Origin of the sequence: Nakamurella sp. UYEF19, assembly GCF_040546275.1 — a bacterium.
In the GTDB taxonomy this organism is placed as follows: Bacteria; Actinomycetota; Actinomycetes; order Mycobacteriales; family Nakamurellaceae; genus Nakamurella.
Genome location: NZ_JBEPNO010000024.1, coordinates 1 through 94,762, shown reverse-complemented (window position 1 = coordinate 94,762; position 94,762 = coordinate 1). Strand labels below are relative to the sequence as shown.

Genomic DNA, 94,762 nt, shown 5'->3' with positions numbered 1-94,762 from the left:
CCCACCCCGGCACCCCACCCGGCACCCGACCCAGCGCCGGATCCGGATCCAGCGCCGGAAACAGCACCGACCTACGACCCGCCGCCCTTCTGACGGCGAAGCCCGAGCGCCTGCAACGGATTTGATCGTTTCAACACAACGCCGAGGCCCCGAACCAGATGCGGTTCGGGGCCTCGGCGTTCGCTCGGCATTGGCAGGCCAGGGTTCAGTGCGCGGCGGGCGTGCTCACCGAGGCGGAAAGCTCCCCGATCAGGCGGCGGACGACGACTGCGGTGTCCTGCCACTCCTCGACGGCGATGCACTCGATACCCATGGCCTTGACCGGGTAGTCGTTGCCGCCGTCGTCGAGTCGGTCACCGATGAAGAGGACGTCGTCGTTGACGAGTCCGAGCTTCTCCTCGATTCGGCGCATTCCGTAGGACTTGTCGATGCCCTTGCGGGTGACATCGACGGAGGTCGAACCGCCACCGCGCACCTCGAGTCCCGGGACCAGTGCGGCGACGTAGGAGCGGAGTGCCTCCTTCTTCTCACCCGTCGGGTCCCACTGCTTCTTGGCATCGACCGGAGCGGCCTGGCCGAGAGCCGAGAAGGTGATCTGACTGCCGCGATCCTCGATGATGGGCCCCCAGGTCTTCTCCTCCCACAGCCCGAGTTCGACGGCACCGTCGGTGAGAGCCTTGATGACAGAGGATTTCTCGTCCTCCGTCAGTTCCTCGGAGTAGACCCTGGACCAGTCTTCCCCGGCCCACTCGTAGTACTGCGTCCCGCAGGTCGGCATCAGGTGGAGCTGCCGAAGGTGCGGTCCGGGAGTCAGTGCGTCCAGCACCTGCATCGAGAACTGCTCGAAGCGACCGCCCGAGATGATGCACACCGGTACCAGAGCGATCAATTCGTCCAGCAGGGTCGCCATCTCGGGGTCGACTCGCGACTTCGAAGGGGCAAGGGTGTCGTCCAGGTCAAAGGCGACCAGGCTGATCTTCTTCATGGGTATTCCTCCGCACCGGCGTCGCTCAGGACGCGTAGTGTCTGGCCGTCGAGTGGTTGTGCACCGGGTGCGACGACCCTACCTCCACCGCGGGGGCCCACGTTGCTGCGCCGATTCGGCGGAGAAGCTCCCCGTAGGCGACGACCGTGTTGTCCCAGCTGTGCGGATCGGTGTAGCGGTGGCCACGGGTGGCCGGCAACTCCGCGAGTACCGCGGCGAGACCGGCCGGGTCCTCAGGATCGACGAAGAAGGTGCCCTCGTAGCCACCGGCGGCCTCGACCAGACCACCGACACGGCTGACCACGACCGGAAGTCCGGAACTCATCGCGATGTGCAGAGGCCCCGACGAGGACGAACGACGGTAGGGGAGAACCACGGCATCGGCCGTCGCGAAATAGGCCGAGACCTCGGAGTCGGTCACGTAGCGGTCGACGACCTCGATCCGATCACGATTCGGGCTGGCGGCCACCGCTTCCCGGGGTGCCGTCCACCCCTCCCAGGTCTCGCCGACGAGCATCAACCGGGTGCGGTCCCGCACCTCTGCGGGCAGCAGGTCGAAGGCTGCAACGAGGTCCTCGACGCCCTTGTAGGGACGCACGACGCCGAAGTAGAGCAGAACGAAATCCTTCGGATCCTCGATCTCGACCGGAGGCTGTACCGCGGACAGGACCGAACCGATCGTCGCGGACGCCGGCGCTGCGTCAGCCTGACGATGGTGATCGTAGGGTCCGTGGGCAGCGATGGTGACCAGTTCGTCGGGCAGGAAGTAGGTGCGGCGCAGCAGGTTCAGGTCATACTCGGAGTGCACGACGTGACCGTCGACCATGTTCAGCAAGGCCTTCATAGCCTTCGTCACGTACCGGGTGACACCCGGGATCCGTGCCTCGCCGGTGTCCTGGACCTCGTGCCACTCGATGATGACCTTGCAACCCGACCGCTTGGCCAGTCGCGCCAGTCGGAGGTAGGAGTGCAGAACGGCTCCGGTCCACCACTGCAGGATCATCACCTGGGGCCGCTGCTCGTCCATGTATCGACGGGCCTTGCGCATGCTCGGGCCCCAGAACCAGTCCAGGCCGTCGAACACGTGCACCGAAGGTCCGTACTCGAGGTCGTTGACCTGTTCGCCGACGCGCTTTCGCCCCGGGTAGAGCGCGGTCGGCACCAACTGGCGCATCAGCAGGGTGCTGGTCGGCGCCACTTCTGCGATCGCGTTCGTCAGGCGGCAGGTGTAGTAGCTGATGCCAGAGGTGAAGCGCCATCCGGCACCGACCACCATCACGCGCGGGGCACCGGACGAGTCCTGGACGACGCTCAGTCTCGGCCTGCGCCTTGTCTTCTCGGTCATGCTCTTCTCGGTCATGCTCTTCTCCGTCATGCCGATGCTTCCTTGTACTGCGGTTCCGAGAACGTCACGGGGGCGGGACCACGGACGATCGTGTGAGCGGCACGCCGCTGGGCAACCCTGGCACGACGCCACTCGGTGCCGATGGTCTTGAGCACGCGTAGTCCGTCCTTGACGGCATTCAGGTTGCTCGCTCCGAACAGCCGGTCCTGCTCGACGCTCGGGACCTCGGTGACCCGGAGCTTGGCAACAGCCACCCGACAGTTGATGAGCGTCTCGATCTCGAACCCGTCGCCCCACAGCATGTCAGCCGATACCGGCTGCGGCAGAGGAAGATCGAGGTGAGGGAGCACATCGACCCAGAAGGCGTTGTAGCCGTAGCACAGGTCGCTGTAACCGGTCCGGAAGCCGATGTTGGTCAGCATCGTCAGACCCTTGTTGCCCATGTCGCGGATCCTGGTGATATCGGTGCTGCCACCACCGGCGAGCACCCGACTGCCTTTGGCGAAGTCGGCGCCGGCCATCAACGCGGCAACGAAGCGCGGGATCTCGGCCGGATCTGCACTGCCATCGGCATCGAACATCACGATGATGTCGCCGGTCGCCTCGGCGAATCCGACGGACAGTGCGTTCCCCTTGCCGCGTCGGGTCTGCTGGACGAAACGGGCGTCAGGACGGACCCGGGCCACGACCTCGACGGTGTCGTCCACGGAATGCCCGTCGACCACGATGATCTCGGCGTCGGCCGGAAGCATCGGCAGGACAACCTCGAGATTCCTGCCCTCATTGCGGGCAGGAACGATGATGCTGATCTTGGGCTGGCCTGTGGGTCGGGGGTGAACGGCGCGCATCCGGTACTCCTGGGAACATGAACTCCCGAGGTGGTCGGTCTCGCCTCTGACTCCCCGTCAAGCGAATGGCGACCGCTTGAGCCTGACGGATCAATGTCACCACCACGTGAACGACTCCTAAGATAGCCGATTCACCCGAACGATCGGGCGGATTAGGACCGAATGTTAGAAACCGCACTTTGCGTCATCAAATTCCCATCCGAACGAAGGCGGTCTCCGAATAGGCACCTCGAATGCGTGACCCAAACCGGTTCAGCCACGGAGCGTAATCAATGCCAGCCGAGGATCACGGTCCGACGTCCGCGACACCCCAGCCAGCGATTCCGGCGACACTCCGGTCGCCGGGCTGTCCATCCGGGCGTGGCGTCTCCTTGAGGACAAGCTCGCCACTGATGTGTACCACGCTTTACCCGACCGAGAGTGACCGGGCCTTCCAGGATGACCAACCCCCATCGTCCGTCGGTGGGCGCACGTGGGTTGATCGGCCCAGCACCACCGTTTCCACGGACTGTTGACGCTGAGTAATACTACGATTACGCTCAGCAAAGCACCCGGTTGGGCCGTTGACAGGCGCAATCGGTGCGCCGACACCGGTCGCGAGGGCGAGATCGATCGGTCTCCGCCACCGAGCGATGGGGTTCCGACATGGTGACAGCAGTTCCGCACGGATCGCGACGACGGCCAAGGCATCCGAGGAGGTGGGCGATTCTGTCCGCCGGCGTCGCTCTGGCCGTGGCGGTGGTCGGGACGGCCTCCGCGGGCACGGCCCTGGCGACGAGCTCCGCCGCCCCGACGCCTGCCAGCCAGGCCACCATCAAACTGATCCCGGCGACGAGCACTGCCACGACGACGGCGCGAACAGGATTCGTCACCCGGTCCGGGTCACGGTTGCTGTTGAACGGCAGCACGTTCCGGTTTGCCGGTGCGAACGAGTACTACCTGGGCCTTGACGACAACATCCGGGATGCCGGGGGCAACCCGACCTACCCGACGAAGGCCCGGATCGACGACGCTCTGAGCTCCGCCGTCGCGACCGGTGCCACCGTCATCCGATCGCACACGCTGGGAATCTCCGTCGGCTGTCCAGTGTGCCTGGAGCCCACTCCGGGGGTATTCGACGACAAGGCCCTGGCCTCGGCCGACTATGCGATCTACCGAGCGGCTCGGCTGGGGCTGAAGCTGATGATCCCACTGACCGACCAGTGGCGTTTCTATCACGGAGGCGAATCGACTTTCACTGGCTGGGCGGGCTATCCGAACAGTACGGATCAGAATGCGAATGCGGCCAACAACTCCGCGCAGCGACAGGCCGAGAGCTACTTCTACACAGACCCTTCGGTGGTGTCGGCATTTCGTGTCTACGTCGGCCACCTGCTGAACCACGTCAACCCGTACACCGGTCTGGCCTACAAGAACGACCCAACGATCATGGCCTGGGAGACCGGAAACGAGATCTGGACGGCTCAGCCCTCCTGGACGCAGAGCCTGGCGTCCTTCATCAAACACACGGTCGGGGCGAAGCAACTGGTCGCCGACGGCTCGGCCGCCAGCGGGATGTCAGTGGCAGATGCCGCGGTCGACGCGCCGGACGTCGACATCCTCGGAGGTCACTTCTACCCGGTGGACACGGCCTGGATGCAGCGTGATGCGGCGACCGCCGCGGCTCACCAGAAGGCCTACGTGGTCGGCGAATTCGACTGGACCGACGCCTCTGCGACCGCCGCGCTGATCGCCACGGTGCAGGCCGACCCGAACATCGCCGGCGACCTCTACTGGACCCTGATGCCGCATCTGGAGAACGGGTCACCGGAGCCCCACGACGACGGGTTCACCATGTACTCGCCGGCGCAGGACGCGGCTGCCGCCGAACTGTTGGCGGCTCTCACCAAGCATGCTCGTTGGATGTCAGCCAGCCGGTAGCCCAGGCTCTTGCGCCCGCCGGCCCGGGCAGCTCAGGGATTGTTCCGGGCTACCGCACTCATCTCGGCGAACAGCGGATCGCCGTCGCTGATCAGGATGTCGTAGCCATCGGTGATCTCGGTGGTCACGCTCCACAGCACGTACCCAATTGCCCCGGCGGCGAAGGCTGCATCCATCTTCGCGCGTAGCAGGGGGGCCCGGGCGGTCCGTTCCTCCGCGGTGCGGCCGAAAATACCGGCTTCCCCCACGAACAGCGGTTTGTCGAGACCGACGGCCAGTGCGAAGGAACAGCCGACTTTCGCATTCCGCTGGACACACTCGGCGGAGTCGGCGGCCGGTGGGGTCGAACCGGACCCGCCGGGCATCGGGCTCTGATCGGACCCCCAGTAGCCCCAGTCGTGAACCTCGGCCAGATCAATCTGCGAAAGGCCGTACACCGCGGTGAAATCGGGTCCGCTCGCGCCAAGCGCGCCGTTGCTCTGGGTACCGACGGTCAGCAGGTGCCTGGTGTCCACCGACCGGATCTGGGCGGCGATATCGGTGGCGAAGTCCACCAGGATCGGCCGGTCGAACGGATCCCTGGCCGCCGTGTCCGCTTCGTTCATCATGCTCCAACCGAGAATGGTCGGTTCGTCGGCATAGTGCGCGACAACGGTTTTGACGTAGTCACGGTAGGAGAGTGCGGCGTTGCCGTAAGGCACTTTGTAGCCCTCGCTGTACCAGGTGTCCCCCTTGTACGACGCCTTGGAGCTGGCCGGTTCGATGGTGGTGCAGTTTCCCGGTCCGTCCTCCAGCACCGGCAGCACCTTCATGCCCACCTCCTTCGCGGCGGCGATGACCCGATCGATCCCGCCGAAGTACGTTCCGCCCTGGGTGTAGGTCTGGTACGCCCAGAAGCGTAGGACGGTAGCCCCGCCCTGATCGTGCAGATATCGCAGCGTGGTCAGCAGATCGGCGTCGGACAGCCGCTTCCCGGGGTTGCAGCTGTAGATGTCCGTCGCCGCAGCGTCGTAGAGATTCGCGCCGACGAATCGGAACCGCTGCCCGTCCAGCATCAGCTCGCGACCTGAGCGTGTCACAAAACCCGAGTTCGCTTCGATGGACCGAGTAGTGCTGGTGACACCCGAGGTGGCGGCCGCGGTGGAACCCTGACCGGAGGTGGACGCGGTGATCGTGGTGGTCGTCGGGCCACCGCTCGTACAGCTGGACATGACCAGTGCCAGCACGGCGAGCAGGATCAGCGTTGCCATTCCGCCTCCGGCGAAGCCGAAGCGGCGGCGCCGGTTCACGTGGTGAGCTGCCGATCGATCCCTTCGAGGGCGGGAGCCATGCGCTCGACCACGGCATCCCAGGTGAAAAGCCTCTCGACCCTGGCCCGTCCCGCGCGCCCGGCCGCCCGGGCGGACTCGGGATCGGACAAAGTGGCGATCAGGGCGGCGGCCAGTGCGTCGACATCGCCGGCTTCCACCAGGGTTCCGGTGATGCCGTCCTCGACGATCTCCGGGATCCCACAGGAGTGACTCGAAACGGTGGGAAGACCGAAGGCCATCGCCTCCAGCAGCACCAACGGAAACGGATCGAAGTACGACGTCACGGTGAAGACCGACGCCTGGCGGTAGAGCTGTTCGACTCTCGACCTGTCATTGATGCGGCCGAGCACTTCGACGCCGTCCTGGGCCTGGATACGGGGGTCGGTACCGACCAGTTGCAGTACCGCGTCCGGAATCACCTTGCGCACCAGGGCAAAGGCCCGAAGTAGGTCCTCGCCGCCCTTGCGGACGAAATCGTTGCCGATGAACAGGATGGTGGGCACATCTGCCCGGCCGGTGAGCTCGGGCAGTTCGTCGAGGTTCACCCCGGCGTAGGTGGTGGTCACCTTGTGCTCCGGCACGCCGTAGTCGTCGATCAGGCTCCGGCGGGTGGGTTCGCAGAAGGCGAACAGATGTTCCGCACGGAGGTATTCGGTGCGCTCGCGTCGGTACCACTCCTCGAGCTCCCTGCCGGCGAGAGGATTCCAGGCCGGCCAGTGGTCGGCCGACTGCCGGTGGGTGCAGTCGATGTAGAGCGTGCTGGCTGTTTCGGGTATGTCGAAGAGGGCGTGGATCTGGAAGACCAGGTCGAACGGGCCCGACACCGCGGCCAGGCCTCGGGCCGCGTTGGCACTGCGGTAGCGATACGCGCGCGAGCTCTTGTAGAACTTCTCCACCCAGGCCGTCCGGGATGGACGGAAGGTGGTCAGTGCGGTGACGTAGCGCTGGATCTTGGTCAGGTCGACGGCCAGCTGCCCGGCCACCCCGAACCGCTTCGCCAACGCACGGAACAGATAGGGCGTGAGCGCATCTCCACGCGAGGCCAGTACGAGCGACGTCGCTGAGCCGGCGGTCCCGCCGTGGGCTTCTTCTGATGCGGGTGTCACATGTGTCCTCTGGGCAGGTCGGAAGTCCTGATCGGCGATCAGGTCTCGGTAGAGCTGATCGGATGCGGCAGCGGCCCGGCCGATGCCGTAGGCGTCGGAGATGAATGCGGGCAATGGGAATCGATCGCGACCCCGCAGGGAAAGGCACTGCTCGATCGACAGGCGGATGCTCTCGGCCTCGGCGACCTCGGCGCCGTCGGCGGGGGCCAGCTGGATCGCCCAGTCCGGACGTTCCGCGAGTTCGTCCAGCGCAGGGCACTCCGCGTAGACGACTGGAAGTCCGGAACCCAGACCCTCCAGGACGGCCATGCCGAAAGTCTCGTCTCGGCACGGGCTCACCATCACGTCCATCGCGGCCAGGAGGGCCGGTACATCGCCCCGGGGACCGGTGAGGTGCACGCAGTCGCCCACTCCGAGCTCGGTGGCCCTCGATGCCAGACCGTCGCGTAGTGACCCATCGCCGACCAGTACCAGTTCCCGCGCGCCGCGTTCCAGGGTAGGGGCAAGTGCCTCGAGCAACTGCGGGAACCGCTTGACCGGGTCGAGTCGCCCGACCGCGCCGATCAGGATGGCGTCGGGACCGAGACCGAACTCCGCACGTCGGGCGCGCCGGTCCGCGTCGTCGAAGGCCAGCGCGTCGAAGTCGATGCCGTTGTCGACCACGGTGATGCGATCGGCGTCGACACCCCAACGGAGCAAACGGGTTTTCGTCGTCGCGGACACCGCAATGGTCCTGGTGACCATCGATTCCAGGGCACGGTAGATCAGGTGCAGCGTGGGGGTGAGCGGCCGCATCTCCATGCTGGTCTCCATCAGCGAATGTTCGCTCGAGACGATCGTGCGCACGCCCGCCAGGCGTGCGGCCGGGATGCCCCAGAGCTGCGCGGACAGCAGGTGGACGTGGACCACGTCCGGTCGCATGCGGCGTAGGCGGAGGGCCAGGCGTGGGATGGCGACGAGCTTGCGGAGTCCGCCCATACCGAGCACGTCGACCTTCGCGCCCGCACGCACCATGCTGTCGGCGATGGTGCCGCCCTCGTACAGGGCGATCGTGCGATGGGCGTTGCTGCTGTGGGCGACCAATGACTCGAGTTGCTTCTCGGCTCCACCGGTGGTCAGCGTGGTGATGATCTGCGCGATGCGAAGGGGAGGCTGGGTGCCGCCCTGGGGATCGACCACGGGGGGATCGAACACGGCCGGGGTGACCTCGCGGTACACATCGGCGAGTGCTGCCGCGCATCCCTCCCAGGTCGGCAGTTCGAAATCGGCCGCCCTGCGTGGCTTCCCGTCGGAATTCGCAGCCAGCATCTCGACCAGGGCCGCAGCGATCTCATCCGGCCCGGCGGCCACGTCGATACCGCGGACCAGACCGTCCTCGACGAGATCGCCGATGCCTGCGACGTCACAGCCGAGCACAGGAAGTCCGAGGGCAAGAGCCTCCATGATGCCGACCGGGTGGGCCTCGTAGCTCGACAGCGCAGCCATCACGCTCGATCCGGCCAGGACGGACGCCATCTGGGCCCGCTCGGTCGGCGGCAGGTGCTTGATCGTCACGTGGTCCGTCACGCCGAGACTTGCAGCCAGTGTGCGCAACTCACCCTCGTAGGGTCCACCACCCAGAATGGTCAGCCGTGCATCGGGCACGGTGCGCCGGATGATCGGGAGCGCCTCGATGGCGCGGTGGTGCCCCTTGTACTTCTCCAATCGCCCGCTGGAGACGATGCTCCCGGGCTGCGGGAGGACACCCGCCGGTACCGGCGGCAGGGCTCCACCGTTGTTGATGACCGTGAAGTGGGCGGGATCGATACCGGTGTCCGCCGAGAAGCTCCTCTTCTCGAAACGGCTCACCGCAACGAGTTTCGCCGACCGCGACAGCAGGGGCGCCAGGGCCCTGGTCCGGATCCAGCCCATCACCGATCGGCCGGCGGTGGAGTAGCCGCCGGTGTGGAAGGTCAGCACGTAGGGGATGCGGGCGGAGAGGGCAGCGAGCATGCCGACGAGCGGGACGAAGGTCTGGCCGCCCTGCAGGTGGACGACGTCCCAGCCCCCGTTGCGGATCACCTTCACCAGACCGGGCGAGAAGTAGTAGTCCTTCTCTCGCGGCCAGGAGCGACGGCGGATCACCCTGACCCCGTTGATCTCGTCCTCGGCCGGCAGGTCACCGGTGCGATCCGTGGTGAGCACGGTGATCTCGATGTCCGGCATGTCCCGTAGACGCGAGGTCACCTCGGCCACATGGGTTTCCAGTCCGCCGAGCTCCGGGTAGAAGCGTTGGACGACCTGGAGCACCCTGATGGGGCGTTGGCTCATCTGCTGGATCCTGTCGATGCTGATGTGGTGCCGGCGGTGGGCGTGGTGTCGAAGATCAGCTGACGGAGGACCACCGTGCTCGACGGCTGGACCAACTGGACGACAACCCTTTCGCCGGAGGGGATCGGAACCAGCACGGCAACAGACTTCCCGGAGGAGACGGTGATGTCCTTGGCCAGGGTGATCCGGGCGGTCGAAGTCACCAGGTCCACCTGGAACGGCCCCTGATCGGACCCGGCGGCGACCGTCACCGAACTGAAGCCGCCTTTGACCGCGCTGGCCGAGAGGTCAAGCGGGGCAACATGTGTCCGGCCGAACGACTGCACCGAGATGATCAGGGCGACGGCCAGGATCGAGGCGGACACCACCCCCCAGATTGCCGTGGGCAACGAGGAACGGCTGAACAGAGGCCGGAACGCACTCGCCGGAACCTCGTCCGAGAGTCCGGCCGCGGTGAGAACGATGATCGCCAGCAGAACCGCGCCAACCGTCCAGCTGAGCCGGCCGAGACCACCGGGGAGGTAGTTCAGGGCCAGACCGAGCAGGCCGAGCACGACGACCAGCATGCCCGTCCCGACGAGGGCGGCATCCACCATGCCCCGCCTCCGGTGCCTGACCACCCGTTCGACCACGGCAATCACCGCTGCGGTGGTGAACGAGGTCGTGAGCCAGACCGGGGAGTTCGCCGCCGAGAGGGTCGCGGCCACCACTGCGAGAGCCATCCGCCAGCCCAGGTCCCTCAACCAACCGGGATCCCCGGACCGGGTCGACGGTGCTGCGCCCCCCGGCCCTGGATCGGTCGTGGCCTGCTCGGTGGTCGTGCTCATCAGCGCAGTCCCCTGACGTCGTAGATGACCAATGAACCGTTGTCGTAGATCCGTTGCACGCCGGGCACGGACGCGAACTTGTTCAGGGCCGCGGCCGGCACCGGCCCGGTCCTGTCGTTCGCGCCGAACTCCCCGCTCTCGATGTAGTACTCCTGGTGGGGGAGGCCGGTGGAGAGACGGATGTCGACGATGAGGTAGTCCAACTTCGCCCGACGGATCAGCGCGACGTCCTTGTCCGTGTACTGCGGGTCCAGCAGCAGTCGGGAGGCGTCGATGTTCGTGGACACGTGGAGCACCGTGTACTGACCTCCGTCGGCGGCCGCCAGCAGCCCGGAGGTGCGATCTCCGTAGACCACGCTGTCGGCCGGAACGCCGGTGGCGAGCCAGGCGGCGGCCGCCAGATTGTCCGCGTCGATGCTCCGGGCGTCGGCCGAGATCTCGTACGGGCCCGGCAGCTGTCCCGCAGTCGGTCCTGCGCCGAGAATGATGTTGCCGAGGAACATCACCACCGCTGCGGCCACCACGGCCAGCAGCGATCGCATGCGCCACGTCGATCGCCACAGCCACCATCCGAGCACCGCGGCGAGGCCGATGAAGACAAAACCGGAAGCCCGGTCGCCGACCTCGGCGGTGGCCCTGGTGAGGTGACCCCCCGGGATGACCGGGTAGAGCAGGGCGAGGAGCCCGACGATGAGCAGGAGCGAGCGCGGCGACCGGCGGTGGGTCCACAGGAAACGCAGCACGATGACCATCGCCAGGCCCCCCAGGAGCACCGCGGTCAGCAGCAGCCCTTGTTCCCACCGAGCGGGACCCGAGCCGGCGGCATCGGAGAACAGCGCCTTGGTCTGCTTGCCCTCGGTCAGGCTGGTGACGTCCGACGTCGAGCTGAAGATGATCGATTCGAGGTAGGTACGAACGGGGCTACCCGGGTTGAGAGCTCCGACGAGGGAGATCGCTGCCCCGGAAATGCTCATCCAGAGCAGACCACCGCGGTCGGACGAGCGCACCTGTTCGCGCCTGCGACCGGCCCGCGTCGATGGTGCGGCGCCTGCATCTTCGATGGCAGCCGGCCGATGCCGCGCGACCACGAGGTCGACCAGCAGCCACACGGCAAACGCGCCGACCAGCAGAATCGCCGTCAGGTGATGCGTGAAGGTGACCATCGCCGTGGCAAGGATCGGCAGCACCAGGGCGGACCTGCTGCGACGGCGACGCACCGCGAACAGGTACACCGCGAGGATCGCCAGTGGCAGCGCGAGCGTCTGGTACGAGTACTGGGAATTGAAGAAGAGCTGTTGGGGATTGAGGACGTAGACGACGGCGCCGACCGCCCCGGCCCGCCGCGAACCGGTGACCAGTCCGACGATGGCGATGATCGCGAGCGAGATGATCACGCGGGCCAGCATCAGTGTCACGACGCTCGACACGAAGGCGCTCAGTCCGGTCAGCCGGTGGATGGCATCTGTCGCCACCTCGAGGCCCGGGTAGTACCCCGAGACCGGGAGCAGCGGATTCTCGGTGAACAGCCGGGAGGTCTCGTCGATCTGGCGCAGCGTGTTCGCGTGGATCAGTTCGTCATGGAACGCGAACTGGGTCGGATTGAGCACCAACCGGCTGAACTGGAGAATCATGGGCATCGCCACCGCGAGGATCATGCGCTCCACATGGCTCGTCGCGCGCATGACGATGCGGAAACAGGCAGGCAGGAAGATCAGCACCAGACCGCCGATCCACGCTGCCCGGGTCCAACCCGCGATGCTGCCCGCGCGGCCGGCATTCGCAGCGACTGCCATCAGCAGGACGCCCAGCGACATCAGGACCATGGCCGGTCCGGCCAGGTTCGCCGGTCCGATCAGCCGGCGCAGCAGCACGGTGGTCGCCGAGATCGTCTTCCGGCGAGTGGCGCGCCCAGCTTTCGCCGGGCCGACCTCGATGACCTCGGGCTCGGTATCGCGGCGATCGGAATACGCTGAAAACAGGAGCTTCTCGGTCAGCGAAGTCTCCGGCAGCAAGGAGTCCGGCAGCAAGGTATCCGGCAGCAAGGAGTTCGGCAGCAAGGAGTTCGGCAGCAAGGTATCCGGCAGCAAGGAGTTCGGCAGCAAGGAGTTCGGCAGCAAGGAGTCCGGTAGCAAGGCGTCGGGTGCGGCCGCGGTAGCCAAGGCATCCCCGTCCGCACGGACCTCGTGCCGGTAGCGCCGCCAGCTGCGGTAGAGCGGAACCGATAGCGCGATGGCCTCGACGGCCAGCACGCCCACCCAGGCCAGGGTGAGTCCGAGCGTCCCGCCGAGTTCGGCGCCCACCGCCGCAGCAGCGAGTTCGAGGACGAGGAATCCACCGAAGAGCCACACCACCTCGGTGGTCCGGCCCTGGACCCGCCGGAGCGCGATGAAGTGGTCCTTGATCACGAATGGGATTCCGGCCAGCACCAGAGCCCGCAGGATGTCGACGCCTTCGTTCGCATAGGAACGACCGAAGACGCTCAGGATGAAGCCGGCGAGCGGAAACATGGCGATGTTCGCCAGCACGCTGACGGCCAAGCTGAACGGGAGGGTCAGCCTGATGCGGCTGAGCACCTCGCGCTCACTGCCACTCGCCGAGGCGAACAGGCTGATGGCGATGGCGTAGGGAAGGGCGAAGACGAACCCGGTCACCAGGATCGCCGAGTTGAAGAAGGCGTTCTCCCTGGCCGAGAGAAGGGCAGTGACCATGATGGGAAGGATCTGCAGCGCGGCCTGGAGCGTGATGTTGAGCGCGTGATGGCTGGCGGCCATTCGACCGAGACCCTTGAGAGCCTGGGGGTTGGCCAGTCGCCGATCGGTCTGGAGGTGCCAGCCACCCCTCGTACGCAACGAGATGAGTGGGAGCGAGACCAGGCTCCCGACGGCCCACGCCACGAAGATGGTCATGCCGCCGTTGACCCCGGCCGCGTTCAGCGCGGCCAGGGCGCCGATCTTGATGACGCTGGCCAGGACGTTGCGCTCGAACTGCAGCACACCGATTCCAATGGTGAGAACTGCCTGGTCGAGCACCATCACGATCGCCATGATGGCGGTGCCGGCGGCGAAGGCGAGAGCCGTCAGGGGATTGGCGACGAGAGGACGGAGATTCTCGGCGCCGAAAACATGCACCGCGACCATCGGTATCGCGATGGCCAGCACGCCGGTGGTGCTGCCGGCCGCCAGGAGCGAAGTCCGCACCAGCACGCGCCGATCGCCTTGTGCGGTGACCGGGAGTCGGGCGATGAGCAGAGTTCCGAGACCAAGCGACCCCAGGGAGCTGAGCAGCATCATCATGGCGACGGCTGCTCCGGCCACACCGACATCGGTGGCAGTGAACGTCCGGGTGGCAAGGGTCCAGAACGCAAGCCCGAGGATGCTGGTGATCGCCTGGGTCCCGACCAGGGATGCGCTGAGCCCCGCGACGCGCTTCAGTCCAGAACGGGCCGGAGCGACAGCGGCGTCCACCTGATCACCTTCTCGGCGCTCACCTAGCTCGGTCAGCATGGGTCCGTCCATTTCAGCAGTTCGAGGGGGTTCGGAGGTCAACGGCCCGGAGATGGCTGTCGACGGGGACCACCTTGTCCCGGCTGCCCCGATCGTGACTCGCTGTGCTTCTTAACGCGGATCTTGGGGCTGACTCTCACCGAGAGTACCGGTCAAATAGTCGCTGCGACCGAAAAAAGTAGATTCAGTACGCCAATAGGGTGATCATCACAACGAGCAACCCCCCTGGTGCTCACTGTTGGTGAGCACGATGACCGGCCTCCTTCAACGATTCCGGAAGCGGTGGACCTCCTTCCAGACGGCCTCGAGGTGTCAGGTGACGTTCTGGTCCGACGGCGTTGGCGTCAGGCGGCGTCGGCGAGCGTGGTTGGTTCCGGAGCGAGAACGGCTCGGAGCTTGATCAGGGCATCGCGGATGCGGGTCTTCAGGGTGCCCAGTGGCACGCCGAGGAAGACGGCGATCTCCGGATAGCTCATCGTCGAGAAGAACCCCAGGACGAGCGCCTCGCGCTGCACCGCCGTCAGGTCGAGCAGGGCGGTCTGCACGCGGCTGCCCTCGGCGCGGAGCAGAGCCGTCTCCTCCACCACGTCGAAGTCACGGACCTGACTGCAATCGGAGTGGGCCTGATCGCGCTGGCGTGCCGCTTCGCAGCGGCGAACTCGGTCGATGGCCCGCAGACGCGCCATCCGCATGATCCAGGAGTGACCCGATCCGCGAGACGGGTCGAACCGCGAGGCGAGCCGCCAGACCTCGAGGAAGACCTCTTGGGCGACCTCTTCGGCCTGGTGGAAGTCACGGAGCATCCGGAACACCAGCGCCCGAACGGATGGAAACTCTGCCCGGTAGAGCTGATCGAAGGCCTGCAGATCACCCTCGGTCACCAACATCAGCAATCCGTCTGTGGAAATTTCCGAGACGGGTAGGTCGGCACCGAATGGATGAATGGCGATCTTGCACCCCTGCGTCCGGGACGAAGCGCCCGTTGCTTGAGCGTCAGTTCGACTATAGCGGTGCGGTGTCCGATTCTGGTGCCCTGGTCATCGAGCAATGGCCTTGCGCCGGTCGACAATCTGAACATCAAGTGACGCAACAGGAAACAGCTGCTGGATGTGATGGAGTACCCGGACGCCAGAAGCATGGACGGGGCGGTGTGGGATGCCATCGGAGGGCAAGGGCCGCAGGCGGACGGAATACATGAGGGAGCAAAGAATTTAGGCCAGCAGGCCATTCGGCGTACCTCGATGCTCCGCGGGCACCCCCGCGGAGGATCAGCCTTCTGGTGGTTCAACTGCGCGCCACGCGGGAAAAGTTCGGCCATGACAACGACCCGCACCTTCCTGCTGTCGAACATTTCGCACGGCACCTACATCGATCTGACCGTGGTAGACGGCCAGGACGTGCTGACCTCGGCGCAGTCCTACCTCGCCGACACCGGCCTCCCCGAGGAGGTCCGGCACGGGTTCTTCGTCTCGGTCTTCCCCACCGCGTCGGAGGAGTCCTCGCCCGTCCAGCCTGTCGTGACCGAGCCCGTTGCTGTGGAGTCCGTTGCCGTGGAGCCGGAAGCAGGAACGGTCGAAGGTCCTGGGATCCAGGGGGTCGAGAGCTCACCCAGTGCGCCAACGGTAGGTTCTAGCCCGCTGTCCGCCGCGGCCGCCCAGGGTCCACTGCACTGGACCGACGATCCCGAGGTGGATCCGCCCGGAACGCCGGAGCCCCTGCGCGCGAACTCAGACCAGCTGAAGTCCGTGTACGTCGGAGTGCCGATCGCCGGTGCAGGCGGCCACTGAGCGTCGACACCAGACGCGGAACGACGGCGGCTGACCTGTTCAGCGTGCAGGTATGGCTCGTCCGGCTTGGATTGGACACCGCAGGCGCACGATTCCTCACGGCCCACTTGCTATGACCTGGGTCACAGAGGCCAGGTGCCGCTGTCTCGACGTGCCTCTGCCTCGACGTGCCGCTGTCTCGACGTGCCTCTGCCTCGACGTACCTCTGTATCAACGGCCGGGCTCGGTATCCACGACCACGACGATGACCTCGAAGGCAGTCGCGGACAGGTCGGGGAGCGTCATCAGGGCCGAGTGGACGGACTCGGAGACAGCATCGACGGTCGCGAGCACAGAGGGGTCGCCTCCCGCGATGATCCTTACCGTCACGGCCGTCGGCCCATCGGTGCGTTGCTCGATTTCGACGGCACCCGGGTCGGCCGGTCCGTGATCGACGGACGGCGCATTGGTCAGGGAGCGGGCGACCCTGCTGAGGGCGCTGTGGACAACTTTGGTGAGGGTCGGTGCGAGCCGGACCACGCCGGGTATCGCGACCGCAGCCTGCGCGGAGATCTTGGCCAGTGCGAGATCGCTGACGACGACCGGGATGTCGCCTGATTCGACGGTCATGTCGTTGCACCCTGCTGCTCGTACACATCGACGAAGTTGATGTCGATCGTCTCGGCCACCAGGCCGAACTGGTGGAGGAGCGTCTCGGCGGCAACGCCTCTCGCCCGGTTGGCCAGGGCCGCGAGGTCGACTGCGTAGGCCGCCGCCGCGCGCACCTCGATCCGCAACGCCGGAGCGGTCCGCGGTTCCACGGGTTCGGGTTCGTCGTCGGGCGCTTCCACGCTGCACAGGTGCACCACGAAGTCCGGCAATCGGTCCAGATCATGCTCCAGCATCGAGGTGACCGCCTGCTCGGTCGCGAAGGCCGAGCCATTGACGGCCGGCAGCGGGATGTTCCGCCCGGGGCGCAGTTCCGACCAGACCGTGCTCATCACGGCCGGGAGCAGCGTGTCGGGCGCCTGCACCGACTCGTCTCTGAGGGATGTCGCGGCGGAACCGGCCGGCAGATCGGCGGTGATCATCGCCTGGCAGTAGGGGCAGGTCCGCATGTGCGCGTTCATCCGGCCCAGTCGGGCCCGGTCGACGACCTCCAGCGGGTCGCGGCCGCAGGGCATGATTTCCGTGCCGGCGTCCTGGTTCTCGTTCAGCGCCATGAGCTCATTGCCTCCGCCAGTCGTAGACGAGCCCGGTAGATCCTTCCGCGGGCCGTATAGAGACTCACGCCGGTGATGTCGGCGACGTCCTGGTAGGGGCACTCCTCGATTTCACGTAACAGCCAACATACGCGTAGCTCTTCGGGCAGCGAGGCCAGCGCCTGGTGCACGGCGGCGAGCAACTCGGACTGCTCGGCCTGCTGCTCGGGGTCGACCGGGGCGGCCGCCAACCAACCACCATTGGCGGCGGACTCCAGATCCTCCCCGCTCATGGGCTGCGCCTGACGCTGCCTTCCGCGGGCCTGGTTGAGGGCCTGATTGGTGACGATCCGATACATCCAGCTGGAGAACTTCGCGTCCTGACGGAACTCGGGCAGCCGCCGCCACGCGGCCACGAAGGCGTTCTGCGCGGCGTCCTCGGCCTCGTCGGGATCGGAGAGTATGCGGAGGGCAACGGCGTACATCGTCTGCTGGTACCGCCGGACCAGGGTCTCGAAAGCCCGCGGATCGCCCTTCTGGGCGCGAAGCACGAGCACGGATTCGTCGACCTCGGGCTTGCCGGGGTGTGATTCGTCGCCCGCGGGGACGGGGACGTTCCCGCCACTGAGCTCGATCACCGTCTGATCGTGCCAGACCGCTCCCCGTGATCGCATCACCACCAGTGAGCCACGTCACGCGGTAGTGCCGTGAGGTTCGTTCGAACCCCGGTGTCCTAAGTGGGTCGCCGGATCAGCACCTGGCCGGCGAGCGGAGCATTACCCGCCTCCGCACCACGATTCACTCTTCGTCCGTCGATGGGCGTCGAGGACCGAAAGGACAATCAACACCATGATCACAACCTCCGCAGAGAAGCCGGCCGACACCGAGGCCAAGAACCTCCCGGTCCAGGCCAACTCCGCCTTGGTGACCACCCACGGCAAGACGACCATCGCCGACACGGTGGTGGAGAAGATCGCCGGCCTGGCCGCCCGCGAGGTCAGCGGCGTCTACGCGTTGGGCGGCGGCGTCGCCCGCGCCTTCGGTGCCGTCCGCGAGCGGATCCCCGGTGCGAAGACCAGTCTGGCCCAGGGCGTCTCGGTCGAGGTCGGCGAACGTCAGGCCGCCGTCGACCTGGACATCGTGGTCGAGTACGGCGTGGAGATCGGTGAGCTGACCAAGGCGATCCGGCGCAACGTGATCACCGCGATCGAGCGGATGACGGCCTTGGAGGTCACCGAGGTGAACATCGCGGTCGGCGACGTGCACATCGAGGGCGACGACAACAAGGACGACGACTCCGACGCTGCCCGGGTCCAGTGACGCGCGCCGGCGACGGCGCGTTGTCGCCCGAGTCCGCGACGCCGGGTCGGTGGATCTCTGCTCTCGAGCGTGAGTCGGAGCAGGCGCGGTCCATCGAGTCCGCCGTAGCCGGAGCCGAGGGTGTCGCTGCGCTGTCCGCGGGAGACGAGGCCCTCGCCGCCCCGCCGCACGGCGTCCGCGGTATCCGGTTCGACGACGACCAGGTCGAGGTCCGCGTGGTGGCCGACTACGGCACCCCCCTGCAGATCACGGCCAACAACATCGGCCGCGCCGTCGCCCCGATATTGGACGGCCGGGCGCTGCAGGTATCGATCGAGGACATCCTCCTGCCGGGGGAGCAGTTGACCCCCGCGGACGGCGCTGCCGTTCCGGGTGCGGCGAGGCCGGGCCAGGTCTGACCGTGGCGATGGACGACCGGAATGCTGCGGCACGCCGAGCCCGACGGGCCTGGCTGCTGAAGAACCATCCGGATCGCGGCGGGGATCCGGACATGTTCGTCGAGGGCCTCGCTCGGGAGTCCCGGGCCCGGGACCACGACGACCACCGGCCGACCGTGCACCGCACGCGATCGGTGGCCAGGACGGTCAAGCGCCTGTGCCGCAGCACCCGTCGATTCATCGCAGCCCGTCGGCGTCGGTCGCCGCGCGTCCGGTAGCACGTGCCGGCGACGTCTTCGTCGCCAGAAGTGCTGACGCACCAACATCTTTCCCGCATCACTGTTTCCCGCATCACTTTCATCACCATTCCCGCTAGGAGCAACACCGCCATGACACATCAAGGAACCGTCGTCGGACTGTTCGCCGGTCTCGCTCTCGGTCTCGCCGCCGCCTTCGGCGGATTCTGGGTCTTCCTGCTCGTTCTCGTCCTCGGACTCGTCGGACTGCTGGTCGGCCGGGTCGTCGATGGTGACCTCGACCTGACGCGGTACCTGGGCGGCCGCCGCAGCGACCGCACCCAGCGGTGACCACCACGGCGCCCGACGCCGTCGGACCGGGCACGACAACGCTCGCAGTCGCCTCTGGGACTGCCGCCGGAGTGATCGCCCCGGACTTTCGCGGAACGACCACATTGGCCGACCGGGTGGTGCAGAAGATCGCCGCGCGAGCGGCGCAGGAGATTCCCGGTTGTGTCGGCCTGCATCGCCGGGTGGTCGGTATCAGAACCGGCCGTTCGGCGGTGGCCGCCGATGCCGTCACGGATGGATCGATCACGGGTCTGCGCATCGCCGTCGGCATCGCCTATCCGGCGCCGATCACCACGACGACCCGGCAGATCCGCGCACACGTCCGTGACACGGTCGAGAGGCTGTGCGACCTGAGTGTTGACCATGTCGACATCGACGTCGCCGAGGTTTCGCGGCCGGCTGTCGAGCGCCGGAGGGTCCGATGAGTGGCCCGGTTCGCTTTCCACGCAGCAGACGAACGGTGGCCAGCGTGGTAGCTGCCGTAATGGTGCTCGTGATCGCTGTGACAGCAGGGTCTCTCGCGACACTCCTGGCGCTGCGTCGGCCGTGGCCCGCGTCCTGGGTCGAATCCGCGGTCAGCAGCCTGCGCAGCACCCAGTGGGACGCACCCGCCCTCCTGGGGATCGGGATCACCGTCGGGGCCATCGGTCTGGTGATGACGGCGATCTCGTTGCTCCCTGCCTCCCGGCACCTGGTCGAGTTGGCCGCCCCGGACCCGCACACCGCCGCCGCACTGCCGGCCCGCAGTCTGCGCCGCACGTTGTCCTCTGCAGCCACCCGGATCGACGGCATCTCCCGGGCACAGGCCCGGATCCGGAGGCGGTCGGTCCGACTTGAAATGACCACGGGCCTGCGGCACGTGGGTGGCCTGCAGACCGCGGCCGAGTCCGCGGTCCGGCACCGGCTGGATGCCTTGCAGCCACGTCGGCCGCGCGTCGTCACCTCGCAACTGAGCCGAAGGGAGAGCTGACATGCATGGTCGGACCGCGCGCGGAAACCGTGTTGGACTCGGCGTTCTCGGAGGACTGCTCCTACTCGTCGGTGCAGCCGTGATCACCGTGAACCGCGGTGGCTTCGGTACGGTCGCCGCCGACACCCGGCTCTATCCTCCCGTCGTCGATCAGTGGATGTCCGGCAATCGCTGGGTGTTCTGGCCCTTGGCAGTTCTTGCACTGCTCCTCGTCCTGGTGGCACTGCGGTGGCTGCTGGTCCAGATGCGGACCGATCGGCTGGGTCGGCTCGTGATGGACAGCGACCGTCTGGACGGGGACGCTTCCGCTGACTCGTCGTTCACGACCGGGCCGACGGATCGGACCGCAGAAGCCGGGCGGACCTCGCTCTCCGCCGGAGCACTGACGTCGGCCGTCGTCGCCGAGATCAAGGCCATCACCGGGGTCCGTCAGGCGGCGGCCGCGCTCAGCGGAGCCGACGATGCCCCGGAGCTCTGGCTCAGGGTGACCGTCGAGGAGAACGCCGATACCGGCGCCATTCGTGCGGCGCTGGTCGATCCGGTCCTGGCCGACGTCCGCCAGGCTCTCGAGAAGCCCGACCTGGCAGTGTTTCTCACGTTGATCGTCGGAAAGGCGAGGACGCGACGTCAGGTCGCCTGACAGCTTTCTCACGTTTCGGGGCTCGTCGGGGGTCCCCGGAACCTCACTCCCGCCACGCATCCGCGTGGGCAGGAAACGAAATACCGCCGTCCCGACCGGGGCAGCGTCGAGTTATCACCACAGGAGAAGGAGCACCATCATGTCGCTCGGAGACAAGATCAAGCACGCCGCCGAAGAAGCCGTCGGCACGGTCAAGGAGACCGTCGGGAAGGTCACCGGCAACGACGAACTCGAGGCCAGGGGCAAGGCGGAGAAGGCCGAGGCCGACGTCAAGCAGGCCGGTGACACGGTGAAGGACAAGGCCGAGACCGTCAAGGACAAGGCCAAGGACGTTTTCGGTAGCTGAACGACTCACGCTGCGCGGCGGATCTGCGACCGGTTCGACCCGGTCGTGGGCCCGCCGCGTAGTGCTGTGCAGACGGGCGGCGCAGTGATGTGTTGTGCAGACCGTCGGGGAAGATGGGCAGATGGCGACGGAGTGGGGACGGCCACTGAAACGGGTCAGCGGCGAAACCGCTCATCCCCTGGAGGAATCGACCTGGCCGGGGTCCATTCCGGCGGTCCGTCAAGTGCTGGAGGATGGACTGGACCTGGGCGGACTGACCGTACTCGTCGGCGACAACGGGGCCGGCAAATCGACCATCGTCGAGGCGATCGCGATGGCGTTCGGGATGTCGTCCGAAGGCGGTTCGACCGGTGCGCGACACACCACCCGGCCGAGCGAATCCGTTCTGCACGAGCACCTACGGCTGACCAGGGGCATCGGAGGGGCGCGGTGGGGGTTCTTCCTCAGGGCCGAGACCATGCACAGTTTCTACACGTACCTCGAGGGCAATCCCGGTCGCGGTGACGCCGCGTTCCACGAGATGTCCCACGGGGAGTCATTTCTCGAGGTGCTCAGCGCCCGTTTCGGTGATTCCGGCCTCTACGTGCTCGATGAACCGGAGGCCGCGCTGTCGTTCCAGGGCAGCCTGGCTCTCGTCGAGGTGTTACGGGACATCGCCGAGAGCCGCAACGCGCAGGCGGTGGTCGCCACCCATTCGCCGATCGTGGCCGCGACGCCGGGAGCCGTCCTCTACGAGGTGGGCCCGTGGGGCCTGCGCCCCTCGACCTGGGAGGACCTGACGCTGGTCCGGCACTGGCGGTCGTTCCTCGGTGATCCGGAGATCTACCTCCGTCATCTGCGGTGACGCCCGTTTCGTGCAGTGGGTGCGGTGCTTCTGCGGAGTCGGTCAGGCAAACGTCGCGACGGCGATCAGCCCCGGTTCGGGCCCGACCTGCTCGATCACGGCACCGTCTTTCGACCAGATGCCCGAGCAGCCGGCGGCGTGCTCGTAACCTTCCCCGGTCGAGCCGGCGAAGCTGGCCGTCGCCACCCAGGCTCCGTGCTCCGCGGCCACCCGGCACGCGCGGGCGGGGAGTTCCGCGGTCTCTTCCCGAGACAGCAGCGTCGAGGCGACGTAGCCGTCGATCCCGAGGGCGGAGGTGTCGGCCGCATGCTGCGCGATGCTCGTGTCCTTGCAGATCGCCAGGCCCAGACGGCGTCCGTCCACCTCGTAGACCGCCGGTGCGCCGCCGGCGACGAAGTGGCGTGACTCCTCGGTGCTCAGCCACTGCTTGCGGTAGGCCACCGACACACCGGACCCGTCGACGGCCAGGAGGGCGATGAATCCCTTCTGCTCCAATCCCTTCTCCGTCCCTTTCCCTGTCGGGCCCGCCAGCGCTGCGCCCACCAGCGCCACCGAACCGCTGTCCGCGCAGGCCTGCACCAGCGGCGCGAATCGTCGATCCCCGGGGCTGACGGTCGGCGCATCCATGTGGTATCCGGTCAGCGAGAGCTCCGGAAAGACCACAACTCTGGCCCTGGCCTCGCGTACCGTCCGCGCATGGATGGAGATGTTCGCGGCGATGTCGAGCGGGACACACGGCGGTTGCGCGACGGCGATGACGAACGGGCCGACCATGGGCTCCAGGATAGAAGCCGCCGTCCCGAGTGACCTACCCGGTGGGGATGTGGGGCACTGGCTTGGTGGACGGCGATCGTGGACTCTACGATTCGCTCGACGTCGGCCCTGGTCGCCGCGGCTGACCACCGAGGGGACTTGGGGTGAATGGAAGGTAAATTCACGGGCTACGTCTCGCGCCAGGACCCGATGTTCGAGCGCCTCCGCAAGGTCACGTCCGATCGTCTGGGCGTGCACGGATGAAGCGCGGCGACCGGATGTTCGACGTCGGCCGGGTGGCAGGCCAACTGCAGCACGCGTTTCTGTCGGCCACCGGCGATCGCCATGTCGCAGAGCCGTTCTGCATCGGGCATTTCCTGACGTATCAGGGCATCTCGCTGGGTCGGCATCACCTCCGCGACCGCTACTTCGCGCTTCTGAAGCAACAGCAGCAGACCAGCGAGGAGAAGTATCGTCGAATTCGACGCCGTGGCCTCTCGGCTTCGCCGCCCGACCCACCGGGCCGGATCTGCGCCGGTGGGTCAGAGGCGGTCCACGACCAGCGGGGTGAGGGGCACCGAGCAGCAGGGCAGGAACCGGCCCTGGGCGATCTCCTTCGGGCGGACGCCGCCGGCGTGCTGCATGTCCACCTCGCCGGACACCAGGCGGCTCTTGCAGGTCCCGCAGAGCCCCTGCGAGCAGGACGACGGCAGGGTGATGCCGGCCGCGGCGGCTGCCTGCAGCACGGTGCTGCCCGGCGGGCAGTGCACGGTCCGTCCCAGATGGGCGAACTCGACGGGAAAGCCGGCGTGGGCAGGATGTTCGGCCGGATCGGCGCCCTGGAGCTGCAGCGCGACCGCCGGGTCGGCGAAGGTGAAACTCTCCCGGTGCAGGTTCCCGGGATCGCACCCGAATTCGACCAGCTGGTGCTGCAGGTCCGCCATGAACGTCTCGGGGCCGCAGGTGAGCACCGTCCGTTCGGCGAGGTCGGGGGCGATCTGCGCCAGCATCGCGGCCGACAGCCGCCCCCGGTGACCGGGCCAGGCGCCGTCATCGGAGCTCGGGACGAGAACGGTTCGCAGACCGACGGTCTCGGCCGCGAGCACCTCGAGTTCGGCGCGCTGGATCAGGTCGTCCGTGGTGTGCGCTGCGTGGACGAGTACCACGTCGGCGGTATGACCGTGGTCGTGCAGACCGCGCAGCATCGACAGGAACGGCGTGATGCCGCTACCGCCGGCCAGCATCAGGTACCTCGGCGCCGGATGATCCTCCAAGGTGAACTCGCCCAACGGTTCCGAGATGGCGCGCACCGTCATGCCCGGGCGCAGGTGATGATGCAGCCAGGTCGAGACCACGCCGCCCGACCGGCGGCGGACGGTGATCGAGAGGGTGTCCGGGCGGGTCGGCGGGGAGGACAAGGTGTAGCTGCGCAGGACTTCTGCCCCGTCTGCACCCCCGGGGTCGATCTCGAAGGCGAAGACCAGGTGCTGTCCGGCCCGGAAGGAGAACCGCTGCGGTGTGCGGGCGGCGAAGACGAACGTCTTGACCGTCGCGGTCACGGTGCGCACCGCTCGGCACACCAGGACGTCGTCCAGATCGGGATCCCAGACGGGCAGACTCACGGTGTCTGCGTCACAGGATCTCTCGCACTCGCTGGACGTACCAGTTGCAGAAGGCCTCCACCTGATATTCCGGCGGAAGGTACGGCCCGGGGACGTAGGCCGGGTTGCCGACCCCGGCGTGGGCCCTGGCCACGAAAGCCCGGTCCTGGTCGTTGGTCTGCTGCCACACGTAGGTCAGCTTGTCGACGTCGTAGTCGACCCCCTCGACCGCGTCGGCGGCGACCAGCCACGTGGTCCGCAACAGGGAGCTGTCGGCCGTCAGCGGTAGCACCGAGAACGTCACGACGTGGTCGGAGAGGAAATGGAACCAGGCGTTGGGCTGCAGGTGCATCGACAACCGGCCGAGGCGGGGTTCGGTGAAGTCTGCCATCAGCTTGCGGCTGGCCAGGGTGCCGTCGATGGTGAAGGATTCGCCCGCCATGTCCAGCGGCTCCCGTTCGATCCGGAATCCGGTGGGCCGGGTGTCGAGCTCCTCGATCGCCCTCCAGGGCAGGCCGTTCCGGGCGCAGACTCCTTCGAACTCGGCCTTGGCGGCCAGATATCGATCCCAGGCCGGCCGCAGCCGCGGGCCGATGTCGGACTCCTGATACCCGTACACCGGGAACAGCGAGCACAGCAGCTCGGGATGCCCACCGCAGTGCGTGCACTCGCGATTGTTCTCCATCACCAGCTTCCAGTTGCCGTTCTCGACGATGTCGACCTGACGGGCGATCTTGGCCTTCGGTAGCTGGTGGGGGGCCAGATACGGGGTCACGCGGGCGGCGAAGTCGTCGAAGTCCTCCGGCGGATCGTCGGACAGACAGACGAACACGAGACCGGAAACGTTGCGCAGCGCCACTTTCCGGAGAGAGAACAGGGAGCGGTCGAAACCGGCCGGCGCCGACTCGGCATGCAGGAGATGCCCCTGCTGGTTGTAGGTCCACTGGTGGTAGGGACACACGATGTTGCCGATGGAGCCGCATTTGTCGTCCAGCAGGCGAGATCCGCGGTGTCGGCACACGTTGTGGAAGGCGCGGATCTCCTCGTCGTCGTCGCGGGTGATGATCACCGAGTAGCGCCCGACCGAGACGGTGACGTAGTCACCGGCATCCGGCAGGTCCGGCTCTACCGCGACGAAGATCCAAGACCGGTAGAAGATCGCGTCGAGGTCGACGTCGAGCGCCCCCGGGGAGACGTACAGGTCGCCTTCCAGGGAGCGGCCCGGGGTGCGGGTGGCGATCAATCCGGCGATGTCTTCTCGGATCGAGCTGGTGGTCACGGTGCTGCCTCTTCCATTCGTGCTTCTTGCCTGCGGTCGCTCGGGTATTGCGGGTGCGGAGGGTCAGTGGTGGTGGACACCGGACGGTCCGGCCGTCAGCCGCCGGGTGACGTAGTCGTGGAGCAGCGACCTGGCCCGCTCCGGTCCGATCGGGCCACCGGGTAGGAAGGCCTGGGCGGCCCAGCCGTCGAAGACGGCCATGAATTCCATCGCGGCCACGTCGATGTCGCCGAACTCGAACGTTCCGGCCGACCGGCCACGCTCCAGGATCTCCACCACGTCGGCCCGCCACTGGACGTAGACCTCGACCTGCCATTCCGCATAGAACTTGTCGTGGGCCGACAACGTCCAGAAGTCCAGCCAGAGCCGCCAGTGCTCGACCGTCCGGTCGCCATCCGCGAAGAACCCCTCGATGATGGTCCGCAGTGCGGCTGGGCCATCTGGTTCCAGTGCCGCCCTGGCCGAGATCGGGCGGTAGAAGTCGTCCATCTCGAAGTGCAGGACCTCGGACAACAATTCCGCGATACCGGCGAAGTGATAGCTGACCGTTCCGAGTGAAACCCCTGCACCGTGGGCGATGTCGCGCATGGTTGCGGCGAAGAGCCCACGTTCGGCGATCAATATCCTCGCCGCCTCCACAATCAGCTGGCGCCGGATCTCGGTCGGCTGACGCACCCGCTCGCCCCGTCGTTTGGCCCGCGCCACGGGGCCACCCGTGGCGACGGTTGCAGCGTGGGCTGCACTGCGGCCCGCATCCCTGGCGGGCGTTCGGCCGGTCAACACGACGTCCTCGGAATGCGCCGCCGCCAGGTGTTCACAAAGACTTGGTCGCCGTTCAGCGTGGCGGCCAAACGGTGTTCGGTCACGAAGTCCGTCGCGTCCGCCGTCATCGATGCTGCGGCGTCGATGCGGACGTCCCAGCCGTCGCGGACGAGCCCGATCTGCCAGCTGGACCTGGCGGTTGCCGACAGCGGATCGTCGGCCACGATGGAATACGTCTCGCGGGCCTGTTCGTGGAACACCAGACCGTCGGGATAGGTGCGGCTGCCGCCGTAGTTCGGATCGACGCTCAGCGTCCACCGACCGCTTGCCGGCTCGTACCGCACCTCCCGCTCAGGAGTGCCCGCCGCGGTGCCGTGCAGCACCACGGCCAGCGGCTCCGCCTGTTCCGGAGGTTCGAAGGTCACCGGCTCCCCGGGCTGATCGGACGCCCGACAGGGCAGTCGCAGCACGCCGGCGGCGAGATCGACCGACAGCACGGAGGGGTCGGCATGAGGCCACACCCACGGCCAGTAGCTGTTGCTGATCGCGACCCTGATCCGGTGCCCGGTCGGGAACGACCAGGCCATCGCCACGAGTGGCATCTCGACATCCATTGCCCGACCGGGGATCACCGGGGCGACGGTGTCCATCCCGGCCCGGCTCAACAGGTTGAGGCAGCCGCGGGTGACCAGGGTGGAGCTCCCGTCGGGAGCGACGTCGCAGATCCGGACCACCACGGTGGCCGCCGCGGTGGCGGTCAGCCGGAGCGACAACGTCGCGATCCCGAGCATCTCCACCGCAGTGCCAAGGGGGGCAGTGTCCAGGCAGACCGACCGGCCGTCCTCGGCCCGCTGGTCGGGTGGTAGGTCGGAAGGGTTGCCGAAAGGGAAGTAGCGACCGGCGTCGATCCCGGTGTGCTGGGGTGAGGACACCGTCACCCGGCCGGTAACCGCCGCGGCACAGGTCATCTCGTCCAACGGATACCCGACGGACTGCACGGCCGGGCTCGGCCAGGTGGCTTCGCCGATCCAGCGGCCGGGACGCTGTTCATAGCGCGTGGCGGGCCGGACGGAGTCCTGCATCCAGACGCGGAGCGCCGGATCGTCCTGCGCCCCGTTCGGGACCCCCTTGAGCCAGTGGTCCCACCAGCGCAGCGTCTCCTGCAGGAACCCGATGGCCGGCCCCGGTTCCAGGTCGCGGTCCGGGTACTGGTGCGACCACGGCCCGACGATGCCCTTGACCGGTGCGGAGAGGTTCTCCAGCAGCCGGAAGACGGTGTTGCGGTAGGGATCGGCCCAACCACCGACGGCGAGGACCGCCGCCCCGATCGACGCGTAGTCCTCGCAGACGCTGCCGTGACGCCAGTACCCGTCGCGTTCCTGGTGGGCCAGCCACTTGTCCAGGTACGGCTCGGTGGCATCCAGTCGCTGCTGCCACATCTCACGCCAGGCCGGCCCGACCCTCGTCGGGTCCGGCGGCCGCGCGGTGAAGGCGAGCATGGTGGTGGCCCAGCCCGCCATGTCGATGCCCAGCACGGCACCACCGAAGTAGTGCACGTCGTCGGCGTAGCGGTCGTCCGTCGAGCAGACCGTGACGATGGCCTTCAGGGGCTCGGGCGCGAGCGCAGCCAGCTGGAGGGAATTGAAACCGCCCCAGGAGATGCCGAACATCCCGACAGCGCCGGTGCACCACGGTTGACGGGCCAACCAGTTGATCACCTCGACGCCGTCGGCCAGTTCGGTGGGGCTGTACTCGTCGGTCATCACACCTTCGGAGTCGCCGGAGCCACGCAGGTCGACCCGGACGGAGGCGTAGCCGTGCGCGGCATACCAGGGGTGGCGCTGCGCATCGCGCGGCGCGGTCCAGTCGCCCTTGCGGTACGGCAGGTACTCCAGCAGGGCGGGGACCGGTCTCGTCCCGGCATCGGCCGGCAGCCAGATCCGCGCCGAGAGCCTGGTGCCGTCGGTCATCTCGATCAGCACGTGGTCGAGAACCTCGACCAGGTCGAAGGTTTGCAGGATGCTCGTCACCGGACCTCGACCAGTTCGTCGGAGCGGTCCAGATCGGTCAGCGGTAGGTGACAGCGGATGCGGTGGCCGTCGACGGGCTGCCGGACGGGCGGTGCCTGCGTGTTGCAGACGCCCTCGATGCGCTGCTCGCAGCGGCGGTAGAACGCGCAACCGACCGGTGGCGGCGCCGATTCCGGCTCGTCGGCCTTCGTCCGTGGCGCTGAGGCATCCGCGATCCGAGCGACCGCTCCCGGCATCGGGTCCATCACCGAATCCAACAGCAACCGGGTGTACGGGTGGTTCACCTCACCGGCGCCCTGCGCGCCGAAGACGTCGTCGACCGTGCCCTCCTCGCAGATCCGGCCGAGGTAGAGCACGACCACCCGGTCGGCCAGACCGCGCACGACCGCAAGATCGTGCCCGATGAACAGGTAGCCCAACTGGTGTTCGGTGCGCAGGTCGTCGAGCAGCCCGAGTACCGAAGCCTGCACCGAGACGTCCAGTGCGGACACGACTTCGTCGGCCAACAGCAGTGCCGGATCGGCGGCCAGCGCCCGGGCGATACCGGCGCGCTGCCGCTGACCGCCGGACAGCTGGGCCGGCAGTCGATCGGCGAAGGAGGTGGGCAGACCGACGTCGGCGAACACCTCGTCGCGACGCACCCTTGCCTCCCGGCCGCGGAGGCCGAGCAGTCGCAGCGGCCGCGCGACGGCATCGCCGACCGTGCGCCGCGGGTTCAGCGAGGTGTCGGCGTTCTGGAACACCAGCTGGATCTGCCGTCGCCACTGCGGCGCGCGTTTGGCGGCCGGGAGCGTCAGGTCGGCGGTGCCGGCGGTACCGCCGGCCTCCCCGGCTGTGCGGGGGTGCAGGGTGAGCTCGCCGGCCGTCGGCCGACGGAGGCCGGCGAGAGTCCAGGCGATGGTGGACTTTCCGCTGCCGCTCTCGCCCACCAGCGCCACCACCTCGCCCTGCCGGACCTCGAGATCGATCCCGTCGACGGTCGGTCCGCTGGCGGCATCGGGTTTCGACCGGTAGTCCACCTGCAGCCCGGTGACACTCAGTAGCACCGGGCCGAACTCCCTTGGCACCCGCGGCCGGACCTGGGCGGTCCAGACAGGTTGGGCCAGCACGTGTTCGGTTCGCAGGCAGGCCGAGACCCGGCTGTCGGTCAGGGTGGGGCGGTTGGTCAGTTCGGGCACCGGATCGTGGGTGCAGGCCTGCTGCGCGAAGGGGCAGCGCGGCGCGAAGGCGCATCCGGGCATCGTTCCCGGACCGATCGGCGAGCCACCCGTCATGCCGACCGGCAGTCCGGGGGCGGTGATCCGGGGCACGCTCGCCAAGAGACCACGGGTGTACGGATGTGCCGGCGCGGTAAAGAGTTCGGCGGTCGGGCCGGCCTCGACGACCCGACCCGAGTACATCACCAGCATCCGGTCGCAAAGGCGGGCCACTGCGCCGAGATCGTGGCTGACCAGGACGATGGCCAGACCCAGCGTGTCCCGCAGGTCTGCCAGCAGGGCCAGGATTCCGGCCTGGGTGACGACGTCCAGACCGGTGGTCGGCTCGTCCATCACCAGTAGACGCGGCGCCCCCGCGATGCCGATCGCAATGGCCACCCGCTGCAGCTGGCCCCCGGAGAGCTGGTGCGGGTAACGGGTGAGCAACTGGTCCGGAGTGGGGAGGCGGACCAGCCCGAACAGCCGGATGGCCTCGGCCCGCGCGGCCGCCTTGTCCATTCCCCGACCGAACCGAAGGACCTCGCCGATCTGGTCGCCGACCCGCATCGACGGCGTCAGCGCATGTCCCGCGTTCTGCGGGACGAAAGCCACCGTGCCACTGCGGATCCGCCGCAGCTGCGCACCGGAACTGCGGAACAGGTCCTGACCATCGATCAGTACCCGGCCCTGGGCGATCCTGGACCCGGCGCGCAGGTGGCCGACCAGGGCGCCCGCCAGAGTGGACTTCCCGCAGCCGGATTCGCCGACGACGGCGACGGTCTCGCCCGGCGCGACGGTGAGATCCACGTCGACGAGCACCGGGATCAACCGCTTCCCGGCCCGGTAGGACACCCTCAGCTTCTCGACGAGGGCGACCGGCGCCTCGACCTCGATACCCGAAACTTGCAGCCCAGTAGTTGTTTTCGCCAGATCCATCAGGCACCCCCGGTGATGCGGTCGATGCCGCGGGCCTTGGCAAGGCCGTCGGCGGCCAGGTTGAGCCCGACGATCAGGGTGGCCAGGGCGATGATCGGCCCGACCGCCGCCCACGGCGTGACGGTGAGCAGGCTTCGGCTCTCGGACACCATCAGGCCCCAGTCGGGCGTCGGCGGGTTGGCGCCGAAACCGAGGAACGACAGCGAGCTCACCAGCAGCACGATCCAGGAGGCACGCATCGCGAACTCGACCAGGACGACGTCCAGCACGTTGGGCAGGATCTCCCGCACCATGGTGGCCCAGGGGTTCTCGCCCCTGGCCCTGGCCGCGGTGACGTAGTCAAGGCCGACCACGGACTGCGCGCCGGCCCTGATCACCCTGATCACCGCGGGGCAGTAGACGACGGTGGCGGCCAGCACGATCACCGGTGCGCCGGCTCCGAGGACCGAGACCACCACCAGCAGAGCCAGGATGGCGGGTACCGACAGCACCGCGTCCAGGATCCGCATCAGGATCTCGTCGAACCAGCCACGGAAATAGGCTGCTGCCATGCCTAGTGCGGTACCGATCCCGACGGACAGCACCGCGGCGACCACGCTGATCAGCATGGCGTTGCGGCCGCCGTAGATGACCCGGGACAGCACATCCCGGCCCAACTGGTCGGTGCCGAGCCAGTGCGACGACGACGGGTTGACGATGGCGTCCAGCGGACTGGTGGCGATCGGTGAATAGGGTGCGAGCCACGGCGCCGCCACTGCCATCACCACGTGCAGCAAGACCAGGATGACGCCCGTCATCGCGATGGGTGATCCCAGCAGGGACCGTAGCGTGCCGCTACCGCGAGGTGCGTCACCCTTCGCCGTATCCCCCGGTGAACCGGTGGTGATCCCGCTCATGACGCACGCGCCGGGGTACGGAGCCGCGGATTCAGGGCGGTGGCCGCAAGATCCGCCAGCAGGTTGGAGACCACGTAGACGAGCGCGCCGATGACGGCGATGTACTGCAGCACAGGGACATCCCGGTTGTGGACGGCATCGAGCATCAGCGTGCCGATGCCCGGATAGTTGAAGACGGCCTCGACCACCACCACCCCGCCGACCAGCCAGGCGATGTTGATGGCGATGACGTTCAGGGCGGGAAGCAGGGCGTTCGGCAGCGCGTGGTGCAGCAGCACCCGACGGCGCGGCAGGCCGCGGAGCGTGGCCATCGCCACGTATTCACTGGCCATCACGTCGATGACGCTGGTCCGCATCATCCGGACGATGTACGCCGCCATCACGATCGACAGGGCCGCGGCCGGTAGCGGCACGTTGTGCAGGATGGTGCGGAGCGAGGCGTCCGGACCGTCCGTCACCACAGCCGGGAACCAGGCGAGCTTGACCGCGAACACCAGGACCAGGAGTGTCGCGAGGGTGAACTCCGGGACGCTCATGGCGATCAGGGCCACGCCCGAGATCAGCACGTCCGGCAGGCGGTCGCGGGTGAGACCGGCCACCACACCGAGGATCACGGCCAACGTGATGCCGACGACGATGGTGATGCCGGCCAGCACCGCGGTGTTCCGGAGGTAGTCGCCGGCCATGCTGACCACACAGTCTCCGGTGGCCAGCGAGGTACCGAAGTCGCCGTGCACCGCGCCGCCCAGCCAGGTCAGGTAGCGGAGCCAGCCGGGTCGGTCCAGATGCAGCTGCGCCGTCAGCTGGGCGACCGCGTCCGGGGTGGCGTCCTTGCCCAGGATCTGGGTGGCCAGATTGCCCGGCAGCGCCTGCAGCGCAACGAAGACCAGCACGGTGGCCAGCACGATCGTCAGGAGCGCGAGGGCCAGCCGCCGGGCAATCAGCTTTCCGAGCATGCCTACGCGCCGAAACCGATGTTGACGTAGTCGAATTCGAAACCGAACTCCTTGTAGTTCACGACCTTCTTCGACAGGCCGATGATGCGGTCCGCGAAGAAGGGCACGATCGAGGCGCTGGAGTCGACCAGGATCTTCTGGGCGTCCTGATAGTACTGCTTGCGTTTGGCCGCGTCGGCCTCCTTGCGTGCGCTGTCCAGGATGGCGTCGAAAGACGAATCGGCCCAGAGGGATTCGTTGTAGGACGAGCCGGTCCGGAAGATCTGGTTGAGCAACTGGTCGACCGGTCGGCCGGTGTACCAGTACGACACGCAGAACGGCTTCTTGATCCAGACGTCGGTGTAGTAGGAATCGGCCGAAGCGGTCTGGATGCTGATGTCCAGCCCGGAACCCTTCACCGAACTCTGGTAGGCCTGCGCCAGGATCGACATCACCGGCTCGTAGCTGGAGGTGTAGAGCTGCTGGCTACCGGAGAACCCGGCCGAGGCAAGCAGCGACTTCGCCTTGTCCGGGTCGTGCGGGACCGAGTAGTCGAGGTAGTTGGGGTCGGTCGGCGGCACCGGGTTGTTGTTCGCGATGGTGCCCAAACCGTGGATCGAGAGGTCGATGACCTCCTGCGGGTCGTAGGCCATCTTGAACGCCTGGCGGACCTTCAGATCGGTGAAAGGCTTCGCGCTGTACAGCATCGGCATGACGTACCAGGCCGCATTCTTGACGGTCGCCGTGGTTGCGGTGCTGGAGGCGGTGACGGTCTTGGCGGTCGCGTAGTCCAGGTTGGTCTGGGCGACGAGGTCGACCTGCTGGGCCAGCAGCGCGTTGACCCTGGCCTGGACGTCGGCGATCGCGGTGAATTCGATGCTGTCCACCTTCGGTGCTCCACCGAAGTAGTTCGGATTCGCCTTGACCGTGCCCTTGCCGGCGGCCTTGAACGAGACCAGGCTGAACGGCCCGGTGCCGATCCCGGACGCGCCGATGGTCGCGGCCGAACCGACGGGAATCACGTAGCAGTTGTAGTTCATCAGCAGGCTGACGAACTCGGCATTGGGCGACTTCAGCTTCACCACCAACGTTTTCGCGTCCTTGGCCGTGATGCCCGAGCTGTCGAGGAACGGCGAGAGCACTCCGGCCTGCGGCGACTTCGTCTTCGCGTCCAGGATGTGCTGCAGGGTGTAGACGGCGTCGGCCGAGGTGAAGGCCTTGCCGTTGTGGAAGGCCACGCCCTCGCGGAGCACGAACGTCCACGTCATCTGATCGGTCGAGACCGACCAGCTGGCCGCCAGATCCGGTGCGACAGTGCCGGAGGCGTCCTGCTTGACGAGGCGGTTGTAGAGCGCGCCCAGGTACTCGTAGGCCGAGAGCGAGCTGGCCGGGTCGAGGGTCTCCACCGTCGAGGCCGGCGGCCGGGCGATGCGCAGCGTGCCGCCCGACTTCGTCGTGCCCGCGGCACCAGTGGTGACGGCCGTGCTGCCGGTCGCACTGGTGGTTGCTCCTCCGACGGTGCTGGAGGAACTCGAGGAGGTGCTCGACGCCGCGGACGAGCTGCTGCCGCAGGCCGCGAGGATCCACGGTGCGACCGCAAGGCCGGCGCCACCGAAGAGCATCGTCCTTCGGGAGATTCCACGCGAGACTCTCTGCGAGAAAGCAGGTATCGACGAAGGAATCGATTCCGGACCTACGCTGGGTGCCGGTTCGTGGGCATTGCTGGGCGTGGCATCCATCTTTCGAGGACCTCTCGGCTGGTGTCGGATCGTCAAGAAGCGACTGGGGGTGACAAGTCGGGTGGCAAGTCGTTTTCGAATCGGGTATCGACTCACGGCGGCGCTGGCGATACTCTGACAACCGTACGATTAAACCGTACGATTGTGCGATACAGGAAGATCAAGGTCCTGTTACCGGCAGGTAAATCGCCGAACGGGACCGCCGCCCGCATTTTCGTCCCACCTGTCACCTCTGACGAGAGAGGCGAGTTCAGAAGATGCCGTCACTGCTCACCGACCCCCTGCTCGAGCCGTTCCAGCTCGGGCCGCTGACCCTGCGCAACCGCGTGGTGAGCACCTCGCACGAGCCGGCCTTCTCGCAGGAGGGCATGCCCAAGGAGCGCTACGCCGCCTACCACGTCGAGAAGGCGAAGGGCGGGGTGGCGCTGACGATGATCGGCGGATCGGCAGTGGTCTCACCGGACAGCCCGCCGGCCTTCGGGAATCTGCTGATGTACAAGGACGAGATCGTCCCGTGGCTCTCCCGGCTGACGGATCAGGTGCACTCCGAGGGTGCGGCGGTGATGTGCCAGATCACCCACCTGGGGCGTCGCACCAGCAACTACGCCGGCGACTGGCTGCCCGTCCTTGCGCCGTCCCCGCTGCGCGAGGCCGCCCACCGGGCGTTCCCGAAGCAGGCGGAGGAATGGGATCTCGACCGCGTGGTGGCCGACTACGCGAGCGCTGCACAGCGTGCCGTCGCCGGCGGGCTCGACGGGATCGAACTGGAGGCGTACGGGCACCTGCTCGACGGATTTCTCTCGCCCGCCACCAATCGGCGCACCGACGGCTGGGGCGGTTCACCACAGGCCAGACTGCGACTCGGGCTCGCCGTGGTCAGGGCGATCCGGCAGGCGGTCGGACCGGCCTTCCCGATCGGGATGCGGCTGGTGATCGACGAGGACATGTCCGGCGGGATCGATCCCGACTCCGGTATCGCGGCGGCGCGCAGCCTGGTGGCGGAGGGTATCGACTTCATCAGCGTCATCCGTGGCCACATCGACACCGATGCCGGGCTGGCCAAGGTGATCCCGCCGATGGGTACGCCGTCGGCGCCCCACCTGGAGTTCGCCGGCTGGGTGAAGAAGGAACTCGGCGTGCCGGTGATGCACGCGTCCCGGATCGCCGATGTCGCGACCGCCCGGCACGCGATCCGTGACGGCCTGCTGGATCTCGTCGGGATGACCAGGGCGCAGATCGCCGATCCCTACCTGGTGGCCAAGATCGCCGCCGGTCAGGAGGACCGGATCAGGCCCTGCGTCGGCGCGGGGTACTGCCTCGACGCGATCTACCAGGCCAGCGACACCAAGTGCATCCACAACGCGGCCACCGGACGGGAACTGCTGCTCCCGCACCACGTGCCGCGCTCCACCGGGCCGAGCCGGAAGGTGGTGGTGATCGGTGCCGGAGCGGCCGGCCTCGAAGCGGCGCGGGTGCTGGGGGAGCGCGGGCACCGGGTGGTGGTCCTGGAAGCCGCCCCCGAGGCCGGTGGCCAACTGCTGCTCGCTGCCCGGTCCGCGGCGCGCAAGGATCTCCTCGGAATCGTCGACTGGCGGTTGTCCGAATCAGCACGGTGTGATGTCCGGATCAGGTACCACACCTACGCCGATGTCGCGACGGTGCTGGCCGAGTCGCCGGACGTGGTGGTGGTGGCCACCGGCGGCAGGCCCGACACCGGGTTCCTCGAGTCCGGGTCCGAGCTGGTGCTGGACACCTGGGACGTGCTGGCCGGCTCGCAACCACTCGCCGGCGACGTCCTGCTCTACGACGACCACGGTGGGCACAGCGCCATGGATGCCGCGGCAACCATCGCCGAGGCGGGCGCGCGACTGCACCTCGTCACGCCCGAACGCACCCTCGCGATGGACGTGGGCGGGGTGAACTACCCGCGCTACTTCGGCGTACTGGCCCGTGCGAATGCGAAAACGACGCTGCTGCAACAGCTCAGGTCAGTCCGAAAGGGTAGCGATGGCCGGTTGGTCGTCACGCTGTTCACCGAGTACGGCGGGTTCGAGACCGAGTTGACCGTCGACCAGGTGGTGGTCGAACACGGCACCCTGCCGAACGACGAGCTGTACCACTCGCTGGTGCCGGGCTCGAGCAATCTCGGAGCCGTCGACCAACGGGCCCTGCTGGCCACGTCACCCCAGGAGCTGGCGCCGAACCCGACCGGCACCTACCAGCTGTTCCGGATCGGCGACGCGGTCGCCAGCCGCAACGTACATGCGGCGATCCTGGATGCCTACCGACTCTGTCTCGCGATCTGAGGTCGGCGATCCGATGCCATCCCAGATGATCCGATCCCAGGTGATCCGGTCGCAGGCGATTCCATCGCCCGCGGGATTTCTCACTACACTTTCATCACAATCGTGTGCGCAAGGTGACTGGTCGACCACGTTCGGTCGTCGTGTGCGAAGGTAATCCCTGGAGCGATCACGCTCCGACGTCCTGGTCGAAGGCGGGGTGTTCAGGCGTGGACGACATGTTGAAGCCGGTCATCGAAGCGATGGCGGGCGGCACGCGGGAGCCGGTCGGCTGGTTCGACTACTCGGTGACCGCGGATACGTGGACCTGGTCGCCAGGCCTCTACGAGATGCACGGATTCGAGCCGGGCGAGATCGTCCCGACCACCGCGGTCTTCGTGGCGCACAAGCATCCGGACGACCGGGCCCACACCGACCAGGTGCTGGCAGCCGTGTTGGCGACGGGGGCCCCCTACTGCTGCCGGCACCGGATCGTCACCAGTCGTCGGGAAATCAGGACGGTCGTCACCATCGGCCGCGGCTACCTGGACGGCTCCGGTCGGGTCGCGTCGGTGCAGGGATACTTCGTCGACATCACGGCCGCGGCGGTACACGCCTCCCGGCAGGAACTCAACGAAGCCGTGAACAGGTCGTCCGCTGCCAGGGCCGACATCGAACAGGCCAAGGGCGCCCTGATGATGGTGCAGGGCGTGTCCGCCGATGACGCCTTCGCCGTGTTGAGCTGGCATGCCTCGCACGGCAACATGAAGCTCAGAGACGTCGCCACCACCATCACCGGCGGCATCTCCCGACCCCTCGCGCCGGAGGAGACACCGGAGCAGCGGATCGGCAGGCTGCTGCACGACATCGCACCCATCGTCTCCGACACCCTGCCGCGCCAGGCCGCGTCCGTCGGTCAGCGATCGGTGGAGCCCGGAGACCCGGTGGAGCCCGGACACCCGGTGGAGCCCAGGGAGATCGGCGTCGGTTCCTGGGCCACGAACAGCTGAGCAGGCGAGCGGACCAGCATGGCCACCCCACCGACGACCAATGCGCCGGCCAGCCCCGCGACCGCCAGATGCCCCGATCCGGTGGGCAGGGATTCACGCAGCAGGATCGCGCTCGCCGCGATGGCCGCCAACGGATCCACCACTACCGCAGTAGCCAGTGAAGCGGCGAAATGCCCGGCACGGTAAGCATTCTGGAGCAGCAGGTAGCCGACCAACGCCAGCACGACGATGCTGATCGCCGCAGTCACGGTGACCGGGGTCCGGCCGGAGTGGCCGAGACCCTGCAGGAGCACGCGGACCAGTACTGCGACGATCCCGAAGGCGATGCCGGCGGCCGCCGCGAGCAGCAGGGCTCGAGGACGTCCCGGTGCGACATGCGCAGCGATGGCACACCCCGCGTTCAACAGCAGCGTGGCCACCACGATCCAGAGGCAGGCCGAGAGACCGGCCGGCGACGATTCGACCGCTGTCGGGAACAGTCGCAGCAACAGGACCAGGCCGATCAGGACGACGATGGCCGCCAACAGGTCGCGTCCACGGACCCGGCTGCGTCGCAGCAGCGCGACCAGGGGGATCGCGAACAGCAGACCGGTGACGCCGAGCGGCTGGACGAGCGTGATGGATCCGAGCCCGAGCGCCACCACGTGCAGGACGGCGGCCAGGATGTCGGCGACGATTCCGGCCAGCCAGAGCGGGCGCCTCGCGAGCTTCATCAGCAGGCGCGGGTCGGCCACGCCGTACTCCTGCGTGCGCAACGCCTCGCGCTGTTGCAGGCTGGCAGCCAGGGCGAAGCAGAAGGCGCTGGCCAACGCCGCGATCACCGCCCAGGTCACCATCGAGGGACGCCCAGTGCCCGTTGTTCACCGAACGGTCCGGTCAAGATCGGCTCTTCGTCATCCGGCTGTGCGGTGATGATTGCTCGAGCTCCGATTCTGCCGGTCGTGCCTCGCCACGAGGGTCCAGGTACTACTGTCACCATAGTAGTTACCGCATTGCCATGGGCGACGAGCCCCAGAGACGATTCGGCGACGAGCCCCGGAATCGGGCGACGAGCCCCAGAGAAGAGTGGGTGCCCCAGCAGATGTTGAAAAAGCCGTCGGCGAGCGACCGGGTTCGCTTCAGCATCGTCATCCCTGCTTTCAACGAGGAGTTCTACCTCGGCGACTGCCTGTCTTCCTTGGCTGGACAGGACTACCGGGGAACATACGAGGTCATCGTCGTCGACAACAACAGCAACGACGAGACCGCGTCGCTGGCGAGGGCGCACGGCGCGCTCGTGGTCTTCGAAAAGGCTCGCGGAGTCTGCCAGGCGAGGCAGCGCGGAACCGAGTCCGCCTCGGGGGAGATCGTCGTCTCGGCGGATGCCGACACCGTCTATGCCCCTGATTGGTTGTCCAACATCGATCGATGGTTCGACCGGAACCCGCGGGGGATCGCGGTCGGTGGCCCGTGCTACTTCCACGACGGACCGCGCTGGGGATTGTGGCTGCAGAAGATGCTGTTCGGCGCGGTCGTGCTGGTCCAGCGTTTCGGCGGCCCGGTCGTCTACATCACGGCGACGAATTTCGCATTCCGGAAGGACGCCTTCACCGGATACGACACCAGACTCGCCCAGGGCGGTGACGAACTCGACCTGCTCCGGCGATTGCGGAAGAAGGGCAAGGTGGCCTTCGACCCGGCCAATCCGACCCACACCTCGGCCCGCCGGATGGACGAAGGCGTGGTGTACAACTTCGCCGTCTCGTTCTTCTACTACTACATCCTCGGCTATGCATTGAACCGGATCTTCCGCCGGCCCGTGCTGGGCATGGCGCCGGCCTTTCGCCATCCGAAGGTGACCGCACCGACGACGCTGCCGCTCGCCTCCGGGTGCCGCGGCCGGGACAGCGATCCGGACCGGGACTTCGACCGCGACGAAGTGGTCTGACGGTGCGAATCCGGCCCTCGCGCCCCCCGGGAACCGTGTGGTGGTCGGCGATCTGCGCCGTGGGGGTATCGGGAGCGGCCTACTGGCTGATGCTCTCGTCGTATTCGCAGGCACTCGGCCGGTTCCCCTTCCGAGGATTCCGTCCGGACGATGGACGCAAAGCGGATTCAGGAAAGGCAGCGACCCACCAAAAGGTCATCGCCCTCACCTTCGACGACGGTCCCAACGAGCCGTTCACCTCGCAGATAGCGGACTTCCTGCACGAGCACGGCATCACTGCCACGTTCTTCCAGGTGGGCCGTTGCGTCGCGCGATTTCCCGACGTCCCGGCAGCGCTGATCGAGCAGGGACACGTCATCGGCAATCACAGCTATTCCCACGCCATGGGCCGCTGCGTGCGGCCGGCGGCCCAGCGGACCGAGACCGCCGTCACCCAGGAGATCCTGACGAGAGTGACGGGTCGCACCCCGATGCTGTACCGGCCGCCGTGGCTGCTCCGTACCCCGGCGCTCTTCAAAACCCTTCGTGGACATGGACTCCAGGCTGTTTCCGGGGAGTTCGCGCACGCCTTCGAGGTGTTCCAGCCGTCAGCACGCCGGATCGCCACCCGCGCACTGGCCAAGGCCCGGCCGGGGGCGATCCTGATCTTCCACGACGGATTCGACTCCCGCGGTGGAGATCGCGCGATGACGGTGGCCGCCACGAAGATAGTGGTGGGCGCCCTGCTCGATCAGGGATATCGCTTCGCCACGGTGGACGACTTGCTCGGCATCCCGGCGTACCGAACGGCGGTCGAAAGCAGCTGATCCCGGTCGTGGGTCGCGTCGACCGGTGGACCAGGTGTCTCAGCTGCTGGCCGTGCGCGCCGCGTCGATCAGCGATCGGGCGTCTGAGCCGTCGGCAGGCGATCGTCCGAATCCCAGGGTGGCTGAAATCGTTCTCGGTTCGTTGCCGTCAGGCACGGGGTCTGCCAGGGTCCGGTCCAGGACGCCGGACAGACCGACGGGCAGTGCGTCCGCCACGGCCAGGAAACCGCCGCGCAACGAGGCCAGGAAGACGTCGTCGCCAAGCGCGGCTCGAAGGCGCTGGGCGATCAGGCACAGCAGTTCGTTGTCGTCCTCGGCCCGCAGCGGATCACCGTCGGCGGACCGGACGGACGGCCGGATGTACAGCACGTCGGAAATTTCACCGCCGGACAGAAGGGCGTCGAGATGGCGTATCGCGGCCGCCTCGTTGGGCAGGTCGACCACCGGGTCGTGGTAGGCGAGTTGCTCGAGTTGCAGTTCGCGTTCCACCCGCTCGGAGATGTCGTTCTGGTAGCCGATGTAGTGCGTCACCACGCCGGCCTCGTTGCGCACGGCAGACAGGTGCAGCTCGTTCCAGAACGCCGTCCCGTCAAGCCGGTAGTTCCGCAGCACGCTGCGGATCTCCTGACCCTGTCTCACCGCCGTCTTGATGGCCGTGGCCTGGGCCGAGTGCAGGTTGGGGCCCTGCAGGAATCGGCAGTTACGACCGACGATGTCCTCGCTGCGGTAACCCGTCAGCTTCTCGAAGGCGGGGTTGACGTAGACCAACGGCCAGTCCGGTGAGAGGCAGTCTGCGATCGAGATGCTGACGGAGGCCGCTTCCACCGCGCTGACCAGCGTCCGGGGCAGGAGCTCCGGGGAGATCCGGGCAGAAACCGCCTTGGAACGGTCGGCCGCTCTGGCCGCCGGTGAGGTCAACGCCCCGGAACGGCGGACCGGGGGAGCGGACCGACGTCGGCCGTTCAGCCCCGCGAGCACCGCGGCCAGGCGCTGGCGCGGCAGCAGCCCAGCCTTGTCAGGATCGGCAAGGCGTTCCAGCAGCAGAGCGGCGAGGTCACGAAGCTTCATGTTGGTGTACGACGAATGCCATCGCAGAAGTTCGAAGGCCTGCTCCTCATCGAGGTCCATGGTGGCCATCAGCACACCCTTGGCCTGGTCGATGACGGCCCGCGTCTCCGACGATCGGGCGACCGCACGGCCGATTTCTTCGTCGTGGTCCTGACGGAGTCGTTCGGTCAGGTCCGTGACGGTACCGCGCAATTCCGACCCAGGACCTCCGGCCGGGACGTCCATCGTCGTCAACAAGGTTCTCCGCCGTCGCCCGCTGTCGATGATCCGATGCCACAGGCTGACCGGACGTGCGTCCGCGAGTACCCGCTCGACCGTCAGATCCCAGTCCGCGCGGTCCTGCGGGTCCTGGTGACTGGACATCAGCGCCAGGGTCGGCACGATCTCGTGCGGTGCGAAGCCGAAAATCGAGAAGAGCTCGTCCGACCACTCCATCCTGGCGACGCCCGGCAGGTAGCCGAAGGTACCGACGGCGACGGCTGCCGGCGGCAACGCAGCCGGCCTCGACTGGTCCGTCACGCTGCAGTCACCTCCGTCATTCCTCGACTCCCTCCGACCCCGTGTCGTTCCGCCTCGATCTTGAGACTCTCGATCTTGAGACTAATGAGTCGATGATGACCGGACGACCACGGCCGCGGTCGGTGCTCCATCACGCGGAACCGACCGGGCACACCGGAGCACGCCGTCGGATGATTCCCAGATCAAGGCTACGATCCTGGTCAGGTCGAACACCACGAGCGACCTTGCCCCGAATGCACCTGCGGATCTGCATGCAGCCCCCGGGCAGTCCCTTGAGTTCCGACCGACGGGACACGCGGGCATGGAACTGCCGTCACCGGATCTCGAGGCCCGATTCCTGGCGCTGATCGGGCTCCCCATCTCCGAGAGCACCCCGGAGGACGCCGATCGCTTCGTCGCCATCATGAACGCGATGTCCCAGATCGAGCGGAACAAGGCGGCCGTCTACACGAGTGCCACGGACATCGTGCAGGCGGCAAAGCACGAGATGAACGTCTGCGGGTGCCCCTATGAACTACCGGACACCGGCGATCAGGTGACCGACGCCCGCCGCATCAGGGTCGTACATCGGCCGAGTTGTCCCAGAAGGTACTGACCCTCTGCTGCATAAGTCTGACGCTGCGTTCCTGTTTCGGGCTGGTGGCCGATCATCGGCGGACTGATACAGGATTGACACGTGGGAATCTGCCGGGATCTGCTCATCAGCCCGTAGGCTCTACGGTGTAGCTCCTAGAAACACGCCGCCGCAATTCGTCGGCTGCACTGGTGCCGGGCGAAGTTCGCCAGTCGCCCGACAGGTACCGGACAGGAGAGCTGAAAGTATTCAGCCTGGCGAAATACTGACCCGCGATCGGGTGATTCACGCAGCTCTGGATCTCATCGACACCGACGGCGTGGAAGCGCTGTCGATGCGCAAGCTCGGTCAGGCTCTGGGACGCGATCCCATGCGCCTGTACCACCACACCGAGAGCAAGGCGGCACTGCTCGATGCCGTCGCCGAGCTCGTCCTGGAGGGTCTCAGTGTCCCGCCGACGAGCGGGGGCGACTGGGAACAGGCACTCCGGTTGGCGGCGCAGTCCTTTCGCAAGATCGCTGTCGACCACCCGCGGATGGTTCCGTTCCTGCTCACCCGGCCGCTCGCCCTCACTCCCGCGCTGCTGCCGACCTCCGGGCTGCGCTGGGTGGAGGGGCTGCTCGCTCTGCTGGCGGACGCCGGATTCGACCAGACGGGCGCCCTCCAGGCCTATCGGTTCTACACGGGGTTTCTGGTCGGGCACATCTTGCACGAAGTGCACGATCTGACCAAGGATTCAGGTTCCTCGCCGGTCTTTCCCAGGCTCGGCGTGGACTTCATGACGCACCAACGATATCCCCGTATTCTTGCTCTCGGGCCCGCTCTGGCTGCCGAAACTGGTGACCTCGAGCTGATCCTGGGCATGGATATGGTTTTGATGGCTTTGCGGCGGCAATTGAATGCGATCATCGACACCCACCAGCTAGAGAAATGAGACAGGCCATTCTCACCAATTCAGCGGTCACCGGGCGAGCTGACAGACCCAGCCGCGCGCAGCGTCCGCCCAGCGACTACTCGAAGGTCCTGCAGTCGGCGCAGGCACTGGACCTGATGCGCCGCGCCTACGTCTACTACGCGTCCAGGATCGCGATGCTCGCCGTGGCGCTGGCCGGTGTCTGGGTGGCCTTCGCGTTCATCGGCGACAGCTGGGTGCAGATGGCGGTCGCCGCAGCACTCGGCCTGGTACTGACCCAGATCATCTTCTTCAGCCACGACGCCGCACACCGGCAGATCTTCGCTTCGCACAAAGCCAACGAGATGACGGCTCTGGTGATGGGCACGTTCTTCGGAGGCGTGAGCCTCGCCTGGTGGCACAACAAGCACAACAAGCACCACGCAGCACCGAACCAGATCGGCAAGGACTCGGACATCGACGCGTCCGTCGTGCACTTCTACCCGCCGGAGAAGCCGCCACGCCAGCGGCTGCTCGCGTTCCTGCACGAACACCAGGGCTGGTGGTTCTTCCCCATCCTGACGGTGGAGATGCTCAACCTTCACGTGCAGGGCGTTCAGGCCGTCATCACCCGCCGTGGCTTGAAGCGCCGCTGGATCGAGGCGGGGATGCTGATCGTGCGCCTCGGGGGATATCCCGCGATCCTCTTCATCTTCCTGTCGCCGGGCAAGGCCGCCGCATTCCTTGGCGTCCAGCTGGCGGTCACCGGGATGTACCTGGGAACTTCCTTCGCGGCCAGCCACATCGGAATGGCCATCCTGCCGCACGATTCCCGGATCGACTTCTTCCGCCGCCAGGTGCTGACGTCGCGCAACGTCGCCGGTGGACGGGTGGCCAGCTTCGCGATGGGTGGGTTGAACTACCAGATCGAGCACCACCTGTTCCCGAGCATGCCCCGCCCCCACCTGCACAAGGTCCGGCCGATCGTCCAGAACTTCTGCGCGAACAACGAGATCGAATACCACGAGGTGACCATTCTGCGGGCGTGGCACATCGTCGCCACGTACCTGAACAAGGTGGGTCTGTCGGCCCGCACGTTCCAGTGCCCGATGGTGTCCGCCCTGAGGTAGTCATCGCCCTTCCGGCCCGGCGATCGTGACGGATGGCACACCAAGCTGGGGTGCTCGGCTGTCTTGCTGCATCTCCGCTGGTCAGAGACCTCGTCCGAAGTAACGGTTGGTCGCCGGGCGGCCGTCCGATCCGCCGCCGGTCGCCAGGAGTCCACTACCGTGGAGTAAGGGACTGCGGAGCTGATCCACGGGACTCGTCCGCCATCGGCCCTCGACTCGCCAACGGCGATCCCCTCGGCACCGCAGGAAGGTCTGTCTACATGCGCGGGAACTCCATCCACCGGTTCAGCAACACGTCCGTCCTCGCGGTCTGCGCCATCGATGCGCCGGTCGTCGTGACGTCCACCGAGATGGACGATCGGCTGTCCGAGGTCTACCAGCGGGTGGGCCTTCGCCCCGGGATGCTGCAACGACTGGCGGGCATCCAGGAGCGGCGCTGGTGGAACAGGGGGACCACCTTCGCCGACGGCGCGGCGATGGCCGGCGCGAAGGCGATGGCCGAGGCCGGAATCCACCCGGGCCAGGTGGGCCTGATGGTCAACACCTCGGTGAGTCGCGAACACCTCGAACCGTCGACCGCCGTCGCCGTACACCACACGCTCGGCCTGCCGAGCTCCTGTCAGAACTTCGACGTCACCAACGCCTGCCTCGGTTTCGTGAACGGGATGCAACTGGCGGCGGCCATGCTGGAGAGCGGCCAGATCGACTACGCGCTCGTCGTGAACGGCGAGGACGCCCGTGGAATCCACGACTCGACCATCAGTCGGCTTCAGAACGGCGACGCGAATGCCAAGCAGGTCTTCGCCCAGTTCGCGTCGCTGACCCTCGGATCCGGCGCGGCGGCCATGGTGCTCGGTCGGACGGATGCCCACCCCGAGGGCCATCGGTTCCTCGGCGGGGCGACGAGAGCCGGGAGCGAGCACCATCTTCTGTGCGTCGGCGACATGGACGACATGCGCACCGACAGCACGGGTCTGATGAATGCGGGTCTGGCTCTGACGATGGACCTGTGGGCCGAGTCGGCCGTCGACTTCGGGTGGGAGTCGGGGATGGACCGATACGTGATGCACCAGGTCAGCAACGTCCACACCCAGGCGATCTCGAAGGCTCTCGACCTCGATCCGGCGCTGGTTCCGCTGACCTTCCCCACCCGCGGCAACCTCGGGCCGGCGGCCATCCCGTTCACCCTGGCCGGTGTGGTGGGCGACCTCTCGGCCGGGGACCGCGTGCTGCTGATGGGCATCGGGTCGGGCCTGAATGCTTCGTTCTCCGAGATCGTCTGGTGAGCAGCAGTTCTCGACTGGAAACACTGCGAACGATACGAACACGGGCAAGACTGCGCACTGCGTCGGCTTCAGTGCCGCCCCAGGGACTGCCAGGCCTTGACCCGGCCTGGTCCCGCCTCGTCGGCGTCATCGACCTGGACGGTGTCGAACGCACCTTCCACGTACTGGACTCGTGGTCCGCACGCGCGGAACCAGAGGCCGAACCAACTGGCACCCTGCTGTGCGTGCACGGCAACCCGACCTGGAGCTACCTGTGGCGGCGACTGCTGGCCTCGGCTCCTGCAGGATGGCGCGTCGTCGCCGTCGACCAACTCGGCATGGGGTTCTCCGAGCGGATCGACCGCCCCCGCGTGCTCGCCGAACGGATCGACGACCTCGGCCGGCTGACCGACGCCCTGGGGATCACCGGGCCGGATCGGAGTGGGCCGGTCGTCACGGTGGCGCACGACTGGGGCGGCATCATCTCACTCGGCTGGGCCCTTGCACACCGGCGGCAACTGGCCGGTGTGATCCTGACGAATACGGCGGTGAATCAGCCCGAGGGTGACCGGGGTCCGCTGCTGATCCGCCTCGCTCACCTGGAACTCGTCAACCGGATCGCCTGCCGGTGGACGCCGTTGTTCGTCCGGGTGACCACCTCGCTCACCTGGCCCCGCCTGCCGGTCGACATCCGTCGAGCGTTCGCCGCCCCTTACCGCACCGTGGCCCGTCGGCGTTCGATCGGTGAGTTCGTCGCCGACATCCCCTTTGAGGCAGATCATCCCAGTCACCCGGCGGTTAAGGCGATCGCCGAATCGCTGCCCGACCTCGAGGTGCCGGCGCTGTTGCTCTGGGGGCCCCGCGACCCGGTGTTCGGCGACGTCTACCTCCGCGACCTGATGCACCGCCTGGCGGATCCGGTACTGCACCGCTACGAGCAGGCCAGCCACCTGCTCCCGGAGGACGCACCCGACTACGTGTCCGCGATCTCGACCTGGGTCGGGACGCTGCGCGTCGGGAACACGTCCGCGGCACCGCCGGTCGGGGCCACGTCGGAGGTAGCCCGCCCGTCGGTGCTCGCCGGACTGGAGGCCCGGGCCGGCGACCCCGGTGCTGCGGTGGTCGAGGTCGGTGGCCGCAGCATGAGCTGGTCGGAGCTGAACACGCGCGTGCGGAACACCGCGGCCGGTCTGAATGCGGCCGGTCTGCGCCCCGGGGACCGGGTCGCGTTGATGGTTCCGCCGTCGATCGAGCTGACGGTTGCGCTGTACGGCGTCTGGCGCGCCGGCGGCGTGATCGTGGTGGCGGACAAGGGTCTTGGGCTGCGGGGCATGGGCCGCGCACTGCGGAGCGCGCAGATCGACCATCTGGTCGCCGATCGTGCGGGACTGCTCGCCGCCAGGCTGATGCGCCTTCCAGGGCGACGCTTCTCCGTCCGCGACGATTTCGCCGCGATGCAGCGCCTCGGGCACGTCGACGGGAACCTTCCGCAGCTCGCCCTGGACGGCGTCATGCGGTCCCACGCTCCCGACGCCGGAGGCGATGAGGAGGCGGCCGTATTGTTCACTTCCGGAGCCACTGGTCCGGCAAAGGGGGTGCTCTACCGGCACCGTCAGGTACGTGCTCAGCTCGAAGTCATCAGGGATGCCTACGGACTGGGTGGCGACGATCGGATCGTTGCCGCCTTCGCGCCTTTCGCCCTCTACGGACCGGCTCTCGGTGTGCCGTCGGCAGTCCCGCGGACCGACGTGACGAAACCCGGCCGGCTCACCGCTTCCGCACTTGCCGAGGCGGCCTCGGCCGTCGATGCCTCGGTGGTCTTCGCCTCGCCCGCGGCGCTCCGGAACGTGGTGGCAACCGGGACCCGGCTCTCCCCGAGCGGGCGGGCCGCGTTATCGGGTGTCAGATTGCTGATGAGCGCCGGGTCGTCGGTGCCCGCCGAGCTGCTCCGACAGGTCGGCCTCCTGCTACCGCAGGCCGAGCTGCACACGCCCTACGGCATGACCGAGGCTCTTCCCCTGACGGATATCTCGCTCACCGGTATCGACGAGGCGGGTGATGGTGACGGCGTGTGCGTCGGTCGCCCGCTGGCCGGTGTTCGGTTGCGGATCGCCGAGTTGGACTCGGCCGGGACACCCTCCCGGACGCTGACCGCCAAACCCGGGATCACGGGGGAGATCTGGGCAACGGCCGAGCACATCAGGGATCGGTACGACGCCCGCTGGGTGACCGACAGGGCTGCTGCGGACCATCCGGGATGGCACCGCACCGGCGATGTGGGCTTCTTGGACGGACAGGGCCGCCTCTGGATCCAGGGGCGGCTCGTACACGTCATCAGCACGCCCTCCGGCCCGGTGACCCCGGTCGGCATCGAGCTGCGGGTGCAGTCGGCCCTGTTCGACAGCGGACTCGCGGATGTCGGCCCGACCGGCGTGGCCGCCGTGGGTGTCGGCCCGGCGGGCACGCAACAAGTGGTGGTCGTGGTGACCGCGCCGGGCGGACCGCTCGCCGACCTCCCGATGCTCGACGCCGTACGGGCGGCCGCCGGCCACGAGGTCGCCTCGGTCCTGACGACGGATCGGCTTCCGGTCGACATCCGGCACAACTCGAAGATCGACCGGGCTGCGGTCGGGATCTGGGCGGCCAAGGTGCTGGCCGGCGGATGAAGGTCCTGCTCACCGGGGCCACCGGCATGATGGGTCGGTCAACGGCGGTGGCGTTGCTCGCGCGCGGTGACACCGTCACCGTGCTGCAACGGCGTCCGGCCGGAGTGGACTGCCGGGAGGTGCTGGGCGACATCGCCGATCCACGGACCGTCGCGCAGGCCGTCCGCGGCCAGGACGCCGTGCTCCACCTTTCGGCCAAGGTCGACGTGTTCGGCCCCTGGGCGGAGTTCGCCCGGGTCAACATCGACGGCACGAGGGCCGTGATCGACGGATGCCGCCGGTTCGGCGTCGGCCGGCTGGTGCACGTCTCGTCGCCGTCCGTCTCGCATGCCGGGGCGGCGTTGGTCGGCGCCGGCGCCGGGCCGGCCGACCCGGACACCGCGCGCAGCAACTACTCTCGATCCAAGGCGGCCGCCGAGCTGCTGGCTCTCGAGGCCGATTCCGAGGATCTCGCGGTGCTCTGCATCCGACCGCATCTGGTCTGGGGACCGGGGGACACCCAGCTGGTCCAGCCGATCATCGAACGGGCCGCCGCCGGCCGGCTGCCGATGATCGGTACCGGTGCGGCACTGATCGACACCACCTACGTGGACAACGCGGTCGACGCTCTGGTCGCGGCTCTCGATCGATGCGGCCCCGTGCACGGCGAGTCGCTGGTGGTGAGCAACGGCGAACCGAGATCGGTGGGCGAGATCCTGCGCAGGGTATGCCTTGCCGCGGGCGTACCGGGTCCGCGCGGCCACGTGTCGCTGCCGGTGGCGTCACTGGCCGGCCGAGTGGTCGAGGACCTCTGGAGCCTGATCCACCGTAACGACCGGCCGCCGATGACGTCCTTCCTGGCCGAACAACTCGGGACCGCACACTGGTTCGACCAACGACACACCCGGGCGGTGCTGGAATGGTCGCCCCGGATCGCATTGGAGGAGGGATTCGAACTGCTGCGTCGCAGTCTGGCGCCGGAAACGATGGAGGGTTCGGCCCCACCGCCTCGGTCTTGAAGCGGTGAGACCTGGGCAGTTGGACTAGTCCGGAATAGCCAGCCGCTTGACCGTTCAGTACCCGTGGAGTGGGCCGTCAACCGCGGGACGCATCGGCTGCCACGGTTGCGTCGACCCGCCCATTGGACCCACCGCTGGCCCGGGACCGTCGCTCTTCCGGGAGAGATCCGGTGAGGCACAGCTCTTCGCAGACGGTACGGAGTTTGACGTTGGAGTTCGTCGACACCCGGACAAGTGCCGCGAAGGCCAGGTCCGGGGTGAGCTTGAATCGTTCCATCAGGATCCCCTTGGCCTGGCCGATCACATCCCGGTTCGTCAATGCGGCCATCATGTCCCGGTTACGCTGTACTCCGGAGAGAGCGATTGCTGCGTGGGCCGCGAAGATCCGGGCCAGACTTTCTGCTTCGTCGTCGAATCCGGGGGTCGCGCTGATCAGGGTCAGGACCCCGATGGTGTCGCCACCGACCAGCAGTGGGGTCGAGAGCATGCCCGCAGCACCGGCTTCGGCAGCGGGTTCGACGAAACCCGGCCACCGTGGATCGACAGCCAGGTCATCGGCCCGGATCTGCTCGTGCGACTCGAGCGCGTCCAGGCAGGGGCCGGTGCCGAACTCGTTCTGCAATTCCAGGATCTTCTCGGGCAGTCTTCCACCCGAGGACGCGCGGGCCTGCAGCCGGCGCGGACCCGCAGGCGTCAGGATCGCGGCGTGGGCGACGTGGGGGATGATCGAGACGGCGCCTTCGACGATCTGGTGCAGGATCAGCTCGGACGTGTCGTCCGTCGACTCGTGCAGGGAGAGAGCGAAATCGGCCATGTCGCCGGCGAAGCCGAGTGGATCCTTGACGTCGGATCGATCAGCAGTCGGCCGGGAGACCGAATCTTCGGAGTATGACCACACCGAGGAAACGCCTTTCTGGAAGTTCTCGTCGCCGGCGCTCTGTTTGACCATCACCAGAATGATACGGAAGATCGGTGACTTCAACGACGTCACGGTGACTGCGGTGGTGCAAGACCGGATGCTGCCGGGCGACGATCCGCGAGAGTTGGTCACGCTCGGCTGACAAGCACTGCAGCGGAACGGCTGTGCAACGATCAGCGGTCCGGTGGCGGGGTGGCCACGGTGATCGCCGCGTGGATCAGCGCCAGGTGGCTGAGCGCCTGCGGAAGGTTGCCGACGAACGCCCCGCTCTCCGGGGCGACCATCTCGGCCAGCAGCCCGACGTCATTCGTGGTGTCCATCAACGATTCCAGCAGCTGGTGGGCCTCTTCCGACTGGCCCGTGAGGTGCAGCGCGGACACCATCCAGAAGGAGCAGGCTACGAAGGCCGCCTCCTGCTCGTCGGCACCGGAGAACCGGTACAGGTGCGGAGGGGCGCCCAACTCGGCCTGCAGTGCCCCGATGGTGGACCGCATCCGAGCACCACGGTCGAAGCCGCTGATGGCGTGCAGCAGGATCGAGGCGTCCAACTCGTCGCTGCCCGGATACCAGACGTAGGCACCGCGCTCGGGCGACCAGGCGTTGTCCTGTACCCAGTCGCGGATGGCGGCTGCCTCGGTCCGCCAGCGCCGGGCGTCCCCGGGGATCTGGCCGATCTCCGCGAGACGCACCGCGGTGGTGAGCGCCTGCCAGCAGCCGAGCTTGGAAGTGGTGTAGTGCCGCAGATCCTCCAGCTCCCAGATGCCCGAGTCCTTGCTGCGCCAGCGATCGCAGGCCGTGTCGGCGATGGAGGCCAGGAGGGCACCGGTTCCGGTGTCCAACACGTTGCCGTTGTCCACGTACAGGCCGACGATGCTGAACAGGTCACCGAACACCCCGAGTTGCAGCTGATCGGCCGCACCGTTGCCACGACGGACCGCTCCGATGCCACGCCAACCCGGCACGTCGAAGATCTGCTCGTCATCGGCGGGGGATCCGTCGAGTTGGTAGAAGATGTGCGGGTCCGGTCCGTGCTGGTTGATGGTGGACAGCAGCCAGCTGATCGCCCCGTGGGTCTCCTCGCGGAGCCCGAACCGGAACAGGGCCGTCAGCGAATACGCCATGTCGCGCACCCAGGCGTACCGGTAGTCCCAGTTCTTGCTGCCGTCGGCTGCCTCCGGCAAGGATGTCGTCGCCGCGGCCACGATGGCACCGGTGGGCGCGTAGATCAGCAGCTTGAGCGCCAAGGCGCTGCGGAGCACGATCTCGCCGAACGGCCCGTCCCACGCGCATTCGGCGGACCACACCCGCCAGTTGGCGATCGTGCGATCGACCCCCGCGTCGATGGCGGCGGATTCGGGGAGCAGGAGAGGTTCTCTCTCGGTGGCCACCAGAGCCAGCAGCTGCCGAGAACCGGGTGAGGTCCGATAGCGGGCCGTCACGGCAGTGGTGCTCGTGGTCACCTGGTCGCTGTCGATCGTTCGCACAGCCATGCTGATCCCGTCGGCCCGCAACACGGGGCCGTGCACCGTGTGGTCGACCCAGGGTGATGCCGTGTTGAGACACGTGCCCGGGACTACGTCCGCGATGAGCTCGACGTTGCCGTCGAGTCCGTCGATGCGGCGAGCTAGTTCGACCCACGGCAGCCGTCCGGCGACTCCGGTATTGAGCGAGTCGGTGATCCGGACGCTGCCTGACTTCGTCAGGAAGGTGGTGGCCAGCACGTTCGTCCCCGAGACGTATTCACGGGTGACGGTGAACGGTTCGCGGGGCCTCAGCCAGAGGTAGCCACCATTCTCGGCGTCCAGCAGAGCGGCGAACACCGGCTGGGAATGCATGTCGGGCAACGGGAGCCAATCGATGCGACCGTCCATCGCGATCAGCGCGATGGTCCGGCCGTCACCGATCGCTCCGTAGGAATCCAGTTCGGCGTAGCCGTTCTCATCACGCGGAACCGGTGGTGCGCCGTTCAGGACGTCGATTTCAGCAGGCCAGTCGTGGTTCCGCGTCGGACTCGTCGATGTAGATCTTGAGCTTGGACAGCACCCCGCGCACCAGACGGGAGACCTGCATCTGGCTCACACCGATGGCCTCACCGATCTTGAGCTGGCTGAGTCCGTCGAAGAACCGGAGCCGCAGGATCTTCCGCTCCCGGTCGGTCAGTCTGCCGATCGCCTGACGTACCAGCATCAGGTCCTCCACCCTGCGAAGTTCGGATTCAGCACCGGAGCTCGGCCGGTCGGCGGCAGCGGAGCGAACCGTCAGCTCGTCGAGGCTGAGCACGTTGCAGCTGGCGACGGCGGCCAGACCGGCATGCACCAGCTCCACCGAGATGCCGGCCGCATGGGCCAGTTCGCTCTCGCTGGCAGTGTGTCCGAGCTGCTGTTCGAGTGACTCGGCGACGGACTGCACCTCGGCGTACCGCTCACGCAGGCCGCGAGGGACCCGGATCGAATTGCCGTGGTCGCGGAAGTACCGCTTGATCTCCCCGAGGATCGTCGGGTAGGCGTAGGGGAGGAACTCGCCACCGATCTCCGGCTGCCAGCGCTTCACCGCCTTGACCAGACCAAGTCGCGCCAACTGTTGGAGGTCCTCGAACTCGACGCCACGTCGCTGGTAGCGACGCGCCAGAGCGGTGGCCAGGCTCAGGTGCGAACTGACCACCTCGTGCTCGGCCGAACGGATGGCACGGGCGTCGCCGCTCGCACGGGCTCGGGTCAGCCGGAAGAGTGCATCCTGCTGGCGGAGGTCGGCCTCGGGGTGAACGGAAGCAGCTGACTGCACGGGAGCAGTGGCATGCAGGGGCGCAGTGGAGTGCACGGTAGAAATGGGGTGCACAGTGGTGCTGGAGTGCACGGCAGTCTGGGCAGAGGTCACGACGGAATCCTCGATCACTGATGGATCTGGCTGGCACTCTGCTGTACCTCCCACATAGAAGCACGCTGCTCGAGCGTCTTCAACGCGCAAAACTATGCAAAACTGTCCGAAGTTGCATACGATGACCGTGACTGGATTCTGCTGAGCTGTTGCAGTGCAACGTGTCTCGTCACAATGATCGCCCGGACGTCGGCAGGTCCGCGTGCCGTCTCCGTGTCGATCGACACACCGTGCACAATCTGGTCGTGAGTAACGAGAAGAATCTGAAGCCGGTCGACAACAGGGAGGCCGCGGTCACGGAGGCGGCCCTGCGCTCCGGTTGGAACCATCGTCACCGAGATGTTTCCGGAGGGTGGCTGCGACCCACCGTATTCGGCGCGGTCGATGGCCTTGTCACCAACGCCTCGTTGATCGCCGGCGTCGGCGGTGGTGGCGGTTCGACCCACGCCATCGTGCTGACCGGCCTGGCCGGGCTGGTGGCCGGCGCGTTCTCGATGGGCACGGGGGAGTACGTCTCGGTCACCAATCAGAACGAACTGGTGCATGCCGAGGTCGCCGTCGAGCGACGGATGCACGAGCAGTTCCCGGCCGCCGAGCAGGCCGAGTTGGCCGAGACCTTCCGCGGGTACGGGGCGGATGCGGAGACCGCGGCGAAGATGTCGGCTGCGGTGTCGAGGGACCCTGATCTGGCGCTGCGTTTTCACACCCGGGACGAGCTGGGGCTCGACGCGGAGGACCTGCCCTCGGCAGTTCTGGCCGGCGGCGCGTCCCTCGTCGCGTTCTCGATCGGTGCGCTGTTGCCGCTGATCCCCTATCTGCTCGGGTTTCCGGGCCTCCTCGCGTCGATGATCATCACGGCTGTCGCGCTGGTGGCCGGTGGCACCTTCGTCGGTCGGCTGACCGGCCGCCCCCTGATCCGGGCGGGTAGCCGTCAGTTGCTGCTCGGTGCAGTCGCGGTGGGCGTGACCTACCTGGTCGGGCACCTCATCGGCGCTGTCCCGTCCTGACGCCGCTGGTGGCCGGGGGCTCGGTGATCCCCATGGGGCCCCGCCTGCACGGTAAGGTTCCCCGTGGTGCGCCGGGAAGTCTGGTCGGCAATTGTGCTGTCGACCCATTCGCCCCTGACGATCAAACCTGGAGTTGCCCGGTGCCCGACGAAAGCCCATTCCCAGCAGACAGCACTCCGGTGAGTGGTTCTGCCAAACCCCAGCGGCGCACGATGGGGCGTGGGAGTTGGCCGGAGGCCAGCCGCGTTGCCGAGATCCTGCGCAAGGAAACCGTCGGCGGTGCGCTGCTGCTGGTGGCCAGCGTGATCGCCCTGGTCTGGGCGAACTCGCCGTGGTCGGCGTCCTATGCGAAGGTCCGGGACACCACCGTCGGCGTCGAAGCGCTGCACCTGAATCTGACCATCGGCCAGTGGGCTGCGGACGGCCTGCTGGCAATTTTCTTCTTCGTCGCCGGGCTGGAACTCAAGCGCGAATTCGTCGCCGGCGACCTGCGGGACCCCGCCCGGGCGGCGATCCCGGTGGTGGCGGCCGTCAGCGGCGTAGCAGTCCCCGCGTTGATCTACACGTTGATCAACCTCGGCGGCGGACCCGACCTGGCGGGCTGGGCCATCCCCACGGCGACCGACATCGCTTTCGCTCTGGCAGTCCTCGCCGTCATCAGCACACATCTGCCGTCCGGCCTACGGACGTTCCTGCTGACACTCGCGGTGGTCGACGATCTCCTGGCCATCACCATCATCGCCATCTTCTACACCTCGTCGCTGTCGTTCCTGCCGCTACTGCTGGCCATCGTCCCGCTCGGTCTTTTCGCGGTGCTGGTGCAACGACGGGTCCGCAGCTGGGCACTGTTGCTGCCGTTGGCGGGTCTGACCTGGGGTCTGGTGCACGCGGCGGGCATCCACGCCACGGTGGCCGGGGTCCTGCTCGCCTTCACCGTGCCGGTGTTGCGCAGCGACAGGAACGGCGGGCCGGACTCCGGTCCCGGTCTGGCCGAGCACTTCGAGCATCGATTGCGCCCGCTGTCCTCCGGGGTCGCGGTACCGATCTTCGCGCTGTTCTCCGCCGGGGTGACCGTCGGCGGACTGAGCGGTCTCGGATCGTCGCTCTCGCAGAGGGTGACGATCGGAATCATCGTGGCGCTGGTGGTCGGCAAGACGATAGGCATTCTCGGCTCGACCTTCCTCATGTCCAGGTTCACCAAGGCCCGCCTCGACGAGGAACTGTCCTGGACCGATGTACTCGGGATGGCCATGCTGGCCGGCGTCGGCTTCACCGTGTCCCTGCTGATCGGCGAGTTGGCGTTCGGCTTCGGTAGCAGCGCGGACGACCACGCGAAGATCGGAGTGCTGGTGGGCTCCGTATTGGCGGCCATGCTGGCCGCCGTGGTGCTCCGCTCGCGGAACAAGGTGTACCGGCGGATCTGCGAGGCCGAGGAGGTCGATGCCGACCACGACGGCATTCCGGACGTCTACCACCGCAACGGCTGACGGCCCCCTTCCCGCCGGCAACTGCTGCCCGGTGCATGAGGTCAGTCGGCGACGGCCGGATTCGGTTGCCCGGTCAGCAGTTTCGCTGTCCACTTCTCCTCGACCCGCCCCATCCGCCAGTACAGCGTCGACCCGAGGAAGACCGCGACGAACAGTCCGACGATGAGGTAGCCGACGGAGTCGAGCGACAGATTCGCGATCCAGGTAGTCACCGGGTCGCTCCAGGAGAGCTTGTCGTGCAGCAGTCCGATGATCTCGATTCCACCGATCAGCAGGGCGACTGCGACCGACAGTCCGGTAGTGGTCAGGTTGTAGTAGATCTTGCGCACCGGCCGGATGAACGCCCAGTGGTACGCGGCGTGCATGAAGGCGCCGTCCAGCGTGTCGAAGAGGCTCATGCCGGCAGCGAACAGCAGCGGTAGCACCAGCACCGCGTACCAGGGCAGGCCGGTAGCGGCGCCTGCTCCGGCCAGCACCAGTAGCGAGATCTCGGTGGCTGTATCGAATCCCAGCCCGAACAGCACGCCGACCGGATACATCTGGCCGGGCCGGGTGATCCGCCTCATCAGCGGGCGCAGGAGCCGCGCGAAGAATCCACGCCCGTCCAGTGCCTTCTCCAGCGCGGCCTCGTCCATTCCCGTCCGGCGTGCCTCGCGCCAGACACGGATGATGCCCTGCAGTGCGATGAGGTTGATCACGCCGATCAGCAGGAGGAAGACCCCGGATACGAGAGTGCCGATGACGCCGAGGGTCTGGTGCGCGGCGGAGTCGTCCGAGACCAGGGTCGAGGCGACCTTGGCGCCCACCGCCAGCAGCAGCGCCATCACGAAGACGATCGTGGAGTGCCCGAGGGAGAAGAACAGGCCGACAGTGGTCGCCTTGCGGTTCTCGCCGACGAGTTTGCGGGTGGTGTTGTCGATCGCAGCGATGTGATCGGCATCGAAGGCATGCCGGACGCCCAGGATGTAGGCGGTGATGGCCAGCCCGATGCCGAAGACCTTGCCGTTCACCTGGTAGTGGCCGGGGATGACGAAGGCGAAGAGTAGTCCGAGGGCCAGCACGTGCAGCCCGAGGACGACGAGCAGGGCCCTTCCGGCCGACCGGATCACCTGCAGCGGCCGGATCGACGGCGCTTTCTCGGTAGGGGCGGCGGTTGCGGCCGAAACAGGAACTGACACAGGTCCTCCAGCAGATGCGGCGACTTCTCGGCGATGAACTGCGCGGCGGTGCACGAGCCGGTGGTCGGCGCGACTCCCACACCGTAGGCCGCAGATGGTCATCGGAACAGATGCGCACATGACCCTGCATCGTTTGGAACGGCGTGTCGCGCAGGACTCGCGCGTTCAGTGATGCGGATGCAGGTCCGAATGGCTCGCGCCGACCGCATGCAGGATGTCGTGGATGGCCCGGTCGGTGACCGACCACCGCCGGTAGCGGCCATCGCGGTCGGCCGCGACCACACCGGCCATCCGGAGTGAGGACAGGGCGTGGGACGCGGCGTTGTCGCTCATCCCGACCGCGGTGGCGAGGTCTCCGACGGTGATCCCGGGGGCTCGGTGGAGGGCCAACAGGATCTTCAGGCGGTTCTCGTCACCGAGCAGGCCGAAGCGGATGGCCCAGCCCTGCACGTCGTCGGCGTTCTGCAGAGCCTTCCTGGCCTGCTCGGACCGGTTCGCATCGGCATCCGGAGATGCATCAGGCATGGTTGCACCCGCCGGTGGCGTACCGGGCACCGCCGATCCGTGGTCGCTGTGCACGCCCCATCCTCGCACCCGGCAATGCAGCCGGAGACTTCTGCTGACCCGACGCTCCGGCCCGGCCGACATAAGGTCGGGCCGGGGAGTCGAGGGGGTGACCGCCGTCCGGGATCAGCCGGAGATCTGCACCGGCGCACCGTTGTACGTCAGCGACCAGTCGACGGTGGCAAACTTGGTCGGATCGATCGTCTTGTTGGTGGTGACCCAGTTGATGATCAGCTGACTGATCTCGACCTGCTGGTTGTAGACCGCCGGGTTGCCCGCCGTGTGCGGGAAATTGCCGCCACCGGAGGCGCGATAGTTGTTGATGGCGATGATGAATCGGCCGGCCGGGTCGATGGGCGCGCCAGCGTAGGCGAGGCCGGTGATCCGGGAACCGACAGCCTTTGCGAGATCGATCCGGTAGGTCAGCGGCGCAGCGAAGCCCCCCATGATGTCGTAGTTGTAGTCGGGGGTTCCGCTCGGCGCGGTGCCCGTCACCGCATTGGTCACCGAGTCCGCCGGGAACGGGCCGGTGCCGGTGACCGCCTTGAAGTAGGTGGCCGAGAACTCGAGATACTCCTTGACATCCGCCCCTGTCATCACCACGGCCTGCAGGGTGTTGTCGAAGATGTACAGGCCGGCCACGTCGCGGACGCTCACGTTGCCCTGCGGGATCGCCGCCTCGCGATTGAACGGCGCAGCGATCGAGAGCACCGGCAGGGCTGCGTATTCGGTGCCGACCAGGGCCTTGCTGACCGCATCGGACTGGACGTAGTTGATGAAGTCGATGGCCGCGGTGTCCTCGTACCGGGCGGTGGCGGCCGACATCGCGGTCAGCGACGTGCCCACCACCGAATTCACGTAGGTCAGCACCTTCTGGTGGTCGGCGCCCAGCAATTTGGTGATGGCCGGGTCCTCGGCGACGGTGTTGCTGTTCAAGACCTGGGAGGCGACCCCGGCGACGTGCCAGCGACCGCGTTCCTGCTTCAGGTCGATGTCCAGCACGGACAGCCGCTGACCCCACTTGAGCGGCTCCGTCAGGATGACGGTCTTGCCGGTGGCGGTGTTGACCACCTTGTTCTGGGCGATCTCGACGTGGGCGTGGCCGACGAGGATCGCGTCGATGCCCGGCACCTGCTGCGCCACCAGGGTGGAGGCGTTCTCGGGGAAGGGCAGCGCGGTGCCGTAGGACGACGAGCCGTCGGCACCGGAGTGCGCCGCAATGATCAGCACGTCAACCTGGGGTCGGAGCCACGGCACCCACCGCTTGGCCTGCTCGACGAGGCCGGGGAAGGTCAGCTTGTCCTGGACGTTCGCCTTGTCCCAGATGGCGATGCCGGGGTTGGTCAGGCCGAGGATGCCGACCCGCACCGGCCGCTGGCCGTGGGGGCGGACCGTCTTGATCACGTAGGGCGGGAAGGCCGGACGCCTGGTCTTCACATCCACGGCGTTCGCGCCGAGAAGTGGGAAGTCCAACTGCTTCTGGAACGTGCGCAGCAGCGGGATCCCGTAGTTGAACTCGTGGTTGCCGAGGGCCGCCGCGTGGTAGCCCATCTTGTTCATCGCCGCGGCCATCGGGTGAACGACGGTGCGGCTGATCGGCTGGATCTTGGCGTAGTAGTAGGCGAGCGGTGTGCCCTGGATGGTGTCGCCCGCGTCGATCAGCAGCGTGTTCTCGCGGCCGCGCTGGGTGCGCAGCGCGTTGACCAGGGTCGAGACCTTGGCCAGCCCGACGTCGTTGTGCGCGGCATCGTCGAACTCGGCGGCCTTGTAGTAGTCCCAGTTGAAGATGTTGCCGTGCAGGTCGGTGGTCCCCATCACCGTCAGGCGGTAGGTCCTGCAGTGCTCGGGTCCGTGACCCGGGTGGTCGGCTGTCCCCCCGGGGGTTCCGGCGGCGGCGGTGTCGACGAATCCCACCCCCGCAAGGATCGCCGCTGCGCCGGCGGCGGTGCCGGTCAGAAAGGTCCGTCTGGTCACAAGACTCACGGTGACTCCACTCCAGTTGTCGGCTCCGTCAGGGGCCCTTTGGTCTTTCCGGGACAGGTACGGGAACGGTCGGGCAAAGGGGTCACACTAGTTTCGCCATGCGAATTCGTGATGCCGGGGCTGTGAACTGACGGAGAATCATCCGGGATTCCGTCCGGATTGTGGTGGTATTTCAGTCGGTTGGACTAGCGGCCGCAGGACTTGCGGTGGTGCGATTCCACTCCGCGCGGCTCGGGTACTACTTGTTCCATGCAGCCGTCCAACGATCGACCCGCCGTGACCGCTTCCCCCGCCAGCACCCGAGTGCCGCCGGGAGGGGACGGGCCGCCACCGGTGACCGTGGTCGGTGCCGGAATGGCGGGGGTGGCCTGCGCCGTGGCCCTGCGCGCCGCCGGGCGTCAGGTCCGGATCGTGGACCGCGGACGGGCCGTGGGCGGCCGGATGGCGTCACCCGAGCTGCACGGACGTCGCGTCGACATCGGCGCCGGCTACTTCACCGCGAAGGACGAGGGCTTCGTCGCCCTGGTGCGGCAGTGGGAATCAGCCGGCCTTGCGCGGCCGTGGACGTCGACCTTCGGGGTACTTGCACCGGGACGCGCCCCCGAGGAGAAGGCAGGCCCCGTTCGGTGGGCGACCCCGGGAGGCCTGCGGTCCCTGGTCCGCGCTCTGCTGGGCCCGGTCCCGTTCGAGAACGCCACCGCGGTGGACGTGCTGCCCGCCGGCGAGGTGGTGTTGGCCATGCCCGACCCGCAGGCCGCCCGCCTGGTGCGGGTTCCCGATGCCGTCGACTACCGTCCGGTGATCGCGGTGGTGTGCGAGTTCACGGACCACGACTGGCCTTTCGCCGACGCCGCGTTCGTCAACGACCACCCCGACGTCGACTTCGTGGCCGACGACGGGGCCCGCCGCGGCGACGGCGCCCCGGTGCTGGTGGCCCATACGACGCCCGTGCTGGCCGCCCGTCACCTGGACGATCCCGACGGGGTGGTTGCCCCGGTGATCGCCGCACTGCGCGAGCTCCTCGGCGTCGGCGCGCCGATATGGACCCACGCGCACCGCTGGACGTTCGCCAAACCCGCCGATGCGCACCCCGCGGCCTTCGGGCGGATCGAGGAGGGCGGGCGCACCGTGTGGCTGGCCGGGGACCAGTGGTGTCCGGAGGGTTCTCCGCGGGTGGAGAGTGCCTGGCGGTCCGGCACCGACCTCGCGGCGGCAATCCTCACCGCGGGGCCTAGCCTTTAGCTCGTCAGCTTCACCAGACGCAGGTAGTCCGCTAGCTGCGCTACGTCAGAGGGAGTTCTCGTTATGCAGCTCGGAATGATCGGCCTTGGTCGGATGGGGGCCAACATCGTGCGGCGGCTGATGCGTGATGGTCACGACTGCGTCGTCAACGATGTGAGCGCGGACTCCATCAGGGCACTGGTGGACGAGGGTGCCGTCGGGGCGCCGACCCTGGAGGAGTTCGTCCAGAAGCTGGAACGCCCGCGGGTGGCCTGGGTGATGATCCCGGCCGGCATCACCGGTCAGACCGTGGAGAAGCTGGCCAAGCTGCTCGACGAAGGCGACATCATCATCGATGGCGGCAATTCCAACTACCGCGACGACGTCCGCCGAGCGGCGAAACTCCGCGAGCAGGGCATCCACTACGTCGACATCGGCACGAGCGGGGGTGTTTTCGGACTGGAGCGCGGGTACTGCCTGATGGTCGGCGGCGACGACTCGGCCATTGCGACGATCACCCCGATCCTGGAGACCATCGCTCCCGGCAAGGGCACCATCGAACGCACTCCGGGCCGGACGGGCGACTTCTCCCCGGAGGAACAGGGTTATCTGCACTGCGGCCCGTCCGGGGCCGGTCACTTCGTGAAGATGGTCCACAACGGCATCGAGTACGGCATCATGGCCGCCTTCGCCGAGGGCCTGAACATCCTCGACAACGCCGACGCCGGGATCCGGTCCGCGGAGCACTCGGCCGAGGTGGCCCCCCTGGAGGAGCCGGAGTACTACCAGTTCGACGTCGATACCGCCAAAGTGGCCGAGGTCTGGCGCCGCGGGTCAGTCATCTCGTCGTGGTTGCTCGACCTGACCGCGGCTGCACTGCAGTCCAACCCCACGCTGGACGGTCTGGCCGGTCGCGTCTCCGACTCGGGCGAGGGTCGGTGGACCGTCAAGGCGGCGATCGACATCGGGGTGCCGGTGCCGGTGCTGTCGGCCTCGCTGTTCGAGCGGTTCGCCTCGCGCGGCGAGGACCACTTCGCCAACCAGGTGCTCTCGGCCATGCGACAGCAGTTCGGTGGCCACCACGAGCTCCCGGCGGGCGACTCGCTCGAAGCCGGCTCGAACAAGGCGGATCACGGCGGCAAGCCGCAGGTCTGAGGTTCCGGCCCGAACCAAGGTTTCTGCCTGCGAGCAGGCGAACGCCGCGAAGTTCCCCGGGGTCAGCCAGGCTGAGCGACCCCGGGGAGATCGCCGGCCATCGATCGGTCGACGATGTGCTGGCGGAAGAGTTCGGCCGACGGGAGCGTCTTGCGCTCGGTCGACCAGCCGAGCCCGATCTCGCGCGAGGCCCCGACGTCGGTGATCCGGAGGTGGTGCACCGCGCCACCGATCGCCTCGGGTGAGACCTGGTTCAGCGCAGGCACAACGGCGACTCCCAATCCGGCGTTCACGAACCCCCGCAGCGTCGGGATGTCCTCGCCCTCGAAGCCGACCATCGGCACGAAACCCGCCTGCTGGCAGAGCTCCTCGGTCTGGCGGCGCAGCAGGGACGGAGTCCGCAGCATCACGAACGGTGCGTCGGCGACCTGCGACAGGCTGACCTCGTTGCTGCCCGCCAACGGGTCGTCTTCGGGAACTGCGAGCCAAAGAGGCTCGGTCAGGAGGGTGTGCCAGTGCACGGTTCGCTCGGTCGGCCGGACCGTGGTGATCTCCAGATCAAGTCTGCTGTCCTGGAGGACGGATGTGGTGAGCTCGTCCCTGACCTGCTGGAGTTCGAAGCGGACATCCGGGTGGGTCTGCCGAAAGCTGCCGATCAGATTGGGGACCAGCCAGGTCCCGAGGGAGAGCTGCGATGCCAGGGCGACGGTGCCGGTCTCCGGGTCGATGAGTTGATCGACCGCGGCCAGGCCATCGTCCAATTGGTGGAGCAATGCGTCGACGTGCCGCTTGAACGCCGCGCCCGCGAGCGTCATCCGGAGGTTGCGCCCGGACTTACGGAGCAGTTCGGTGCCGACCTCACGCTCCAGTCGCTGCAGAGCACGGGAGACGCCGGACTGGGTGATGAACTCGATCTCGCTGACCTCGGTCATGGTGACGCCGTCGGCGATCTGCTGAAACCACCGCAACGAGTCGATATCCATAACCCATGACTCTAGAGCAAGGGTTGATCGACATATCGTCATTGGACGCATGAATGATGGTCGGTGAACATGGAGTCATGACCACCAGAGAGCAGAACAGCCCGTCCATCCACCGCGCCACCGGCCGGACCTCGGCATTCGCCGCCGTACGTGACTCCTACCGTGAGCGTCGTTCGGTCCGCGCCCTGCATCAGCGTGTGGAGCGGGAGTTGTCTACCTACACGACCCAGGCCGACATCCAGGAACTGGATGCCATGCTGGAGCGTTCCGGCACCGACGTCTCGGTCTACACCCAGATGATCGAGCGCATCCGCCTCCGCGCCGCCTGACCTGTCCTGATGTCCGCCTGCCGCACCTCTCCGACGATGAAGTGGGGAATCACGTGAACCCGATACCTGATCTGGACTCGCTCCGTCGCAAGGTGCGGGAGGCGACCCTCACGAACGAACGCCGGCAGGCGCTCCAGCAGGAGCTCGCGGAATCGACGACGCCGGCGCAGCGATTCGAGTTGGATGCGATGATCCGGCGTCTGCCGGCAGCGGAGACCGCCGAGATCCGCGACCTCCTCTACCGCTGAAGCCGCAGATCTTCGCTGTCAGCGCACTACTAACGGGTCGAGATTGTGCATTTTTACGTCTCAGTTGCATAGCTTGACGCATTGCGCGGCCCCAAACTCCCCAGGCATCCTGACAGTACATTTCTGGTGAGCCGTGCGCTTCCCTGTCGGACCCTCGATGGCGAGATTACGATCGACCGGAGCTGGTGATGGCCGACGGTGTGATGCCCCGGCGTGACGGTCCGGGAGCGAGATGAGCACGGCGATCGAGATCGAGAACGGTGAGGCGGCAGCTGACGGTGTCCCCATTGCCGAGGCTTCGCGTGTGCTCCGGGTTCCGATGCCCACCCTCCGTTCCTGGGAGCTCCGCTACGGCATCCCGGAGTCGGCGCGGGTGCCCGGAAAGCATCGCCGGTACAGCCCGCAGGAGATGCACACGCTGCGCTTGATGCGCGACGAGATCGCTCGCGGAACCCGGGCCAGCCTCGCCGCTCAGTCCGTTCGCACGCTCCTGGGCATCGACGGCCCGGCCGCCGAGCTGATCAGGGCCTTCCTCGACGCCTCCACCCGACTCGACACCGATGGTGTTCGGGCAGAGCTGGCCAGGGCGACCGAAGTGCTCGGGCTCGACGGCTGCATCGACGAGGTGTTGCTGCCCGCCCTGCGGCAGATCGGCCAGTGGTGGGAGGCCGGCCGCTGCGACATCAACCAGGAACACCTGACGACGGAAGCGGCGAGGGCCTGGCTGGACCGGAGCACCGCCTATGCGCCGCCTCCGACCCGACGGAACCCGATCGTGCTGGCCTGCGGGCCCGGCGATCTACACACCATCGGGCTGGAAGCCTTGGCCCTCCTGTTGCGCCACAAGGGTTGGCCGTGTCGTCTGCTCGGAGCCCACACCTCGACCATGTCGCTGACCACGGCGTCGGTGGCGGCCGCAGCCGCCGGCGTCGTGATCGTCGCGCATCTGCCCACCGGGCGCCGTCGTGCCCTCGCCTCCCTGACCGCTGTCGACGATCTGAAGATCCCGGTGTTCTACGCCGGCAACGCATTCAGCTCGGCGCGCCGTCGACTCCAGATTCCTGGCACCTACCTCGGCAATCGTCTCCAGGACGCCTGCACTGTCATCGACAGCGCGCTGTCCGCGCGAGGAACCATCTGAGTCGCGCCCGTTGTCGCCGCGCCGCAAGCTTTGTCGCCGCACCGCGGCGCGGACGCCTTCTGTCTACGTCGTTTCCCGCAGCGCCAACATGGTGTCGCTGAGCGATCTGGCCCGATCGACGCCCACGGCCGCCAGTAGATGGGCGCGGAGGGCCTGGGCCGTCAGGGCCTCCACCCGGACGGCAACGCGCTCGCCTTGTGCTGTGAGTTCCAGGTGGATGACCCGGCGGTCGTTCTCGTCACGGGCGCGATGGACCAGACCCATGCCGATCAATCGATCCGCCAGCTTGGTGAAGCCGCCGCTGGTGAGTGCTGTTTCCCGGGCGATGCGAGACATCGGCAGGCGATGCCCCGGAGTCCGGCCGAGTCGCAGGATGACCTCGGCGGGTGCGGCCGGTAGGCCGAACTCCCGCTCCACCGGGGCCGCAATGAGTGCGTGGGTGTGATGGAAGCCCTCGATGACGTGCCCCCACCAGCTGACGAGGTCTCGATCGCCCGGCACGTCGGGCGAGACTGGCGGAGGCCGGGTCATGTCCTGTCCTCACTGCTCGGTCGGGGAGTGCTGCCCGGTTGGGGAGTGCTGCTGGGTGGCGTGCCTTGTGTGTTGCGTTCTCAGGCTAGGTCCGGCGGAGTCTCTTGCCAAGAGGTATCTTGCTGGGAAGATAAATGCTTGCCCCGTGGTTGAAGGCATCGGGACCACAAGTCCCGAGACCGGCACCGCCGGTCGCCACCGAACAGCTCGCTCCCGACATGGTCGGGGGCCGTCGGAGAGGACATCATGACCACCATCGCTCCCCAGGGTCTGCACCACGTCACCGCCATTGCGTCGGCCCCGCAGAAGAACGTCGACTTCTACACCCGGATCCTCGGCCTTCGGCTGATCAAACGCACGGTCAACTTCGACGCGCCGGATTCTTGGCACCTGTACTACGGCGACGAAAAGGGCACCCCATCCAGCATTCTCACGTTCTTCCCGTGGCCGGATGTTCCGCGCGGACGGCAGGGTGCCGGCATGACGTCGGCCACTGCATTCAGCGTGCCCGGTACTTCGATCAGCTGGTGGCACGACCGTTTGAAGGCCCTCCACGTCGATGTCGACGCTCCGGTCACCCGCGACGCCGAAGAGGTGCTGACCCTTCGTGACCCGGACGGCATGGTGCTCGACCTCGTCGCGGCCGATGGTGATCTCCGCTCCGGCTGGGACGGCGTGGCCAGCATCCCGTCCGAGCACGCGGTACGTGGCCTGCACTCGGTGACGATGAGCGAACGTCTCCTCGACCCGACCGCAGACATGCTCACGGACCTGCTCGGCATGGGTTCGACCACCGAACAGGCCGGGCGTTCGCGCTTCTCGATGGGTGGCGGCGACGCCGGCGCCTTGGTCGACCTGACCGGAGGGGCCAGGGAGCGCGGCTACCAGGCCGGCGGCACGGTGCACCACGTCGCGTTCCGGGCACCCGACCTGGAGACCATGACGCTCTGGCAGCGCCAGCTCGTCGAGGCCGGGGTCGACGTCACGGAGATCCTGGACCGCCAGTACTTCAAGTCCATCTACTTCCGTGAGCCCGGTGGTGTGCTGTTCGAGATCGCCACCGACACGCCCGGTTTTGACATCGACGAGCCGCTGCTGGAGTTGGGCCGGTCGCTCAAGCTGCCGCCGTGGCTGGAGCCGAACCGCGAGCAGATCGCTCGTTCCCTCCCGGCGATCACCTTGCCCGACCTCTCCGCGGACCCGTCATGACCGCGGGGGCTTGGCCGCACGTCTGGCGTGACGGCACCGGCGGTCCGCCGTTGTTGATGCTGCACGGCACGGGAGGGGACGAGCATGACCTCCTGCCCCTGGCCGACCGTCTCTCGCCCTCGTCCCCGGTGCTCTCGCCTCGCGGACGGGTGCTCGAGGGGTCGATGCCCAGATTCTTCCGCCGCCTGAGCGAAGGTGTCTTCGACGAGCAGGACCTTGGCGCGCGCGCCGACGAACTGGCCGACTTCGTCCTCGAGGTCGGTGCCGAGCACGGCATCGAGCCGGGAACGTTCGTGGCGGTGGGTTTCTCGAATGGAGCCAACATCGCGTCGGCGCTGATGATGCAGCGACCGGAGGTGTTGGCCGGGGCCGTTCTGCTCGCTGCGATGGTGCCATTCAGCACACCGCCGGCGGACGTAGACCTCACCGGTCGCTGGGCGGTGGTGGCCAACGGCCGCCGTGATCCGATGGCCACAGCTGAGCAGACCGTGACCCTGGTTGCCCAGCTGGAGGCGATGCACGCCGATGTCACGGAGCTGTCGCACGACGGCGGACACACCATCGACGGACGGCAGTTGCCCGAGCTGGCGCGGATCGTTGCAGCTGCAAGCGGTTTCGGGATCAGCTGATCCCGCGGCCGATCTTCGCGGCCAGGCGGAGCGAGCGCTCGCCGGACGGGTCGTCGTCGGTGGCCGACGGAACCAGGACCAGCGTGTCCGCTCCGGCGCTGCTGTACTCCTGCATCCGGGCCTCGACCTCCGCGGCGGTACCCACCAGCCCGACGACGGTGTTCAGCGAGGCCGGCACTGCGGCCAGCAGGTCTTTCGGGTGTGGGCGGGTTCTGGCGTAGTCGACCAGATCGGCATAGCCTGCGCGGCAGAACATCTCGGCATACCCCGGGGCGGCGAGGTATCCGACCACGCCGCGGCGCAGCTGTTCGATGGCCTCCTCGCCCGGGTCGATCGCGCAGGTCGTCCAGACCGCCACGGTCGGCGGGCGGCGGCCGAGGGCCTCGGCGGCTCGGTGCAGTTTGTCCACCAGAGCCCGCACCGACGGCGGATCGACGAGGTTGAGCACCATGGTGTCGGCGTACCGGGCGGCCGCGTTGATGGCCTGGTCGCCGAACGCCGCAATCACCAACCGGCTCCGCGGTGGCGGGAGCCGTAGTCGATACCCGTTGCTGCGCAGCAGTTCACCCGACGCTGCGGACTTCTCCCCATCCAGCAGGGACCGGACGGCGGCGGCGGATTCGGTGAGGGCGAGACCGGATCTGCTGCGGTCACGGCCGTGCCAGGACTCGACCACCATGGTCGACGATGTGCCCAGTGCCACCGTGACCTCGCGCCCCGTCAGCGAGGCGACCGAGGCGGCACCGATGGCAATCATCGCCGGATCGCGTACGGCGACGGCGAGGGGCCCCAGCACGAGATGGGAGTGCTGCAGACGTGCGCCGATGTGCGTGCCGAGGGCAAAGGCGTCCCAGGTGGCCATCTCGCCGATCCAGATCGCCCGATAGCCCAACGAATCCGCGAGTGTGGCGGTGCTGATCACCTCGCCGGCCGGCCGGTCCTGCCACAGCCCTAACGAGACCTCGAGTGCTGGACCCATGCTGTGTCACCGCCCTTCCCCTGTGGATGCCCCTGGGTCTGCCGATCCCCGGTTGTTACTACACCAAACAGAGTGACCGGGCAAGGTGGCCTGACCACTCCTCGATTCGACACGCCGGTACCAGCCGAGGGATCGACTGCTCGTCGGAGTCCGCAGAACTCCTGCCAACTCGTGCCATTCGCACTACAACTAGCGGTGTTGCCGTCATCGTCGACGGAGGGCTGCTCATGGACGCCGCACTGGGAATGGGCAGTATCTCGTGGCTCGGCTTCGTCGTCGTTGCGGTGGTGTCCTCTTTCGTCTCGTCCGGGCACGGTGACCCCGGCCGCCGCTTGGTGGCGCTGCTGGTGCCGTTGATCTGGGGGCTGCGGCTGGCCGGCTACATCCACCGGCGCAATCACGGAAAGCCGGAGGACCCCCGTTACTCGGCGCTGCTGCGCCGGCGGACCGGACCGCTGATCCCGTTCGTGGTGAAGACCATCTTCTGGGCGGTCCGGAAGCCGTAGGGACACACCCGTGTGGCAGACGGTCGCCCTCGTTGTGATCATGCGGACGAGAACCCGTCGTGCTCGGACCACAGCCGCCGCAGGGCGGGCTTGTCGATCTTCAGGCTGGCAGTGCGGGGCAAGGAGTCGAGAAACCTGACCTGGGTGGGCTTCTTGTAGGAGGCGAGCCGGGCACGGGCGGCCTCGATCACGGCGGCCTGGTCCAGGCTCGGGTCGGAAGCCACCGCGAAGGCCACCACCGTCTCGCCCCATCGCGCGTCCGGGACTCCGAAGACGGCGAGCTCGGCCAGACCCGGCAGACCGGCCAGCGCTCTCTCCACCTCCGCCGGGTAGACGTTCATGCCGCCCGAGATGATCATGTCCTTGGCCCGATCGGTGACGTACAGATAGCCGGCCTCGTCCAGGCGGCCGATGTCGCCGGTATGGAGCCGGCCGTTGCGGACTGCGTCGGCGGTGAGATCGGGACGACGGAAGTACCCGACGAACTGGGTCTCCGACGAGACGGTGATCTCGCCTGTCTGTCCGACCGGCAATGGGTTTCCTGCGCCATCGACGATGCTCACGTCCGCGATGTGCACCGGGCGGCCGACGCTGGCATGTACGTCCTGGGCCTCGCAGCCGAGCGTCCAGTCCGCTGCCTCGGTGCGGGTGACGGGCGCGCCGGTCTCCGTCATCCCGTAGGCCTCGGCGAACCGTGAGTCGACGATGTCGACCAGCCTCCGGACGTCGGCGGCCGGCATCGCGGAACCGGAGTGCATGGCTACCCGCAGGGTGTCGAGCACCTCGGGACGGCGGCGGACCTGCGCGACGAACTCGCCGGCCAGCGGAGTCGGGACGTAGGTGAACTGCGACCCCTGGGCCACCATGGTGTCGAACCACTGGTCGGGGGTGAGACCGGCCAGGAACGAGATCTCGCCGCCGAGATACAGGTGGGGGAGCACGACCCCCCAGATCCCGGACACGAACGACAGCGTTCCGGTGAACGCGCAGCGGCTCCCCGGCCGCATGTCGAAGTGCACCGGCATGTGCCGCAGGGTGCGCAGCATGGTGCGCTGCGAGTGCATCACGCCCTTCGGGGTGCCGGTCGTGCCGCTGGTGTAACCGATGATGACCAGATCGTCCGGCTCGCGAGGGATCTCGGGGGGCCGGTTGCTCGCGGTCGCGAGCAGGTCCGCCCACCGGGCATGGACCGCGGCAGCCGGTTGACCGATGGCGACCACGAGGTCGGTATCCGCCACCACGTCCAGCTCGGCGAGGCGCGGCCCCACCTCGCCGGTGTAGACGATCGCGCGGGCCCGCGCGTCGGCAAGGATCCCCGCGACCTCCGGCGCCGCGAGGCGGTCGTTCACGTGGACGGCCGGGTAGCCACCGAGCAAACAACCGAGATAGGCCTCCACGGACTCGGCGCGGTCGGACACCATCAGGGCCACCCGGTCGCCCGGTTGCAACCCGTTGCCGGCCAGGGTGTTCGCGAATCGGGCGGCGCCGGCCAGCAGCTCCCGGTGGGTCCGGAGCTCGCCCCGCGCCCGCACGGCGATCCGGTCGCCGGCGCGGTGCAGGGAACGTGCCAGCACCGCGCCGACCGTCTCCAGTTGCTGGTCCATGATGCATGATGGCCCCTCCCGCTTGCTGCTCAGTGGGCGAAGTCCTGGTTCGGATCGACGCCCATGCCACGCAGCAGGGTGGCCCGGTCGTAGTACTCGAGCCACTGCTTGACCATGCCGTCCTCGACGCTGAGAATGCCGACAACCGGTACCTCACCGTGGTGTCCGTTCGTGTCGAAGTCGTCAACGCGTTCGACGAAGACCCGCCCGCCGATGACGCCGATCGCCCTGATGTGCAACTGGATCCGCTCCAGACCCTTGGCCAGCACAGCCAGTCGCTGCGCGAACGCCGCCCGACCGACGACCGGTTCGCTCATCACGCTCTGCAGGACGCCGTCCGGATGGAACAGGGCCTCGACCCTGTCCCAGTCCTGGGCCGACCACGAGTCCAGGATCTCCTGCACCACGGCAACTTTCGCCGCGTCGTCGGCGGTCTTGACCGCCGAGACCACTTCGGTCCCGGTATTCGCTTCCTGGGTTGTCATGCTGGTTGCTCCATTTCTGATCGCAGTGCTCTCTTGAGGACCTTGCCGACGGGATTGCGCGGGAGGGCGTCCCGGATCTCCAGCCGCTCGGGCAATTTGTACGATGCGATCTGCTGGGCCGCAAGATGTTCGATCACCTCCGCCAGAGTGATGGTCGCCCCTGGTCTCGGTACCACCACCGCGCAGATCCTCTCGCCGAGTAGGTCGTCGGGATACCCGATGACCGCGACCTCGGCGATACCGGGGTGGCCGGCGATCATCGTCTCCAACTCGGCCGGGGCGACGTTCATGCCACCCCGGATGATCAGGTCCTTGGCCCGGTCGACGTAGCGCAGGTACTCGGCATGAGGTCCGTCGATGACGAACATGTCACCGGTCTTCAGGAATCCCTCCGGGTCGAAGGGGCTCGGGACGTTCGCCGCGTCGAGGTATCCGGCGAACAGGCTCGGGCCCCGAAGGTAGAGCTCGCCGGCGACACCGGGCTCGCTGATCTCCTCGCCCGTCGACGGATCGATCAGCTTCACGCTCGTCTGCTTCGAGGCCGGGAAGCTCCATTCCCGACCGCCGCCGTACCGCGGGAAGAAGCGGGCCCGCTGCTCGGGTTCCGTCATCAGTACGACATCGGTCATCAACGAGATGCCCTCGTTGGAGCCGAAGTAGTTGATGACGGTGATGCCGTGCCGTTCGTACCAGCCACGGACCATCCACTCCTGCAACGGGACCGAGCCGGACCCGATCTGCTTCAGGGTCGAGATGTCCGCTCCCGCCAGCAGTTCCTCCCGTTGGAGCAGCAGCGCCAGCAGGGCCGGCGGCGCCACCGTATAGCTGATGCCCTCGTCCGCCACCTGCCGGAGGAAGACCGGTAGATCGAACGGATGGTGTTGCACCAGCACGCATCCGGTGCGCAACCACGGCAGGAACATGCCGTTGATCCCGGCCATGTTCACCATCGGGAAAGGATTGAGGATCCTGGATTCGTGGGTCAGGCTGGGGGAGTAGACGGTGTCCCAGCTCATCACCAGCCACTCGTAGTGGGCCCGCGGTACCCCCTTCGGCCGGCTCTCGGTGCCGGACGTCCAGCAGATGGTGATGCAGTCGTTGGGGTCGACCGGATGGGCATCGGCATAGGCGGCGACCGCGGCGAGGGCCTCGGTCGTCACATCCTGCAGCGCCGTGGACAGGTGCACCGCCCCCTGTACCTCGGTCGGCCCGTAGGAAAACACCGTCGCCAGCGAGGGGATGTCGTCGCGCATGCTGACGACATCCCCTGCTGCCGCGCGGGTTCCAATTCGATCGGCGGTGACGAACGCATCGATCGCGCCGATGTTGCCGAGCTCGACCAGTTCGTGCCGACGGTATTGCACCGGCAGCGGCGAGACGATGCCCCTGACCCGCCACACGGCCAGGTACACCACCGCCAGTTCGACGGTGTTCGGCAGTTGCACAGCCACCACATCGCCCTCGCCGAGGCCGCTGGCGAGCAGCACCGCCGCGAGGGTGTCGGCCGCCTCGGCCACCTCGTTCCAGGACACCCGCTCCGGGTCGAGATCGACGAGGTCCCGCTTGTTGGGCGGATCGACGACGGCCGTCGCGTCGCCGAACTCGGCGACCCGGTCCAGGAACAGTTGCTGGACCGTGTCGTCGGTCCAGGCGCCGCGACCTCTCCACTCGTCGATCCGCTCCTGCGGGTGCATCTTGCGTGCCGTCATCTTGGAAACCTCTTTGCCCGTCGCTTGTTCCGGTCTGGCGGACTACTTCGAAGCGACGGAGATCAGTGCACCGTCGGCCTTGAAGGTCTTGGTCGCCGCACTCCAGACGAAGGTCTGGAAGGCGTCGAATCCGGTCAGCACCGTGGGGGTGCTGACCCAGTTGATGCCGTTGATCAGCATGGGTGATGAGTACTTCTGGTCGCGCGCTGCCTCGATGACGCTCGCATGGGTCAGACCCGCCGCGGACGAGGCGGCCTGCTTCAGCGTGTTGATGGTCAGATCAGCCGTTGTCCAGCCGGCCACCGTGATGGTGTTGTTCTTGTCGGCGGTGGTGACCTGCGACAGGTAGTCCTTGACGCCCGCGTCGTTCGCGAGCGCCGGGTCGCCCGGATCCTTCAGGTACTTGGGGATGACGTTGCCGTCCGCAGCGGCACCGGCGGCGACATAGGCGGTGCCGTCAGCACAGTTGCTGGGGTTGACGACCAACTTCGGGGTGAATCCGACGCGGCCCATCGCCTGCACGACGGGTCCGCAGTCGGTGGTGATGCCGGCGGTGTACACCGCGTCGACGTTGGCGGCCTTGAGCGCGGTGGCGGCGGCGTTGGGATCGGTGGACGGCGCGATGACGGAGATGGTCAGGTTGGTGCCCTTGGCGGCGGCCTGGAACGCCTCGGACTCACCCTTGCCCGAGGCCGTCTGGCTCTCGGCGATGCCGACCTTGGCGCCGTTCGGGAACTTCTTCATGATGACGCCGACGTCGTACCGCGCTTCCGCGTCACCGGCCGGCAGGAACTGCACCGTCCAGGGGTACTGCGAGATGTCGCGGTACTGCTGCACCGAGGAACTCGGGTACAGGAGCGGGATGCAGGCGGCGTTCTGGTCGTCGGCCATGGCGCCGACCGGACCGCTGCCGAAAGTCACGAGGGAATCGACCTTGTCGCTCTGGATGAACTGGACCTCGTTGGCCTTGGCCTTGTCCGGGGCGAAGGCGTCGTCCTTGAAGCTGACCTCGATCTTGACGCCGTTGATGCCTCCCTTGGCGTTCTCCGCGGCGATCCTGGCCTTGTAGCCGTCGAGGGCGAACGTGACGACACCGGCGACCGGCCCCGACAACGGTGCGCTGTAACCGATCTTGTAGGTGCCGGTGATGACCTTGGTGGCCGAAGCGGGATCGTCGCACTGCGAGGTGTCGGCCTTGAAGCCGCTGGCGGCTGCCGTCGACGACCCGGGGGACGAGGATCCTGGAGAGGAAGAACCGGGAGCCGATGAAGCCGGTGGCGCCGCCGACGAGGCCGCCGACGATCCAATGGAGGCGGGCGGCGCGGCGCTGGTGGTACCGGCGGCTACGGAACTCGCGCTCGTAGTGGCTGCGGCGTTGCCTGTCGAACTCGACGAACAGGCCGAGAGGGCAAGCGCCGCGGCGGTGAGGCAGGCGAGCGGTGCGACCAGGTACGACCGTGGACCTGATGGGAACTTTTGCACGGGAGGCCTTTCCGGGAATGAAGGGGGAGCTCCAGCCGAACGGCTGGCAGCGGTGGGTGGCATGCGAGAGTGCAGGTGTGACGGGCGGGAAGGCGTGAGGGGCGTTCAATCGGCGGGTGGCTGCGGTTTCCGGAGCACGGGAATCACGGTCAGGACTCTTCGGAAGACGCGGAAGAACGCGCCGGTGAGACCCTCCGGAGCAATGAACACGATGATGATGAGGGCAGCGCCGAAGAGCACCGCCGCGGCCTGACCCTGGCCGAGATCGGAGGTGTAGTAGGGGATGTAGACCACGGCGATGGCCCCGATGATGGGTCCGAAGCGGGTCGCCTCGCCGCCGATCACCAGCCCGGTGAGCAGCGCGATGGCATTGAGCAGGGTGAAGGAGTCGTTCGCCACCAGACTGCCGAGGTACATCGCGAACAGGGAACCGCCGACGCCGGTCAGTGCGCCGGACAGGCCGAACGCGCTGGTTTTGACCACAGCGAGATTGACACCCGAGGCGGACGCGGCGATCTCGTTGTCACGTGCAGCCATCATCGCCAGCCCGTAGCGGCTCCGCACGACGTTGTGCACGACGATCAGCACCAGGATCAGCACGACCACGCACAGCCAGTACAGCCACTGGCCCTTCTCCGAGAGCGAGAAACCGGACCACGACGGCGGACGCAGCATGGCCCGTCGGATCGTCAGCCCCTGCGCCCCTCCGGTGAGATCGCTGAAGCGTGCGATCACCTCGGGAAATGCGACGCCGAAGGCCAGCGTCACCATGGCCAGGTAGAGCCCCCTGATCCGGAGCGCCGGGAGGCCGACCACCAGGCCGACGACGAAGCAGACGACGAAGGCGACGGGGATCGTCGCCTCCGGGCTCCAGCCGTGGCGCACGACCAGGATTCCGGTCGTGTAGGCGCCGAGGCCGAAGAACGCCGAATGCCCGACGGAGACCAGACCGGTGTAACCGGTGGCGATGTTCAGTCCGGCGATGGCGATCGCGTAGATCATCACCCTGGTCAGCTGCCCCTGGTTGAACTGGCCGAAACCGCCGCCCCACAGGACCATGGCGAGCCCGACGACCACGCCGACACCGATCAGGCCGACGTGGGACCGCGAGTTGCGTCGGATGACAAACGGTAGGCGGCGCCGGTGTTTCCGGACCGGGGAGGTGGTGCCGGCCGGTGTGATCGGCTGGGCGTCCGAGGGCTCGGAGGCCGCCCGGGGTTCCCGATCGGCTGATTGGGTGGTCACACTCGCTCCACTCGTCGGGCTCCGAACAAACCGGTCGGCTTGAACACCAGGACCAGCACGATGATCACCAGGGCCACCGTCAGCTGCAGGGAACCGCCCAGGAAGGTGGCGTAGCCGTTCAGCATCGACTCGGCCACCCCGAGCCCCAGCCCGCCGACCACCGCACCCTTCACGCTGTCGAGCCCACCGAACAGCGCGGCTGCGGAGGCGAAGATCAGGATCGAGAAGAAGGAGCTGAGGTCCAGCTCGTTGGGGGGCAGCACCGGGACGAGCAGGATGCCCGCCAGTGCGCTGATGGCGGCGGAGATCCCCCAGCTCATGCTCAGGACGGTGCCGACCTTGACGCCCGACAGGGACGCCGACTCTGCGTTGGTGGCGACCGCGCGCATGCGCAGGCCCAGCGAGGTCTTGTTGAACAGCAACGACAGCAGTCCCACCACCAGCAGCATGATCAGGAAGATGCCGATCGAGTCGTAGTGGAGCCGCGCGCCACCGACGAGGAAGTAGTCCGAGTCGCCGCTGGGCAGCATCTCGGGGAACTGCTTGTTGGCCGGGCCCCAGATCCACCCGTCCAAGCCGTTCAGACCGGTGAACAGACCGAGACCCACGATCAGCACGGCGGTCTCGCTCCGTCGGCGGACCGGCCGGATGAGCGTGCGTTCGGTGACGACCCCGAGCAGGAATCCGACCAGCATCGCCGGGATCAACGCCACGATGATCGGCAGGCCCTTGGTGGTGAGCCACCAGGCGATGAAACAGCAGAACAGCGCGAACTCCCCCTGTGCGAAGTTGATCGTCTTGGAGCTGCGGAACACCACGACGAGCGACAGGGCGATGAGGGTGTACAGGGATCCGGCGGTCAGCCCGGAGAACAACCGGTCGAAGAAGATGTCCACGTGACGTGTGCGCTCCCGTTCGTAGTCGCTGGAAGGTCGGAGATCTGGGTCGCGGGCGGGTGGTCGATTCAGTAGCCGAGGTAGGCACGCCGGATCGCGTCGTTGGTACGGAACTCCTCCGCCGGCCCGGTGGCTGCCACCGAGCCGACCTCGAGAAGGTAGACGCGGGCGGCGACCTCGAGCGCCAGTTCGGCGTTCTGCTCCACCAGCAGCAGTGCGGTGCCGGAGTCGGAGTTGACGCCGGCCAGCACCCCGAACAGTTCCTGGACGACGATCGGCGCGAGCCCGAGACTGACCTCGTCGCACAGCAGCAGGCGCGGGCGCGACATCATCGCCCTGGCGATGGCGAGCATCTGCTGTTCGCCGCCGGACAGGGTGCCGGCGACCTGTTCGCGGCGCTTGGCCAGCCGCGGGAAGACCCCGCACCACTTCTCGATGTCCTCGGCGACCCCGGCCTTGTCCTTCCGGGTGACCGCGCCGACCCGTAGGTTGTCGCGGACCGTCATGTCCGTGAGGGTGCCGCGGCCCTGGGGGACGAGGCCGATCCCGCGGCCCAGCATCAGATCGGGGCGGCTGCGGCCGACACCTGCTCCATCGACCAGGATCTCGCCGGTGTGCGGGATGAGGCCGGCGATGGCGCGCATCAACGTGGTCTTGCCGGCGCCGTTGGCACCGAGGACCACCACCACCTCGCCACGCGCGACGGTCAGATCGATCCCCTGCAGCACGTTGGCCGCTCCGTAGCCGGCGTGCAGGTCGCGGATCTCCAGCAGCGCCGTGGTTTCCGGGCGTGTTGCTCCGCCTGGCCGGATGCTCGGCCCGTGCGTGCCGGGGCCCGTCATGCAGAGCGTCCCAGGTAGGAGGCGACGACCTCGGGGGAGCGCTGCACATCGGCCGGTGCCCCGTCGGCGATGGTGCGGCCGAAGTCCATGGCGACGACGTGGTCGGAGATCCCCATCACCAGGCCCATGTGGTGCTCGACCAGCAGGGCGCTGAAGTGGAATTCGTTCTTCAGCGAGACGATGAGCGAGCCGAGATCCTTGACCTCCGAATGGGTCAGCCCGCCGGCCGGTTCGTCCAGCAGCAGCAGGGTCGGCCTGCTCATCAGCGCCCGGGCCAGTTCCACCCGCTTGAGGGTTCCGAAGGGCAGGCCCTTCGCGGGGCGGAAGGCGACGTCGGTGAGGTCGAGGACTGCCATCAGATACGACGCTTCGGACTCCAGCCGTCGCTTGGCGGTGCGACCCGCCGGCCAACCGACGGCCGACGTCAGGAGGTGTGGTGTCGAGCGGGAGTGCGCTCCCACCATGGCGTTCTCCATCACCGTGAGGGAGGGAAACAGGGCGAGGTTCTGGAAGGTCCTTGCCACGCCGCGGCGCACGATCTGGTGACGGCGGAGCGACAGCAGGTCGGTGCCGTCGAAGGTGATCGACCCCTGGGTCGGCCGATACACACGGGTGACGCAGTTGAACAGTGAAGTCTTGCCGGCGCCGTTGGGCCCGATCAGACCGCAGATCTCGTTGTCCGCGACGGTGAAGCTGATGTGGTCGAGGGCGGTGATCCCGCCGAAGGTCAGCACGAGGTCCTTGCATTGCAGCACCGATCGGCCTCCGGATCTTCGGTTCTCGCTCGACGATGAGACGACGCCGACTGACGTGTGACGTGACGCACTTCAGTTAGCAGTGTGATTGTTACTGCATCCATGGCCGTAGGTCAACGGCTGGGCCCACTTCTGCGCGAACTGTGATCGGGACTAGGCAAGTCACGCCGCTAGTTGTAGCGTGCCAGCCATGAGCAACGACGCTGACGACGTGGCGGAGCTGGTGGCCAGGAGCCAGATCACCGATCTGCTGACCAGGTACCTTCGGGCCATCGACCGCGGCGACATCGACGCCCTGCGAGCCTGCTATCTACCTGGGGCCACCGAGGAACACGGCGGTCTGTACACGGGACCGGCGCAGGGCTATGTCGACTCCATCCAGGACGCCCTTCGCCATCCACGCTCGGTTGGCACCCATACCCTGAGCAACGTCCTGATCGACGTCGATCTCGATGGTGATCTGGCGGTGTCCGAGCACTACGTCCTGGCTCTCACCAGGGTGAAGGTCGATGGCGTGGTGACGGACTACCTGGTGGCCTCGCGCATCATCGACGAACTGCGCCGGGAACACGGGCGGTGGGGGATCGAGCGTCGACGCCTGCGCTTCGACTGGTCCCAGGAGTTGGGCCCGCGTCCCGAGCGGTGGCTGGGTGGACGGCTGGATCCGGCCGAACTACTGCACGGTGGGAAGTTTCCCGACGACCCCGTCTACGAAGCGCTGTCCGCGCACACCGGTTCCGCCGGCGGGATCGGAGTGGCCGGATGAGTTCGAGAATCAAGGGTTCTGTGGCCGTGGTGACGGGCGGGAACCGTGGCATCGGAAAGGCTTTCGTCCAGGAACTGCTGCACGGCGGCGCGGCCAAGGTGTATTGCGGGGCCAGGTCGGTGCAGGACATCCCGATCGAACTGCTCGACGCGGGTGCGGTCCCACTACCGCTCGACGTCACCGACGAGACATCGGTGCTGGCGGCCGCTCTGGCCTGTCCGGACGTCACCGTGGTGATCAACAATGCCGGGTTGCACGGCAAGGATCGGCTCGTTCTGGCTGCCGATCCGGGGATGGCGCGTCAGGAGATGGAGGTCAACTACTTCGGTGTGCTCAACATGATCAGGGCTTTCGCGCCGGTGCTCGGCGCCAACGGCGGGGGTGCGATCGTGAACGTCCTGTCGGTGGCGGGCGCGATCCCGACCGCTTTCATGGGTGGCTATTCACCGGCCAAATCGGCCGCGCTGTACCTCTCGATCATCGCCAGGGCGGAACTGGAACCGCAGGGCACCAGCGTCACCGCGCTGGTGGTCGGGTCGGTCGACACCCGGATGGCCGACCACGTCGACGGCGTCAAGGAGGATCCGCGGGACATCGCCGTCAGCGGCCTCGGTGCCATGGAACGTGGTGAACGCATCTTCGACACCGACGCCATGGCCATCCAGGCCAGGGCCAAGTACGCCCTCGACCCGGTGCGCTGGGAGCGCGGAATGGCGAAGGTGATGAATTCCGGTGTGCTCTCCACCGGGCGTACTCCCCGATGACGGTCCGCGTGGTGCAGTGGGCCACCGGGGCGATCGGGAAGACCTGCCTGCGCGGTGTTCTCGATGCGCCGGACCTGGACTTGGTGGGCTTGTACGTCTACGGCGACCGGAAGGTCGGCCGGGACGCCGGCACGATCGCCCGTCGCCCGGAGGTCGGTGTCCTCGGGACCCACGATCGACAGGAGATCCTCGACCTGGACGCGGATGTGGTGATCCACTCGCCACGTCTGCAGCTCCCCTACGAACTCCACGACGACGATCTCTGTGCGTTGCTCCGCAGTGGCAAGAACGTGATCACGACGGCGGGCAACCACTATCCCGCCGCGCACGGCCCGGCTCGGGCGGAGATGTTCGAGAAGGCATGCGCCGACGGCGGAACCACCTTGTTCGGGGTGGGGGTGAGTCCCGGCGTGATCGGCGAGCGCATCGCGATGACACTGGCCAGCACCAGCCTGGACCTCGACGCGATCGACATCTCCGAGGTGTTCGACGCCAGCGGCATGACCAGTCCGGATTTCGTCTTCACCGTGATGGGGATGGGGACCGACCCGGCGACGGTCGATCTCCTGGACGGCCCACTTCCGGGCCTGTACCGGACGCTGTACTCGGAAACCCTGATGTTCATGGCAGACCGCCTCGGCCTGCACGACTACGTCATCACCGACGATCACCACTTCGAGTTGGCTCCGGCCGAGCTGGACATCGGGGCGGGCACCATCAGTGCCGGCACCGTGGTGGCGACCGAGTGGCGCTGGCACCTGAGCGTCGGCGGCCGGCGCCGGCTGAGCCTGGCCATCATCTGGACCATGGACCCATCCCTGCCGCGCTACGCAGGGCGGCCGCACTGGTTCCTGAGGATGACCGGCAAACCCGAACTGACGATGTCGATCGACCTGCACGATCCGGTTGACGCGGCCGTGCGGACCACAGGCGGGCAGTACATCACCGCCGGCATCGTGCTCTCCGCCATCCCGGCGGTGCTGGCCGCACCACCGGGAATCCTGCAACCGGTGACGTTCGCGCCCTACCGCTTCGCCTGACGGCCGGCCAGGTCCGGAGCTGTTCAGCCTGCGATGATGTCGTCAGACAGAGGGTCTCGGGCTCAGAGCGCAGTGGCCTGGCCGGCGTCGTCGACCGGGCGCACCACCTGCACGGCCGATCCACGGAGCTTCTCGCGGCACTCGCCGCAGATCAGCCGCGGATGGAAGGCGCGGTGGCACTGCAGATGCTCCAGGCGGAGAGTGGGCCCGTCGGGTGAGTGGAACCACCGCTGGGCCCATTCGATCATCGACGCGACAACCGGGTAGAACGCCCGGCCCTTGTCGGTCAGGTGATACACCACCCAGTCCGGGCGCTGTGGATTAGGGCTCTGGGTCAGCACCCCGAACTCGCAGAAGGTGCGCAGCCGCTCGGCAACGATCGTCGGGGGCGCACCGATGCGCTGCTCGAACTCGCCGAATCTGGTCGCCCCCATGAAAGCGGCGCCGAGCAAAGCGGCGGACCAGCGGTTGCCGACCATGGCCATGGTCTGGCTCACCACCTCGGCGGGTCGGGTGCCCGAGTGCGACCGCCGCCGCGTGGCCGCCGACGGGATGCTGCGCGACCAGTCCCCGCTGGGGCCCAGCCGACCCTGGACGTCACGCGCGGCAACTTCGTGTTCACACGACTCGCAGACCAGGACGGGCGCGAAGATGGCTCCACACCTGGTGTGTCGCATCTGCGGGAGATTCTCCGACGGATCGTCGACCCATTGTTTCTCCCAGGCCCACATGGTGAGCAGGATCGGCCACATCTGTTTTCCTCGGTAGGTCAACCGATAGTCGTGCCGAGGTGGTCGGGAGTGGTAGCGGACCCGCTCCATGATTCCGGTCTCCACCAGCCGGGACAGTCGTGCCGTCAGCACCGAACTGGAGATCGGCCCGGCCCGGAGCCACTCGTTGTACTGGGTGATGCCGTTGAGTCCCATCTCGACGATCCACAGGGTCCACTCGTCGCCGACGATGCCGTTGGCCATTGCGATCGCGTTGGGACCGCCCTCGTCCAGCAGGGTGATCTGTCGGGCGGCGGACTGCTTGTCCAGGTCCACGTCATCCCCCAGTCGATGAACCGGAACGGTCGGCTTCGACCGACGGCGTCGCCGGGCACCCGGTGTCATTCGCCAACTTAACTTCCGGGTGCAATTTTGCCAAAGCGACCAGCAGCGGTTGACCGGCGGCCATCCGTCGAGCGGTGCGCTCGATCACTGTCCGGTGAAGGCAGCGGGTCGTTTCTCCAGGAACGCAAGCACACCCTCGCGATGGTCGGCGGACAGCTGGCACTGGGTCAGGACGTCCAGATGGGTCCGCAGGTGTTCGGTTCTGGTCTGCGAGGCACCCATGGTGAGCAGACGTTTGGCCCTGACCACCGCGTACGGGGACCCGAGGGCGATCTGCTCGGCCAACGCTCGGGCCCGTGCGGCGAGTTGGTCGGGCTCGACCACCTCGAGGACGAACCCGATGCGCAGGGCCTGGGCGGCGTCGATGAAATCGGCCGACAGCACCAGGTGCATCGCATTCTGCTGGCCGACGATCCGCGGCAGGGCCCAGGTGCCGGCCCCCGTATCGGGGACCAGCCCGCGACGCACGAAGATCCAGGAGAACCGGGCTCTGGTGGACGCGATCCGGATGTCGCACAGGGTGGCCAGTTCCACGCCCAGCCCGGCGGCCGGCCCGTCGATGGCGGCGATCACCGGCTTGCTGCAGTCCGTGAGATACCACTGCTTGCCTTCTGCGAATTCCTCCCGATTCGCACCGGGATCGTTGACGTCGACATCGCGCAGTTCGGTGAGATCCGTTCCAGCACAGAACTGGCCGGGGACGGCGGTGAGGATCAGCACTCGGACTGCGGGGTCGGCGTCCGCCTGCGCCACCCGGTCGATCAGGGCGTTGTACATGGCGTAGGAGAGCGCGTTCCGCTTCTCGGGCCGGTCGATGGTGAGGGTCGCGATGCCTTTTTCGACTTCATAGTGGATGCTGCCGCTCATGTTCGATCCTCCTGCCTTTCGCTGACGATCAGACGGACACCGCAGACGGTTCGTTCGCCGGCGGGGGTACCGGGGGCCGCGGTGAAGGTGGCACTCGTCAGGCCCCTACCGGCTTCCTGGATCCGGACGAAGCAGAGCCGGCCCTGCGCCAGCACGAGGTCGGTGGCCCCGTCGTCCAGGGGTAGATCGAGTAGGGTCGCCCATCTGGCCGCGTAGCCGGCCGGATCGGTCACCGCTATCTCCACCGATGCGAGATCGGAGACCACCTCGCTGCTGCCGGTGTCCGACAGGGCCGGGCAGAAGTGCCAGGAACCGCCCGGCTCGATCTCGTCGATCTCGGCGAGCGTGCCGAGATCCCGCGGATGCCATTGGCTGATGGGGTTGCCGTCCAGCACATCTCGCACCACCGGGGTGATGCCGGCCGCGGCCGCGCGATCCACCACCAGTTGTAGGTTCGGCACCTGCAGCACCACCATGTACCCGGAGTCCCCACGGGCGGCGAGCAGACGACCAGGACCGGAATCAGCCGCCAGCGGCGACACGATCTCCACGAACGTTTCGTCGATGGCCAACACCTCGTGCTCGAAACCCCACTGCGCCATGGCCTGGACCTCGCGGATGCCGGCGTGCAGCCCGAGCCACGACCGGGTCCTCTCCAGAGCGTCGTCCAGCTGGCCGGTCATCAGGACCACCTGACGCAACATCGGCAGGGTTGTCATGCGAGCATCCCCGCGATCCCGGCCGCAGCGGCGAGTCGTTGGCGCAGTTCACGTTTGAGCACCTTGCCGACCGGGTTGCGGGGGAGTGCCTCCACGATCTCCAGCCGTTCGGGCCACTTGAACTTGGCGACCTCCTCGTGCCGCAGCAGCTCGATCAGGCTCTCCAGATCCGGGGCCGCGCCGGGCGAGCGCGGCGTGACGAACACGCAGAGACGCTCGCCCAGCAGCGGGTCGGGCATGCCGACGACGGCCGCCTCGGCGACCTGGGGGTGGGCCAGCAGCAGCGACTCGATCTCCACCGCGGACACCTTGTAACCGCCGCGGCTGATCAGATCCTTCGCCCGGTCCACGTAGACGAGCAGATGTCCACCCTCACCGGTGATCTCGAAGATGTCCCCGGTGCGGTAGTAGCCCTGTTCGTCGAACGGGTCGGCCACCGAGCCCCAGTACCCGGCGAAGACCGTCGGCGAGCTGACCCGCAGCTCACCCTGTAGCCCGGGCTCGGTGATGTCCAGCCCGGTGTCGAGATCAACCAGCCGGGAAAGGGTCTCGCGTCCGGCCCTGGCCCGCCAGGAGAAGGACCGATCGCCGGGTCGGGGAAACAGGCGGCCGCGGTCGGCCGGGTCGGGAATGGTGTCGGGGCAGCCGAAGAGGCAGAGGCCCTCGTTGGAGCCGAACAGGTTGAGCACCTCGACACCGCGGCCGGTCTCCCACCCTTGGATCATCCAGGCCGACAGCGGCGCCGAACCGGATCCGATGGCCCGCAGCGAGGTGAGATCGTGCCGGCCCAGCAGCTCCGGGTCTGCAATCAGGCTGTTGAGGACTGCGGGCGGCGCGCAGGTATAGGTGACCCTCTCGTCCTCGATCTGGTGCAGCATCACCGCGAGGTCGAATGGATGGTGTTGCACCAGCGTCGCGCCCAGCATCAGCCAGGGTAGGAACATCCCGGCCATTCCGCCGGCGTTGACCATCGGGAAGGGGTTCAGCAGCACGTCGTCCGCGGTCAGCTTCGGTGTGGAGATGGTGCCCATCGCGACCACCTGCCAGTCGCCGTGGCTGCGGGGCACCCCCTTCGGGACACCCTCGGTCCCGGAGGTCCAGCAGAGGGTCACGCAGTCGTTGGGATGAGGCCGCCGCTGTGATCGGTACTCCTCGAACTCGACATCGCCCCTCTGGTCGGGCATGTCGGCCGCCAGGTCGATCGCCCCGTCCGGAAGGCCATCGCCCCAGGCGAGAATCCTTGTCAAGGAGGGGATCCGCGGTAGGACGGACATGATCCGCTCGGCCGGGCGGGTCCGGTTGACCCGCGACGTCGTGACGAAGTAGCTGAGGCCGGCCAGGTTTCCCATCTGCACCAGCTCGTGCTGCGCGTACTGGACCGGGAACGGACAGGCGATCGCGCCGAGATCGGCCACGGCCAGGTAGACCAGGGCCAGCTCGACGCCGTTGGGAAGTTGGACCCCGACCACATCGTCGGCGCGGACCCCGGCCCGGTGCAGGGAACGGGCCAGACGCGTCACCTCGACCTGGACCTGGGCCCAGGTCAACCGCCGGGGCGCACCGTCGGTGATGCTCTCGCGGTTGGCCGGGTCGACCAGGGACAGATGTTCCGGCCGGTCCCGGACATGGCGCGCGAGGAGATCCATGAAGGTGTCACCCGACCACCATCCATCGGCCAGAAACCCGTCGACCTCGTCCTGCGTGTAGAGCCGCATGTGGATCCTCTTGATCCTCGTCGGACCGAGCTCTGCGCCCGATCAGTTCGGTGATGACGCCGTTCGTTCCGGCCCAGATCCCCTTGACCCTGCCGTCTTTCCAGGCCCCGTCATGTCGGTTCGCCGTCCTCGACCGAGAGGATCAGCCCCTCCTGGGCCACCGAGGCGACGAGAGTGCCGTCAGCGGCGAAGACCTCGGCCCTGGTGAAGGCCCGTCCGTCGGCAGCGGCGGGGGACTGCTGCACGAACAGCATCCATTCGTCCGCGTGAACCGGAGTGTGGAACCAGATCGCGTGATCGACCGAGACTCCGTCCCAGAGCAGACGTCCGCCGACCTCCTCGCAGCCCACGGGTACCCCGTGCGGGACCAGGGCGGCCGCCAGGATCATCACGTCGCTCGCGTAGGCCAGGAAGGCCCGGTGGATGAGTTGGTCCTCCGGCAGGGGGCACGGGACCCGTTGCCACACCTGGTCGGTGCTGGACGTTGCCTCGACGCGGCCCGCGGTGATCGACCGGTCCACCTGCTGCGGGTCGACCCTGATCTCCAGGGACTCGAAGCCACCCCAGGCCGGACCGAGTCCGCCCCACCGTCTGGCCGATTCCGCCAACGTCGGAACCTGGGGCGCCGGGGTCGATTCCGGAGGCTCGATCTGGTGGGTGACACCTCCGGTGGTGGCGGCGAACGATGCCATCACCGTGGCGATCGACCGGCCGTTCTGCGAGGCGGTCACCGTCCGGCACGACAACCGACGGCCGTCCCGCACCCGCTCGACCTGGTACTCGATGGGCAGATCCGGGTCGCCGGCGCGGAGGAAGTACGCATGCAGCGAGTGCGCCACCTTGCCGGACTCCGGCGGCACCGTCCGGCCCGCCGACACCAGCGCCTGCCCGAGCACCAGGCCACCGAACACCCGCGGCAGGGTCATCTGTCCGCGAGCGCCGAGAAAGCGGTCGGCGGCGATCAGTTCCGGGTCCAGCAATCCGAGGATGCTCGTGGTGAGTGCGGGTCCGTCGATGATCGTGCTGGTGCTGGTGTCCGTGGTGACGGCCGATCCGGTGCTGCCGGTCGGGGGCGTCACAGATGCACCGCCGCCAGGGATCCGGCACCGGCGGCGAAGTCGAGGAAGGCCTCCTGGGCGGTGGGAAAGCTATGGGCGGTACCAGCTCTGCTCTGCCGGATCAGGTCGGCAAGTTGGTCGGGGGTCAGCGTTCCCGGCAATCCGACCGACCCCCACTCGATCGTGTCCGCGACCCGCAGCGCGCCGCCGCCGCAGACCAGCACCTGTCCGTTGACCGTGCTGGTCGGGTCGACCAGGGCGGTGACCACCGGCGCGACCGATTCGGCCGTCATCAGCGACCGGTAGTCGGCATTCATGCCGGTGTCGGTCATCTGGGTGGTGGCGTAGGGCAGCACCACGTTCGTCAGCACGTTGCGGGCCGCGCCCTCGACGGCGATCGCCCGGCCGAGGGCGATGACGGCCCCCTTGCTGGCCGAGTACGCCGAGGCCGTCGGTTCACCGTGCAGGCCCGCGGTCGAGGCGATCAGCACGATGCGCCCGAATCCGGCCGGGCGCATCAGTGCCGAGCAGGCCGAGGCCAGGTGGGCCGTCCCGCCGATGTTGGTCCTGGTCACCGCGTCGAACCGCTCGGCACTCGTCTTGTGGAACATTTCCGGACCGCTGATGGCCGCACTGGTCACCAGGAAGTCGAGCCGGCCGTACCGGTCGATGGTCGCTGCGATCATCGCCGCTGTTGCGTCCGGGTCGGCCACGTCGCTGTGCTCGGCGACGGCATCCCCGCCGGCGTCGGTGATCTCACGCACCACATGGTCGGCCGGCCCGAGTCCGTCCGCGTCGACCTGACGGTTGCGGTTGTTGACGACGACCCCGGCCCCGGCTGCCGCGAGAGCCAGCGCGAAGGCCCGACCCAGCCCCTTGCCGCCGCCCGTCACGATGCCGGCGAGGCCCTGCAGACCGTTCATGCCCCGACCCGCTCGATCAGGACGGCGACGCCGAGGCCGGCGGCACCGCTGACCGCGGCAACCCCGTAGCGGCCGCCCGTCTGCGCGAGTTCGTCGATGCACTGCCCGACCAGGATCGCGCCGGTGGCGCCGAAAGCGTGTCCCATGGCCATGGTGCCGCCGTTGGGGTTCATCCGCTGCGCGTCGGCATCGAGGTCACGCCGAAATCGGAGGCAGACCGCCGCGAAGGCCTCGGCGAACTCGAAGATGTCGATGTCCTGCGGACGGAGACCGGCCTTGGCGATGACCTTCTCGACGGCGCTCTGCCCGGCCGTCAGCATGATGACCGCGTCGGTGCTGGCGACCGCGCTGGCCACGATCCGCGCCCGTGGCGTCAGCCCGAGCCGCTCCGCGCTCGCGGCGGACCCGAGCAGCAGCAGTGCCGCCGCGTCGGCGAGCGCCGGTGAGGTGCCAACGGTGTGCAGGTGCCGGATCGTGCCGGCCTCGGGATGCCGGAGAAGTGCCAGTTCGTCCTGGCCCGAGGCGCCCAGGTCGGCGAAGGCCGGGGCGAGCGCCGCCTGCGATTCCATGGTGGTGCCGGAGCGGATCAGTTCGTCGCGCGCGAAGAACCCACCACCAGGGAGCGGCACCGGGACCACGCTGTGGTCGTAGAAGCCGGTGTCCCACGCCTTGTTCGCCTTGTCCTGGGTCTCGATCCCGTAGGCGTCGAGCTGTTCCCGCTCGAAACCCTCGAGGGTGGCGTTGAGGTCCGCCGCGACACCCATGTGGATGGATCCGATCCGCCGGACCACGTCGGGATCGGCCCACAGCGGGCCACCGTCGGAGAACATCGGCACCCGGGACACGCTCTCCACGCCACCGGCCACGGCCAGATCGAGGTCACCGCCGCGGATCCGGCCCGCGGTCTGGCCGACCGCGTCGACCCCGGAGGCGCAGAACCGGTTGATCGTGACGCCAGGGACCCCGTCCCCCCACCCGGCCAGCAGCACCGACGTCCGCGCGATGTTCGCACCCTGATCACCTACCTGGGCGCTGTTCCCGATGGTCACGTCCTCGACGTCGGACGGATCGAGCCCGGTGCGCTCCACCAGGGCGTGTTCCAGGTGCACGAGGGCGTCCACGGGCGTGAGGTGGTGGAGGGAACCGCGACTGGATCCCTTGGCCCGTGGGGTGCGGACGAAGTCGAAGACGAGCACATCCGACCGCGTTGTCGATTGCATGGTCACTCTGCCAGTTGTAGTACCTGCCCGCTGGAATCACAAGGGGTCGGCGGAGTTCGGGACCGGTGGCGTTAGTACGGTCCACGTCGGTCGGCGTCATTGACGAGCAGCACTGTTTGTTGTAGTAATGAATCAACCGAAGCAGGCAAACAAAGGGGTAGCCGATGGGTGTCAGTTCGAGCTGGGTCATCGGTGGACACCAGACCGATTTCGCCCGGAACACCGTCCGCGACGGGGTGGACTTCGCCGAGCTCTTCGCGCAGGCCGTCCACGGCACCCTCGGGGCCGCAGCAATCTCTCCGGCCGACGTCCAGGTGGTGCACGTCGGGAATGCCTTCGGGCAACTGTTCACCGGGCAGGGCCAGCTGGGCGGGATGCCCGCTACCGTGGAGCCGGCCCTGTGGGGCGTCCCGGCCGTCCGTCACGAGGCGGCCTGCGCCTCCGGGTCGATGGCGCTGATGGCCGCGATGGCGGAGATCGAGGCCGGTCGGTACGACGTCGCGCTGGTCCTGGGCGCCGAGATCGAGAAGACGGTGGGCGGCGATCTGGGCGCGCAGCATCTCGGAGCAGCGGCCTGGATCGGCCACGAGGGCCATGATGCGACCTTCATGTGGCCGTACATGTTCGACAGGTTGGCGGACGAGTACGACCGCCGCTACGGCCTCGACGACCGGTACGTGCACGCGATCGCCGAGCTGAACGTGCGCAACGCCAAGGTGAATCCGAACGCCCAGACCCGCGACTGGAAGTACACGGCCGAGAGCTTCACCGACGACGACGTCGTGAACCCGAGCGTCGAGGGCCGCGTCCGGCGTACCGACTGCAGCGCCATGACCGACGGCGCCGCGGGCATCGTGGTGGTCTCTGACCGTTATCTGGCCGCCCATCCCGACGTCAGCGCACGGCCGAAGGCGCAGATCCTGGGCTGGGGCCATCGGACTGTCGGACTCCCGTTGCAGCAGAAGCTCGATCGGTCGAGGGAGGACGAGTACGTGTTGCCGCACCTGCGGGGCACCATCACCGATGCGTTCGCCAGGGCGGGGATCGCCGACGTCGACCAGCTCGACGCCATCGAGACTCACGACTGCTTCTCGATGAGCGAGTACGCCGCCATCGATCACTTCGGCATCACCGGGCCGGGCGACAGCTGGAAGGCCGTCGACAGCGGCGATCTCGAGATCGATGGCCGGATCCCGGTGAATCCCAGCGGTGGACTGATCGGCGGCGGACATCCGGTCGGCGCCACCGGCGTCCGGATGGTGCTGGATGCCTACAAGCAGGTCACCGACCAGGCCGGCGCCTACCAGGTCCCCGGTGCGAAGACGGTGGCGACGCTCAACATCGGTGGCAGTACGACGACGTGTGCAAGTTTCGTCGTCGGGGCCGGTGCCTGAGCCGCGTTTCACGACGGGTGACTCCTGGACGTCGTCGCTCGCTGTTGCCTGTTCCACGCAGCTGTTTCATTCGAGAAGTGAGGATTCGACATGGATATCGAGATTCTCGGTCGCGCGCTGACCACGCTGCCGGCCGATGACGACCATCCCTACCGGACCGGACCGTGGCGCCCGCAGACTGTCGAGCGCAAGGCCGACGACCTGGCGGTGATCGGGGAGATCCCGGCCGACCTTGACGGCACCTACCTGCGCAACACCGAGAATCCCGTGCACCCGGCGATGGAGATCTACCACCCCTTCGACGGCGACGGCATGGTCCACGTCGTCGGGTTCCGCGACGGAAAAGCGTTCTACCGCAACCGTTTCGTGCAGACCGACGGGTTCAGGGCCGAGCAGGAGTCCGGCCGGCCGCTGTGGGCCGGACTGGCCGAGGATCCGGCCAAATCGCCGACCCAGACCGGGTGGGGTGCACGCGGCCGGATGAAGGACGCCTCGAGCACCGACGTGGTGATGCACAACGGCGTCGCGCTGACCAGCTTCTACCAGTGCGGCGACCTCTACCGGCTGAACCCGACGACACTCGAAACGCTGGGCAAGGCCAGCTGGAACGGCCAGTTCCCCAGTGAAGTCGGCGTTTCCGCGCATCCCAAGCTGGACGAGCGCACCGGCGAGCTGCTGTTCTTCAACTACGGCACCGACGCCCCGTACATGCACTACGGCGTCGTCGACGCGAAGGACAACCTGGTGCACTACATCGAGGTGCCGCTGCCGGGGCCACGGCTGCCGCACGACATGGCCTTCACCGAGAACTACGCCATCCTGAACGACATGCCGTTGTTCTGGTCGCCCGGTGCGCTGGCGAAGGGCAAGTACGCGGCGCGCTTCCACCCGGACATCCCGACCCGCCTCGCGGTGATCCCGCGGCGCGGCCAGACGTCTGACATCAAGTGGTTCGAGGCGGACCCGACGTACGTCCTGCACTGGGTCAACGCCTATGAGGACGGCGACGAGATCGTGCTGGACGGCTACTTCCAGCAGGACCCGGAACCGCCGGCCGGCAACGGAACGCTGTACCAGCGGATGTTCCGCTTCCTCGACAACGAGCTGATGGGGCCGCAACTGCACCGGTGGCGCCTGAACATGGTGACCGGGCTCAGCAAGGAGGAACCGCTGTCCGACACCAAGAGCGAGTTCGGCATGATCAACCAGCAGCATGCCGGCCTCCGTCATCGGTACAGCTACTCGGCGACCACCAAGCCAGGTTGGTTCCTGTTCAACGGCCTGGTGAAGCACGACGCCGATACCGGCATCGAGGAGAAGTACCTGTTCGGCGAGGGCGTCTTCGGCAGCGAGACGGCCATGGCTCCGCGCCTGGGTTCCACCGGCGAGGACGACGGATATCTGATCACCATCGTCTCCGACATGAACCACGACGTCTCCGAGTGCCTCGTCTTCGACGCCCGCAACCTCGCGGCCGGCCCACTGGCGAGAGTACAACTGCCCGAACGGGTTTCCAGTGGTACGCACGCCACCTGGGCGCCCGGCTCGATGATCCCCGACTGGCGCGAACACGACCACCCTGCCTCTGCCCTGGACCTCTGAGTCTCCACCGATGACGCGGGAGAGCACATGACCGAGACTGCCCACAGCTGGGCCAAGTTGCGCCAGGTGGTCATCGCCACCACCGAGCACTACGCCGACACCACAGCGGTACGAACGGCTTTCGGGTTGGGGGAGGGGTTCGCCGACCCGGAGCTGAAGAAGATCTCACTGGCCGACGCCACCCTCCCCGTCTCGGCGGAGCGGTACCTGGAGATCGTCGGATCGACCGAGGAGCAGGGACCGGTCGGGAAGTGGCTGGGCAAGATCGGTGGCCGCGGCGGATTCGTGCTCTCGGTCCAGCATCCCGATCCCGCGGGTGTCCGCGCCCGGGCTGCCGAGCTCGGGGTCCGGGTGCCGATCGACGAACTGGCCTTCGGCAAGGTCATCCTCCAGCTGCACCCCAAGGATGTCGGCTTGGTACTGGAGATCGACGGGATCGCCGATCCGGCGGAGTGGTTCTGGGACGACATCAACCCCGGTCCCGAACCGGGGGCTGCCATCGACGAGATCCTCGGTGTCGAGGTACCGGTGGCCGACCCGGCAGCGATGAACCTGTTGTGGCACAGGCTGATGGACCTCGGTGATCCGGTCGAGTCCGATCTTGTCGACCTGAGTGTCGCCTACGTCCGGTTCGTTCCCGGCGGCCCGAGCGCCGACTGGACCGTCGTGCTGCGTACGGCCTCCTCGGCGGCTGCCGATCCGGGCCTCGCCGGGATTACCTTCCGGCTCGTCTGACCCACCCGGTTCGAGCACTGGAAGGCGCCATGTCCGTTGCACAGCTGGTCCGGGACGGGAGCCGGATCGACCCGTCGGCCGTCGCCATCACCGGCGACGGCCGGGCCGCCACCTTCGGCGAACTCGAGAGCGCCTCGAATCGGGCCGCCAACGCGCTCATCGCGTCCGGCGTCCGGCGTGGCGACCGGGTGGGCTTCGTCGACCGGAACGGAACCGAGTACTGGGAAACGTTTCTCGGTGCATTGAAGGCCGGCGCCATTCTGGTGCCGCTCAATTTCCGGCTCGGCGCGGACGAGCTCGCGTGGTCGCTGGCCGATGCCGAGGTGACCGTCATCATTGCGGGCGCTGCCTTCGCACCGCTGATCCGCCCCGACGGCCGCCCCTTCGTCGTCATCGATGCGCAGGGGGCGGTACCGGGTGCGATCGACTACCAGGACTGGCTGGCCGCCGCGCCCGGCACCGATCCGGGTCGGGACGCCGTCGGCGCCGAGCTGATCGAGCTGATCTACAGCTCGGGCACGACCGGCCGCCCCAAGGGTGTCCTGGTCAGTGCCGAACAGCAGCTGTGGTCAGTGGACGCCTTCGGCTCCAACTTCGACGTCGATTCATCCTCTCGCAGCCTGGTTCCCGTGCCGTACTACCACGTCGCCGGGGGTGGCTGGGCGCTCATCACGCTGGCCAAGGGCGGCCGGATCATCCAGTCCAGGGAGCCGACCGCCGACTCGATGCTCGAAGCGCTGATCAGCCATTCCGCCACCCACACCGCGATGGTGCCGGCCGTCATGCAGGTGCTGACCGGGTCGGCCCGCGCCAGTGCGGCGGACTTCTCCGCGCTCCGCCAGGTGGTGTACGGCGGGTCACCGATTTCCGAGCCGTTGCTGGCGGCGTCCGTCCGGACCTTCGGGGCGGATCTCTTCCAGTCGTACGGACTGAGCGAGACCATGGGCACCACCACCCTTCTCGGTCCGGCCCAGCACCGGCCGGATGGCGACCTCAGTCGGCTGCGCTCCGCCGGCCGGGCGATCGCCGGGATCGAGATCGAGATCGCCGACACCGCAACGGGTGAGCGTCTACTGAGCGGTTCCACAGGCGAGATCCTTGTCCGCGGAGGCAGTCTGACACCGGGCTACTGGCGCAACCCGCAGGCCACCGCTGATGCATTCACCGCCGACGGCTTCTTCCGCACCGGCGACATGGGCTTGCTGGACGACGACGGATTCCTGTTCATCCGTGACCGGTTGAAGGACATGATCATCACCGGCGGCGAGAACGTCTACCCGGCCGAGGTGGAGAGTGTGCTGGCGGCCTTCCCCGGCGTCCTCGAGGTGGCCGTCGTGGGGGTGCCGTCGGAGCGGTGGGGCGAGACACCGATGGCCTTCGTGGTGAGCCGCGGCGCGCATCCCGATCCCGAGGAGGTCATCAGGTTCTCCCGGGAGAAGATGGCCCACTTCAAATGCCCCACCACCGTCGAGTTCGTCGAAGCCCTGCCCCGCAACCCGTCCGGCAAGGTGCTCAAGCGGCAACTCCGCGCCCCCTACTGGCCCTGACCCCCGCTGCCGAACCCCCCGTTGCCGAAACCCCGCTGCCGAACCCCCGTTGCGTCCTGCACAGCGATCGCTATAGCGATCACTGTGCAGGACGCGGCGGGGTCTGCGGCGGGGGGCGCAGCGGGGTGACCTGCTCGCGCAGGCGGTTCTTCAGCAGTTTGCCGCTGGCGTTGCGCGGAAGCGCCGACACGAACTCGACGCCGACCGGACACTTGAAGTGCGCCAGGCGGTCCCGGGCCCAGCCGATCAGTTCCGACTCCGACAGTTCCGGGCCTGGCGCCCGGACGACGACGGCATACGGCGACTCGCCCCACGCGGCCGAGGGGATGCCGACCACCGCGATCTCGGCGACCCCCGGGTGCGCCGTCAGCGCGCTCTCCACTTCGGCGGGAAAGACGTTCTCGCCGCCGGTGACGATCATGTCCTTCAGCCGGTCGTGCAGGTAGAGGTAGCCCAGTTCGTCGAAACTGCCGCCGTCGCCGGTCCGCAACCATCCGTCGGGCATGACGGCGGCGGCCGTGGCCTCCGGGTTCTGCCAGTAGCCGAGCATCACGTGCCCGCCGCGGATCAGCACTTCTCCTCGGGACCCGACCGGAACGTCCTGCAGTGTCGACGGATCGACTACTTTGAGCTCCACGCCCGGCATGACGCGGCCGACCGAACGGAGCTGCTGCTCGCGGCCGGGTGCCGGGAAATGGTCCTCCGGTCCGAGGAAGGTGACGCCGCCGTTGGACTCGGTGAGTCCGTAGCTGGAGAGGAACTTGCAGCCGAAGAGCGCCGTGGCCCGCTGGATGATCGGCAGCGGCATCGGAGCCGAACCGTAGATCAGGTACTTGAGTGCGGACCAGTCGGCAACGGCCGCGACGGGCAGGTTGACCAGCCGCTGCACCAGCGTGGGCACCACTGCTGCGTGCGAGACCTTCCGGGCGACCAGCATTCTCACCAACGCGGGGGGTTCGGTCTCGGTCTCCAACAGCAACGCAGAACCGTTGAGGGTGGCCACGACGGCAATCCCGAAGCCGGAGATGTGGAAGAACGGGATCGGCGCCATCGCGACCGATGTGGCGTCGAACTCGACGTCGTGGTTGAGCACGGCAAGCGCCTGGCTCATGTTGTCGCCGGTGAGCACGATCCCCTTGGGGAGCCCGGTCGTCCCGGAGCTGTAGAAGATGACGGCCGGGTCCTGCGGATCCGGTTCCACCCCAGGATCGTCAGCCGGTTGCCCGGTCAGCCAGGTCTCGTACTCGTCGGCCCGGACCACGCGCCGCAGCGATGCTGTTGCCCCGAGCGGTATCTCGGGCTCATGAGCACCCTGCACCAGAACGGCCGGCTCGGCGTTGGCGAGAATGGCGAGCAGTTCGGGCCGGGCCAATCTGTTGTTGAGCGCAGTGGCGATGGCGCCGATCTTGGCCGCTCCGTAGAGCACCTCCAGGAATGGGGGAGCGTTGACCCCCACGTAGGCGACCCGGTCACCGGCGACCACTCCGTCGGCGAGCAATGCGCACGCCACCCGGGAAGAACGATCGTCCAACTCGCCGTACGTGGTGACCCGATCACCCTGCAGGACGGCGGGTGCATCCGGCGTCGCGACGGCCCGCCGCCGCAGGATGTCGGCGATGTTGCGCACCCGCGACCCGTCCGCATGGTGGGACCAATTGCGGTCCGGTGAGGGCGATCCGGCGCCCGAACGCGGAGTCGGGGCAGCAGATCCGGGCTCGGCGACGACGAGGTCTGGCACGAGCCAACACTACAGCTAACACTGTTACTGCGGCTAGTACTACAGTCGCACTTAAGGTTGGTGTCCTCGGGCCCGATAGTGGCAGTGCCGGGCTCGTTGTTGATGCCGTCGTCGCCAGTTTGATCGGG

Annotated in this window: 85 protein-coding genes; 38 read left to right on the top strand and 47 right to left on the bottom strand. The window is 67.5% G+C overall.

Annotated features, from left to right (window positions below):
* Positions 1 to 205 precede the first annotated feature (205 nt).
* Genes ABIB25_RS23770 through ABIB25_RS23760 form a run of 3 tightly spaced genes read right to left on the bottom strand, consistent with a single transcriptional unit; the run spans position 206 to position 3,178 of the window.
* Positions 206 to 985, bottom strand: coding sequence for an HAD-IIB family hydrolase (locus ABIB25_RS23770; RefSeq protein WP_354531006.1), 780 nt, complete (start codon positions 983 to 985; stop codon positions 206 to 208).
* Positions 986 to 1,010: 25 nt separating this feature from the next.
* Entirely contained in the window at positions 1,011 to 2,360 is a 1,350-nt protein-coding gene (locus ABIB25_RS23765; RefSeq protein WP_354531005.1) for a glycosyltransferase family 4 protein, read from the bottom strand.
* On the bottom strand, positions 2,357 to 3,178 hold the full coding sequence (locus ABIB25_RS23760; RefSeq protein WP_354531004.1) for a glycosyltransferase family 2 protein: 822 nt from the start codon (positions 3,176 to 3,178) through the stop codon (positions 2,357 to 2,359). The genes ABIB25_RS23765 and ABIB25_RS23760 overlap by 4 nt, the downstream gene beginning before the upstream one ends.
* A 645-nt stretch (positions 3,179 to 3,823) precedes the next feature.
* On the opposite strand from ABIB25_RS23760, the gene ABIB25_RS23755 reads away from it, so the two are divergent.
* Complete coding sequence (locus ABIB25_RS23755; RefSeq protein WP_354531003.1) at positions 3,824 to 5,098, top strand: glycoside hydrolase 5 family protein; 1,275 nt, start codon at positions 3,824 to 3,826, stop codon at positions 5,096 to 5,098.
* Between the two features lie 32 nt (positions 5,099 to 5,130).
* On the opposite strand, the gene ABIB25_RS23750 is transcribed toward ABIB25_RS23755, so the two are convergent.
* The 5 genes from ABIB25_RS23750 to ABIB25_RS23730 all read right to left on the bottom strand — a co-directional run bounded on the left by ABIB25_RS23750 (position 5,131) and on the right by ABIB25_RS23730 (position 15,041).
* Positions 5,131 to 6,348 carry a cellulase family glycosylhydrolase gene (locus tag ABIB25_RS23750; RefSeq protein ID WP_354531002.1) on the bottom strand — a complete coding sequence of 406 codons (1,218 nt, stop codon included), beginning with the start codon at positions 6,346 to 6,348 and terminating at the stop codon, positions 5,131 to 5,133.
* Between the two features lie 35 nt (positions 6,349 to 6,383).
* Complete coding sequence (locus ABIB25_RS23745; protein WP_354531001.1) at positions 6,384 to 9,824, bottom strand: glycosyltransferase; 3,441 nt, start codon at positions 9,822 to 9,824, stop codon at positions 6,384 to 6,386.
* Complete coding sequence (locus ABIB25_RS23740) at positions 9,821 to 10,651, bottom strand: hypothetical protein (RefSeq protein ID WP_354531000.1); 831 nt, start codon at positions 10,649 to 10,651, stop codon at positions 9,821 to 9,823. Before ABIB25_RS23740 ends, ABIB25_RS23745 begins: the two co-directional genes overlap by 4 nt.
* Complete coding sequence (locus tag ABIB25_RS23735) at positions 10,651 to 14,115, bottom strand: lipopolysaccharide biosynthesis protein (RefSeq protein ID WP_354530999.1); 3,465 nt, start codon at positions 14,113 to 14,115, stop codon at positions 10,651 to 10,653. The genes ABIB25_RS23740 and ABIB25_RS23735 overlap by 1 nt, the downstream gene beginning before the upstream one ends.
* A 383-nt stretch (positions 14,116 to 14,498) precedes the next feature.
* A complete protein-coding gene (locus ABIB25_RS23730) occupies positions 14,499 to 15,041 on the bottom strand; it encodes a sigma-70 family RNA polymerase sigma factor (protein WP_354530998.1) in 543 nt (180 codons plus the stop codon).
* 429 nt (positions 15,042 to 15,470) lie between these two features.
* Between ABIB25_RS23730 and ABIB25_RS23725 the strand changes: the two genes are divergently transcribed.
* The gene (locus tag ABIB25_RS23725; RefSeq protein WP_354530997.1) at positions 15,471 to 15,941 is read left to right on the top strand and encodes a hypothetical protein; all 471 of its coding nucleotides are present in this window, start codon (positions 15,471 to 15,473) and stop codon (positions 15,939 to 15,941) included.
* 210 nt (positions 15,942 to 16,151) lie between these two features.
* On the opposite strand, the gene ABIB25_RS23720 is transcribed toward ABIB25_RS23725, so the two are convergent.
* The 3 genes from ABIB25_RS23720 to ABIB25_RS23710 are packed head-to-tail and all read right to left on the bottom strand — an operon-like array spanning position 16,152 to position 17,760.
* Positions 16,152 to 16,550 carry a hypothetical protein gene (locus tag ABIB25_RS23720; protein WP_354530996.1) on the bottom strand — a complete coding sequence of 133 codons (399 nt, stop codon included), beginning with the start codon at positions 16,548 to 16,550 and terminating at the stop codon, positions 16,152 to 16,154.
* The gene (locus ABIB25_RS23715; protein ID WP_354530995.1) at positions 16,547 to 17,143 is read right to left on the bottom strand and encodes a hypothetical protein; all 597 of its coding nucleotides are present in this window, start codon (positions 17,141 to 17,143) and stop codon (positions 16,547 to 16,549) included. The genes ABIB25_RS23720 and ABIB25_RS23715 overlap by 4 nt, the downstream gene beginning before the upstream one ends.
* Positions 17,134 to 17,760 carry an RNA polymerase sigma factor gene (locus tag ABIB25_RS23710; protein ID WP_354530994.1) on the bottom strand — a complete coding sequence of 209 codons (627 nt, stop codon included), beginning with the start codon at positions 17,758 to 17,760 and terminating at the stop codon, positions 17,134 to 17,136. Before ABIB25_RS23710 ends, ABIB25_RS23715 begins: the two co-directional genes overlap by 10 nt.
* 211 nt (positions 17,761 to 17,971) lie before the next feature.
* Between ABIB25_RS23710 and ABIB25_RS23705 the strand changes: the two genes are divergently transcribed.
* The 9 genes from ABIB25_RS23705 (at position 17,972) to ABIB25_RS23665 (ending at position 22,206) form a co-directional block, all read left to right on the top strand.
* Complete coding sequence (locus ABIB25_RS23705; RefSeq protein ID WP_354530993.1) at positions 17,972 to 18,442, top strand: Asp23/Gls24 family envelope stress response protein; 471 nt, start codon at positions 17,972 to 17,974, stop codon at positions 18,440 to 18,442.
* Entirely contained in the window at positions 18,439 to 18,840 is a 402-nt protein-coding gene (locus ABIB25_RS23700) for a hypothetical protein (RefSeq protein WP_354530992.1), read from the top strand. Before ABIB25_RS23705 ends, ABIB25_RS23700 begins: the two co-directional genes overlap by 4 nt.
* Positions 18,841 to 18,842: 2 nt before the next feature.
* On the top strand, positions 18,843 to 19,097 hold the full coding sequence (locus ABIB25_RS23695; protein ID WP_502919893.1) for a hypothetical protein: 255 nt from the start codon (positions 18,843 to 18,845) through the stop codon (positions 19,095 to 19,097).
* A gap of 111 nt (positions 19,098 to 19,208) precedes the next feature.
* On the top strand, positions 19,209 to 19,406 hold the full coding sequence (locus ABIB25_RS23690) for a DUF2273 domain-containing protein (protein ID WP_354530991.1): 198 nt from the start codon (positions 19,209 to 19,211) through the stop codon (positions 19,404 to 19,406).
* The gene (locus ABIB25_RS23685; protein ID WP_354530990.1) at positions 19,403 to 19,831 is read left to right on the top strand and encodes an Asp23/Gls24 family envelope stress response protein; all 429 of its coding nucleotides are present in this window, start codon (positions 19,403 to 19,405) and stop codon (positions 19,829 to 19,831) included. Before ABIB25_RS23690 ends, ABIB25_RS23685 begins: the two co-directional genes overlap by 4 nt.
* Before the next feature lie 68 nt (positions 19,832 to 19,899).
* Entirely contained in the window at positions 19,900 to 20,376 is a 477-nt protein-coding gene (locus ABIB25_RS23680; protein WP_354530989.1) for a DUF6286 domain-containing protein, read from the top strand.
* Between the two features lie 79 nt (positions 20,377 to 20,455).
* Positions 20,456 to 21,016 (top strand): hypothetical protein, encoded by a 561-nt coding sequence (locus tag ABIB25_RS23675; protein ID WP_354530988.1) that lies wholly within the window; start codon positions 20,456 to 20,458, stop codon positions 21,014 to 21,016.
* A 139-nt stretch (positions 21,017 to 21,155) separates the two neighbouring features.
* On the top strand, positions 21,156 to 21,362 hold the full coding sequence (locus ABIB25_RS23670) for a CsbD family protein (protein ID WP_354530987.1): 207 nt from the start codon (positions 21,156 to 21,158) through the stop codon (positions 21,360 to 21,362).
* A gap of 121 nt (positions 21,363 to 21,483) precedes the next feature.
* The gene (locus ABIB25_RS23665; protein WP_354530986.1) at positions 21,484 to 22,206 is read left to right on the top strand and encodes an AAA family ATPase; all 723 of its coding nucleotides are present in this window, start codon (positions 21,484 to 21,486) and stop codon (positions 22,204 to 22,206) included.
* 42 nt (positions 22,207 to 22,248) lie between these two features.
* On the opposite strand, the gene ABIB25_RS23660 is transcribed toward ABIB25_RS23665, so the two are convergent.
* The 9 genes from ABIB25_RS23660 to ABIB25_RS23620 all read right to left on the bottom strand — a co-directional run bounded on the left by ABIB25_RS23660 (position 22,249) and on the right by ABIB25_RS23620 (position 34,216).
* On the bottom strand, positions 22,249 to 22,980 hold the full coding sequence (locus ABIB25_RS23660; RefSeq protein WP_354530985.1) for a carbon-nitrogen hydrolase family protein: 732 nt from the start codon (positions 22,978 to 22,980) through the stop codon (positions 22,249 to 22,251).
* Between the two features lie 521 nt (positions 22,981 to 23,501).
* Entirely contained in the window at positions 23,502 to 24,581 is a 1,080-nt protein-coding gene (locus ABIB25_RS23655; RefSeq protein WP_354530984.1) for an FAD-binding oxidoreductase, read from the bottom strand.
* A gap of 10 nt (positions 24,582 to 24,591) precedes the next feature.
* A complete protein-coding gene (locus tag ABIB25_RS23650) occupies positions 24,592 to 25,839 on the bottom strand; it encodes an aromatic ring-hydroxylating oxygenase subunit alpha (RefSeq protein WP_354530983.1) in 1,248 nt (415 codons plus the stop codon).
* A gap of 63 nt (positions 25,840 to 25,902) precedes the next feature.
* Complete coding sequence (locus tag ABIB25_RS23645; RefSeq protein ID WP_354530982.1) at positions 25,903 to 26,619, bottom strand: TetR/AcrR family transcriptional regulator; 717 nt, start codon at positions 26,617 to 26,619, stop codon at positions 25,903 to 25,905.
* A complete protein-coding gene (locus tag ABIB25_RS23640; RefSeq protein ID WP_354531012.1) occupies positions 26,616 to 28,571 on the bottom strand; it encodes a CocE/NonD family hydrolase in 1,956 nt (651 codons plus the stop codon). The genes ABIB25_RS23645 and ABIB25_RS23640 overlap by 4 nt, the downstream gene beginning before the upstream one ends.
* A gap of 56 nt (positions 28,572 to 28,627) precedes the next feature.
* Positions 28,628 to 30,763, bottom strand: coding sequence for a dipeptide ABC transporter ATP-binding protein (locus ABIB25_RS23635; RefSeq protein WP_354530981.1), 2,136 nt, complete (start codon positions 30,761 to 30,763; stop codon positions 28,628 to 28,630).
* Positions 30,763 to 31,659 carry an ABC transporter permease gene (locus tag ABIB25_RS23630; RefSeq protein WP_354530980.1) on the bottom strand — a complete coding sequence of 299 codons (897 nt, stop codon included), beginning with the start codon at positions 31,657 to 31,659 and terminating at the stop codon, positions 30,763 to 30,765. The genes ABIB25_RS23635 and ABIB25_RS23630 overlap by 1 nt, the downstream gene beginning before the upstream one ends.
* Positions 31,656 to 32,615: an ABC transporter permease gene (locus ABIB25_RS23625; RefSeq protein ID WP_354530979.1), complete on the bottom strand. Its 960-nt coding sequence runs from the start codon at positions 32,613 to 32,615 to the stop codon at positions 31,656 to 31,658. Before ABIB25_RS23625 ends, ABIB25_RS23630 begins: the two co-directional genes overlap by 4 nt.
* Positions 32,616 to 32,617: 2 nt before the next feature.
* Positions 32,618 to 34,216 (bottom strand): ABC transporter substrate-binding protein, encoded by a 1,599-nt coding sequence (locus ABIB25_RS23620; RefSeq protein ID WP_354530978.1) that lies wholly within the window; start codon positions 34,214 to 34,216, stop codon positions 32,618 to 32,620.
* Between the two features lie 374 nt (positions 34,217 to 34,590).
* Between ABIB25_RS23620 and ABIB25_RS23615 the strand changes: the two genes are divergently transcribed.
* Together ABIB25_RS23615 and ABIB25_RS23610 are read left to right on the top strand one after the other, a co-directional pair.
* Positions 34,591 to 36,639 (top strand): oxidoreductase, encoded by a 2,049-nt coding sequence (locus tag ABIB25_RS23615; protein ID WP_354530977.1) that lies wholly within the window; start codon positions 34,591 to 34,593, stop codon positions 36,637 to 36,639.
* Positions 36,640 to 36,854: 215 nt separating this feature from the next.
* Complete coding sequence (locus tag ABIB25_RS23610) at positions 36,855 to 37,625, top strand: PAS and ANTAR domain-containing protein (protein WP_354531011.1); 771 nt, start codon at positions 36,855 to 36,857, stop codon at positions 37,623 to 37,625.
* On the opposite strand, the gene ABIB25_RS23605 is transcribed toward ABIB25_RS23610, so the two are convergent.
* A complete protein-coding gene (locus ABIB25_RS23605) occupies positions 37,532 to 38,461 on the bottom strand; it encodes a DMT family transporter (RefSeq protein WP_354530976.1) in 930 nt (309 codons plus the stop codon). The two genes, ABIB25_RS23610 and ABIB25_RS23605, sit on opposite strands and share 94 nt — an antisense overlap.
* A gap of 233 nt (positions 38,462 to 38,694) precedes the next feature.
* Between ABIB25_RS23605 and ABIB25_RS23600 the strand changes: the two genes are divergently transcribed.
* Together ABIB25_RS23600 and ABIB25_RS23595 are read left to right on the top strand one after the other, a co-directional pair.
* Positions 38,695 to 39,552: a glycosyltransferase family 2 protein gene (locus tag ABIB25_RS23600; protein WP_354530975.1), complete on the top strand. Its 858-nt coding sequence runs from the start codon at positions 38,695 to 38,697 to the stop codon at positions 39,550 to 39,552.
* 59 nt (positions 39,553 to 39,611) lie between these two features.
* On the top strand, positions 39,612 to 40,358 hold the full coding sequence (locus ABIB25_RS23595; RefSeq protein WP_354530974.1) for a polysaccharide deacetylase family protein: 747 nt from the start codon (positions 39,612 to 39,614) through the stop codon (positions 40,356 to 40,358).
* Positions 40,359 to 40,397: 39 nt separating this feature from the next.
* Here the strand turns inward: ABIB25_RS23595 and ABIB25_RS23590 are convergent, their stop codons facing one another.
* Positions 40,398 to 41,945 (bottom strand): PAS domain S-box protein, encoded by a 1,548-nt coding sequence (locus ABIB25_RS23590; RefSeq protein ID WP_354530973.1) that lies wholly within the window; start codon positions 41,943 to 41,945, stop codon positions 40,398 to 40,400.
* A gap of 301 nt (positions 41,946 to 42,246) precedes the next feature.
* Here ABIB25_RS23590 and ABIB25_RS23585 point away from each other — a divergent pair, with 301 nt between their 5' ends.
* The 6 genes from ABIB25_RS23585 to ABIB25_RS23560 all read left to right on the top strand — a co-directional run bounded on the left by ABIB25_RS23585 (position 42,247) and on the right by ABIB25_RS23560 (position 49,470).
* Positions 42,247 to 42,540: a hypothetical protein gene (locus ABIB25_RS23585; RefSeq protein WP_354530972.1), complete on the top strand. Its 294-nt coding sequence runs from the start codon at positions 42,247 to 42,249 to the stop codon at positions 42,538 to 42,540.
* Between the two features lie 259 nt (positions 42,541 to 42,799).
* Positions 42,800 to 43,453, top strand: coding sequence for a TetR/AcrR family transcriptional regulator C-terminal domain-containing protein (locus ABIB25_RS23580; RefSeq protein ID WP_354530971.1), 654 nt, complete (start codon positions 42,800 to 42,802; stop codon positions 43,451 to 43,453).
* A complete protein-coding gene (locus ABIB25_RS23575; protein WP_354530970.1) occupies positions 43,450 to 44,541 on the top strand; it encodes a fatty acid desaturase family protein in 1,092 nt (363 codons plus the stop codon). The genes ABIB25_RS23580 and ABIB25_RS23575 overlap by 4 nt, the downstream gene beginning before the upstream one ends.
* Positions 44,542 to 44,801: 260 nt before the next feature.
* Positions 44,802 to 45,827: a 3-oxoacyl-ACP synthase III gene (locus ABIB25_RS23570; protein WP_354530969.1), complete on the top strand. Its 1,026-nt coding sequence runs from the start codon at positions 44,802 to 44,804 to the stop codon at positions 45,825 to 45,827.
* Positions 45,828 to 45,898: 71 nt separating this feature from the next.
* The gene (locus ABIB25_RS23565; protein ID WP_354530968.1) at positions 45,899 to 48,472 is read left to right on the top strand and encodes an alpha/beta fold hydrolase; all 2,574 of its coding nucleotides are present in this window, start codon (positions 45,899 to 45,901) and stop codon (positions 48,470 to 48,472) included.
* Positions 48,469 to 49,470 carry an NAD-dependent epimerase/dehydratase family protein gene (locus tag ABIB25_RS23560; RefSeq protein WP_354530967.1) on the top strand — a complete coding sequence of 334 codons (1,002 nt, stop codon included), beginning with the start codon at positions 48,469 to 48,471 and terminating at the stop codon, positions 49,468 to 49,470. The genes ABIB25_RS23565 and ABIB25_RS23560 overlap by 4 nt, the downstream gene beginning before the upstream one ends.
* Positions 49,471 to 49,546: 76 nt before the next feature.
* Here ABIB25_RS23560 and ABIB25_RS23555 read toward each other — a convergent pair whose 3' ends face one another.
* The 3 genes from ABIB25_RS23555 to ABIB25_RS23545 all read right to left on the bottom strand — a co-directional run bounded on the left by ABIB25_RS23555 (position 49,547) and on the right by ABIB25_RS23545 (position 53,263).
* A complete protein-coding gene (locus ABIB25_RS23555; RefSeq protein WP_354530966.1) occupies positions 49,547 to 50,419 on the bottom strand; it encodes a GAF and ANTAR domain-containing protein in 873 nt (290 codons plus the stop codon).
* A gap of 143 nt (positions 50,420 to 50,562) precedes the next feature.
* The gene (locus ABIB25_RS23550; protein ID WP_354531010.1) at positions 50,563 to 52,359 is read right to left on the bottom strand and encodes a glycoside hydrolase family 15 protein; all 1,797 of its coding nucleotides are present in this window, start codon (positions 52,357 to 52,359) and stop codon (positions 50,563 to 50,565) included.
* A gap of 10 nt (positions 52,360 to 52,369) precedes the next feature.
* Complete coding sequence (locus ABIB25_RS23545; protein WP_354530965.1) at positions 52,370 to 53,263, bottom strand: sigma-70 family RNA polymerase sigma factor; 894 nt, start codon at positions 53,261 to 53,263, stop codon at positions 52,370 to 52,372.
* A 245-nt stretch (positions 53,264 to 53,508) separates the two neighbouring features.
* Between ABIB25_RS23545 and ABIB25_RS23540 the strand changes: the two genes are divergently transcribed.
* Positions 53,509 to 54,270, top strand: a complete 762-nt coding sequence (locus ABIB25_RS23540; RefSeq protein WP_502919892.1) for a VIT1/CCC1 transporter family protein — start codon at positions 53,509 to 53,511, stop codon at positions 54,268 to 54,270.
* A gap of 212 nt (positions 54,271 to 54,482) precedes the next feature.
* Positions 54,483 to 55,757, top strand: a complete 1,275-nt coding sequence (nhaA, locus tag ABIB25_RS23535) for a Na+/H+ antiporter NhaA (protein ID WP_354531008.1) — start codon at positions 54,483 to 54,485, stop codon at positions 55,755 to 55,757.
* A 41-nt stretch (positions 55,758 to 55,798) separates the two neighbouring features.
* Here nhaA and nicT read toward each other — a convergent pair whose 3' ends face one another.
* The 3 genes from nicT to ABIB25_RS23520 all read right to left on the bottom strand — a co-directional run bounded on the left by nicT (position 55,799) and on the right by ABIB25_RS23520 (position 59,482).
* Entirely contained in the window at positions 55,799 to 56,935 is a 1,137-nt protein-coding gene (nicT, locus tag ABIB25_RS23530; protein WP_354530964.1) for a Nickel transporter NicT, read from the bottom strand.
* A gap of 165 nt (positions 56,936 to 57,100) precedes the next feature.
* Entirely contained in the window at positions 57,101 to 57,460 is a 360-nt protein-coding gene (locus ABIB25_RS23525; protein WP_354530963.1) for an ArsR/SmtB family transcription factor, read from the bottom strand.
* Between the two features lie 165 nt (positions 57,461 to 57,625).
* The gene (locus ABIB25_RS23520) at positions 57,626 to 59,482 is read right to left on the bottom strand and encodes a bifunctional metallophosphatase/5'-nucleotidase (RefSeq protein ID WP_502919891.1); all 1,857 of its coding nucleotides are present in this window, start codon (positions 59,480 to 59,482) and stop codon (positions 57,626 to 57,628) included.
* 276 nt (positions 59,483 to 59,758) lie between these two features.
* Here ABIB25_RS23520 and ABIB25_RS23515 point away from each other — a divergent pair, with 276 nt between their 5' ends.
* Positions 59,759 to 60,724 (top strand): NAD(P)/FAD-dependent oxidoreductase, encoded by a 966-nt coding sequence (locus ABIB25_RS23515; RefSeq protein WP_354530962.1) that lies wholly within the window; start codon positions 59,759 to 59,761, stop codon positions 60,722 to 60,724.
* Positions 60,725 to 60,787: 63 nt separating this feature from the next.
* Entirely contained in the window at positions 60,788 to 61,858 is a 1,071-nt protein-coding gene (gene gnd, locus ABIB25_RS23510; protein ID WP_354530961.1) for a phosphogluconate dehydrogenase (NAD(+)-dependent, decarboxylating), read from the top strand.
* A gap of 62 nt (positions 61,859 to 61,920) precedes the next feature.
* On the opposite strand, the gene ABIB25_RS23505 is transcribed toward gnd, so the two are convergent.
* Positions 61,921 to 62,841 carry a LysR family transcriptional regulator gene (locus ABIB25_RS23505; RefSeq protein WP_354530960.1) on the bottom strand — a complete coding sequence of 307 codons (921 nt, stop codon included), beginning with the start codon at positions 62,839 to 62,841 and terminating at the stop codon, positions 61,921 to 61,923.
* Positions 62,842 to 62,918: 77 nt separating this feature from the next.
* Between ABIB25_RS23505 and ABIB25_RS23500 the strand changes: the two genes are divergently transcribed.
* The 3 genes from ABIB25_RS23500 (at position 62,919) to ABIB25_RS23490 (ending at position 64,559) form a co-directional block, all read left to right on the top strand.
* Positions 62,919 to 63,170: a hypothetical protein gene (locus ABIB25_RS23500; RefSeq protein ID WP_354530959.1), complete on the top strand. Its 252-nt coding sequence runs from the start codon at positions 62,919 to 62,921 to the stop codon at positions 63,168 to 63,170.
* 53 nt (positions 63,171 to 63,223) lie between these two features.
* A complete protein-coding gene (locus ABIB25_RS23495; protein ID WP_354530958.1) occupies positions 63,224 to 63,418 on the top strand; it encodes a hypothetical protein in 195 nt (64 codons plus the stop codon).
* A 232-nt stretch (positions 63,419 to 63,650) separates the two neighbouring features.
* The gene (locus ABIB25_RS23490; RefSeq protein ID WP_354530957.1) at positions 63,651 to 64,559 is read left to right on the top strand and encodes a MerR family transcriptional regulator; all 909 of its coding nucleotides are present in this window, start codon (positions 63,651 to 63,653) and stop codon (positions 64,557 to 64,559) included.
* Positions 64,560 to 64,622: 63 nt separating this feature from the next.
* On the opposite strand, the gene ABIB25_RS23485 is transcribed toward ABIB25_RS23490, so the two are convergent.
* Entirely contained in the window at positions 64,623 to 65,090 is a 468-nt protein-coding gene (locus ABIB25_RS23485) for a MarR family winged helix-turn-helix transcriptional regulator (RefSeq protein ID WP_354530956.1), read from the bottom strand.
* Between the two features lie 246 nt (positions 65,091 to 65,336).
* Here ABIB25_RS23485 and ABIB25_RS23480 point away from each other — a divergent pair, with 246 nt between their 5' ends.
* Positions 65,337 to 66,299 (top strand): ring-cleaving dioxygenase, encoded by a 963-nt coding sequence (locus ABIB25_RS23480; protein ID WP_354530955.1) that lies wholly within the window; start codon positions 65,337 to 65,339, stop codon positions 66,297 to 66,299.
* Positions 66,296 to 66,928, top strand: coding sequence for an alpha/beta hydrolase (locus tag ABIB25_RS23475; RefSeq protein ID WP_354530954.1), 633 nt, complete (start codon positions 66,296 to 66,298; stop codon positions 66,926 to 66,928). The genes ABIB25_RS23480 and ABIB25_RS23475 overlap by 4 nt, the downstream gene beginning before the upstream one ends.
* Here the strand turns inward: ABIB25_RS23475 and ABIB25_RS23470 are convergent.
* Positions 66,921 to 67,907: an LLM class F420-dependent oxidoreductase gene (locus tag ABIB25_RS23470; RefSeq protein ID WP_354530953.1), complete on the bottom strand. Its 987-nt coding sequence runs from the start codon at positions 67,905 to 67,907 to the stop codon at positions 66,921 to 66,923. The two genes, ABIB25_RS23475 and ABIB25_RS23470, sit on opposite strands and share 8 nt — an antisense overlap.
* Before the next feature lie 227 nt (positions 67,908 to 68,134).
* On the opposite strand from ABIB25_RS23470, the gene ABIB25_RS23465 reads away from it, so the two are divergent.
* A complete protein-coding gene (locus tag ABIB25_RS23465; RefSeq protein WP_354530952.1) occupies positions 68,135 to 68,413 on the top strand; it encodes a DUF1295 domain-containing protein in 279 nt (92 codons plus the stop codon).
* A gap of 38 nt (positions 68,414 to 68,451) precedes the next feature.
* On the opposite strand, the gene ABIB25_RS23460 is transcribed toward ABIB25_RS23465, so the two are convergent.
* The 8 genes from ABIB25_RS23460 to ABIB25_RS23425 all read right to left on the bottom strand — a co-directional run bounded on the left by ABIB25_RS23460 (position 68,452) and on the right by ABIB25_RS23425 (position 77,431).
* Positions 68,452 to 70,017, bottom strand: a complete 1,566-nt coding sequence (locus ABIB25_RS23460; RefSeq protein WP_354530951.1) for a class I adenylate-forming enzyme family protein — start codon at positions 70,015 to 70,017, stop codon at positions 68,452 to 68,454.
* Between the two features lie 29 nt (positions 70,018 to 70,046).
* On the bottom strand, positions 70,047 to 70,502 hold the full coding sequence (locus ABIB25_RS23455) for a nuclear transport factor 2 family protein (protein WP_354530950.1): 456 nt from the start codon (positions 70,500 to 70,502) through the stop codon (positions 70,047 to 70,049).
* Positions 70,499 to 72,211 (bottom strand): class I adenylate-forming enzyme family protein, encoded by a 1,713-nt coding sequence (locus ABIB25_RS23450; protein WP_354530949.1) that lies wholly within the window; start codon positions 72,209 to 72,211, stop codon positions 70,499 to 70,501. Before ABIB25_RS23450 ends, ABIB25_RS23455 begins: the two co-directional genes overlap by 4 nt.
* Positions 72,212 to 72,253: 42 nt before the next feature.
* Entirely contained in the window at positions 72,254 to 73,693 is a 1,440-nt protein-coding gene (locus ABIB25_RS23445; RefSeq protein WP_354530948.1) for an ABC transporter substrate-binding protein, read from the bottom strand.
* A gap of 105 nt (positions 73,694 to 73,798) precedes the next feature.
* Positions 73,799 to 74,938, bottom strand: coding sequence for a branched-chain amino acid ABC transporter permease (locus tag ABIB25_RS23440; protein ID WP_354530947.1), 1,140 nt, complete (start codon positions 74,936 to 74,938; stop codon positions 73,799 to 73,801).
* Positions 74,935 to 75,834 (bottom strand): branched-chain amino acid ABC transporter permease, encoded by a 900-nt coding sequence (locus ABIB25_RS23435; RefSeq protein WP_354530946.1) that lies wholly within the window; start codon positions 75,832 to 75,834, stop codon positions 74,935 to 74,937. Before ABIB25_RS23435 ends, ABIB25_RS23440 begins: the two co-directional genes overlap by 4 nt.
* Before the next feature lie 68 nt (positions 75,835 to 75,902).
* Positions 75,903 to 76,676 (bottom strand): ABC transporter ATP-binding protein, encoded by a 774-nt coding sequence (locus ABIB25_RS23430; RefSeq protein WP_354530945.1) that lies wholly within the window; start codon positions 76,674 to 76,676, stop codon positions 75,903 to 75,905.
* Entirely contained in the window at positions 76,673 to 77,431 is a 759-nt protein-coding gene (locus tag ABIB25_RS23425) for an ABC transporter ATP-binding protein (RefSeq protein WP_354530944.1), read from the bottom strand. Before ABIB25_RS23425 ends, ABIB25_RS23430 begins: the two co-directional genes overlap by 4 nt.
* A 190-nt stretch (positions 77,432 to 77,621) precedes the next feature.
* On the opposite strand from ABIB25_RS23425, the gene ABIB25_RS23420 reads away from it, so the two are divergent.
* Genes ABIB25_RS23420 through ABIB25_RS23410 form a run of 3 tightly spaced genes read left to right on the top strand, consistent with a single transcriptional unit; the run spans position 77,622 to position 80,001 of the window.
* Positions 77,622 to 78,197: a nuclear transport factor 2 family protein gene (locus ABIB25_RS23420; RefSeq protein ID WP_354530943.1), complete on the top strand. Its 576-nt coding sequence runs from the start codon at positions 77,622 to 77,624 to the stop codon at positions 78,195 to 78,197.
* Positions 78,194 to 78,961, top strand: a complete 768-nt coding sequence (locus ABIB25_RS23415; RefSeq protein ID WP_354530942.1) for an SDR family oxidoreductase — start codon at positions 78,194 to 78,196, stop codon at positions 78,959 to 78,961. Before ABIB25_RS23420 ends, ABIB25_RS23415 begins: the two co-directional genes overlap by 4 nt.
* A complete protein-coding gene (locus ABIB25_RS23410) occupies positions 78,958 to 80,001 on the top strand; it encodes an NAD(P)H-dependent amine dehydrogenase family protein (RefSeq protein ID WP_354530941.1) in 1,044 nt (347 codons plus the stop codon). The genes ABIB25_RS23415 and ABIB25_RS23410 overlap by 4 nt, the downstream gene beginning before the upstream one ends.
* 62 nt (positions 80,002 to 80,063) lie before the next feature.
* Here ABIB25_RS23410 and ABIB25_RS23405 read toward each other — a convergent pair whose 3' ends face one another.
* The 7 genes from ABIB25_RS23405 to ABIB25_RS23375 all read right to left on the bottom strand — a co-directional run bounded on the left by ABIB25_RS23405 (position 80,064) and on the right by ABIB25_RS23375 (position 87,618).
* Positions 80,064 to 81,047, bottom strand: coding sequence for a winged helix-turn-helix transcriptional regulator (locus ABIB25_RS23405; RefSeq protein WP_354530940.1), 984 nt, complete (start codon positions 81,045 to 81,047; stop codon positions 80,064 to 80,066).
* A 153-nt stretch (positions 81,048 to 81,200) separates the two neighbouring features.
* Positions 81,201 to 81,983 carry an enoyl-CoA hydratase/isomerase family protein gene (locus ABIB25_RS23400; protein WP_354530939.1) on the bottom strand — a complete coding sequence of 261 codons (783 nt, stop codon included), beginning with the start codon at positions 81,981 to 81,983 and terminating at the stop codon, positions 81,201 to 81,203.
* Entirely contained in the window at positions 81,980 to 82,702 is a 723-nt protein-coding gene (locus ABIB25_RS23395; RefSeq protein ID WP_354530938.1) for a VOC family protein, read from the bottom strand. The genes ABIB25_RS23400 and ABIB25_RS23395 overlap by 4 nt, the downstream gene beginning before the upstream one ends.
* Positions 82,699 to 84,417: a class I adenylate-forming enzyme family protein gene (locus tag ABIB25_RS23390; RefSeq protein WP_354530937.1), complete on the bottom strand. Its 1,719-nt coding sequence runs from the start codon at positions 84,415 to 84,417 to the stop codon at positions 82,699 to 82,701. The genes ABIB25_RS23395 and ABIB25_RS23390 overlap by 4 nt, the downstream gene beginning before the upstream one ends.
* A gap of 110 nt (positions 84,418 to 84,527) precedes the next feature.
* On the bottom strand, positions 84,528 to 85,496 hold the full coding sequence (locus ABIB25_RS23385; RefSeq protein WP_354530936.1) for an acyl-CoA thioesterase: 969 nt from the start codon (positions 85,494 to 85,496) through the stop codon (positions 84,528 to 84,530).
* On the bottom strand, positions 85,493 to 86,398 hold the full coding sequence (locus ABIB25_RS23380) for an SDR family NAD(P)-dependent oxidoreductase (RefSeq protein ID WP_354530935.1): 906 nt from the start codon (positions 86,396 to 86,398) through the stop codon (positions 85,493 to 85,495). The genes ABIB25_RS23385 and ABIB25_RS23380 overlap by 4 nt, the downstream gene beginning before the upstream one ends.
* Positions 86,395 to 87,618, bottom strand: a complete 1,224-nt coding sequence (locus tag ABIB25_RS23375; protein WP_354530934.1) for an acetyl-CoA C-acyltransferase — start codon at positions 87,616 to 87,618, stop codon at positions 86,395 to 86,397. The genes ABIB25_RS23380 and ABIB25_RS23375 overlap by 4 nt, the downstream gene beginning before the upstream one ends.
* Positions 87,619 to 87,782: 164 nt before the next feature.
* Here ABIB25_RS23375 and ABIB25_RS23370 point away from each other — a divergent pair, with 164 nt between their 5' ends.
* The 4 genes from ABIB25_RS23370 to ABIB25_RS23355 all read left to right on the top strand — a co-directional run bounded on the left by ABIB25_RS23370 (position 87,783) and on the right by ABIB25_RS23355 (position 92,896).
* Entirely contained in the window at positions 87,783 to 89,012 is a 1,230-nt protein-coding gene (locus ABIB25_RS23370; RefSeq protein WP_354530933.1) for an acetyl-CoA acetyltransferase, read from the top strand.
* Between the two features lie 90 nt (positions 89,013 to 89,102).
* Positions 89,103 to 90,614 carry a carotenoid oxygenase family protein gene (locus tag ABIB25_RS23365; RefSeq protein WP_354530932.1) on the top strand — a complete coding sequence of 504 codons (1,512 nt, stop codon included), beginning with the start codon at positions 89,103 to 89,105 and terminating at the stop codon, positions 90,612 to 90,614.
* A 27-nt stretch (positions 90,615 to 90,641) separates the two neighbouring features.
* Positions 90,642 to 91,349 (top strand): hypothetical protein, encoded by a 708-nt coding sequence (locus tag ABIB25_RS23360; RefSeq protein ID WP_354530931.1) that lies wholly within the window; start codon positions 90,642 to 90,644, stop codon positions 91,347 to 91,349.
* 29 nt (positions 91,350 to 91,378) lie between these two features.
* Positions 91,379 to 92,896 (top strand): AMP-binding protein, encoded by a 1,518-nt coding sequence (locus ABIB25_RS23355; protein ID WP_354530930.1) that lies wholly within the window; start codon positions 91,379 to 91,381, stop codon positions 92,894 to 92,896.
* A gap of 79 nt (positions 92,897 to 92,975) precedes the next feature.
* Here ABIB25_RS23355 and ABIB25_RS23350 read toward each other — a convergent pair whose 3' ends face one another.
* Positions 92,976 to 94,634 carry an AMP-binding protein gene (locus tag ABIB25_RS23350; protein ID WP_354530929.1) on the bottom strand — a complete coding sequence of 553 codons (1,659 nt, stop codon included), beginning with the start codon at positions 94,632 to 94,634 and terminating at the stop codon, positions 92,976 to 92,978.
* Between the last annotated feature and the right edge of the window lie 128 nt (positions 94,635 to 94,762).

Bases quoted from the DNA above. Each gene is read 5' to 3' on its own strand.
- ABIB25_RS23770 (WP_354531006.1), bottom strand. From the start codon at position 985: ATGAAGAAGATCAGCCTGGTCGCCTTTGACCTGGACGACACCCTTGCC.
- ABIB25_RS23765 (WP_354531005.1), bottom strand. From the start codon at position 2,360: ATGACGGAGAAGAGCATGACCGAGAAGAGCATGACCGAGAAGACAAGG.
- ABIB25_RS23760 (WP_354531004.1), bottom strand. From the start codon at position 3,178: ATGCGCGCCGTTCACCCCCGACCCACAGGCCAGCCCAAGATCAGCATC.
- ABIB25_RS23755 (WP_354531003.1), top strand. From the start codon at position 3,824: ATGGTGACAGCAGTTCCGCACGGATCGCGACGACGGCCAAGGCATCCG.
- ABIB25_RS23750 (WP_354531002.1), bottom strand. From the start codon at position 6,348: ATGGCAACGCTGATCCTGCTCGCCGTGCTGGCACTGGTCATGTCCAGC.
- ABIB25_RS23745 (WP_354531001.1), bottom strand. From the start codon at position 9,824: ATGAGCCAACGCCCCATCAGGGTGCTCCAGGTCGTCCAACGCTTCTAC.
- ABIB25_RS23740 (WP_354531000.1), bottom strand. From the start codon at position 10,651: ATGAGCACGACCACCGAGCAGGCCACGACCGATCCAGGGCCGGGGGGC.
- ABIB25_RS23730 (WP_354530998.1), bottom strand. From the start codon at position 15,041: ATGTTGGTGACCGAGGGTGATCTGCAGGCCTTCGATCAGCTCTACCGG.
- ABIB25_RS23725 (WP_354530997.1), top strand. From the start codon at position 15,471: ATGACAACGACCCGCACCTTCCTGCTGTCGAACATTTCGCACGGCACC.
- ABIB25_RS23720 (WP_354530996.1), bottom strand. From the start codon at position 16,550: ATGACCGTCGAATCAGGCGACATCCCGGTCGTCGTCAGCGATCTCGCA.
- ABIB25_RS23715 (WP_354530995.1), bottom strand. From the start codon at position 17,143: ATGGCGCTGAACGAGAACCAGGACGCCGGCACGGAAATCATGCCCTGC.
- ABIB25_RS23705 (WP_354530993.1), top strand. From the start codon at position 17,972: ATGATCACAACCTCCGCAGAGAAGCCGGCCGACACCGAGGCCAAGAAC.
- ABIB25_RS23690 (WP_354530991.1), top strand. From the start codon at position 19,209: ATGACACATCAAGGAACCGTCGTCGGACTGTTCGCCGGTCTCGCTCTC.
- ABIB25_RS23670 (WP_354530987.1), top strand. From the start codon at position 21,156: ATGTCGCTCGGAGACAAGATCAAGCACGCCGCCGAAGAAGCCGTCGGC.
- ABIB25_RS23665 (WP_354530986.1), top strand. From the start codon at position 21,484: ATGGCGACGGAGTGGGGACGGCCACTGAAACGGGTCAGCGGCGAAACC.
- ABIB25_RS23660 (WP_354530985.1), bottom strand. From the start codon at position 22,980: ATGGTCGGCCCGTTCGTCATCGCCGTCGCGCAACCGCCGTGTGTCCCG.
- ABIB25_RS23640 (WP_354531012.1), bottom strand. From the start codon at position 28,571: ATGACCGACGGCACCAGGCTCTCGGCGCGGATCTGGCTGCCGGCCGAT.
- ABIB25_RS23635 (WP_354530981.1), bottom strand. From the start codon at position 30,763: ATGGATCTGGCGAAAACAACTACTGGGCTGCAAGTTTCGGGTATCGAG.
- ABIB25_RS23630 (WP_354530980.1), bottom strand. From the start codon at position 31,659: ATGAGCGGGATCACCACCGGTTCACCGGGGGATACGGCGAAGGGTGAC.
- ABIB25_RS23625 (WP_354530979.1), bottom strand. From the start codon at position 32,615: ATGCTCGGAAAGCTGATTGCCCGGCGGCTGGCCCTCGCGCTCCTGACG.
- ABIB25_RS23620 (WP_354530978.1), bottom strand. From the start codon at position 34,216: ATGCTCTTCGGTGGCGCCGGCCTTGCGGTCGCACCGTGGATCCTCGCG.
- ABIB25_RS23615 (WP_354530977.1), top strand. From the start codon at position 34,591: ATGCCGTCACTGCTCACCGACCCCCTGCTCGAGCCGTTCCAGCTCGGG.
- ABIB25_RS23610 (WP_354531011.1), top strand. From the start codon at position 36,855: ATGTTGAAGCCGGTCATCGAAGCGATGGCGGGCGGCACGCGGGAGCCG.
- ABIB25_RS23605 (WP_354530976.1), bottom strand. From the start codon at position 38,461: ATGGTGACCTGGGCGGTGATCGCGGCGTTGGCCAGCGCCTTCTGCTTC.
- ABIB25_RS23585 (WP_354530972.1), top strand. From the start codon at position 42,247: ATGGAACTGCCGTCACCGGATCTCGAGGCCCGATTCCTGGCGCTGATC.
- ABIB25_RS23575 (WP_354530970.1), top strand. From the start codon at position 43,450: ATGAGACAGGCCATTCTCACCAATTCAGCGGTCACCGGGCGAGCTGAC.
- ABIB25_RS23570 (WP_354530969.1), top strand. From the start codon at position 44,802: ATGCGCGGGAACTCCATCCACCGGTTCAGCAACACGTCCGTCCTCGCG.
- ABIB25_RS23560 (WP_354530967.1), top strand. From the start codon at position 48,469: ATGAAGGTCCTGCTCACCGGGGCCACCGGCATGATGGGTCGGTCAACG.
- ABIB25_RS23555 (WP_354530966.1), bottom strand. From the start codon at position 50,419: ATGGTCAAACAGAGCGCCGGCGACGAGAACTTCCAGAAAGGCGTTTCC.
- nhaA (WP_354531008.1), top strand. From the start codon at position 54,483: ATGGGGCGTGGGAGTTGGCCGGAGGCCAGCCGCGTTGCCGAGATCCTG.
- ABIB25_RS23525 (WP_354530963.1), bottom strand. From the start codon at position 57,460: ATGCCTGATGCATCTCCGGATGCCGATGCGAACCGGTCCGAGCAGGCC.
- gnd (WP_354530961.1), top strand. From the start codon at position 60,788: ATGCAGCTCGGAATGATCGGCCTTGGTCGGATGGGGGCCAACATCGTG.
- ABIB25_RS23505 (WP_354530960.1), bottom strand. From the start codon at position 62,841: ATGGATATCGACTCGTTGCGGTGGTTTCAGCAGATCGCCGACGGCGTC.
- ABIB25_RS23500 (WP_354530959.1), top strand. From the start codon at position 62,919: ATGACCACCAGAGAGCAGAACAGCCCGTCCATCCACCGCGCCACCGGC.
- ABIB25_RS23490 (WP_354530957.1), top strand. From the start codon at position 63,651: ATGAGCACGGCGATCGAGATCGAGAACGGTGAGGCGGCAGCTGACGGT.
- ABIB25_RS23485 (WP_354530956.1), bottom strand. From the start codon at position 65,090: ATGACCCGGCCTCCGCCAGTCTCGCCCGACGTGCCGGGCGATCGAGAC.
- ABIB25_RS23480 (WP_354530955.1), top strand. From the start codon at position 65,337: ATGACCACCATCGCTCCCCAGGGTCTGCACCACGTCACCGCCATTGCG.
- ABIB25_RS23475 (WP_354530954.1), top strand. From the start codon at position 66,296: ATGACCGCGGGGGCTTGGCCGCACGTCTGGCGTGACGGCACCGGCGGT.
- ABIB25_RS23470 (WP_354530953.1), bottom strand. From the start codon at position 67,907: ATGGGTCCAGCACTCGAGGTCTCGTTAGGGCTGTGGCAGGACCGGCCG.
- ABIB25_RS23465 (WP_354530952.1), top strand. From the start codon at position 68,135: ATGGACGCCGCACTGGGAATGGGCAGTATCTCGTGGCTCGGCTTCGTC.
- ABIB25_RS23460 (WP_354530951.1), bottom strand. From the start codon at position 70,017: ATGGACCAGCAACTGGAGACGGTCGGCGCGGTGCTGGCACGTTCCCTG.
- ABIB25_RS23455 (WP_354530950.1), bottom strand. From the start codon at position 70,502: ATGACAACCCAGGAAGCGAATACCGGGACCGAAGTGGTCTCGGCGGTC.
- ABIB25_RS23450 (WP_354530949.1), bottom strand. From the start codon at position 72,211: ATGACGGCACGCAAGATGCACCCGCAGGAGCGGATCGACGAGTGGAGA.
- ABIB25_RS23430 (WP_354530945.1), bottom strand. From the start codon at position 76,676: ATGACGGGCCCCGGCACGCACGGGCCGAGCATCCGGCCAGGCGGAGCA.
- ABIB25_RS23420 (WP_354530943.1), top strand. From the start codon at position 77,622: ATGAGCAACGACGCTGACGACGTGGCGGAGCTGGTGGCCAGGAGCCAG.
- ABIB25_RS23415 (WP_354530942.1), top strand. From the start codon at position 78,194: ATGAGTTCGAGAATCAAGGGTTCTGTGGCCGTGGTGACGGGCGGGAAC.
- ABIB25_RS23410 (WP_354530941.1), top strand. From the start codon at position 78,958: ATGACGGTCCGCGTGGTGCAGTGGGCCACCGGGGCGATCGGGAAGACC.
- ABIB25_RS23400 (WP_354530939.1), bottom strand. From the start codon at position 81,983: ATGAGCGGCAGCATCCACTATGAAGTCGAAAAAGGCATCGCGACCCTC.
- ABIB25_RS23395 (WP_354530938.1), bottom strand. From the start codon at position 82,702: ATGACAACCCTGCCGATGTTGCGTCAGGTGGTCCTGATGACCGGCCAG.
- ABIB25_RS23390 (WP_354530937.1), bottom strand. From the start codon at position 84,417: ATGCGGCTCTACACGCAGGACGAGGTCGACGGGTTTCTGGCCGATGGA.
- ABIB25_RS23380 (WP_354530935.1), bottom strand. From the start codon at position 86,398: ATGAACGGTCTGCAGGGCCTCGCCGGCATCGTGACGGGCGGCGGCAAG.
- ABIB25_RS23375 (WP_354530934.1), bottom strand. From the start codon at position 87,618: ATGCAATCGACAACGCGGTCGGATGTGCTCGTCTTCGACTTCGTCCGC.
- ABIB25_RS23370 (WP_354530933.1), top strand. From the start codon at position 87,783: ATGGGTGTCAGTTCGAGCTGGGTCATCGGTGGACACCAGACCGATTTC.
- ABIB25_RS23365 (WP_354530932.1), top strand. From the start codon at position 89,103: ATGGATATCGAGATTCTCGGTCGCGCGCTGACCACGCTGCCGGCCGAT.
- ABIB25_RS23360 (WP_354530931.1), top strand. From the start codon at position 90,642: ATGACCGAGACTGCCCACAGCTGGGCCAAGTTGCGCCAGGTGGTCATC.
- ABIB25_RS23355 (WP_354530930.1), top strand. From the start codon at position 91,379: ATGTCCGTTGCACAGCTGGTCCGGGACGGGAGCCGGATCGACCCGTCG.